The organism is Nocardia caishijiensis NBRC 108228 (genome assembly GCF_001612825.1).
GTDB classification, from domain to species: Bacteria; Actinomycetota; Actinomycetes; order Mycobacteriales; family Mycobacteriaceae; genus Nocardia; species Nocardia caishijiensis.
The window spans coordinates 1-115,343 of record NZ_BDBE01000027.1; the positions used below are offsets into that span (position 1 = coordinate 1).

Here is a 115,343-nt window from a genome sequence, read left to right on the forward strand (position 1 = left end):
AATCACACCCGAAGGCGTAATCAGAACAATCAAAAGACTAGAGTCCGAAAACCTAGCGATGCCGAACACCAGCAAAAAAATTCGCTGTTGTTCAAAATGTCCACTCCTCAACCGGGGGTATGAGAAGCGGAACCAACAAAAATATTGGCACTGACATTCATCGACACACTATTGAGTTCTCAAAGAACACACGCACACACATCCGACCCGACACTCAGTCGAGGTTTCCGTGCGGCAAGGGTTCGTACTATAGCTCAGGCATCCCATCCGGAACAAGTCCCGCAAGTGGTGACCCTGAGCACACGATCAGTCAGGCGCTCATCGTACTACCTCGTGTCTCAGCCGGGGCCGAGTCGGTGTCCGTGTCGCTCTGACTCGAACTAAGTTACGTGCTGCCGAACACGAAGTCAAATCGCCTGGTCAGCAGGCTATTTCGGCGTACCCACGCGTTCGACCTGTCCACCGAGGGCTTGCATCTGCTCCACGAACTTGGGGTAGCCGCGGTCGATGTGGAACACGTCGTGCACCTCGGTGACGCCGTCGGCGACCAGACCGGCCAGCACCAGCCCGGCTCCGGCACGGATGTCGGAGGACCACACCGGTGCGCTGGACAGTCGGGGGATGCCACGGACCACGGCGTGGTGGCCGTCGGTGCGGGCATCGGCGCCGAGCCGGATCATCTCTTCGACGAAACGGAAGCGCGCCTCGAAGACGTTCTCGGTGATCATCGAGGTGCCGTCGGCGATGGCGGCCAGGCCGATGGCCATCGGCTGCAGGTCGGTGGGGAACCCGGGGAACGGGAGCGTCGCGAAGTTAACCGCGCGCGGGCGCTCCGGCTGCACCACCCGGAAGCCGTTGGGCTCGTAGGAGATTCGCGCACCGGCTGAGCGCAGCTTGTCCAGCACCAGGGCCAGGTGCTTCGGGTTCACCCCGGTGACGCGCACGTCGCCGGTGGTCATCGCGGCGGCGATTCCCCAGGTGGCGGCCACGATGCGGTCGCCGATCACCCGGTGCGTGGTGGGGCGAAGGGTCTTGACGCCCTGCACGGTGAGTACCGAGGAACCGGCACCGTCGATCCGCGCACCCATCTGCGTGAGCATGGTGCACAGGTCGACGATGTCGGGCTCGCGCGCCGCGTTGTCGATGACCGTCTCCCCCTCGGCGAGCACCGCCGCCATGAGGATGTTCTCGGTGGCGCCCACCGACGGGAAGTCGAGCCGGATCCGCGCGCCCTGCAGTTCCTCGGCCTTGGCGACCACGCATCCGTGCTCGATCTCGCTGGTCGCACCGAGCAGGCGCAGACCCGCCTGGTGCATGTCGAGCGGACGCGAACCGATCGCGTCGCCGCCGGGCAACGCGACGACCGCGCGCTTACAGCGGGCCATCAGCGGACCGAGCACACATACCGAGGCACGGAACTGGGTGACCGCCGGGAAGTCGGCGTGATACTTCGGCTCCGGCGGGGTCACGATCGTCACCACCGAGCGGTCGCCGCTCTCGTCGTCGGAGATCGTCACATCACAGCCGAGGCCGCGCAGCACCTCCGCCATCAACGGGACATCGAGGATGTCCGGGCAGTTGGTGATGGTGGTTGTGCCCTCCGCCAGCAAAGCGGCGGCCATCAGCTTCAGCACGCTGTTCTTCGCGCCGCCGACCGCGACCTCGCCGACGAGCTGATTACCGCCGGAGACCAGAAACCGTTCGCTCACCCCGCCAGCTTATCGACCGATGCGCCATGACACGCCCCCCTGTCACCAAACCGGTCGGATCGAGCCGGAACTCGTGCCCGCCGAGCCGCTTTCGCGCTAGCGTCCGCCGCCCGGCTGCCACAGCACGTCACCCTCGGGGTTGGTGTAGCGGCTGAGGATGAACAGCAGGTCCGACAGTCGATTGAGGTATTTCGCGGGCAGCACGCTCGTGTCGTCCGGGTACGCGTCGACCGCGGCCCAGGCCGATCGTTCGGCGCGTCGGGCAACCGTCCGCGCGGTGTGCAACAGCGCGGCCAACGGTGTGCCGCCGGGCAGGATGAACGAATTCAGTGGCGCGAGCGACTCGTTGAACTCGTCGCACCACGCCTCGAGCCGGTCGATGTAGGACTGCGTGATACGCAGCGGCGGGTACTTCGGATTCGCGACCACCGGGGTCGACAGGTCCGCGCCCGCGTCGAACAGGTCGTTCTGGATCTGGCGTAGCACCGACAGGATCTCGGGCGCTGGCGTACCGAGGGCAACCGCCACACCGAGCGCGGCATTGGCCTCGTCGCAATCGGCGTAGGCGACCAGGCGCGCGTCGGTCTTGGCGACTCGGGAGAAATCGCTCAGGCCCGTTGTTCCGTCGTCACCGGTTCGGGTGTAGATCCGGGTGAGGTGGACCGAGGATCGAGGCTGGGAGTCGTCCGGCATCTCAGATCGGGCCCTTTCGCTTGGCACGGTCCGACGGCCGCGACTCCATCCACGACAGAAAAGCCGCCATCGATCCGCGGTCCAGTGCCAATTCGAAGCTGGCGTGCGGGTCGGTGACGGCTACCACGACGATGTCGTCGGTCATGATGTCGAACTCGTCGCCTTGCGGGCGCCTGCGTTCGACGATTTCGAGGCCCTGACGATGAATCGTGCTGTCCGGGCCGAATTTGAGGCTGGTGAGTTTGAAGAAGACGAGCCGGTCCTCGTCGTAGCGGATGAGCCCGTGCCGCCAGCCCTGGCCGCCGCGCGCGGGCAGCACCCGCAGCAGCGCGGCCGTCCCGCCTCGGCGCAGCATCACCAGCCGGTAGGTGGAAGCGCCTGCGATGAACACGAGCGTCAGCACCAGAATGATCAGGAGAACCATCCCGGTTTGCAATGCCGTACGCCCTTTCGCTCCACGCGGGTGCCGTGGACACCCCTGTCATATTCAATCACGGCGGCCGGAAAGGGTTCCGCTCGGATCCGTCGTTCGCCGGATAAAACACTGTCGGCGGTGAACTCCAGGGAGTTCACCGCCGACAGTGTTTGTCGCTGTTTCGCGATCAGGACGCCGTGGTCGCCTCGACGGCCCGGACCTGACCCTGCGCCGCGCGCAGCTGCGCCTCGTCGGCGTCCGCGTCGGCGAGCACCTTGCGTGCCGCGTCGACATCGACCTCGCCCGCGAGATCGGCCGACTCGGCCAGCACGCGAACGGTATCGGCGGTCACCGAGAAGAAGCCGCCGTGCACCGCGGCGACGATCCGCTCGCCCTCGGTCGGCACGATGGTCACCGTGCCGCCCTCGACGAGCTGACCGAGCAGCGGCTCATGGCCCGCCATGATGCCGATCTGGCCCTCGGTGGTCTGCGCGCTGACGAACGAAGCCTGGCCGGACCAGAGCTTGCGTTCGACAGCCACGAGATCGACCGTCATCGTCCTGGAGTTGGACTCTGCCATCGTGGACTACTTTCCGGCGATCTTCTTCGCGGCGGCCTCGACGTCGTCGAGTCCACCGCAGGAGTTGAACGCCTGCTCCGGGAAGTGGTCGAACTCGCCCTTGCAGACCCGATCGAAGTCGTCGATGGTCTGCTCCAGCGGCACGACCGAGCCCGGCTGACCGGTGAACTTCTCGGCCACGATGAAGTTCTGGCCGAGGAACTTCTCCAGACGACGGGCGCGACCGACGAGGACCTTGTCCTCTTCGGAGAGCTCGTCCATACCGAGGATGGCGATGATGTCCTGCAGCTCCTTGTACTTCTGCAGGATCCGCTTGACCTCGTTGGCGACCCGGAAGTGACGCTCGCCGACGATCGAAGCCTCGAGGATACGAGAGGTCGAGGTCAGCGGGTCGACGGCCGGGTAGATGCCCTTCTGCGAGATCGGGCGCGAAAGCTCGGTCGTCGCATCGAGGTGGGCGAAGGTGGTCGCAGGCGCCGGGTCGGTGTAGTCGTCGGCGGGGACGTAGATCGCCTGCAGCGAGGTGATCGAGCGACCACGGGTCGAGGTGATGCGCTCCTGGAGCTCACCCATCTCGTCCGCCAGCGTCGGCTGGTAACCCACGGCGGAGGGCATACGACCCAGCAGGGTCGAGACCTCGGAACCGGCCTGGGTGAAACGGAAGATGTTGTCGATGAAGAGCAGCACGTCCTGGTGCTGGACATCGCGGAAGTACTCCGCCATGGTCAGCGCGGACAGGGCCACGCGCATACGCGTGCCCGGCGGCTCGTCCATCTGGCCGAAGACGAGGGCGGTGTCCTGGAGGACGCCCATCTCTTCCATTTCCAGGTGGAGGTCGGTGCCCTCACGGGTACGCTCACCGACGCCCGCGAACACCGAGGTGCCGGAGAACTCGCGAGCGATACGGGTGATCATCTCCTGGATCAGCACGGTCTTGCCGACACCGGCACCACCGAACAGACCGATCTTGCCGCCCTTGACGTACGGGGTCAGCAGGTCGATGACCTTCACACCGGTCTCGAGCATTTCGGTCTTACCCTCGAGCTGGTCGAAGCTCGGGGGCTTGCGGTGGATGCCCCACTGCTCGCCGTCGCGGCCGAGGCCGGGCGAGTCGAGGCAGTCGCCGAGGGCGTTGAACACGTGGCCCTTGACGATGTCACCGACGGGCACCGAGATCGGCTTGCCCGAGTCGGTGACGCTCGCGCCACGGACCAGGCCGTCGGTCGGCTGCATCGAGATGGTGCGCACGATATTGTCGCCGAGGTGCTGGGCGACCTCGAGGGTCAGGGTCTTGGCCACCGACGCGAGCTTGATGTCGGTGTTGAGAGCGTTGAACAGCTCGGGGATGGCGCCACGCGGGAACTCGACGTCCACGACGGGGCCGATGACACGGACGACGCGGCCGGCGGTTTCGCCCGCCTTCTTCGCGTTGTCCTGAGTGACAGCTGCGGTCATTAGATTGGTTCTCTTCCTGCGCTTCTAGTCGCGGTCCGAGCTCGACGCCAGCGCGTTCACGCCGCCGACGATTTCGCTGATTTCCTGCGTGATCTGGGCCTGACGCACCGAGTTCGCCTCGCGCTGGAGCACACTGGCCAGCTCGTTGGCGTTGTCGGTCGCCGCCTTCATTGCGGTGCGCCGAGCCGCGGACTCGGATGCCGCTGCCTCGAGCAACGATGCGTAGATTCGCGTGTTGACGTACTTGGGCAGCAGCGCGCCAAGCAGCACATCGGCGTCCGGCTCGAACTCGTACTGCGCCGACACGACCACGTTCGGCGAATCCGACATGATGTCGTCGCCGAGCTCGTAGTTCTCGTCGACGAAGCTGACCTGGATCGGCGCCAGGCGGCGCACCTCCGGGGTCTGGGTCAGCATCGAGACGAACTTGGTGTACACGATGTGCAGCTCGTCGACACCCGCCATGGTCCCACCGTCGAGCGAGGGAACCTCGCCGTCGGCGCCTGCCATGAAGGCCTCGACCAGGTGCTGGCACGCGGCCGACGCATCGGTGTACTTCGGCTGCTGCGAGAAGCCGGTCCACGACGCCTGGAACGGGCGGTTGCGGAACTTGTAGTACGTGAGGCCCTTGTTGCCCATCACATACAGCACCGGTTCCTTACCCTCGCCACGCAGGGTGGTCATGAGCTCCTCGGCGCGCTTGAGCACGTTGGAGTTGTAGCCACCACACATACCGCTGTCGCTGGTGATCACCAGGACAGCGGCCCGCCGGGCGTTGGCACGCTCGGTCAGCAGCGGGTGCGACAGGTTCTTCGAGGCGCTGGCCAGCTCACCGAGGACCTTGGTGATCTCCTCGGCGTACGGCTTGGCGGCCGCGACCCGGGCCTGGGCCTTGGAAATTCGCGAGGTCGCGATCAGTTCCTGAGCCTTGGTGATCTTCTTGATCGAATTCACACCACGAATGCGGGAGCGCAATTCGCGCAAACTTGCCACTACGATTCACTCCCTTCATTCGCCGTATCGATAGTTGCCGACATCAGTGCTGACCCGGCTTACTTGTCGACGTGCTTGCGGGTGACCGACAGCGACTCGACCTCTTCGTGGTCCAGATCGCCCGCGGCGGCCTCGTTCACCACGCGGCTGCCGTCCGAAGCAAGGAAGCCCTGCTTGAACTTGTCGGTCTCGGCCTTGATGGCGTCGGCGGCCTCGCCGTCGAGCGGCTTGCGGCCACCCTCGAGCGCGTCGAACGACGACTGGGTCACGCTGTGCAGGTGCTCGAGCAGCTCGGCGGTGAAGCGACGCACGTCGCCGACCGGAACCGAGTCGTAGTAACCGGCGTCGACCAGGTAGATCGAGACGACCTGATCCTCGACGGCGACCGGCGAGTACTGGTTCTGCTTGAGCAGCTCCACCCAGCGGGCACCACGCTCGAGCTGAGCCAGCGAGGCGGCGTCCAGGTCGGAGGCGAAGGCGGAGAACGCCTCCAGCTCGCGGTACTGCGCCATTTCCAGACGCAGCGAACCGGCGACCTTCTTCATGGCCTTGGTCTGGGCGGCGCCACCGACACGGGAGACCGAGGTACCGACGTTGATCGCCGGGCGGACACCCTTGTTGAACAGGTCGGACTCGAGGAAGACCTGACCGTCGGTGATGGAGATGACGTTGGTCGGGATGAACGCCGAGACGTCGTTGGCCTTGGTCTCGATGATCGGCAGACCGGTCATCGAGCCGCCGCCCATCTCGTCGGACAGCTTCGCGCAACGCTCCAGCAGACGGGAGTGCAGGTAGAAGACGTCACCGGGGTACGCCTCGCGGCCCGGCGGACGACGCAGCAGCAGCGAGATGGCGCGGTAGGCCTCGGCCTGCTTGGTCAGGTCGTCGAACACGATGAGGACGTGCTTGCCCTGGTACATCCAGTGCTGGCCGATGGCCGAACCGGTGTAGGGGGCCAGCCACTTGAAGCCTGCGGAGTCCGACGCGGGGGCGGCGACGATGGTGGTGTACTCCATCGCGCCGTGCTCCTCGAGCGCGGTCTTGACGCCCGCGATGGTGGAGCCCTTCTGGCCGATCGCGACGTAGATGCAGCGGACCTGCTTGGTCGGGTCGCCCGACTCCCAGTTCGCCTTCTGGTTCAGGATCGCGTCGACGGCGACGGCGGTCTTACCGGTCTTGCGGTCACCGATGATCAGCTGACGCTGGCCGCGGCCGATGGCGGTCAGCGCGTCGATCGCGGTGATACCGGTGGCCAGCGGCTCCTCGACCGGCTGGCGCTCCAGCACGGTCGCGGCCTGCAGCTCGAGCACGCGGCGGTCGTCGGCTTCGATCTCGCCCAGGCCGTCGATGGCCTGACCGAGGGGGTTGACGACGCGGCCGAGGAACTTGTCACCGACGGGAACCGACAGCACGTCGCCGGTGCGGCGGACCTGCTGGCCCTCTTCCAGCGAGGCGTACTCGCCGAGGATGACGGCACCGATCTCGGTGTCCTCGAGGTTCAGCGCGACGCCGAGGACGCCGCCCGGGAACTCGAGCAGCTCGTTGGCCATCGCCGACGGCAGACCGCTGACGTGCGCGATGCCGTCACCGGTGTCGGTCACAACGCCGACTTCTTCGATGGAGGTTTCCGGGGTGTAGCTCTGGGTGTAGCTCTCGATCGCGCTACGGATCTCGTCGGAGGAGATCGTCAGCTCCGCCATGTTGTTCCTGCTCTCGCTGTGGTCTCGAATGTCGGGGGTTGGGAAGTGCTTCGTGCGCGTCCGTTCAGGACATCGCGCGGCGCAGCTTCTCCAGTCGGCCGGTGGCGCTGCCGTCGATGACGTCGTCTCCGACGCGCACGACGACGCCGCTCAGCAGCGTCGGGTCGACCTGCACGTGCACGGTGACCGCCTTGCCGTAGATCCGCTGCAGGGAAGCCGCCAGCTTCTCCTTCTGCTGATCGGTCAGCGTGACCGCGGCGTGCACATGGGCGACGATCTGGTCACGACGGGCCGCCGCCAGATCGGACAGGGCGTCGAAGGCGACGCCGATGTTGTTGGTCCGCAGCCGGACGACGGCCTGCTCGGCGAGCGCGGCGGTGACCGGCTCGGTCTTGCCGTTGAGCAGCCGCTCGATCAGCTCACGCCGCGCCGAGGCGGGCTTGCCGTGATCGGACAGTGCCTGCTCCAGCTGCGGGTTGTCGGCGATGATCCGGCCGAGCCGGAACAGCTCGTCTTCCACCGCGTCGAGCCGCCCGCCGTCGGCGGCGGACTCGAGCAGAGCCTCCTGCCCGAGCAGCTCCAGGGTGTCGACCAGGTCGCGGGTACGGGACCAGTCCTGCGCCACGGCGGTGGTCAGCACTGCCTGCGTGGCAGCGCTGACCTTGCCGCCGAAGATCCGCTCGCTGAGTTCAGCGCGCGCCGAACCCGGCACCGAGGCGTCCGCGAGCGCCACACGCAGCGAACGCTGGTCGTCCAGCACGGCGACAACGGCGAACAGTTCCGACCCCGTTGTGGCCGCGACAGTTTCGCTTCCGGTCAACGCGGCCCGGAGCGCCTCGCGAGACCGGGCACTGGCCTCGCGGCTCGCTGCGTACATGCTTCTCACTTTCGCGTCGCTACCTTCCGACCCCGATGGCGTCGGTGTCGTCGAGCTCCTTGAGGAACTTGTCGATCGACGCCGCCTGCTTGGCTTCGTCCGAAACCGACTGACCGATGATCTTCTCGGCCAGCTCGACGGCCGTGCGGCCGACCTCGGAACGCAGCTCCGTCAGGATCTGCTGGCGCTGGGCTTCCAGCTGGGAGTGACCGGCGGCGACGATGCGGTCGCTTTCGGCCTGGGCGTCCTGGCGCATCTGCGCGAGGATCTGCTGCCCCTGGGTGCGCGCATCCTCACGGATACGTGCGGCCTCGAGCCGGGCGTCGGCCAGCTGCTGCTGGTACTGCTGCAGCGTCTGCTGTGCCTCGGCCTGGGCTGCTTCGGCCCTGGCGATACCGCCTTCGATCTTGTCCGTGCGCTCTTCGAGGGTCTTGGTCACACGTGGGATCACGTATTTCCAGAACAGCAGACCGATGACGATCACACAGACGATCGACCAGACGATGTCGTACGTTGCGGGGACGAGAGGATTCACATCCTCTCCCCCTTCGGCGGCGAGCATCATGATTTCGCGCATCGGAATCAGAAGATGAAGCCGGCGACGAGGCCGATCAGCGCCAGGGCTTCGGTGAACGCGATACCGAGGAACATGGTGGTGCGGATCTGGCCGGACAGCTCGGGCTGACGCGCGATGCCCTCGATGGCCTTACCGACGACGATGCCGACGCCGATGCCGGGGCCGATCGCAGCGAGGCCGTAGCCGATGGCGCCGAAGCCCTTGAAGGTGCTCTCGGTGTTCGCGGCTTCCTGGGCCAGGTAAGCGAGGCTCATGAGTCTTCTTTCCCTTTCTGTTGCTCACCCGCCGGTCGGCGTGTGCAGCAGGTTTGGCGGTATGTAGGTGGTTCGGTCGGGTCTAGTGGTCGGCAGCGTGCTGCGACTGGCCGATGTACACGGCGGCCAGCAGCGCGAAGACGTAGGCCTGCAGGAAGATCACCAGCAGCTCGAACAGCGTGAAGCCGATGGCGGCCAGCAGCGAGAAGGGCGAGAAGACCTTCATCCACGCGGTCGCGTCGAACAGGAAGAACCAGGTGGCGCTGAAGAACAGCACCAGCATGATGTGGCCGGCCAGCATGTTAGCCATGAGACGGACGGTCAGCGTGAACGGCCGCAGGATGAAGGTCGAGATGAACTCGATCGGAATCAGCAGCACGTGCAGCGCGATCGGCACGTCGGGGACGACGATGCTGTGGCGGATGTAGGAGAAGAATCCGTACTTCCTGATGCCCACGTAGTTGTAGACGATGTAGACGATCGCGGCGAGGACCAGCGGCATGCCGATGCGCGCGTTCGACGAGATGTTCAACCCGGGAATCACACCGGAGAAGTTCAGAAAGAGAACCGTGAAGAAGATCGTCGCGAGCAGCGGGAGGAACTTCTTGCCGGATTCTTTGCCGAGCACCTCGTCGGCGATCTGCTCCTTGACGAAAACCACACCGGCTTCCATCACATTCTGCAGGCCGCGCGGCACGATCTTCGGTGAGCGGAAAGCCAGCACGAAGACGGCCACCAGAACGGCGGTCATCAACAGCCGGACCAGCATCAGGCGATCGAGTTCGAACGGCGTACCCTCGAACAGCACCGCTGGAGGGAAGAAGTCGGACAGCGATGGCGCGTGGAACTCGCCCGCCGCCAAAGTGATGACGCTCAGCGTTCTCTCCCGTGTTCGGGCCGCGGGTACGACTGTCATTCCCGCGGTTCGATCGGACATTGACGATCAATGGGGGTCGACTTTTGTCGGCTCGAAATTCGACAGCCGCTGATACGAGGGATACCTGTATTAGCTTCTGTACGGGCGTCGGCGACATCGTCGACATGCTTCAACCGGGCACATTCCACCCGGATCGGCAGTAAGCATAGCGGCCCGGGGTGGGATCTCGGTGATCCCCCCTTGGTAACCCGAGGCATAGCCCGAATCCCCGGACCGCGCCCCTAGCTTGGGTGCTTGCTTACCAACACTTTACCAAGCTATCTACGACAGTGCGTAGCTGGGTGGGATTATTCCTGCTCGGAAGCCGTTTCGCTGTCTCCCGCGCGTGTCGTGACGTACGGGACCTTGTGTCGCACAACGCCATAGGTCTCGGCGCCGAGCACGATCAGCAGGGCTCCGACCACGGTGAAGAACAGCGCGGGCCTGCTGTAGAAGTCGAACTGGTTGAGCACGCCGACGACGACGAGCACCACCAGCAGTTTCGCTACCCAGCCGACCAGCATGACCATGCCCGCCATCTGCGGCGGCAGCTTCGCGCCGAACAGCACCGAGACCACGGTGGTGAGGATGAATCCGCCGCCGATCGCGGCACCGAGCAGCGCGCCCCACAGGCCGGGCATCCCGGCGAGGAGGGTGGCGATCACCACCGACGCAACCACGAGCACGCCGAGGCCGATCAGGCCGTAGCGCAGCGCGGCACGCAGCGGGGCGTCGGGGCCTGGCACGGTTTCGGGTGTAAAACTCACGGCCCGCACTTTACCAAGCGGTCCGGAGTCAGTGCTGGGCCGACTCGGTCCGGCGCATCGAGGGGATCACCGTCACCACCAGCGCGAACACCAATCCGCCCGCCACCAGCAACACCACCAGGCGCCGGTCCATCAGCGACGTTCCCACCGCGCCGAAGGCGAGCACACCGACCCATAAATAGATGAGCAACACCACGCGCCGCTGTGAATGTCCGATCTGTAGCAATCGGTGATGCAGGTGCATTTTGTCCGGTGTGGAAAAACTCACGCCCGCGCGCACGCGGCGCACGATCGCCAGCAACAGATCCAGCACCGGAATGAACATCACCGCACCGACCAGCAGCAGCGGCGAGAGCAAACCCACAATGTCGCGCGGGCCGTAGCCCTGCAGCGGAATTCGGCCCGACGCACCGGTGGAAACCGCAGCCAGCATCAATCCGATCATCATCGACCCGGTATCGCCCATGAAGATTCGGGCCGGGGAGAAATTGTGCGGCAGAAATCCGAGACACGCCCCGGCCAGCGCGGCGGCCAGCAAAGCCGGTGGATAGGTGTCGACCGAGCCGCCCTGGTCGTAGAGCAAACCGACGGAGAACGCGAAAACGGCCACCGCGCAGATCAAACCGAGGCCCGCGGCCAAGCCGTCCAATCCGTCGACGAAGTTCATCGCGTTGACGAGGGTGACGGTGATGCCGACGGTCACCAGACCGCCCTGCAGCGCGTCGAGCACGACGGTCGAATCGTTGAACGGGTCGTAGATCACGTACCAGCTCAGGCCCATCACGGCCATTACGCCCGCGGCGGTGACCTGACCGGCGAATTTGGTGAGCGCGTCGAGCCCCCAGCGGTCGTCGACGATGCCGACGAGCACGATGATCGTCGCGGCGACGAGCACGGCCGGAATATCGGGCGCGTAGTCGAATCCGCGTCGTAGCGCGGGCAATTGGTGCGCGAACAAGATCGCGGCGACGACGCCGACGTACATGCCGACGCCACCCATCCGGGGAATCGGTTTGACGTGCACATCGCGTTCACGCGGAATCGCCACGGCGCCGAAACCGATGGCGAGCACCCGGACACCGCCGGTGGCCAGGAAGGTCACCGTCGCCGAGACGAGCAGCACGAGCAGGAGCTCACGCAGGGGAACGACTGAGCTCATCGCAGGCGGGCGATCACCGGTTGGTGGAGCTGGTCAGGGCATCGGGTGCCATCCCGAGGACCTCGGCGATGTCGGCCGATGGCACCGCGCCCTCCCGCAACACCCGAGGTTGGTCCGCGGTGAGGTCGACGATCGTCGAGGCGACGGCGTGCTCGGCCGGTCCACCGTCGAGGTACACACTCGCCAGCGAGCCGAGCTGTTCGCGCGCCTGTCCGACGGTGGTCGCGGGCGGCTGCCCCGACACGTTGGCGCTCGACACCGCGAGCGGGCCGACCGCGCGCAGCAGTTCCAGTGCCACCGGGTGCAACGGCATGCGCAGCATCACCGTTCCTCGAGTGTCGCCGAGGTCCCAGGCCAGCGAGGGCGCCGCCTGCACGACGAGACTCAGCGCACCCGGCCAGAACGCCCGGATCAGCTCGCGCGCCTGCGGGCGTACCGAGAACACGAGTCCGTCGATGGTGTGCCACGAGCCGACCAGCACCGGGACCGGCATATCGCGACCGCGCCGCTTGGCGGCAAGCAGGTCGGCGACAGCGGACGAGTCGAAAGCGTCGGCGGCGATGCCGTAGAGGGTGTCGGTCGGCATCACGACGAGGCGACCCGACTTCAGCGCACTCGTGGCCGCGGTGATCCCCGCGTCCCGAGACGCCTCATCGGCACAGTCGTAGACAGTACTCAAAGCTGTCCGCCTCCTCCGCGTACTCTTTCCGGTCTTTAGCTGCGGGCAAGAGTGTAGCCCCCGGTCCGAGGGCCGAGACCCGAGGGACTTTTCGGCCCTGAACGCGCGGTTAGCCAAATAATTGCCATGTGGCGCGATGCCCCGCTACCCGCACCGCGACACCCACATTCAGCTCGGCTGCCGTACACGGCCCCGCCGAGTAGCCGACATCGTCGGCGCGGGGCCACACCCTCGAGGATGGGGGTGAGCCCCGGGCCGCATCCAACTGGGGCGAGGGGCGACCCCGCACACCACCCAGCGATGAGGGAGCGATCGCCGCCCACTCAGAAGGGTATCGGTGCTATAGCCGGACAGCGCCCGACGGGCGGGCAAGAATCACCTGCCTGTCTGTGCACGCCCCCTGGTAGCGGCCTGTCAGGTGTTCGAGGGGCGACGCGCGGTGACGAAGCGTGGCTTGTCGGCGAGGTCGGTGTGTTCGGCGATGTCGGTGAGGTCGGCGGCCGAGAGCAGGGCCGCCACTCCCCCGCCGTTGGTGTCGTCGTGTTCGACGGCGGTGGCGCCACCGGGGCGCAGCAACCGGGCGATCGTGGGGACCATGCCGCGGATGACGTCGAGACCGTCCGGACCGCCGAAGAGGGCACGGTGGGGGTCGTGGTCGGCGACTTCGGGGTCGAGGACCGCGTCCTGCGGGATGTAGGGCGGGTTGGCGACGACCAGGTCGGCGCGGGCGGTGAGGTGTTCGACCACGAACGGGTCGGTGACGTCACCGGAGTGCAGGGTGATGGGGGTGTCGCCCGCGGCGATGCGCGCGTCGGCGTTGCGGCGGGCCCAGCGCAGCGCGTCGGGATCGAGTTCGACGGCATGCACATCGGCATCCGGGCGAGCCTGCGCGATGGCCAGGGCCAGCGCGCCCGAGCCGGTGCACAGGTCGACGACGATCGGTGCGTGTGCGAACCGCCGCGACTCGAGGTAGCCGAGTGCCCAGGCGAGCAGCAACTCGGTTTCGGGGCGCGGCACGAACACACCGGGACCGACAGCGAGGTCGACCGCACCCAGCGGCGCGGTTCCGATCAAGTGCTGCAACGGGATTCGCGTCGCGCGCTGATCGACCGAGTGGTCGATGCGGCCTGCGGTCTCGGCGTCGATCATCGGGATCAGCGCCAGTCGCATGCGATCCACGCCGAGCGCATGTGCTGCCAGCATCTCCGCATCGAACATCGGCGAACCGACACCAGCCTCGGCCAACCGTCCGGCCGCGGCAACGACCAAGGGGCGCAACGGCACTCGCTCGGTCGCCGCTTCGGGCACGCTCACGGCACCCTCCGTTCGGTCATCGCGGGCCGGGCGGCCGGGTGCGAGGTGCGACCGAGTCGCACCCCCACCCAGTGGAGTTGCCGCGGCGACCGCCCGCGGCCCCGATCGACCGCCGTCCGCCCGACTCGGACCGCAGTGCCGCACGCGGGCGCCGAGTCGTTCGCACGCAGACCGGCGCCGAGCGAAATCTCGCCGACCGGCGCGTGACGCTCCATTACTCGGCAGCCATCCGGGCCTCGCGGTCGGCTTTGCCGAGCGCGTCGAGCAGCGCGTCCATGTCACCGTCGAGGACGGCGTCGAGGTTGTGCGCCTTGAACCCGATGCGGTGATCGGCGATCCGGTTCTCGGGGAAGTTGTAGGTGCGGATGCGCTCGGAGCGGTCGACGGTGCGGATCTGGCTGGCGCGACCGGCCGCCGCCTCCTGCTCGGCCTGTTCCTCGGCCAGCGCCTGCAAGCGCGCGGCCAGCACCTGCATGGCACGCGCCTTGTTCTGCAACTGGGAGCGTTCGTTCTGGCAGGTCACCACGATGCCCGAGGGCAGGTGGGTGATGCGGACGGCGGAGTCGGTGGTGTTCACGCCCTGACCGCCCTTGCCGGAGGACCGGTACACGTCGATGCGCAGGTCGGTCTCGTCGATCTGCACCTGCTCGACCTCGTCGGGCTCGGGGTAGATCAGCACGCCCGCGGCCGAGGTGTGGATGCGGCCCTGCGATTCGGTCACCGGGACGCGCTGCACGCGGTGCACGCCACCCTCGAACTTGAACCGCGACCACACGCCGTCGCGCGCGGCGTCGCGGCTCTTGATCGACAGCGTCGCGTCCTTGTATCCGCCCAGGTCGGAGTAGGTGACGTCGAGCGTCTCCACCTTCCAGCCGTGCCGTTCGGCGTAGCGGATGTACATGCGCGCCAGGTCGGCGGCGAACAGCGCCGATTCCTCGCCGCCCTCGCCGGACTTCACCTCGAGCACCACGTCGTCGCCGTCGTGCGGGTCGCGCGGGGCCAGCAGGTCGGCAAGGGCCTGCTCGAGTTCGGCCAGCTGGGCTTCCAGGCCGGGCACCTCGGCGGCGAAGGTGGCGTCGTCGGCGGCCAGCTCACGAGCGGCCTCGAGGTCGTCGCGCACCGCTTCGAGTTTGCGGTAGGTGCTCATCACCGGCGCCAGCTCGGCGAACCGCTTCCCCACCCGGCGTGCCGCGCCCGCGTCGTTGTGCAGCGACGGATCGGCCAGCTGCGTCTCCAGGCCCTGGTACTCGGCCAGGATGTCGTCGATGGCGGACGGGGCCGTCGGATCGGCCATGCGGTGAACTCCTACTTGGAAGAAGACGGCTGGAAGTCTTTCCAGGCCGAAGGCCGTTCTCGGCCGCCTCGATCTGGACTGAGCGGAGGGTGCGACGAAGGAGTGCCCGGAGGGGAAGATCGAGGCCGACCGGGCCGAGAGCCCGCGGCGCCCGCGCCGCCAATGACAACGCCCGGCCTGCGAATGCAGAACCGGGCGTCGGGGGAGGCAACTAGCTTTCGGCGTCGGCCTTCTTGGAACCGGCGCGCTTGCCGTAGCGAGCCTCGAAGCGAGCCACGCGGCCGCCGGTGTCGAGGATCTTCTGCTTGCCCGTGTAGAACGGGTGGCACTGCGAGCAGACCTCGACCGTGATCTGGCCGGACTCCTTGGTGGAGCGAGTCTGGAAGGTGTTGCCGCAACCACACACGACGGTGGTGTCGACATACGTGGGGTGGATTCCTGCCTTCATGGGCGTCCTCTCGATAATGGTCGCCGGGTCGTATCCCCATGGAGTGGAGTACGTGAACCGGAACCGACTAGGCGGGATGTCTACGAGCTCGTAGACACACAGCGGTCCAGTATGCCACACAGTTACATAGCGGCTGGCGCCGCGGGTTCTCGGCCTGTTCCCTTGATCTTCCCTCCCTCCGGGCACTCCTTCGTCGCACCCTCCGGTCAGTCCAGATCAAGGCGGCCGAGAACCAGGAAAGACCCCGCCGTGGCGAGGCCTTTCCTATGTACTGAAGATCACTCGTCGAGTGCGCCCGGCGCGGTCTTGGAGACCGACATCAGGAACTCGAGGTTGTTCTTCGACTTCTTCAACCGGTCGATGAGCAGGTCGATCGCCTGATGCGAATCCAGGCCCGAGAGCACCCGGCGCAGCTTGTGCAGCACCGCGGCCTCGTCCGGGGACATCAGCAGTTCGTCCTTGCGGGTGCTCGACAGGTTCACGTCGACCGCCGGGAACACGCGGCGCTCGGCGATCTTGCGGTCGAGCTTGAGCTCGGCGTTACCCGTGCCCTTGAACTCCTCGAAGATCACCGTGTCGCCGGTGGAACCGGTCTCGACCAGCGCCGTGGCGATGATCGTGAGCGAGCCACCGTTCTCGATGTTGCGGGCCGCGCCGAGGAACCGCTTGGGCGGGTACAGCGCGGTCGAGTCGACACCACCGGAGAGGATGCGGCCCGAGGCGGGCGAGGAGTTGTTGTACGCGCGGCCCAATCGGGTGATCGAGTCGAGCAGCACCACAACGTCTTTGCCCATCTCCACCAGTCGCTTGGCCCGCTCGATGGCGAGCTCGGCGACGGAGGTGTGGTCGGCAGGCGGACGGTCGAAGGTGGAGGCGATGACCTCACCCTTCACCGAACGCTGCATGTCGGTGACCTCTTCGGGACGTTCGTCGACCAGCACGACCATGAGGTAGCACTCGGGGTTGTTGGTCGCGATCGCGTTGGCGATGTCTTGCACCACGGTCGTCTTACCGGCCTTGGGCGGGGAGACGATGAGCGCGCGCTGGCCCTTGCCGATCGGCATGATCAGGTCGATCACGCGGGTGCTCAGCTTGTTGGGCGTGGTCTCGAGGCGCAGTCGCTGGTTCGGGTACAGCGGGGTGAGCTTCTGGAAGTCGGGACGACGCCTGGCCGCCTCGACCTCGCCACCGTTGACGGTGTCCAGGCGCACCAGCGGGTCGAACTTCTGGCGCTGGTTGCTCTGCTCGCCGTCGCGCGGCGCGCGGACCGCGCCGGTGATGGCGTCACCGCGACGCAGGCCGTTCTTGCGGACCAGGTTCATCGACACGTACACGTCGTTGGGCCCGGCCAGGTAGCCGGAGGTCCGCACGAAGGCGTAGTTGTCGAGCACGTCGAGGATGCCCGCGACGGGCTGCAGGACGTCGTCCTCACGGATCTCGAAGTCGCGCGCCTCGCCGCCGCCACCACCGGTGCCGCCGTCGCGGTCACGCCCGCGACGACGCTCACGGAACCGACGGCCCCGGCGCCCGCGGCCGCCTTCCTCGTCGTCGCCACCGCGATCACGGTCGTCGCGCGGGCCACGATTGCCGCCCGCGTTGCCGTTCTGGTTCTGGTTGCGCTCGCCGCGCTCGTTCTGGTTGCGGTCGTTCTGATTACGCTCGCCACCGGCATTGCGGTCGCCACCGGCATTGCGGTCGTTGCGCTCGCGGCGACGCTCGCCCTGCTCGCCACCGTCGGCCTGCTTGGGCTCCTCGGTGCGATTCTCGGCGGGGGCGTTCTCGCCGCCACCGGAACGGGCCTGGTCACGACCGCGACGCTGCCTGCCACGGCCACGCTGACCGCTCTCGCGACCGGACTCCTCGCCCGCCTCGGCGGGGGCTTCGGTCTTGGCCTCGACCGGCTTGGTCGAAGCGGTCTCGGGCTCGGCCTGCTTGGTCTCGGTGGCCTTGGTCTCGACCGGCTTCACCTCGGCCGTCTTCGCCTCTGCCGCCTTGGATTCGGCGGCGGGCTTCTCGGCCTTGGCCGGGCGCTCCCGCTTGGCGGGGGCCTCGGCGGTGGCAGGCGCGTCGGCCGTCACGGCGGCGGCTTCGGCAGGCTTGGCACCCTTGGCAGGCGCTCCGGCCTGGTTTTCTTTGATTGCGGCGATGAGATCGCCCTTGCGCATACCGGAGGTGCCTCGGATACCGAGTTCCCCAGCGAGCGCACGCAACTGCGGCAACAGCATTCCAGTCAGCCCCGATCGTGCGACGTCGGTGTGTTCGCTCATCTTCGAAATCTGTCCGGATTCACTTTCGCGGCCGCCCGAATTCGTCGGGTCGGTATCCACCCCGGGTGTCGCGAGCAGGTCCGTTTCTGTCACGGAAATCCTTTCCTTCCCTCGAATGCCGTGTGCTGAGTCGAGGGTTCGTTCCGCAGACCCGGCAACATATGCCGAGCTCGGATTATGCGTCCCACAGGACGCTTGTGCCGTACTACCCGCCCCGCCGGACCGGAGGCTTCGCCACCAGAAGAAAGTGGTAAGGGGAGCGATTGCCCTGATGAAGCACCGGCGTCTGATGCGCACGATGTACGGACCAGCCCAGAATAGCCGCCTACCACGAACAACGGCAAGGCAGGCACGCCGTCAGTCGACCGACACCCCGTCGGCGATACCGGGCTCGACCACGCGCAAACCATCCTTCTCGGCCTGTTCGCGCAGGTCAGCGGGGAAATCCTCGGTCGCAAGCGCCAGGATCGTCGGACCGGCGCCCGAGACCGTCGCGGCGATTCCGGCCGCGCGCAGCCGCTCGATCCAGGCGGTGGTGAGCGGTAGCGCGGGGGCACGCTGGGTCTGGTGCAACCGGTCGGCGGTGGCGGGCATCAGCAGGTCGGGACGCTCGGTCAGCGCGACGACGGCCAGCGCCGCCCGGCTCACGTTGAACGCCGCGTCGCCGTGGGGCACCTGCTCGGGCAGCAGCCCGCGCGTGTGCGCCGTGGACGAACGCTCCTGCGGAATCAGCACCACCGGGCGCAGCGCCCGCGCGGGTTCCAGGCGCACGGCCCGGTAGGCGCGGGCCTGGTCGTCGCCGGTCTCGGTCCACGAGACCACGACACCGCCGAGCACGCTGGCGGCGGCGTTGTCGGGATGACCCTCGAACTCCGAGGCCAGCTGCACCAGCCGGTCGCCGTCGAGGCGAAGCGCCGGGTCGAACTTCGCGGCCAGCCCGGCACCGGCGGCCAGGCCACCGACCACAGCCGAGGCGCTGGAACCGAGACCACGCGAATGCGGAATCACGTTGCGGCACACGACATCGAGACCGTCGGCCCAGACGCCGAGCGATTCCAGGCCGCGCTCGATCGCGCGGACCACCAGATGGGTGGGGCCCCACGGGACGTCGTCGGCGCCCTCGCCCTCGACCCGGATCGCGAGACCGGAATCGGTGGTGCGCACGACGATTTCGTCGTAGAGGCCCAATGCCATTCCGAGACAATCGAATCCGGGGCCGAGATTGGCGGTGGAGGCGGGCACGCGCACGGTCACCTCTAGACCGGCGGGCAGGGTCGCTGTCATCAGCGTGGGCTCAGGTGCGGTCAACTCAGGCCAGCTCGAGTTCGCGGGCGATGGCGACCGGGTCCACGGCGATCGGCTTGACCTCGGGCATCCCGGCCAGCGCGTTGTCGGGGTCCTTGAGGCCGTTGCCGGTGACGGTGCACACGACGGTCAGGCCCGAATCCAGCCAGCCCTCCTCGCGCGCGGCGAGCAGACCGGCCACGCTCGCGGCCGACGCGGGCTCGACGAACACGCCCTCGGTCGCGGCGACCAGGCGGTAGGCGGCCAGGATCTCCTCGTCGGTCGCGGCACGGAAGGCGCCGCCGGACTGTTCCTTGGCCTCCATCGCACCGTTCCACGAGGCGGGTGCGCCGATGCGGATCGCGGTGGCGACGGTCTCGGGGTCCTTCACCGGCGCACCGTTGACCAGCGGCGCGGCACCGGCGGCCTGCACGCCGAGCATGCGCGGCAGCACCGAGGTGATGCCGTCGGCGTGGTATTCGCGGTAACCGCGCCAGTAGGCGGTGATGTTGCCCGCGTTGCCCACCGGAAGCACGTGCACATCGGGTGCCTTGCCGAGCACATCGCAGATTTCGAACGAGGCGGTCTTCTGTCCCTCGATGCGCGCCGGGTTCACCGAGTTCACCAGGCCGACCTGCGGGAATTCGGCGGTCACCTTGCGGGCCAGCTCGAGGCAGTCGTCGAAGTTGCCCTCGACCTGGATGATCTTGGCGCCGAGCATCACGGCCTGGGCCAGCTTGCCCATGGCGATCTTGCCCTGCGGGATCAGCACGGCGCATTCCATGCCCGCGCGGGTGGCGTAGGCGGCGGCCGAGGCGGAGGTGTTGCCGGTCGAGGCGCACAGCACGGCCTGCTGACCTCGGTACTTGGCGTCGGTCATGGCCATGGTCATGCCACGGTCCTTGAACGAGCCCGTCGGGTTGGCACCCTCGACCTTCAGGTACACCTCGCACCCGGTGAGTTCGGACAGGTGCGTGGCGGGGACCAGCGGAGTTCCGCCCTCGAACAGGGTCACCGGCTCCCAGTCGGCCGCACCGGCGAGCCGATCGCGGTAGGCCGCGATCAGACCGGGCCAACGCGAGTGCACGCCACTCTGCGGGGCGATGCCAGTGGAGTTCATGATTCTTCGGTGCCTTCCAGTCTGAGAACGCTGGTCACAGCGGTGACGGAATCCATCTCCGCCAGTACCGCGACAGTATCGGCCAGCGACGACTCCACCGCATGGTGGGTGACGACCACGAGCCGGGCGCCGTCGCCGTGACCCTGCTGACGCACGGTGGAGATGCTCACCCCGTGCTGGGCGAAGGTGTCGGCGACCGCGGCGAGCACGCCGGGACGGTCCTCCACCTGCAGGTTCACGTGGTAGCGGGTGGGGGTGTCGCCGATCGGCGCGATCGGCAGCTCAGCATAAACCGATTCGCCGGGCGCGCGACCACCGTAGAACTTGTTGCGGGCCGCCATCACCAGGTCGCCGAGCACGGCCGAGGCGGTCGGCGCGCCGCCCGCGCCCTGCCCGTAGAACATCAGGCGACCGGCGTTGTCGGCCTCCACCACCACGGCGTTGAACGCGCCGTTGACCGAGGCCAGCGGGTGCTTGCGCGGGATGAGCGCCGGGTACACGCGCACCGAGACGCGGTCCTTACCGCCTTCGGCCGCGCTCGGCTCACCGGGGACGCGCTCGCAGATGGCCAGCAGCTTCACCGTGCAGCCGACGGCCGAGGCGGTCTCGAGGTCTTCGGCGGTGATCTTGGAGATGCCCTCGCGGTACACGTCGGCGGCGGTGACGCGGGTGTGGAACGCCAGCGAGGCCAGGATCGCGGCCTTGGCGGCGGCGTCGTAGCCCTCCACGTCGGCGGTGGGGTCGGCCTCGGCGTAACCCAGGTCGGTGGCCTCGGCGAGCACGTCGTCGTAGGCGGCGCCGGTCTCGTCCATCGCGGAGAGGATGAAGTTGGTCGTGCCGTTCACGATGCCGACAACCTTGTTCACCCGGTCACCCGAGAGCGACTGGATCAGCGGACGCACCACCGGGATCGCACCGGCGACGGCGGCCTCGAAGTACAGGTCGGCGCGGCTGCCCTCGGCGGCGGCGGCCAGTTCGCCGGTGTAGTCGGCCAGCAGCGCCTTGTTGGCGGTGACCACGGACTTGCCAGCGTTGAGGGCGTCGCGGATAAGCTTGCGGGCCGGGTCGATGCCGCCCATCACCTCGACGACCAGGTCGACATCGTCGCGCGCGACGAGAGCCTCGGCGTCGGTGGTGAGCAGCTCGGCGGGCAGCCCGCGGTCCTTGGCCAGGTCGCGCACGGCGACACCGCGCAGCACCAGCGGCGCACCCACCCGCGAGGCCAGGTCGTCGGCGTGGTCGCGCAGCACGCGCACCACCTCGGTGCCGACGGTGCCCATGCCGAGCACGGCTACGCCGAGCGGACGCCCCGCGTCGTTGGTGCCGTTCATCCTTCTACCTCCAGGCTGAGCAGGTCCGCCACCGTTTCCCGGCGCAGAATCAGTCGCGATTCCCCGTCGCGCACCGCGACCACGGCGGGCCGGGTGAGCAGGTTGTAGCGACTCGACATCGAGTAGCAGTACGCCCCCGTCGCCGCGACCGCGACCAGGTCGCCCGGTCCGGCGTCGGCGGGCATCCACGTGTCACGGATGACGATATCGCCGCTCTCGCAATGCTTTCCGACCACGCGCGCCACGACCGGGTGCGCGTCGGAGGACCGCGAGACCAGACGGCAATCGTAATCGGCCTGGTAGAGCGCGGGGCGGATATTGTCGCTCATCCCGCCGTCGACGCTCACGTACCGGCGACGCGCGCCGCCGTCGAGCTCGACATCCTTGATGGTGCCGACCTCGTAGAGGGTGACAGTGCCCGGACCGGCGATGGCGCGACCGGGTTCGACGGCGATGATCGGCTCGGGCAGCCCGGCGCGGGTGGCCTCGGCGGCGACCAGGTCGCGCAGCTTGGCGGCGAACTCGTCGAGCTCGGGCGGGTTGTCGCTGGGCAGGTAGGCGATGCCGAGGCCGCCGCCCAGGTCGAGGGTGGAGATCTGGGCGGTGCGCTCGACACCGAACTTGTCGATGGCCTCGCGCAGCAGGCCGAGCATGCGGCGGGCGGCGATCTCGAAGCCGTCGAGCTCGAAGATCTGCGAACCGATGTGGCTGTGCAGGCCGACCAGGCGCAGATTGTCGGCCTCGAAGACACGGGCGAGGGCTTCCATCGCGTCGCCACCGGCGATCGAGAAGCCGAACTTCTGGTCCTCGTGGGCGGTGGAGATGTACTCGTGGGTGTGCGCTTCGACGCCGACGGTCACGCGGACCAGCACGTCCTGCACCACCCCCGCCGCACCGGCGACAGCCTCGAGCCGTTCGATCTCGTAGAGCGAATCGACGACCACATGTCCCACGCCCGCCGCGACGGCGGCTTCCAACTCGGGGACGGATTTGTTGTTGCCGTGCAGCGCGATCCGCTCGGCCGGGAAACCCGCGTTGAGGGCGATGGCCAGCTCACCACCGGAGCACACGTCGAGCGACAGGCCCTCGTCGCGGATCCAGCGGGCGATCTCACCGCACAGGAACGCCTTCGACGCGTAGTGCACGCGCGCGGCGGTGCCGAACGCGGCGACCATGTCGCGGCAGCGCGAGCGGAAGTCGTCCTCGTCGATCACGAACAGCGGGGTGCCGTACTGAGCGGCCAGTTCGGTGACGGGGATGCCCGCCAACCGGACCACGCCGTCGTCACCACGTGAGGCGTTGCGCGGCCACACGTGTTCGGGCAGGTCGATCATCTCGCGCGGATCGGTCGGCCGCTCACCGAGGGTCGGGGCGTGCGGGATCTCGGCGTGCCGAGGCCCGGCGGGGTGTGCACTCATCGAGCGTCCTTCCTGAAAAAGTCTGCGGAGCTCACATGCGCTCCGGTGCGCTCACGCCGAGCAGGGCCAGGCCGTTGGCCAGCACCTGACGGGTCGCCTTCACCAATTCGAGGCGGGCGGCATTGAGCGGGCTGACGGCATCGTCGCCCTTGGGCAGCACACGCATGTCGTCGTCGGACTGGAACGGGTGATACACCCCGGCCAGTTCTTCGAGGTAACGGGCGATCCGGTGCGGTTCGCGGGTCTCGGCGGCGGTGGCCACCACGCGCGGGAAATCACCGAGGGTACGGATCAGGTCACCTTCGCGACCGGACGTCATCAGCGCGAAATCCGGTGTCGCAGTGGCGAATTCGGGGTACTTGGCGGCATTGCCGATGATGCTGTTGGTGCGCGAGTGCGCGTACTGCACGTAGTACACCGGGTTCTCGTTGCCCGCCTTGGTCCACAGGTCGAGGTCGATGTCGATGCTCGAGTTCACCGAGGACCGCACCAGCGAGTAGCGGGCCGCGTCGACGCCGATCTGCTCGACCAGGTCGTTGAGCGTCACCACGGTGCCCGCGCGCTTGCTCATCTTCACCGCCTGGCCCTCCTTGACCAGGTTCACCATCTGCCCGATCAGCACCTCGACGGTGTCGGGGTCGTCGCCGAAGGCGGCCGCGGCGGCCTTCAACCGGCCGATGTAGCCGTGGTGGTCGGCGCCGAGCATGTAGATGGCCAGGTCGAAGCCGCGCGAGCGCTTGTTCTGGAAGTAGGCGATGTCACCGGCGATGTAGGCGGCGTTGCCGTCGCTCTTGAGGACCACCCGGTCCTTGTCGTCGCCGAACTCGGTGGAGGCGATCCACCACGCGCCGTCCTTCTCGTACAGGTTGCCCGAGTTCTTCAGCTGCTCGACCGCGCGCTCCACGGCGCCGGAGGCGAACAGCTCGCTCTCGTTGAAGTACACGTCGAAATCGGTGCCGAAATCGTGCAGATCCTGCTTGATCTGGGCGAACATCTGCTGCACGCCCTCGCGCCGGAACAGCTCGTGGCGCTCGTCGGCGGGCCGGGTGAGCGCGTCGGGGTGCGCGGCGACGATGCTCGCGGCGATCTCCTGGATGTACTCGCCCGCGTACCCGTCCTCGGGAGTCGGCTCGCCGAGCGCGGCCGCGACCAGCGACTTCGCGAACCGGTCGATCTGGGCGCCGTGGTCGTTGAAGTAGTACTCGCGGGTCACGTCGGCGCCCTCGGCGGCCAGGATGCGGCCGAGCGCGTCACCGACCGCCGCCCAGCGGGTGCCGCCGAGGTGCACGGGACCGGTCGGGTTGGCGGAGACGAATTCGAGGTTGATCTTGGTGCCGGTCAGCGCCGTGCCGGTGCCGTACTTCTCCCCCGCGGTCAGGATCTGGGTGACGATCGCGCCCTGCGCCGACGCGGCCAGCCGGATGTTCAGGAAGCCGGGACCCGCCACCTCGGCGACCTCGACGCCCTCGGCGGCCGACAACGCCTCGGCCAGCCAACCCGCCAGCTCACGCGGATTCGTACCCACCCGCTTGGCCACCTGCATCGCCACATTCGTGGCATAGTCGCCGTGTTCGGGGTTGCGCGGACGCTCCACTGTGACCTGCTCGGGCAGGACCGACGAGTCCAGTCCACGTTCGACAAGCACCTTCGCGGCGGTGGTGCGAAGGAGATCTGCAAGGTCAGCTGGAGTCACGAGTCTCTATCCTATTGGCTGGGCGGCTCGCAACCACGACCGCCCGCCATGAACGCCACCGATCCATACGTCGAAAGAGCTAACCGAGCGATGCCGAGCAGGACAAGCGCAACATCAGCCAAGGCCGTCCGGGCCGCGGGGAAGTCGTCTCCGTCCCGCAAACCGGGCAAGGGCAAACTCCCGGGCAAGAAGCGCGAGGTGCCCTGGGCCCTGCTCGGCGGCGGTGTGGCCATCGTCGCGTTGATCGGCCTGCTGGCCTACAGCCTGGTGCCCAAGTACCTGGATCAGGCCGCCATCCGGGAAGCGCAGACTGACCTGTCCGAATGGGCACCGAGCGAGCAGAACCAGGACCCGGCGGCCAAGATCGAGGGCGTCGTCAAGCAGGAGTACCCCGCGGCGCTGCACGTCGACGAGACCAAGCGGGTGGCCTACGACAAGTCGCCCGCCTATGGTGGCCCGCACGATGTGGCCTGGGCCAACTGCACCGGCACGGTGTACGCCAAGCCGATCCGCATGGAGAACGCGGTGCACTCGCTCGAGCACGGCGCGGTGTGGATCGCCTACAACCCCGACAAGGTCGACGCGGCCGGGGTGGAGAAGCTGTCGAACTTCGTCAAGAACCGGCCCTACACGCTGATGTCGCCGTACCCGACCCTCGACACCCCCATCGCGCTGCAGTCGTGGGGCCACCAGTTGAAGCTGGACTCGGCCGACGACGCGCGCATCAAGCAGTTCATCTCCGCGCTGCGCACCAACCCGTACGCGCACCCGGAGGTCGGCGCCAGCTGCTCCAACCCGATCTTCGACGCCAACAACCCGCCGCCGTTCGATTCCTCGCCGTACGGTCCGGAAGCCGTCCCGATGGACGGCACCGGCGCCAACCAGGACCAGACCGAACTCGGCGGCCTCGGGTCGGGCATCCCGGGCCTGCCGAGCATCCCCATGCCGGGCGGCGCGCCCGCCGGTCAGTAATGAGCGAGAACACCGAGACACGCACCGGCGGGCGGCCCGCCGGTGCGGTGCTCGTGCTCGGCGCGATCGGCCTGCTCCTGCTCGGCGCGGTCGCGGGTGTGCTGCTGCGGATGCCTTTGGAGAAGGCCGAGTCGGCCGCGCCCGGCCCGGTCGACATCGGTTTCAACCAGGACATGTCGGTGCACCACGCCCAGGCCGTCGACATGGCTGGCATCGCGCTGATCGGTTCGACCGACAACGATGTGCGCCGCCTGGCCTACGACATCATGACCACCCAGTCGAACCAGATCGGCCGGATGCAGGGCTGGTTGCAGCTGTGGGACGCGCCGAGCCAGAGCGTCGAGGGCTTCATGGGCTGGATGAGTGCCGACAGCGGTGGACACGGCCACGGCGCGGCGACCACCGCCGCCCACAGCGGCCCCGTGGCCGCGATGCCCGGGATGGCGACCGACGAGGAGATGACCGCCCTGCGCCAGGCCACCGGCCCCGCCCTGGACACGCTGTTCCTGCAACTGATGCTGCGCCACCACCAGGGCGGTGTCCCCATGCTCGACTACGCCGCCGAACAGGCCTCGACCACCGCCGTCCGCTCCCTCGCGGCCACCATGTCGAAAACCCAATCCGGCGAATCCACCCTGATGACCACCATGCTCACCGCCCGAGGCGCCACCCCCCTCCCCCTCGGTTGACCCCGGTGCCGGACCGGGATCAACCGCCCGGTCCGGCACCGTTTTTGGCGCACCGCACCCGATGCGATACGCTGTCGCTGCCCGATCGCCCCACCGCGACCGGCACTATTCCCGCCCTCGTAGCTCAGGGGATAGAGCGTCTGCCTCCGGAGCAGAAGGCCGCAGGTTCGAATCCTGCCGAGGGCACACACGAGAAGGCCCCCGACCACAGGTCGGGGGCCTTTCTCATCGGTCTCCACCCCCGGCTTCAATGTCACGACCATCGGGCGTGCACGACCCTGCGATCACCGCTGTCTCCTGAACCGACCCGGCTATCGAGCACCGGAATCGGCAGGATACGGTGAGTGGTAAGCATCACACTGAGTTCGAGGCCCCGTCCGTTCGGTCGGGGTCTTGTCGTCGATCGGGCACGGTTCCACAGGTTTCGGGGTCTTCGACCCTGGTGACAGCAGGAGCGGGCATGACTAATCCATCCGACGGGTTCGGGAATCAGCCCTACCCGGGGCAACCACAGCCGGGACAGCCTGAGGCTGGGCAACCGGGGGCGGGGCAACCGCAGCAGGGTTATCAACAGCCGGGATATCCAGGCGCTGGAGGGCCGCCACCCGGCGGGTTCGGGGCGCATGCGGGACCGCCGCCGAAGAAGAAGCGGACGGGGTTGTTCATCGGGTTGGGGGTGTTGGCACTGGTCGTGTTGGGGGTTCTGGCGGCGGGAGTGGTGTTGACCGTGCAGGGGCGCACACCGCTGTCCTCGGACGACAAGAAGATCGAAGTGGCGATCCGCGACTTCTACGACACCCTCGACTCCGACGGGTTCATCGCGGCTTCGGAACTGGCCTGCGCGGCCGACCGCGCCGAGATCGACAACCTCAGCCCGGAGCAGCGCAGACAGTTCGACACCGCCACCGTGTCGGTACGCATCGATGACGTCCGCGACATCGTCGTCACCGGCGACAACGCCGAAGCCACGGTCGTCGGCCAGCTGACCCTCTCGGTCGAAGGCGAGGAGCCCGATACCGAGGACAGCACCGAGGAGCACCTCACCAAGGAAGACGGCACCTGGAAGATCTGCTCGGCCCCGGCCAACAAGCACTGACATTGCGATCACCGTGATCGCAATCCTTGGCGCAGCCCGCCCGCCTCGGCATCATCAATGGCGAGGCGGGCGTGGCTGAGAGGTTTAGGCGACGGTCTGCAAAGCCGTTCACGTGGGTTCGATTCCCGCCGCTCGCTCTATGGGGAACACGGCCCGGCTCGTGACATGATCGAAAACATGTCACGAACCGGACCGCTACCCCGAGACCCGATCGCCGAGGCGCACCGGCAATGGATCGAGCACGGCTGGAGTTCGGTCGCCGACGGCATGGCCCTGGTCACCTCCCTCGTGCGGGCCCAGCAGATCGTGATGGCCCGCGTCGACGAGGCACTCAAACCGACGGGGCTCACCTTCTCCCGCTACGAACTGCTGCAACTGCTCAGTTTCAGCCGCACCGGCGCCCTGCCCATGGCCAAAGCCAGTGCGCGCCTTCAGGTGCATCCGACCAGCGTCACCAACACCGTCGACCGGCTGGAAGCGGCCGGACTGGTCGTGCGCGTGCCGCATCCGAGCGACCGCCGTGCCACGCTCATCGAAATCACTTCCGCCGGAAGGAAATCCGTCGCCGAGGCGACCGAGGCACTCAACGCGCAGGTATTCGCCGAGCCTGGCCTGACCACCGACGACAGCAAACAACTCCTGGAACTGCTCGCCCGGTTCCGCCATGCCGCCGGGGATTTCGACGACGCGGCAAACCTCGCATTCCACGCGACCTGAGAACGCACTCGCGAATCGCGGGTCGACTCGCTTGGCAGGTCGCGCGAAAAGGTCCACCATGTAGCGCATGGTGCTGGTCCTCGGGGTGTCGGCAGGAGCGGGTGGTGCCCGTGCCGTGCTCAACCACACCGACCAACCGCACCTGCCGCCGCTGGACCGGGTGCACATCCCCCGCCGCGCGGGCGCCTCGGTGGCAGAATCGGTGCTCGCGGCGATCCGCCGGATGCGGGTGGCGGCCATCGCCCGCGACGAATGCGTCACCGCCACCGTCGTCACCTGCCGCAACGAGGTGCACGGCGATGCCATCCGCGCGGCGGCCGGGCCGTCGGTGACCATCGTCGACGAACCCCTCGCCCAGCTGCGCTACCTGCGCTTCACCGGCCTGCTGCCCGCCACCGAATCGGTGATGCTCTACGACCTCGGCAGTTCCGGCCTCACCGTCACCCACGCCGACTGCCGCACCGACACCATCCTGGCCAGTCAGCGCAGCACGGTCCTCAGCGGCGACGGCTACGACGCACTGCTGCGCTGGCAACTGGCCAGAGGCGGCGTCGCGGCCGACCGCCGCACCACCCGCGACCATCGTGAAATGCTCAGCCGCGCAAGGGTTGTCACCGCCACCGACGCCGACACCGGCGAACGCGCCGTGGTCACCCGCAGCGACCTGGCCGCCTTGTGCGAAGCGGGACTCCATCATTCGGCGTCGTTCGTGCGGCGGATGATCGACGACACCGGCGTGCGCCCCGGCGCGCTCGTCCTGCTCGGTGGCTGCCTCCGCAATCCGGCGCTGCGTCATGCCGTGGGCCGACTCGTCGACCTGCCGGTGGTGTACGACCCTGAGCCGGAATACGTTTCGGCGCGCGGGGCGGTACTGCTCGCCGCCAGGAAGCCCGCGCGCATGCGCATGCCACGACTGCGAGCGGGCGCGACGCCGGATTCGCGCGAACCCTCCGGCCCGGGGCGGCGCAAGTTCCTCGCCGCCGTCGCGGTGACCGCCACCCTCGGCGGCGCGGTCGCCGGGCTGCTCGGCACCGACGACCGGGCGGACGAGAAGAACCCGCCGACGCCCGCCCAGTTCATCGACGGCTCGCTCCCCGCGAAATAACTAGCTGTTGGTGAAGTTCGGGGCCCGCTTCTCGGTGAAGGCGGCCATGCCTTCCTTCTGATCGTCGGTCGCGAACAGCGAGTGGAACGCCCGGCGCTCGAACAGCAGGCCCTCGGCCTGGCTGGTCTCGAAGGACCGGTTCACCGCCGCCTTGGCGAGCATGGTGGCGGGCAACGACATGCTCGCGATGGTCTGGGCGGCCTCGAGCGCGGTGTCGAGCAGTTGGTCGGCGGGCACGACGCGCGAGACCAGTCCGGCCCGTTCGGCCTCCTCGACGCCCATGTTGCGGCCGGTGAGGATGAGGTCCATCGCCTTGGCCTTGCCGATGGCGCGGGTGAGCCGCTGCGAACCGCCCATGCCGGGGATGACGCCGAGCTTGATCTCGGGCTGACCGAACTTGGCGTTGTCGGCGGCGATCAGGATGTCGCACATCATCGCCACCTCACAGCCGCCGCCGAGCGCGTAGCCCGCGACGGCGGCGATGGTCGGCTTGCGGAAGTTCGCCAGGCGGTCCCAACCGGCGAAGGTGTCGGGCAGGAACATGTCCATGTAGGACTTGCTCGCCATCTCCTTGATGTCGGCACCGGCCGCGAACGCCTTTTCCGAACCGGTGAGGACGACGGCGCCGATCGAATCGTCACGCTCGAGTTCGTCGAGTGCGGCGATGATGTCCGCGAGCACCTGCGCATTGAGGGCGTTGAGGGCCTTGGGCCGGTTCAGCGTGATCCAGCCGACCCCGCCTTTGCCGTCGCTGCCGCCCTTGCGTTCCAACAGAATCGTCTCGAACTCGCTCATGGTCTGCAGACGATACCGAGCGGCGGCGCGGCCGGACTACACGGGCAAACCGAGTTCACGCTCACCGAGCGGGGCGAAATAGGCGTCGACCTGCGCGTCGGTGACCTCGGCCAGCGTCGCGGGCGACCAGCGTGGCGTGCGGTCCTTGTCGATCACCTGGGCGCGGATGCCCTCGGCCAGGTCGTGAGTGCTCAACGCGGCAACGGTGATCCGGAATTCGACATTCAGAGCGGCGGCGAGGCTGAGCCGACGGGCGTCGCGCAGGGCGCGCAGCGTCGCCTTCACCGCGATCGGCGACTTGGCGAGGATGTCCTCGGCCGCCTTGGTCGCCTCGGGGAGGTCGGCGGCACGCAGGGCCGCGATGATCTCCTCGACCGTGTCGGCGCCGTAGCACTCGTCGATCCAGTCGCGATGGGTGGCGAGCTCGGATTCGGGTGCGGGCGTGGCGAATCGGGCGACGGCCACATCGGCGGGCGTGGTGCGCATGGCGTCGAGGAGGGCGGGCAGGTCGGCCGACGGCACGAAGGTGTCGGCGAACCCGGCGACGATCGCGTCACCCGCGCCCATGCGCGCGGTGGTGAGGGCGACGTGGGTGCCCAACTCGCCGGGCGTGTGCGAGAGCAGGTAGGTGCCGCCCACATCCGGGACGAAACCGATGCCCGCCTCCGGCATGCCGATCTGGGAGCGCTCGGTGACGATGCGGTGGCTGCCGTGCGCCGAGACGCCGACCCCACCGCCCATCACGATGCCGTCCATGATCGCCACATACGGTTTGGGGTAGCTGTCGATCAGTTCGTTGAGCAGGTATTCGTCGCGCCAGAACGCGGCGGCCGCGGTGTCGAGCGGGGCGGGCGCCTCGGGACCGCCGTCGTTGATCGCCTTGGCGTCGCGATGGATGGCGACGATGTCGCCGCCCGCGCACAGCCCTCGCTCACCCGCGCCGACGATGGCGACGGTCGCGACGGCCGGGTCGTCCGCCCAGGCACGCAGGGTGTCGGTGACGGCCAGGCTCATCGCGTGGTTGAGCGCGTTGATGGCCCTCGGCCGGTTCAGCGTGATCAGACCGAGTCGGCCGCGAACTTCGAACAACACTTCGGCTTCACCCATGGCGTCACCATAAAGTCGGATGTCCGAGCGGCTGCGGCCGCGAGGTGCGAGTTGTGACCCATTCCACGGCGCTGTGTGGGGCAGAATCGGCGCATGGGCACCGACAACTTCGCACGGATATCCCGGCTGCGCGCACTGATCGATCATGCGAACACCGGTGCGGGCGAACGCGCCACCGCCCAGCGCATGCTCGACCGATTGCTGCGGAAAACGGGCGCCGCCAACACTTCTCGCGCTGCCGACCGAGTCTACGGAGAACGCCACCATCGGCCGGGCAGGCACGCGACCACCGCCGCGATCGTTGAGTCGGTGCGCGAGGACATCTCCTTCGCCCGTACCTTCGCCCCCGGTGCGCCCGGCGAGGTGATCGTGCACAGCCCGCTGGCCGCGGCACCGGCCGAACTGACGGTCGCGGTGAGCACCCCCTTCGCCGATCAGATCGTCGTCACGATCGACGACATCCCGCCGCAGTGGGGCTGGGAATCCGACGAGTTCGACCGCGTCGTCGCCACCCGTGACCTGCGCGCGCTGGCCGACGAACTGGCCGAGATCATCGACGCCTACAACCACTACGGCCCCGATGTTGGCCCCCGCTTCTTTCGCACGATCCGCGCCCAGCAGACGACCCTCATCCGCTGATCCGGTTCAGCGTGGCGGTCCCGAACCGGAGAGCAGGACGACCAGCCCGACAGTGAGGATGACGGCCCCGACGGCCAGGACGATGCTGGCGACGGCGGGTCCGCCTGTCGTGTTGTCGGCGACCACCTGGCCGACGCCGAGCGCGACGCACGTCGCACCCCCGACGACGAGGACCGGTTCGCGCCGCAGCAGGTAGGCGCCGAGACAGAGCACGCCGAGCAGAACGGTGAGCGCCGGGCGCCACAGCGATTCGCCGAGTGTCACCGATTGGGCGCCGACCAGCGCGATCAGTCCGCCCAGCAGGAATCCGGCCCAGTCCACGACGAGGCGCCGCGCCCATGCGAGCCCGAACCAGACGGCACCGAAGGCCATGAGCGCGACGCCCTGCCACAACGCGCGATGTGTCTCGGCGGTGAGCTCGGCGATCGTGGCGACCCCGAAACCGGCGACGGCGATCATGCCGAGCAAGCTCGGCACCATGAGATAGCCGAGGATCGCCACCAGTAGGCCCGCGAGCACGGCGGCGATCTCGGCATCGTCGCCACGTTCGCCGAAGGCGGTGGCCACCACGGCACTGGTGGCCCCGGCCGCGAGCAGGAGCAGTGCCGCCGCGAGCCTGGTCCGCACCGCCGACGCGAGGGGAACCCGACGGAACACCCCGGCCCGTCCACCGGCCAGCACGACGGCACCGCCGAGGGAACACCCCGCCACGGCGGCGAGCAACACCACCCGCCCGGAATCGGCGATATCGCTCCACGCGCGGTCGAGGAACAACCCGAGTCCCGCGGCGACCAGCCCCGCACCGAGATAGGCGACGATCTCGGCGACCACCCGGATCGCCGGGGCACGCCGCGCCCGGTCCTGTTCCTCGACGGCCCGCAGCACAGCATCGCGTTGGTCACCACTGATCACCCCACCCGCGACCAGCCGCTCCAACGCCACCCGCACCCGGTGTTCGCGAACCATCCGTCGAGTATGTCGACCCGCACGGCGATCCACCCTCGAACACGAACTCCCGCACCCGAAACCGCTCATGTCGTGATCGACGGTCGGCGCGGCCCCTTCCCCAGTGACGCCGTTCACAGTACGATTAGTTTGATGTCCTAGTATCGGGCGTACTATCAATGGCGGAGGAAGTCATGAGCACCTCATTGCACGTTCCTGTCCATCCGGTGCGGTTCGTGACCTCGGCCGCCCTGTTCGACGGGCACGACGCGGCGATCAACATCATGCGGCGCATCCTGCAGGCCCAGGGCGCGGAAGTGATCCATCTGGGTCACAACCGGTCGGTGCGCGAGATCGTCGACGCGGTGGTCGAGGAGGACGTGCAGGGCGTGGCGGTGAGCTCGTATCAGGGCGGGCACATCGAGTTCTTCGAATATCTCGCCGAGGCGCTGCGCGAGGCCGGGGCGGGCGACGTCCGTATCTTCGGTGGTGGCGGCGGCGTGATCGTCCCCGAGGAGATCGAGCGCCTCGCCCGCTGTGGCGTGCGCATCTTCTCCCCCGAAGACGGTCAGCGCCTCGGCCTGCCCGGCATGATCAACGAACTCATCCGGCTGTGCGACGTGGACCGAGCCGCCACCGCCCCCGATCTGGACGCCCTCTACACCGGCGATCGAATCGCCCTGGCCCGCACCATCACCTGCCTGCAGCAGGGCACCCTGCCCGACGCCGACCGCGTCGCCGTGCTGGCCGCGGCGGCCACCCGCGAGGTGCCGGTCCTCGGCATCACCGGCACCGGTGGCTCCGGCAAGTCCTCGCTCACCGACGAACTCGTGCGCCGGTTGCGCACCGACCAGCAGGACAAGCTGCGCGTCGCGGTGCTCGCCGTCGACCCGACCCGGCGCCGCGCCGGTGGCGCCCTGCTCGGTGACCGCATCCGCATGAACGCCCTCGACGGCGAACACGTGTACTTCCGCTCGCTGGCCACTCGGGGCAATCACGAACTGCCCGACGACATCGACACCATGATCGCCGCGTGCCGGGCGGCGGGCTTCGACCTGGTGATCCTCGAGACGCCGGGCATCGGCCAGGGTGACGCGGGCATCGTCGACCACGTGGACGTGGCGCTGTATGTGATGACGCCGGAGTTCGGCGCCGCCTCCCAGCTCGAGAAGATCGACATGCTCGACTACGCCGACGTGGTCGCGGTGAACAAGTACGAGCGGCGCGGCGCGGCCGACGCGGTGCGCGACGTGGCCCGCCAGCTGATCCGCAACCGGGCGGAATTCGGCTCCGAACCGGCCGACATGCCGGTGTTCGGCACCAGCGCGGCGACCTTCGACGACGACGGTGTCACCGCGCTCTACCAGCATCTGCTCACCCGGCTGACCGAGCACGGCCTCACGGTGGAGCCGGGCGCGCTGCCCCGGGTGGAGACGAAGGTGTCGACCAGGTTCGCCCAGCTCATCCCGCCGTCACGGGTGCGCTACCTGGCCGAGATCGCCGAGACGGTGCGCGCCTACCACCAGGACACGGCACGGGAAGTGGTTGCGGCGCAACGTGTTCAGCGTTTGCGTGCGGTGCACGAGGAACTGCCGGACGACACCGCCGTTGGCGACCTGCTGGCGGCGGCCACCGGTGATCTGTCGCCCGCCTCCGCTGCCCTGCTGGCCGAATGGCCCACGCTGGCCGAGAGCTATCGGGGCGAGGAGCAGGTGGTGCGGGTACGCGACCGCGAGATCCGTACCCCGTTGCGACGCGAATCACTCTCCGGCACAAGCGTTCCCCGGGTAGCGCTGCCCCGCTGTACCGACGCGGGTGAACTGTTGCGCTTCCTGCGCGAGGAGAACCTGCCGGGCCGATTCCCCTTCACCGCAGGCGTTTTCCCGTTCAAGCGCGACAACGAGGACCCCACCCGCATGTTCGCGGGTGAGGGCGATCCGGCGCGCACGAACCGGCGTTTCAAGGCGCTCAGCGCCCACACCGAGGCCACTCGCCTGTCGACGGCCTTCGATTCGGTGACCCTCTACGGTCACGAACCCGCGCAGCGCCCCGACATCTACGGCAAGGTCGGCACCTCGGGTGTCTCGGTGGCGACGATCGACGACATGCGCACCCTCTTCGACGGTTTCGACCTGTGCGAACCGACCACCTCGGTGTCGATGACCATCAACGGCCCGGCCCCGACCATCCTGGCGTTCTTCCTCAACGCGGCCGTCGACCAGGCGCTCGGCCGCTTCACCGAGTCCGAGGGCCGGGAACCGACCGATCAGGAAGCCGCCCAGATCAGGGCACGCACGCTGTCCACCGTGCGTGGCACCGTGCAGGCCGACATCCTCAAGGAGGACCAGGGCCAGAACACCTGCCTGTTCTCCACAGAGTTCAGCCTGCGCATGATGGCCGACGTACAGGAGTGGTTCGTCCGCAACGAGGTGCGCAATTTCTACTCGGTGTCCATCTCCGGCTATCACATCGCCGAGGCCGGGGCCAACCCGATCAGTCAGCTCGCGTTCACCCTGGCCAACGGATTCACCTATGTGGAAACGTATCTGGCGCGCGGATTGGCGATCGACGAATTCGCGCCGAACCTGTCGTTCTTCTTCTCCAACGGGATGGACCCGGAATATTCGGTGATCGGGCGGGTGGCCCGGCGCATCTGGGCCGTCGCGATGCGTGACCGGTACGGCGCGGGGGAACGCGCGCAGAAACTGAAGTACCACATCCAGACCTCCGGCCGTTCGCTGCACGCCCAGGAAATGCAGTTCAACGACATCCGCACCACCCTGCAGGCGTTGATCGCGGTCTACGACAATTGCAACAGCCTGCACACCAACGCTTTCGACGAAGCCGTCACCACACCCACCGAGGAATCGGTGCGCCGGGCGCTGGCGATTCAGCTCATCATCGCCAAGGAATGGGGACTGGCGGTGAACGAGAATCCGCTGCAGGGCAGTTTCATCATCGACGAGCTCACCGACCTGGTCGAAGAGGCGGTGCTGCTGGAATTCGAGCGGATCAGTGAACGCGGCGGCGTGCTCGGCGCCATGGAGACCGGGTACCAGCGTGGCCGCATCCAGGACGAGTCGATGCGCTATGAACAGCGCAAACACGACGGAACGCTGCCGATCATCGGGGTGAACACCTTCCGAGGCCCCGAAGGCGAGGCCGCGGCGCCGACGGTGGAATTGGCCCGCGCCACCGAGGACGAGAAACGGTCCCAGCTCGAGCGGGTGCAACAGTTCCGCGCCGAGCACGCCGAGGAATCCCATCGCGCGCTCGCCCGCCTGGCCGAGGTCGCCCACACCGACGGAAATATTTTCGAGGTACTGATGGACGCGGCACGGGTATGCACTTTGCAGCAGGTCACCGATACCTTTTTCGCCGTCGGCGGACAGTACCGGCGGACCGTCTGAAGCGACCGAATGCGACCATCGCCGCTGCCGACGTGTGACAATTCCCGGAGCAATGCCGCCGCGGCGATGGGACGTACATGGATCTGACCGGGCTCGACGTCATCGATGCGCATATCCACCAGTGGGATCCGCATACGACACCTCGGTTGTTCAGCAAGCACGCCAAGCTGATGCGGTATCTGCCGCTGCCGATCGACCTGTTCGCGAAATTCACGCCGCGCCGCGACCTCCAGTTCGTCGGCGATCCCTCCGCCTACGTCGGTCCGTATCTGCCCGCCGACTATCGGACCGACCAGCGCGGGGTCACGGTGCGTGGGCTCGTGCACGTGGAGGCCGAGTGGAGCGGATCAGCGCCCGACGAGACGCGCTGGGTGGCCAGTCTGCCGTTCGGGGTCGATACGCCCGCGCTCGCGGCGATCGTCGGCGCGGCCGATCCCGCCGCCGAGAGTCTCGGACCGACGCTCGACGCGCATCAGTCGGCCTCGCCGCTGTTCCGCGGCATCCGCGCCACGGTCGCCCACCATCCCGATCCGGGCGTGAAGTCGTTCGCCGCGCACGACGGACTGCTCACCGCGCCCGCCTTCCTCGACGGCTTCGGCCAGCTGGCCACGCGGGGGCTGAGTTTCGACGCCTGGCTGTACTCGGGTCAGCTGCCCGAGCTGACAGCGCTGGCCGAACGGTTCCCCGAGGTGCCGATCGTCGTGGATCACCTCGCCACGCCCGCGGGCATCTTCGGGCCGGTCGGCAAACACACCGGCAAGACCGCGAGCGAGCGACGCGAGGTGTTCGAGCGGTGGCGTGACGACATCACCGACCTCGCCGCCCAGCCGCAGGTGGTCGCCAAGGTGAGTGGTCTGATGATGCCGGTCCTCGGCCACCCGGTTCCCCCGCGCGGGCTGTCGACCCAGGTGTCGGTGCTCGTCGACCGGCTCGGCCCGATGCTCGCCCACGCCCTGTCGGTCTTCGGCCCCGACCGACTGATCTGGGGCTCGAACTTCCCCGTCGACAAGCCGGTCACCAGCCTGCCCGTGGCCGTCGACGCCGTGGCGACCGCCCTCACCAAGGCCGGTGCGTCGGCCGAGGATCTGCGGAAGATCTTCGGCGGCAATGCCCTTCGCTTCTACGGCATCGACCTGGGCTGACGTACTTGTCGGTCGCCCGCTCTAGCATCACGGAATGAAGACAACCGGCACGTTCGACGTCACCGCTTTCGACCCGACCGACCTGCGGCCGCACCCACCCATCGACACCGGTCTGCCGGTCGGCATCGCCCGCATCACCAAGGTGTATTCGGGTGACATCACGGGCACCTCGGCGACACTATTCACCTCCGCGTTCGACATGTCGACGGGCGCGGGCACCTACATCGCCATGGAGTCCTTCGACGGCACGCTGGCGGGCAGGTCCGGCGCGTTCAACTTCGTCCATTCCGCGACCACCGGCGGGACCGATCGCACCGACGAGTTCTTCCACATCGTCCCCGGCAGCGGCACCGGCGAGCTCACCGGCATCACCGGCACCGGGGGGCTCTCCGTCGATTCCAGCGGCGGTCACCACATCTGGTTCGACTACGACCTGCCCTGACGCCGTGCTCGTGCGCCGCCGAACCGACCGATGCGCTCGATCGGCTGCGGGAGAGCGCCCTTTCCGATTACGTTGACGCGTTGTCAACAGGAAACGTTCGGGAGGTCTGTGGTGGCGGCAAGGTATCGGCGGTGGATCGGTGGTGTGCTCGCGGTGGCGGCCGTCTCGGTCGCGTCGCCCGCTGTGGCGGGTCCCCCGCTCGGACCGACCGGCGACACCGCGTTCTACACCCCACCCGCCGAGATCCCGGCGACGCCGGGACAGGCGATCAAGACCGAACCCATGTCGCTGCCGATCACCCTGCCCGGCAGCAACGGCCCGCTCCCGGCCGACACCACTCGGGTGATGTTCTCCGCCACCGGCCGCACCGGGTCGGCGGTCGCCGCCACCGGCGCGTACCTGCGCCCGACGCTGCCGTGGATCGGGCCGGGCCCGCGCCCACTGCTGGTCATTGCTCCCGGCACCCAGGGCCAGGGTGACCAGTGCGCGCCGTCGAACACCCTGGCGTTTCTGCTGCAGTACAACGGCGGACTCGACGTGGGCGTGCAGTACGAGCAGTACGCCGCGATCTACCCGTTCCTGGCGATGGGTGGCGCGGTGATGCTCACCGACCACGACAGCTTCGGCACACCGGGACCGCACAGCTACATGTCGCGCGCCTCGACCGGGCAGGTCATGCTCGACGCCGCGCGGGTCGCGCGCGAACTACCCGGCAACGGACTCGGCTCGAACGCGCCGGTCGTGCTGTGGGGCTATTCGCAGGGTGGTGGAGCCGCGGCCGCGGCGGTGGAACTCGCCCCGACCTACGCACCGGACCTGCCGATCGTCGGTGCCTATGCCGGAGCACCGGTGGTCGACGCGCGAGCCCAGCTCCAGCACTTCGATCGCGGCTCGCTGGCGGGCGCCCTCGGCTACTACGTCAACGGCGCCCTGGACGAGAACCCCGCCCTCGCCCCCGCGACCGACCGGTTGCTCAACGACGCGGGCAAACGCATGCTCACCGAGACCGCACGGCAGTGTGTGGCCGAAACCGTCCTCACCCACGGTTTCCGGGACAGCCGTAGCTGGACGACCACCGGTCAGAGCGTGGTCGAGGCCCTGGACTCCGATCGCGGCTGGGCGGTCCACCTCGACGAGGATCGGGTCGGTCACCTGCGACCGAGCGCTCCGGTGCTCGTGCACAGCACCGCGGGCGACGAGCTGGTCCCCACCTACACCGCCCGCCGACTCGCCGCCGACTGGTGCGCCGCCGGTGCCACCGTGGCCTACTACGAGCAGCCACTCCCCGGCGATCCGGTGAAACTCGGTGTGTCGCATGTGCTCAACAGTCCGCTGGGCTTGCCGGGCGCCCTGCTGTGGCTGCACGGTCTGTTGCGCGGCGAAGCGGCACCGCGCACCTGCTGAACTCAGCTGTCGAATTCGGCGTACAGGGAACGTAATTCGCGAAGGCCGGTGGCGGCGGTCTGCTCGTCTTCCGAGGACATGCGCAGCGCGCGCCGCAATGCCATGGCGTCCAGGTCCTCGATGACCGGATGGAATTCGACCCGAGGCAGGTCGGGGAGCGTGAGGCGGTCGCCGTAGGGGTCACCGGAATCGGCGGTCCGGGTCGACCTTTCGACGCCGCCGATGAGGGTGTCGAGATCGAGCCCGCGCAGAGTGAGGATCTCGCCCGGCTGCTCGTCGAGCCGTTCGGCGAGCAGGTAGCAGACGGCGGCCACGTGTTTACACGGCCAGCCCATGTCGGGGCAGGTGCAGGAGAAGTCGAGTTCGCTGGCGGTGGTCGGCAGCAGGTGCGGGCCGAGCGCGGGCGGTAGCGCACCCGAGGCGATCTCGGCGAGCATGCCCGGGGCTTCGCGGATCTCGGCCAGCAGCAGGTCGATCTCCTCGTCGCGCAGCGGCCGCACCGACAACACGGAGGTGAAGGGGCTCGGCTGACTGCCCTGCACCTCGGCGGTGACCGCACCGCGTTCCACGCGATAGTTCACCACCTGTCCGACCCGCGCATAGGTGCGCCCGCGCGAGAGCCTGCCCGCGTCGGCCACCTTCTCCACCGCCTCGAGCAGCGCCTTCCCCCACCAGGTACGGCCGAACCCACCGCGCGCCCGCGCGCCGCCGCGCACCGGCTTACGTGGCCCGAACTGGCTGAAATCGGCCATCAGTCACCCACCGCCTCGGCACCGAGAGTGAACAGTTCACGCAACTCGTCGGTACCGAGTTCGGTGATCCAGTTCTCCCCCGCGCCGACGGCCAGGTCGGCCAATTGCTTCTTGCCGCTGATCATTTCGTCGATGCGCTCCTCGATGGTGTCGACGCACACCAGTTTGCGGACCTGCACCGCGCGCTGCTGGCCGATGCGGAACGCACGGTCGGTGGCCTGGTTCTCCACCGCCGGGTTCCACCAGCGGTCCAGGTGGATCACGTGATTGGCGGCGGTCAGGTTCAGACCAGTTCCGCCCGCCTTCAGCGAGAGCAGCATCAACGGCGGACCACCCTCGGCTTGGAAGCCGGTGACCATGTCGTCGCGACGCTGCTTGCTCACCCCGCCGTGCAGGAACGGGATGGGCGTGCCGAACCGTTCGGTGAGGAACGGCAGGATCAGGTCGCCGAACTCCCGGAACTGCGTGAACAGCAAAGCCTTCTCCCCGTCCGCCAGGACCGCGTCGAGAATGTCCTCCACCAGGGCGAGCTTGCCCGAACGGTGGCCGCCCCGGCGCAGGATGGGCGATGCGTCGCCGAGGAAATGCGCGGGATGGTTGCAGACCTGCTTGAGCCTGGTGAGGGCGCCGAGCACCGCACCCTTGCGCGCCATGCCCTTGGCGTCCTTCAGTTTCTCCAGCATGTCGTCGACCACGGCCTGATACAGCGCCGCCTGCTCGACGGTGAGGTTGGCGCGCACCGTCATCTCCAACTTCTCGGGCAGATCGCTGATGACCGCCGGATCGGTTTTGAGCCTGCGCAGCACGAACGGGTCGGTGATGAGCCGCAACCGGTCGATGGCCTGCTGGTCGCGTTCGCGTTCGATGGGGACGGCGAACCGAGCACGGAAGGACTGCGGGCTGCCGAGCAGTTTGGGCATGGCGAAATCGAACAGGGCGCGCAGTTCTTCCAGGCGGTTCTCCACGGGAGTTCCGGTGAGCGCCAACCGATGCCGGGCCCGCAACGCGCGGGCGGCCCGGGACTGCCGCGTCGTCGCGTTCTTGATGTGCTGGGCCTCGTCGAGAACGACCCGCTCCCACTGCTGGTCGCTCAGCACCGTCGCGTCGCGCGCGAGCAAGGCGTAGGTGGTGACCACCAAGTCCGAATCCGCCACCGCCGCGGCGAAATCGGCACCCTTGCGCCGGTCGGCGCCATGATGCACCAGAACCCGCAGGTCGGGGGCGAATCGTTCGGTCTCACGCTGCCAGTTGCCGACCACCGACATCGGGCACACCAGCAGCGTCGGCCCCACCTTCTCGCCGGGACCGACCGCCTCCCGTTCGTGGACGAGCAGCGCGAGCACCTGCACGGTCTTGCCGAGACCCATGTCGTCGGCCAGGATCGCACCGCAGTCGAGCCTGCTCATCGTGGCCAGCCAGCTCAGGCCACGCTCCTGATACGGGCGCAGTTGGGCTTTGAGTCCGATCGGCACCGGGACGGGGTCGGGATCGCCCTGCCGGGTGAACAATTCGGCCGCCCACCCGTCGGCGGTGACCTCGGTGAGCGGCACATTGTCGACCCGTTCGGCGGCGAGTTCACCGATCATGTCGGCCAGGGTGACGGGCGAATCGTCGGCGTGCAGCGCCACGTAGCGGGCGGCGGCCGCCAGCGCGCGATGGTCGGCCTGGACCCATTCACCGCGCAACTGCACGAGATCGGATTTGGCGCGCACCAGCCGTTCCATCTCGGCGGGGGTGAGCACCATATCGCCGAGCGCCAATTCCCAACGGTAGGAGAGCAATCCGCTCAGCCCCACGGTGGATTCGGCGGCGGCCGGGCTGCTCACCCGCAGCCGCATGCTCGGTTCGGCGATGTTCCAGGCGCGGGGCAACAGCAGGCGGATCCCGGCCTCACGCAGTGCGTGGGCGCCGTGGGCGACCAGGTCGGCGACGACCTGGGTCGGCAACAGCAGATCGAGGCCGCGCGGGTCGGTCGGCAGGTCGCGCAGGCGCGGGTAGGCCTTGCGGGCCTGGCCCAGCTTCTCGGCGGCCGTGCGCACCAGAACCGGGTCGTCGTCGAGGACGACAGGTTTCGGTGCGTCGTCGACCGGACGCAGGCACACCTGCAGTCGCCACAGCGCCACCGAGTCGTCGTCGGTGGTGAACTCGCCGTCGGGTTCACACAGGCGAAGGACCAGTTCGGGTTCGTCGGCGGCGTAGCCCTCGCGCCACTGCGACAGGGTTTCGGCCAGGCGGTAGGAGCCCGCGTCGAGTGGTGTGTCGTTCACCAGTGCCGCGAGCAGCGGATGGGTCATCGCACGGTGGGTCAGGTACTCGCGGGCGATCGGATCGGTGAGTTCGGTGACCAGGTCGTCGAGCACCGCGGCGGGTGCACCGGCGGCCCGCAGGGCGGCGGGCATCGCGGTGGCCAGTTCGGCCAGCCACGCCCGCTGACGTTGTCCGCCGACCAGCCGCCACCGCACCCACCACTGCCCGTCGGCGCGATCCACCTGCGGCACCACCCGCCCGGCCCGCACCCACCGCTCGATACCACGGGCCACGTGCGCGAGGAAGCGCAGATCGCCGGAGATGTGCTCGCGGGGCAACCTGCTGCGCAGCACGACAGCGGCCGTCGGCGGCGCGAGCGCGTGCGCGCGGACCTCGGCGGGGCCCGGGGTGCCGCCCTCGTCGACGACGAGCACCTGCGCGCGGTGCCGGAACCGCGCGCGCTCGAGGATGTCGCCGAGCACCGAACCCACCGCGACCGGTTGCCCGTCGTGCCACAGCAGCAGGCCCGAACCGGGGGACCACAGACCGTGCAGCATGGTTGCCATCCAAGCAGGAGCCACCGACACCGCACGCGCCCCATCGCTCTGGATTTCTGGGCCACCACGGAACATACTGGGATATCCCCTGGTCACGGCCGGAAGATCACCGGCGACAACTGCATACTCACCCAGGCGAACCGGCCACGAACCGGCTCGGCCGATGAACCCCTTGACTGCGTGCGGAGGGCAGCGATGACGATTCTGCTCCAGGTTCTCGAGCAGAGCTACACCCCGACCACCCCGTGGGAGCGGCGCAAATTCACGTTCATCGATGCCGGGAAGATCGTCGGCATGCGGCTGGACGGTCAGTCCGGCGTATGGATCGATCTGTCCCGGCCCGGTGAATCCCAACGATTGGCCCACACGGCCGATCCGCGCGATTCCATCACCTTCCTGCTCACCGTGTTCGCCAAGATCGCCGAATGCGAGGACCGGGGTGGTTCGTGGCTGATCGGCCACGACGGCACCCACGTCTCCTCGATCGCGGCCACCCGTTTCCCACCGCACGCCGCGGAGCTGGCGGCCGACGACATCCTGGCCCGCGCCTGGTTGTAGGCACCCGCCCCGCGACGACCCGGCGAAGTTGTCGGTGGCATCGGCTACAACCTGTGCATGGGGAGACTCGCGTGGCTCGTCGTGCTGGTGCTCGCGTGCGCCGGGTGTGGGGTGCTGACACCGGAGTCGGTCACGCCCGCACCGGGTAGTCCCACGCGAGCCGAGGTGAGTGCGCTGCTCGATCAGGTGCGCGTCGTCGCCACGCGACCGCGCCCCGGCGGGTACGAACGTGGCTGCAAGGCCGGGCAGGGTTGTGTGTTCGGTCCGGCCTGGTCCGACGACACCGACGCGCCCGGCGGTCACGACGGCTGCGACACCCGCAACAACGTGCTCGCCGCCCAGCTGCGCGACGTGGTTCGACGGGGTCGCTGTGTGGTGGTGGAAGGCGTCTTGACCGACCCCTACACCGGCACCGACATCGCCTTCCGCAAATCCGACGGCGGCGATGTCCAGATCGACCACGTCTACCCGCTCGCCGCCGCCTGGGACATGGGCGCGCACACCTGGCCACCGGACCGGCGTCTGCGTTTCGCCAACGACCTCTCGGTCAATCTGCTTGCCACCGGCAAGGCGACCAATCAGTCCAAGGGTGACGACTCTCCCGGCGAATGGCTGCCACCCGCGAAGCCCAATCACTGTTTCTACGCGGCGAAGTACCTGACCGTCGCCGTCGCCTACGACTTACCGATCACCGCCGCCGACAACACCACCCTCCACGACGTCGCCCGAACGTGCCCTTGACCAGTGCCGTAATCGACGGCACGTGTCGGGGCGTCGGGTAAGTGCTGCTTGGTTGTCAGGCGCCGGTCGCCACCGGACGCTTCGGGTCGTTGGACCACTGGGACCAGGATCCCGGGTAGAGGGCGGCGTCGATCCCGGCGATGGCCAGGGCGGCGATTTCGTGCGCGGCGGTCACGCCGGAGCCGCAGTAGACGGCGACCGGTCCGTCGCCGAACTCGGCGAAGCGCTCACGCAACTCCTCGGCGGTGCGGAAATGACCTGTGGGATAGAGATTTTCAGCGGTCGGCGCACTGACAGCACCCGGGATGTGACCGGCCTGCGGGTCGACCGGTTCCACCTCGCCACGAAAACGTTCGCCCGCGCGGGCGTCGAGCAGGACGCCGCGCCACTTCGCGGCGGCATCGGCGTCGATCACCGGCAGCGCACCGGGGCGAACAACCAGGTCACCGGTGGTCGGGTCGGGTTCGGCGCCGGTCGCGAGTTCGCCGCCGGAGGCGGTCCAGGCGGGCAGGCCACCGTCGAGGATGCGCACATCGCCGACACCCGCCCAGCGCAACAGCCACCACGCGCGAGCCGCCGCCATGCCACCGGTCGCGTCGTAGACGACCACCGGCTCGTCGGTGCCGAGTCCCCAACTGCGGGCGCACTTCTCGAAGGTGCCCGGGTCGGGCAGGGGGTGTCTGCCCCGCGACGGCGACGGTGCGGCGGCGAGCTCGGTCTCCAGGTCGACGAACACCGCGCCCGGAATGTGCCCGTCGAGATAGTGCTGCGGACCGTCCGGGTCGCCGAGCGCCCAGCGCACATCCAGCAGGTGAATCTTGTTCGCCGCCAGCTCCTCCCGAAGCTCGGCCGCCGAAATCAGCACCGCACCCACGCCAACTCCTCACTCCCGGTCCGTCCCCCGCCGCAACCCTACGCACGCGCCCTCGCCCCGACCAGGGGTCACCGCCACCAGAGCGTGGTCATCGAGCGTCCGGCTGGTGCGCGGGCCGGATCAGGCCAGTTTCGACGCACTGGCAGGTGACGCTCGGGTGCGCGTGGGGCAGGATTTGCCGAATGTCACAGGTCTCCACCAGTTCGTCGCCCCAGGCCACCGGGAAACCGGCCGGGCTGGGTCAGCCGCTCGGCGCGGGGGCGGTGACCGCGCTGGTCGGGTTCACCAGTTCCTTCGCCGTGGTGCTGAGCGGGCTGCGTGCGGTGGGCGCGAGTCCGGCGCAGGCCGCGTCGGGGCTGCTCGTGCTGTGTTTCACCCAGGGCATCGGGATTCTGCTGCTGAGTTTCCGGTACCGCATTCCGATCACGCTCGCCTGGTCGACGCCGGGTGCGGCGCTGCTGGTGAGCACCGGGCTGGTGGCCGGTGGATGGCCGGGCGCGGTCGCGGCGTTCGGTGTGACAGGTGTGTTGATCGTCGTCACCGGACTGTGGCAGCGCCTCGGTTCGCTGGTCGCGGCGATTCCCGTGCCGATCGCTCAGGCCATGCTCGCCGGTGTGCTCGTTCCGCTGTGCCTGGCTCCGGTGCAGGCGTTGCGCACCTCGCCCGCGGTGGTCGTCCCGGTGATCGTGGTGTGGCTGGTGCTGCAGCGATACGCACCGAAGTGGGCGGTGCTCGTCGCCTTCGCGACGGCGGCCGTCGGTACCGGCATCGACATCGTGGTCGCCGATCGGCACCTCGAGCTGTCCGCCATGGTCCCGACCCTGGAATGGACTGCCCCGCAGTGGCATTGGCAGGCGATCATCGGGATCGCCGTTCCGCTGTACATCGTCACGATGGCCTCCCAGAACATCCCCGGCGTCGCGGTGATGCGCTCCTTCGACTATCAGGTGCCGTGGCGGCCCGCCATGCTCGTCACCGGGATCGGCACCGTTCTCGGCGCGCCTGCGGGCGGTCACGCCATCAACCTGGCGGCCATCAGCGCCGCCCTCGCCGCGGCCCCGAGCGCGAGCCCGGACCCGAAGCGCCGCTGGATCGCCGCGGCCGCCGCGGGTGCGAGCTACCTCGTCCTCGGCCTGGCCTCCGCCGCCCTGGTCACCCTCATCGCCGCCGCCCCCGCGGGCACCCTGGAAACCGTCGCGGGTCTGGCCCTGCTGGCCACCCTCGCCGCGTCCCTCTCCGCCGCCCTCACCGACCCGGACGACCGCCTCGCCGCCCTGGTCACCTTCCTGGTGGCCGCCTCCGGCACCACCCTGCTCGGCATCGGCGGCGCCTTCTGGGCCTTGCTCGCCGGTCTAGTCGTCCGCCGCATACTCCCAGCTCAGAAGTAGGGCGCTGGGGTGATCTCAGGCCCGACAGCCGGAGCCACGTCCCGTCGATCTCAGTCCGGGTCCGCGAGACGGTCGAGCAGCGGCGCGGTGCGGGGGCCGACGAGTTCGCGCATCACGAGAGCCATGTTGGTGCGCTCGACGCCGGGGATCTTCAGGATCGCGCCCGCGATGCGATAGAGGTCGTCGGCGTCGCGGGCGACGATGCGGACGGTCAGGTCGGTCTCGCCGGTCATCCCGCAGACCTCGGTGACCTCGGGAACGTCGGCGAGTTCGTCCACCACCGCGTCGAGCCGGTGCTGATCGACGACCACCGCGACGAAAGCAGCCAGCGGATAGCCGAGAGCGCGCGGCTCCACCCGGCGCTCGAAACTACCCAGCACCCCACCGCTGTCCCAGCGTGCCAACCGGGCCTGCACGGTGTTGCGTGACAGGCCGAGGCGCGCGGCCAGTTCCACCCCGGTCGCCCGGGGGCTGGCGATCAGTTCGCGCAGCAGACGGGCGTCGGTCGCGTCGAGGGTCACGGCGGGTTCGCGACTGGTCATACAACGCAGTATGACAGCGCGAACCCCCTGAACAGCGTGCATTCTGCTCAGTCTCGTGTCGTTCACTTGCGCAGGCGGCGGTATCGTGGATGCTGTGTGATACACATCGCACTCAGCGATCAGTCGTACTCGCACCGGCCCACAAGGCACGGTGGAGAGGAGGCGATCTCGATGCCGGACAAGCAGACCTACCCGGTCCAGTTGATCCAGCCGGACGGACGTCGCGTATTCGATCGTGAGCACGGCGCGCTGGTCGCCGATATCGATGCCGAACGGTTGCGGGGCCTCTACCGAGACCTCGTGGTGACCCGCCGGATCGACCGCGAGGCCACCGCCCTGCAACGCCAGGGCCAACTCGGCCTGTGGCCACCGATGCTCGGTCAGGAGGCCGCGCAGGTGGGCTCGGCGCACGCGCTGCACCCCGACGACTACATCTTCTGCTCGTACCGCGAGACCGCGGTGGCCTACTGCCGTGGCGTACCGCCGGAGCAGCTGACGCGACTGTGGCGCGGAGCGGCGCACCACTGCTGGGACCCGGACGCGGTGAACATGACCAACGCCAACATCGTCGTCGGCTCCCAGGGCCTGCACGCCACCGGTTACGCCTACGCCGCCCACCTCGACGGCGCCGACATCGCCACCATCACCTACTTCGGCGACGGTGCCACCAGCCAGGGCGATATCGCCGAGGCGCTCGGTTTCGCCGCGACCTGGAGCGCGCCGGTGGTGTTCTTCTGCCAGAACAACCAGTGGGCGATCAGCGAACCGGTCACCGTGCAGAGTCACGTGCCACTGGTGCGCCGCGCCGACGGGTACGGGATTCCGGGTGTGCAGGTGGACGGCAACGACGTGCTGGCCGTGCTCGCCGTGACCCGCCAGGCGGTCGAACGCGCCCGAGGTGGTGGCGGCCCGACCTTCATCGAGGCGATGACCTACCGGATGGGCCCGCACACCACGGCCGACGACCCCAGCCGGTACCGCACCGCCGCCGACATCGAGTACTGGGAGCGACGCGATCCGATCGAGCGGGTACGGCTGCTGCTGGAGCGCGAAGGCCTGCTCGACGAGGAGTTCGCCCGTGCGGTCGCCCACGCGGCCGACGAGGTCGCCGACCGGGTGCGCACCGCGACGCTGCAGATGCCCGACCCCGACCCCCACCGCATGTTCGACCACGTCTACGCGACCCCGCACCCGCTGATCGATGAAGAGGCACAACAGTTCTCGGACTACCTCGCCGAAGGAGCGCAGTCATGATCACCACCTTCGCCGCCGCTCTCAACACCGGACTGCGCCGTGCCATGGAGGACGAGCCGAAGGTGGTGCTGCTCGGTGAGGACATCGGCAAGCTGGGTGGGGTGTTCCGGGTGACCGACACGCTCCAGAAAGACTTCGGCGACAACCGTGTAATCGATACGCCGCTGGCCGAATCGGGCATCGTGGGAACGGCTTTCGGGATGGCGTTACGCGGGTACCGGCCGGTGGTGGAGATCCAGTTCGACGGCTTCGTCTACCCCGCGTTCGACCAGATCGTTTCCCAGGTCGCCAAGATCCACTACCGAACCGGCGGAAAGGTGAAGGCGCCGTTGACGATCCGTATCCCGTTCGGCGGCGGTATCGGTGCCGTCGAGCACCACTCGGAGTCGCCGGAAGTGTATTTCGCGCACACCGCCGGTTTGCGTGTGGTTTCTCCGAGCACGCCCGCCGACGCGTATCACATGATCCGGCAAGCTGTTTCGCTCGACGACCCGGTGGTCTTCTTCGAACCGAAGCGCCGCTACTGGGACAAGGCCGAGGTGGACTTCCACAGCGAGCCCGACCTGCCCCTGCACAAGGCGCGCGTGCTCACCGAAGGTACCGACGCCACCGTCCTCGCCTACGGCGGCACCGTCGCCACCGCGTTGACCGCCGCGAAAATCGCCGGGGAGGAAGGTAACTCGATCGAAGTGATCGATCTGCGCAGCCTGTCCCCGCTCGATGTCGACACCGTCGCCGCATCCGTCGACAAGACGGGACGGCTGGTGATCGTGCACGAGGCGCCGGTGTTCGCCGGGCTCGGTGCCGAGATCGCCGCCCGGATCACCGAGCGGTGCTTCTACCACCTGGAGGCGCCCGTGCTGCGCGTAGGCGGCTACGACATCCCCTATCCCCCGGCTAAGCTCGAAAAGCACCATCTGCCTGATCCCGACCGCATCCTCGCCGCGGTCGACCGCTGCCTAGCCGCATGACGAAAGGTGCGACCGTGCCGCAACCAGCTGGCGACGACGGACACGTGCTCGAATTCCGTCTTCCCGACCTGGGTGAGGGCCTCGCCGACGGCGATCTGGTGTCGTGGGCGGTCGGGGTGGGCGACACCGTGGAACTGAACCAGACCATCGCCGAGGTGGAGACCGCCAAAGCGGTGGTCGCGCTGCCGTCGCCGTTCTCCGGGACGGTCGTCGAACTGCTTGCCTCGCCCGGCGATACGGTCCCGGTGGGGGCGCCACTGATCCGGGTCCGCAACGATCTCGAGGTGACCGAACCGCCCACCGCCGAGGACCGCCGCGACGTGCTGGTCGGGTACGGGCCCGAGGCCGAAGCCACCTCGCGCCGACGCAGGCCCGCACCGTCGACGGCGTCCACGACACCGAGCACACACCGGGCCGCCGCCACCCCCGCTGCCCGGAAGCTGGCCAAGGAACTCGGGCTCGACCTCTGGTACGTCGCGGGTTCGGGGCCCGACGGGGCGGTGACCGTCGAGGACGTGCGGTCGGCCGTGCCGGTCACCGGGCCGCGTACCGCGCCCGACGCCGAGGTCGCCGAACGGAACGGGCACGCCGCGGATGCCCCCGAGCCGGGGGCGCGCGAGGAACGCGCGCCCATCACCGGGATCCGCAAGCGCACGGCCGCCGCGATGCTGGCGAGCGCCCGCACCATTCCGCAGGCGAGCACGTTCGTCACCGTCGACTGCACGGCGTCGATGGAACTACTCGACCACCTGCGGACCACGACGTCGTTCGACGGACTCACGCTCACTCCGCTGGCCCTGGTCGCGCGGGCCGCGCTGGCCGCCATCGCCGAACATCCCGGCATCAACACCGCGTGGGACGAGCAGAACCAGCAGATCGTCACCAAGCACTACGTGAACCTGGGTATCGCGGTCGCCGCCGACCGAGGGCTGCTCGTCCCGAACCTCAAAGACGCGCAGACACTGAGCCTGCGCGAGTTGTGCCGCGAGATCAGCTGGGCCGCCGAGACCGCCCGCTCGGGCAACGCCACCCCCGCCGACCTGCTCGGCGGCACCTTCACCATCACCAACGTCGGCGTCTTCGGTGTCGACACCGGTGTCCCCCTGGTGAACCCCGGCGAAGCGGCCATCCTCTGCCTCGGCTCGATCCGCAAGCGCCCCTGGGTGTTCCGCGACGAACTCGCAATCCGTTGGGTCACGACCCTCGGCCTGAGCTTCGACCACCGTATGGTCGACGGCGAACTCGGCGCCCGTTTCCTCGCCACCACCGCCGGTTTCCTCGAGGACCCACTGACGCTGCTCAGCCGCGTCTGAGCCACCCGATCCGCGAGCGACGAACCCGGACGGCCGCTGGTCCGCAGTCGGCCCCGGCCGGATCGACCGTATAGGTTCGTCGGTGGTGCGACCGCACCGGAACCGCACACAAGGGGGCAGCATGGGATATCCGTATGGGCCACAACAGGGTTACCCACCCGCAGGAAACCCAGCGCAACCCGCACCCGGCTACCCGGCGCCCGGACAGCCATCAACTGGGACACCCGGTTACGGCGCATCGGGTCACCCCCCGCCCGGACACCCGGCACAGGGCTTCCCGGCGCCCGGGCACGGGTCGCCCGGCCGTGGACTCGGATACGCCGCACCGGGCCAGGGCGGCCACGGCTATGGCGTTCCCGGTGTCTCGGGTTACGGCGCTCCGCGAACCGCCAGCGGCGTGACCGCGATCATCGCCGCCGTCCTCGCCGTGCTGGTTTCGCTCGCGACAGCCGCAGCCGCGGTGACCACCTACAACCACCCTGGCGCGTTCGAGTGCGCGGACATCCTCGTCGCACAGCCCGACGGCACCTTCGGATGCACGGAATCGCTCGCCCCGGAAGCACTGTTCTACCTCGCGGTCTGCGCCGCGCTCAGCGTGCTGCTGCTCGTCGGTGCACTGTTGCTGTTCCTGCGCACCACGGCCGGTCGCGTGCTCGTGATGGTCGCGACGGCCCTCAGCGCGCTCGCGGCGGTCGGCTTCACCGTCGCCGACTCGATGTCGATCGGCTTGATCCACGGTCGCCTCTTCGACCTGATTCCGGGCGTCGTGTCGATCGTGGCCCTCGGTCTCGCCGCCGCCCCACCCACCGGCCACTGGATCCGGGCCGCACGACCCCGCCCCGGCTACCACCCCCACTGACCGGAACCGCCCGCGAACCGATGCGCGAGCGGCGGCAGCGCCGCTAGGGTGCGAGCATGGAGACAGCAGGCAAGGTCGCGATCGTCACCGGCGCGGGCGCGGGAATCGGTGCCGCGCTCGCCACCCGACTCGTCGCCGGTGGCGCACGGGTCGTCGTCGCGGATCTCGACGGGGACAGTGCGGCGAAAGTGGCCGCCGAACTCGGCGACAGCGCGACGGCGGTCGGTGGTGACGTGGCCGACGAACAGGTGGTGGCCGAGTTGATCGCGACCGCCGAACGCGAATTCGGTCCGGTCGACCTGTATTTCGCGAACGCCGGGATCGGCGGCGGGCCCGGCCTCGACAGCACCGAGGCCCAGTGGGCCGCCGCGATCGACGTGAATGTGATGGCGCACGTGCGGGCCGCGAAGCTGCTCGTGCCCGGCTGGGTCGAACGCGGCGCGGGGTATTTCGTCTCGACGGCGTCGGCGGCGGGTCTGCTCACCCAGCTGGGTTCGGCGCCGTATTCGGTGACCAAGCACGCCGCCGTCGGGTTCGCGGAGTGGCTGTCGGTCACCTACGGCGACAAGGGTGTTCGGGTGAGCTGCCTGTGCCCGATGGGCGTGGACACCCGGCTGCTCAGCGGCGACCTCATCCCGGAGAACCCGGAGGCGGCGGCGTTCGCGATCAAGGCGGTGAAGACCGCGGGCGCGGTGCTCTCGGCCGAGGAGGTCGCCGACACGGTCGTCGAGGCGATGGCCGCCGAACACTTCCTCATCCTGCCGCACCCCGAGGTGCTGCAGATGTACCGCAACAAGGGCGCCGACTACGACCGATGGATCGCGGGCATGCGCCGCTTCCAGGAAGCACTGCGCGGGTAGAGTTTTCGCGCCTACTCGGTGACCAGTTCCGCCGCGGCCGCGCGAACCACGTCGGGGATCGGGACCGGTTCGCGCGTCTCGGTGTCCACATACACGTGCACGAAATCGCCGGTGGCCGCCAGCTCGAGACCGCCGTCGGTCTCCCGGAAGATCGCCAGGTCGTAGGTGATGCTCGAGGTGCCGAGCCGGGAGATGCGCAGCCCCACCCGCAGCTGATCGGGAAAGCTGACCGAACCGTGGAACCGGCACGAGGTCTGGGCGACCACACCGAGCGCGGGCAACGCGGTGATGTCGGTACCGGTGGCCCGCATGAGCCAGGCATTGACCGCGGTGTCGAAGTAGGAGTAGTAGGTCACGTTGTTGACGTGACCGTACTGGTCGTTGTCGGCCCAGCGGGTCGGCATCGGCCACAGCACGGGGTAATCCATGCCGTCATGATGCCACCGGCTCAGGCCGACGACGACAAGGCCGCTCCCCTACCCTGCCGGTGATCGCGTGGACTCAGCCCGAAGTGCCGTTTGAACGCGGTACTCAGGGCGAACGCGCTGCCGTAGCCGACCTGACGGGCGATGGCTTCCACGGTGGAATCGGTCTCGGCGAGCAGGTCGGCGGCCAGCGACAACCGCCATTCGGTCAGGAACGTCATCGGCGGCTCACCGACCAGCTCGGTGAACCGACGTGCCAGCGCGGCCCGTGACATGCCGACCGCGTCGGCCAGCGCGACCACGGTCCAGGGATGCGCCGGATTGTGCTGCAACAACCGCAGCGCCTTACCGACCAGCGGGTCGCTGTAGGCGTGGTACCAGGCGGGGGCGTCGTCGCGGTCGAACCAGGCGCGCAGGGCGGCGATGAGCAGCAGGTCGAGCAGGCGGTCGAGAACGGCGCTCTGGGCGGGACGGTCTCTGGTGGCCTCGTCGACGAGCAGGTCGAGCAGCCGCGAATCGAGATCGCCGCGCGGCAACACCGCGACCTGCGGGAGGGCACGCAGCAGCCGGGTGCTCACCGCGCCCGCGGATTCGTAGGTGCCGGTGACCATCAAGGCCTCCCCGCTGGGGTCGGTGCCCCACTGGCGAACGCCGAGCGTCAATGTCTCACAGAGGATCTCGCCGTCCGGCTTCGTGGTCACCTGCCCCGGCTGGACGATGATCTGCGGCTCGGTCGCCGGATCATCGGACACCGTATACGGTTGCGGCCCACGGAAAATCACCACATCACCGGCGCCGACCTGCCGCGGCGGACCGGATTCGGTACTCACCCAGCCGTGTCCGCGAATCATGGCGAGCACCGTCAACGGCGCCTGATCCTGCACCCGCAGCGACCACGGCGGGTCGAGCAACGAGCACATCAGAAACGCACCGCGTGCACGTGGGCCCTCGAGCAGACCGGCTAACGCATCCACATCGTTCACAGTAGACGACAGCGCATGTCGGCGAGCGTTCCGACGATGGTGGCTCCGGGCTGCGGACGGTGTACTTATGTCATGACAAAAACCGCTGCTAACCAGCCCCTTTACCTCGTCACCGGCGCCACCGGCAAGACCGGTAGCCGCGTCGCCGCCCTGCTGGACGCGGCGGGCCACGCGGTGCGACGCGGGTCGCGCACCGCCGAGATCCCGTTCGACTGGACCGACCGCGACACCTGGGGCCCCGCCCTGGCCGGGGTCGACGCGATCTACCTCGCCTTCCAGCCCGACCTCGCCGTCCCCGGCGCACCGGACACCATTCGCGCCTTCGCCGCCGCCGCCCGCGCGGGCGGGGTCGGTTCGGTGGTGTTGCTGTCCGGTCGAGGCGAGCCGGAAGCACTGGAATGCGAAGCGGCGGTGCGTGAGTCCGGCCTGGCCTGGACCGTGGTGCGCTGCAGCTTCTTCGCCCAGAACTTCAGCGAGAGCGCGTTCGTCGGCGACGTGCTCGCCGGAGTGGTGGCTTTGCCCAACGGCGATGTGCCCGAACCGTTCGTGCACGCCGACGACATCGCCGAGGTCGCCGTCGCCGCGCTCACCGACGCCAGCCACGCGGGCGAGGTCTACGAACTCACCGGTCCCCGCGCGCTCACCTTCGCCGAAGGGGTCGCCGAGGTGGCCGAGGCCACCGGCCGTGAGATCGCCTTCGTCCCGCTCACCAGGCCCGAATTCGTCACCGCCCTGGGCGAACTCGGCCTCCCCGGACCCGAGATCGCCCTGCTCGACTACCTGTTCGGCACCGTCCTCGACGGCCGTAACTCCGCCCCCGCCGACGGTGTCCAGCGCGCCCTCGGCCGCGCACCCCGCGACTTCACCCAGTACGCCAAGGAGGCCGCCGCCACCGGAGTATGGACCCCGCAGTAGGCCCTCGACGATGGATCACCACGCTCTGCTGGCGCGACATGCCGCCACCAGAGCGTGGTGATCTTGAATGCGGGAGGTGCCCGAGCAATGGCCGGTAGCGTCGATGAGGTGACGCCAGCGATTGATCGTCGGCTGCGGTCGGCCAGGGGGGCGGTGTTCGGCGCGTTCACGCTGAACGGGGTGCTGCTCGCGATGTGGGTGGTGCATATTCCGGCGATCACCGATCGGACGGGGGTGTCGGCCTCGACGCTCGGGATCCTCGTGTTGCTGCTGGCCGCGACGGCGCTGGTGGGGATGCGGCTGGCCGGTCCCGCCGCCGACCGGTTGGGTAGCCGGACGCTGGTGGCGCTGGCCGCGTCGGCGATCTCGGTGACGATCCTCGGGCCCGGACTGGCGACCGGACCGGTGAGCCTGGGAATAGCGCTGGCCTGCTTCGGTTTCGGCAACGGCGCACTCGACGTCTCGATGAATGCCCAGGCGGTGCTCGTCGAACGCGCCTACGGGCGCCCGATCATGTCGGCCTTCCACGCCATGTTCTCGGCGGGCGGTTTCGGCGGCTCGCTGATCGGCGCCGCGACCCAGCGTGCGGGCATCGCACCCGAGGTGACACTCGCGGCCGCGAGCCTTCTCGGGCTGGCGGTCACCGCGACCCTGGTCCCCCGCCTCGTCGCACAACACCGCGAACCCCCTTCCCACCCGGAGCACTACGGCCCGCCGAGTACCGATACCGACACTCCCACAACCGAACTGGACCCCGGCCGGAAGGGGCCGCGCCGCGATGACGAGGCGAGCAGCCGACCTGTCCACCGAAACCGGAAAGTACTGTGGCTCGGTCTGATCGCCTTCGTACTCCTGCTGGCCGAAGGTGTTGCCGCGGATTGGAGCGCGTTGCAGGTTCGCGAGCACCTCGAGGTGTCCGAGGGCGAGGCGGCGCTGGCGTTCGGCGCGTTCTCCGCGACCATGACCATCGGCCGGTTCCTCGCCGACCGGGTGAGCGCGGCGATCGGCCCGGCGGCGCTGCTGCGCTACGGAAGTCTGTTGTGCGCGGCCGGTTTCGGGATCGTCATCGTCTCGCCCTGGCTGCCGCTCTCCCTCGTCGGTTGGGCACTGTGCGGGATCGGGCTCGCGGGCGGAGTGCCCCAGATATTCACGGCGGCAGGCAATCTGGGTGGCCCGAAGGCGGCCACCGAGATGTCGCGCGTCTTCACCATCGGCTATCTCGGCTTGCTCGCGGGCCCGGCGATGATCGGCTGGCTCACCGCGATCGTGCCGCTCACCGCCGCGCTGATCGTCCCCCTCGTCCTCACGCTCGCCTGCGCGGCGGCCGCCTCTGTCGTGCACCGGTGACCACCGCTCGGTCGTAGCGGCCAGTCCTACAGATACATGCCGACCTCGGTCGAGTGCTCGACGGTCGAGCGGATCTGGATACCGCCGTCACGGTGGGCGACCAGTTCGGCCAGGGTGGCGCCGTCGGGGAACGGCGTCGAGGCGTGGTCCTGGCGGGCCAGCCACCGCGCCGCCTCCTGCGGTGAGAGCCTGCCCACCTCGAGCTGCGCCAGACAGCGCCCGGGCCGCACGACGGCGGGGTGCAATCGTGAGAGGTCCTCGTTGGTCGTGATCGCGAAGAGCACCTTGCGGCCGGAGCCGAGCATGCCGTCGGTGAGGTTGAGCAGACGGGAAAGCTTCTGTCCCGCCGCCTCTTTGGCCTCACCGCGAATCAGTTCGTCGCAGTCCTCCAGCACCAGCAACCGCCACCGACCGTCCTCGTCGTCACCGTCGGCCCCCGCGGCCACCTCCATCAGATAGCCGGGATTGCTGAACAATTCCTCGGGGTCGACCACACAGTCGACCTGGCACCACGGCGCCCACGCCCGCGCGAGCGCCCGCAACGCGGTGGTCTTGCCGGTGCCCGGCTCACCGTGCAGCAGCACCAGCCTGCCTCGGACATCGTCGGCGCCGAGGCTCATCAGTCGGTCGAACGCCGCCGACACCGGCGCGGCGTAGTTGCCGCGAATATCCGGCCAGGTGGGCGCGACGATCTGCCTGCGCCTGCGCGCGGGGCGACGCACATCCATGTGCCAAAACCCCATCTCCACCGTCGACGCGGTCTCGCGCGCCTGCGCGGCGCCCTCGGTGGCGCGGGCGAGCACGTCGACGGCAAGTTCGTCGCTGGCGGCGGTCACTTCGACCGTCGCCGAGCCACCCGCCCAGCGCACCGCCCGCAGCGACCACCCGGCCCCGGCGGCCAGCATCGCACTGCTGTCGTCGTCGAAGACCGAGCGCAGCATCGTCGACCCCTCGGGGCGCAACGGCGCGTCGGGACGCACCCGGTCGAGATGCGCCTGCCGGGCGAAGGGCTGGCTACCGTTCAGGAACGGGGCGAGCGCGAGCGCGTCGATGGCGTCGCGGGTGGAATAGGTCGAGTCGATGGCCGCCGACCACGGAAACGGCTCGCCCGTCTCCCGCGACGGGTCCCGGAGCTGGTCGATAGGTGTGGACACCGCGCCAATGATCGCGGTCGTCGGCCGGGAATGTCCAACGACTTACCGGTTGTGCGCCGGGTCACCTGCGCCGGAAAATCGCTGGCACGTGGGTTCGAGCCGTCGGTAACGTCGACGGCGTGACTTCCACCCAGAGCCCCCGCCCGGTCGACGAACCCACTCCGACCGCAGGGGCCAAGGAGTGGATCGGACTGGCGGTCCTGGCCCTGCCCACCCTGCTGATCTCCATGGACATGAGCGTGCTCTACCTGGCGATCCCCCACATCAGCGAGGCGTTGCGGCCGAGCAGTTCACAGCTGCTGTGGATCCTCGACATCTACGGCTTCCTGGTCGCGGGGTTCCTCATCACGATGGGCACCCTCGGCGACCGGATCGGCAGGCGCAGGCTGTTGATGATCGGCGCGCTGGCCTTCGGCGCCGCCTCGGTGATCGCGGCCTACTCGACCAGCGCGAACATGCTGATCGGCACGCGCGCGCTGCTCGGCATCGCGGGTGCCACGCTGATGCCGTCCACCCTGGCCCTGATCCGCAACATGTTCCACGACGACCGGCAGCGCACCGCCGCGATCAGCGTGTGGATGACCAGTTTCATGGTCGGCATGGTGGTCGGCCCGCTGGTCGGCGGGGCCATGCTGGAGAACTTCTGGTGGGGTTCGGTGTTCCTGGTCGCTGTCCCCGCGATGGTGCTGCTGCTCGCCGCCGGACCGTTCCTGCTGCCCGAGTACAAGGATCCGAACCCGGGCAGGCTCGACATTCTCAGTGCCGTGCTGTCGCTGGTGTCGGTGATGGGTGTCATCTACGGCATCAAGGAGCTGGCCAAGGACGGTGTGGCCGTGGAGCCCGTCGCCGTGCTGGTCGGCGCGCTGGTGCTCGGCACCGTCTTCGTGCTGCGACAGCAACGCCTCACGGACCCGCTGATCGACCTGCGGCTCTTCGGCAATGTCCGGTTCAGCGGCTCACTGGCGGCGCTGATGGTCGCCATGCTCGCGATGGGTGGATTGTTCCTGCTGCTGGCCCAGTATCTGCAACTGGTGCTCGGGCTTTCGGCGTTCGAGGCCGGACTGTGGACGGTGCCGCAGGCGCTGGCCATGGTGCTCGCCGCCGGTGCGGTGAGCGCGCTGGCCCCTCGGGTGCGTCCCGCGTACCTGATGACGGGCGGGCTGGTGGTCGCCATGGCGGGCTACGCGATCTTCACCCAGCTCGCGGGCGGTGACGACCTCGGTTTGATCGTCACCGGCATGGTGGTGTTCGCGCTCGGCCTGAGCCCGATGTTCGTGCTCGGCCTCGACCTGATCGTCGGCGCGGTCGACCCGGCACGCGCCGGTGCGGCGTCCGCGATCTCGGAGACGGGACAGGAACTGTCGACCGCGCTCGGGGTCGCGGTGATCGGCAGCATCGGTACCGCGGTCTATCGCGGGCAGATGGCCGGGGAGCTGCCGAGCGGACTGCCCACCGAGCTCGCGCACACCGCCGAGGACACCCTCGCGGGCGCGCTGCACGTCGCCTCGATGCTGCCCCAGGCCGTCGGCGCCGAACTCACCACGACGGCGCGACAGGCCTACACCCAGGCGCTGCAAGTCAATTCGATCGTCGGGATCGGACTCACCGCGATCGCGGCCGGACTCGTCGTCGCCTTGCTGCGCCATATCCCGGCACCGAACGAGCACGATGAGAAGGAATGAGCCGGGGTCCCGCCGGGAGCACGCGGCTCCCCGCGGGACCGAGGCATCAGCCGAGGCTGAAGGGCTGGCCCCACAGACGCAGCTCGGAACGACCGAACTGGGTGGTCACCTCGACGGAGACGAAGGCACGCGCCTGGGCGTAGCCCGCACAGCCCGACAGGCCGAGGGTCGAGTCGGCCCAGGTGACCGACCCTTCCTGACCGAAGAACTTGATGGCGGGCACGTAGCTCTCCTCGCCGTAGGCATCGGGGCCTTCGACCTGGAGCAACCAGAAGGTGGACGCCTGGCCGGGGCCGAGGGTGAGGTTGCCACCGGAGGTCACACCGCCGCTGGCGTTGCCGGAGTTGTTCACCGAACCGTTCGCGCCACCGGTGGCGTTGCCGCCGGAGATGTCGACCTGGCAGCCGACGACGTATCCGGGGGAGATCTTGACACCCTTGTGCTCGGCGTGGACCTTCACCTCGGCGCGGCCGGAGGCCCAGACGTTGCGGTGCAAGGGAGTAGAGCCCATCGAGGGGCTGATGTTGACCGACTCGCCGACCAGGCGGATGGTCACCGCGGTGCCGTCGGGCAAGGTCTGGTTGATCTCACCGCCCGGCAGCGGGATGAAGGTGTCGGCGTTGGCGGCGCCGGTGGAGAACAGGCCGAGCGCGAGGGTCGCGGCCGCGGCGGCACCGGCCAGACGGGCGGTCGCCTTCGTGAAGATGGTCATGGAGTTGTTCCTATTCGTGGAGAAGGGCGACAGGTCAGCCGATGCTGAACGGAGCACCGTAGAGGGAGGTCTTGGAGTAGTTGTCGCCGATGATCTCCACGACGGTGTAGGCGCGGGCCTGGGCGTACCCGGCGCAGCCCTGGATCTGCAGCTCCACGTCCTTGTAGCTGATGTGGTAGTTGCCCTTCTCGACGATGTCGAAGCCCTCGATGCCGATGAACTTCACCTCGCCGGGGCCGAGCTTCACGCCGATGGAGGCACCCGCGTTGACGCCGCTGGTGTTGATGCCACCCGAGACGCCCGCCGAGATCGCGTCGTCGGCGATGCTCACCTGGCAGCCGACGATGTAGCCGGTGCTCACGCGCGAGGAGCCGTGGGTCGAGGAGTTGTTGGTGCCGGGCGCGCCGTTGCCGCCGACGAACGGGCGAGGCTCGCCCTTCGGGGTCTCGGCCACATCGGCCAGCACGGTTCCGCTCACCCACGCCACGCGGCCCGCGCCGTTCGCGGCCATGGACGGCGAGATCAGGGCGCTCTCGGCCACCCGCTTGATCACCACACCGGGACCGGCCTTCTCACCGTCGGGCAGCGGAACGAAGGTGTCCGCGGTCGCCGTTCCGCCGGCAACGGCCAGCGCGGCCGTGGCCAGCGCGGTGGCCGTAAGCATTTTTCGCATCGTGGATGTCCTCATCAACTGTTGTGACCGACTCGCATCGATCTTGAACAGCTCGGACTGTAGACAGGTTAGGCTCACCTATCAAGCCCTTGCCCTAGCTAACTTTGAATAAGCCTAGGCTCACCTAAATATAGGTTACCCTCCTCGTAACCCGGTTCCATATGAGAAAGATTCCTGATGAGAAGTCCGCGCTGGTTCGGCTGGTCGCTGACGGTCGCGTTGCTGCTCGCGGCCTGCCTGCTGAGCCTGCTGGTCGGCACGAAATCGATTCCGGTCGGCGAGGTCTGGCAGGCACTGACCAGCACCGCGACCACCCCCGACCACGTCACCGTCACCGAATACCGGCTGCCGCGAACGGTTCTCGGGCTGCTCGCCGGACTGGCCCTCGGCGTCGCGGGCTGCCTGATGCAGGGCCTCACCCGCAACCCGCTCGCCGATCCGGGACTGCTCGGCGTGAATGCCGGTGCGGCCTTCGCGATCACGGTCGCGGTCGGGTTGCTCGGTGTGGAAGAGATCACCTCCTACGTCTGGTTCGGCTTCGCCGGAGCGGCACTCGTGTCGGTGGTGGTGTACCGGCTCGGCACCGCGGGCCACACCGGCACCGACCCGATCCGGCTGACGCTGGCCGGAGTCGCCGCCACCGCCGTCCTCGGCGGACTCACCAAGGGCCTGATCCTGCTCGACCCCAAGGCTTTCGACGAGATGCGACGCTGGGACGCGGGTTCGCTCACCGGTCGCGGATTCGACATCATCGCGGGCGCCACGCCGTTCATCGCGGCCGGGCTGCTCATCGCCGCCGTCTGCGCGCGCTCGCTCAATGCCGTCGCGCTCGGTGACGATCTGGCCCGTTCCCTCGGCGTGCAGGTCAACCGGACACGACTGCTCACCGCCCTGGCACTGGTGCTGCTGTGCGGAACCGCGACAGCGGCCGTCGGACCGATCGCCTTCGTCGGCCTCGCGGTTCCGCACATCGCCCGGTGGCTGGTCGGGCCCGATCAGCGCTGGATCTTCGCCTATTCGCTGGTGCTCGCGCCATTGTTGGTTCTCACCGCGGATGTCCTCGGCCGCGTCATCATTCGCCCCGACGAAGTTCCGGCCGGGCTGGTCACCGCGTTCCTCGGTGCGCCGATGCTGATCTGGTTGGCGCGCCGCTCGCGAGTGGGGGCAGCCGCATGACCGAATCGAATCCTGCCCGCTCGCGACGGCTCGTGCGGTCACCAGCCGGGCGTGGCAACTTGCGTCAGCGCGCCGGGCGAACACGCGGGGAGGACGCAGCATGAGACAGCATTCGGTGGCGCCCACCGGCAGCAAGGCCGCGCGCACAACCGGCACGGGGATCGACTTCGGACGGGCCACGCTCGTGGTGCGGCTCGGTCCCCTCGGGCTCACCGCAAGGATCGGCGTGCGCACCGTCGTCGTGTGCGCGATCCTGCTGCTGATCGCGGGCGCCACCGCCGTATTCGCACTGGGCAGCGGCGATTTCGAGATACCTGCCCCGCGCGTGCTTCGCGCGCTGTTCATCGGTGACGAGCGCTTCGACCGGCTGGTCGTCTTCGATTGGCGGCTGCCGCGCATCCTGCTGGCGCTCGCCCTCGGCGCGGCACTCGGGGTGAGTGGCGCGATCCTGCAGTCGGTCACCCGCAACCCGCTCGGCAGCCCCGACATCATCGGGTTCAGCACCGGCGCCTACACCGGCGCGCTGCTGGTGATCCTGACTCTCGGCGGCGGTAGCTTCCAGACGGCGGCGGGCGCGATGGCGGGTGGCCTCGGCGCCGCGCTGGTGATCCACCTGCTCGCCTTCCGGCACAACGTCACCGGGTTCCGGCTGATCATCGTCGGTATCGGGGTGAGTGCCATGCTCGCCTCGGTCAACACCTGGCTGATCATGCGGGCCGATCTCGACGCGGCGATGTCGGCGGCGGCGTGGGGCGCGGGATCGCTCAACGGGCTGTCGTGGGCCCAGGTCACACCGACCATGATCGTCCTCGCGGTCCTGGCGCTGGCGCTGATCCCGGCCGCGCCGCGCCTGCGGATCCTCGAACTCGGTGACGACACCGCCCGCGCGCTCGGTCTCGACGCGAGCAGGGCCACCGGCTGGCTGATCGCGCTCAGCGTCGGATTCACCTCGCTGGCAACGGCTGTCGCCGGGCCCATCGCCTTCGTCGCCCTGGCGGCACCGCATCTGGCGCGCAAGCTCACCCGCACACCGTCGATCGCCCTGGCCCCGGCCGCGGTGATGGGCGCGACCCTGCTGGTGACCTGTGACTGGATCGCCCAGCACGCCTTCGCCCCGACCACCATCCCGGTCGGCATCGTCACCGGCTCGATCGGCGGCCTGTACCTGGCGTATCTGCTCGTCGCCGAAGCGCGACGGAAATAGGGAAAGCGACATGAACGACACTCACGCCGCGCGGTTGCGCGCCGACCAGGTCCGGCTCGGCTACAAGGGCAACACGATCAGCGAGCAGCTCTCCGTCGACATCCCGGACGGCAAGTTCACGGTGATCATCGGCCCGAACGCCTGCGGCAAGTCCACCCTGCTGCGCGCCCTGGCCCGGCTGCTCGCCCCCGAATCCGGGCAGGTCCTGCTCGACGACAAGCCGGTGGGCGACTATCCGGCCAAGGAACTGGCCCGCCGGATCGGCCTGCTCCCCCAGACCTCGACCGCACCCGACGGTATCCGCGTGGCGGATCTGGTCGCGCGCGGCCGCTATCCCCATCAGACGCTGCTACGGCAGTGGTCGAAGGCCGATGAGGAGGCGGTCGCGGCGGCGATGGCGGCCACCGGAGTCGCCGAGCTGTCGGCCCGTCCGGTCGACGAACTCTCGGGCGGCCAGCGACAACGGGTCTGGATCTCGATGGTGCTCGCCCAGCAGACGCCCATCATCCTGCTCGACGAGCCGACCACCTACCTCGACATCGCCTACCAGATCCAACTGCTCGACCTGTGCCGCTCGCTCAATCGCGAGTCCGAACGCACGGTCGTCGCCGTCCTGCACGACCTCAACCAAGCCTTCCGCTACGCCGACCATCTGATCGCCATGCGCGACGGGCGGATCGTCGCCACCGGCACTCCCGCCGACATCGTCACCTCGGACCTGGTCCACGAGGTGTTCTCGCTGCGCTGCCGCATCGTCGACGACCCGGAAACCGGGACGCCACTGGTGATTCCGCTGGCCGAGAACGCCGCACCGGTGCACTGAAGAAATGAGGAAAACCCCGCCCATGTTCACCAACCGCTCCTCGGGACGTCTCCGCGCCGCCCTCGTCGTTCCGGTGGTCGCGCTCGTCGCCGCGCTCGCCGGGTGCGGTGACTCGTCCTCCGAGACCGTCGACGCCGGACCGCGCGAGGTGCCCTCGGCGAAGGGTCCCGTCAAGGTGCCCGCCGACCCGCAACGCATCGTCGTGCTCAACGGCAACCTGGCCGGATACCTCTACGATCTCGAGGCGCCCGTCGTCGCGGCGGACCCGCGCCTGCTCGGTGTGCCGACCAAGCCGGGCGAGTTCCCGACCGGCTGGGCCGAGGACGCGAAAGCCCAGGGCACACAGGCTGTTCCGTCGGGCGACAACATCAACCTCGAGTTCATCGCCGCCCAGCGTCCCGACCTCATCATCGGCGGCGGTCAGGGTTACCCCGGCCAGCAGTCGGTGAACGCCTACGACCAGCTCAGCGCGATCGCCCCGACGGTGCTGCTGCCGACCGAGACCACCAACTGGCAGGACCAGCTGCGCTTCATCGCCGCGACGGTCGACAAGCCAGCCAATGTCGACACCCTGATCGCCAACTACCAGGCAAAACTCACCGAGGCCAAGAGCAAGATCAAGCCCCCCGCCGGCGCGACCGCGGTCTTCCAGTCGATCAAGAGCCAGAAGCCGACCGTCTTCGTGCCGACCGCCGCGCTGCCAGCGCTGCTCGGTGAGGTCGGCTTCACCCTCGACACCCAGGTGGAGGCCAAGGCCGGAAATCCCACCAAGGAGCAGAGCGCCGACTTCATCAGCTTCAGCCCGGAGTTGCTCAACACCGTGGTCGACGCGCCGGTGCTGTTCACCATCCCGCTCAGCGGTGGTCGTTCGCTCGCGGAGTTGCGCGCCGATCCGCTGTACGCCTCGCTGCCTTCGTTCCGGGAGGGCAAGGTCTTCGAGCTGCCCGCGACCAGTTCGCGCCCGGACTACCGCACCGTCATGGCGACCCTCGACCTGCTCGTGGAGCGCTTCAAGTGACCTCGGGACTGCTCATCGACCTCAGCCCGCTGCGGGCCTCACGCCCCTTCCGGTGCGCGTTCGCGGCGCGGCTGGTCTCGGTGCTCGGCATCGGACTGCTCATGGTCGCGTTGCCGTTGCAGATCTATCAGCTGACCGGGTCGAGTGTGCAGGTGGCCGGGGTCGCAACCACCACCGCCGTCGCCCTGTTCGCGGGCGGTCTCGCGGGCGGTGTGGTCGCCGACCGGTACGACCGCCGCACGGTGATCCAGTGGTCGCGCAGTGCGGCGGGCATCGGGTTCCTGCTGCTCGGGGTGAACGCCGTGCTGCCGGACCCGTTCCTGTCGGTGATCTACCTCGCCGCCGTCATCGACGGCCTCGCGGGCGGGGTGAGCGGTTCGGCGCTGATGGCCATGGTCCCGGTGCTCGTCGGTCGTGAGAAGGTGGCCGCCGCCGGTGCGCTGGTCTCGTTGACCACCGACCTCGGCACGATGATCACCCCTGCCGTCGCCGGTCTGCTCGTCGCGAAAACCGGTGTGGCCACGGCGTATTTCCTCTGCGCCCTCGCCACCACCGCGACTGTCGGCCTCATCACCGCGATCGGCCCGTCGCCGCCACCGCAACGCGACCTGGAGAACCCGGTGCGTGAACTGGTGGCCGGAATCTCGTTCGCGGTGCGCCACGAGTCCATCCGACTCATCCTGCTCACCGGGCTGATCGGGATGCTCGTGAGCGGCCCGCTGGTGCTGTTGCCCGCCTTCGCCGATGTCGAACTCGACGCGGGCGCGGGCACGCTCGGCCTGCTCTACGCGGCGCCCGGCGCCGGTGCGGTGCTCGGCACCCTGACCAGCGGCTGGATGAGTCGCGCGCACACCGGCCGGGCGCTGCTGCTCTCGCTGGCGCTCATGCCGATCGGGGTGATCGCGGCCGGACTGTGGTCGCACGCGGCGCTGGTGTTCCTCGGTCTCGCCGGGTTCGGCCTGGCCAGAGCCGTGAACATGGTGCTGCGCTACACGCTGTTGCAGCAGGCCGCGCCCGATCACATGCGTGGCCGGATGTCGGGACTGTTGATGGTGCAGTCGGTCGCCGGTACCGCCGTGGGCTCCATGGTCGCGGGCGTGGTCGGCCAGATGTTCGCTCCCGGACGCGCGCTCGTGCTCTACGGCGTCGCGGTCCTCGTCCTCACCGGCCTGATGGCGCTGATCGCCGGGCCGCTGCACAGAAAGGAACCATCGTGAAAGATCGCAGTGCCTACGCCGACAACATCGCCGAGGTGCTCGCCGGTGACCACTACGCCAAGGTGCCGTACCCGATCGGGCTGCGGGAAGTGGAGGTGCTGCGGGTCGTGCCCGTCGGTGCGGCGCTGCTGCGCATCACCTTCGGCGGCCCGGACATCGCCGAGTTCCACAGCTACGTACCGGACGAGCATGTGCGCCTGATCTTTCCGGGCGAGGACGGCGTACTCCGGCTGCCGAAGCTCGACGGCACGATGCTCGAATGGGGCAACCCGCGACCGATCTCCCGTGAGTACACCGTGCGGCGGCACAGCGCCGAGGACGGCGAACTCGACATCGATTTCGTGGTCCACCCCGGCGGTCTCGCCTCGGACTGGGCCACCACGGTCACGCCGGGCACCAAGGTTTACATCGCCGGTCCGCCCGGTGGCGTCGTCATCCCCGATACCTACGACGACTACCTGCTCGCCGGGGACATCACCGCGCTGCCCGCCATCGCCCGCTGGCTCGAGCGTATGCCCCGCGACACCACCGGCTGGGCCTTCATCGAGGTCGCCGGACCCGGCGAGGAGATCCCCCTCGACCCGCCGACGGGCGTGACCGTGCGCTGGCTGCACCGCGGCGACCTCGCGCCGGGCACGAGCGACGTCCTCGAACAGGCCGTGCGCGAGGTGAAAGTCCCGGCCGGACACCGGGTCTTCGCCTGGGTCGCCGGTGAAGCCGGGTGCCTGCGCGGCGTCCGCAAGATCATCCGTGGCGACCTGGGGATCGGTCCCGAGGACTCGCTCATCGCCGGTTACTGGAAGCGCGGCGTCGCCGACTTCGATCGAGAGGAATGACCATGACCGACGAACAGGTGATCGCCGATGTGGCCACCGTACTGGGAGTCGAGGCGAGCGAGCTGAGCGCCGAGACCGATCTGCTCGACGCCGGACTCGATTCGGTGCGCATCATGTCGCTGGTGGAGAAATGGCGGTCGGCTGGACATGCGGATATCGACTTCCCCACGCTCGCGGGTGAAACCGTCCTCGGGTCCTGGATCGAACTGCTGGCCTGAGCCTCGGGGGTGGCGCGCACCGTGCGCCACCCCCGGCGGATCAGTTGCCGTGCGCGCCCTCGGCGAGCAGGTGCCGCAGCTCCTTGCGGCTGGTCTTGCCGACGCCGGTCTCGGGGAACTGTTCGATCACCACCACGGCGTCGGGCATCTTCCACGCCGCGACACCGCGCTCGCGCACGAACTTGCGCACCGAGGTCAACGTCGGCCGCTGCTCGGGGTCGACGGGCTGGACGAAGGCGCAGATCCGTTGTCCGAGAACGGGGTCGGGCGTGCCGACGATCACCGCGTCCCGGATGGCTGGATGCTCGAGCAGGTGCGCCTCGAGCTCCTCGGCGGAGACCTTCTCGCCGCCACGGTTCACCCAGTCGCCCGCGCGACCGGCGACCACCAGGTTCCCGTCGGGGCGGATCGACACGATGTCGCCCGTGCGGTACCAGCCGTCAGCGGTGAAGCTGCGGGCGTCGGCCTCGGGGTTGTCGTAGTAGCCGCGAATCGTGTACGGGCCCTGGGTGATCAGGTTGCCCTGCGCGCCCGGCGCCACCTCGACGCCGTTGTCGTCGACGACCGCGAGCTGGTCGAACTCCGACATCGGTCGCCCCTGGGTGCTCACCACCACGTCGATCGGGTCGTCGAGGCGGGTGTAGCAGACCAGCCCCTCGGCCATCCCGAACACCTGCTGCAGGGTGACGCCGAGCGCGGGCCCGATTCGGCGGGCCAGCTCGTCCTGACAGCGCGCCCCGCCGACCTGCACCACCCGCAGACTCGAAAGATCCGGTGTGTCACCGGCTTCGGCCCGCTCGGTCCACAGCCGGGCCAGGGGCGGCACGAGACCGGTGATGGTGACACCGAATCGCTCGATCAGCGGGAATGCCGTCGCGGGCGTGGGATCGGGGGTCATGGCGACCGCGCCGCCCGCCCACAGCGCGCCGAGGATGCCCGGCGAACTCATCGGGAAGTTGTGGGCGACGGGCAGGGTCGCGAGATAGACCGTGTCGCTGTCGAGTTCGCAGATCTCGGCGCTGCGGCGCACGCTGTAGAGGTAGTCGTCGTGGGTGCGGGCGATGAGCTTCGGGATACCGGTGCTGCCACCGGAGAGCTGCAGAAACGCCACGTCACCGGCCGATGGCCCCGGCAATTCCACCGGCTCGTCCCGGAATTCGGCGATGTCGTCGGCGCCCTCGGGCGCATCCTGCCCCTCGTCGAGGACGAGCAGCACGTGCCGCAGGCTCGGCACCCGCGCCCGCACCGTATCCGCGAGCGCCGCGTAGTCGAAGCGCTGATGGGTGCCGCAGGTGATGACGGCCGTCGCCGCGGCGGCCTCGGCGATCGGCACCAGCTCGCCGGTGCGGTGCGCGGGCAGGCAGAACACCGGCAGCGCACCCAGTTCGAACAACGCGAAGATCACCTCGACGAATTCGGCGCGGTTGGGCAGTTGCACCAGCACTCGATCACCCGGCGCGATGCCGAGTCGGGCCAAGCCGGTGGCGAGCGATCGAGCGCGTCGGTGGAGTTCGGCGTAGGTCCAGCTGCCGCCGGAGTCGAGGACGGCGATCCGGTCCGGTGCGGCGGCGGCACGCGCGGCCAGGACGTCGCCGAAAGTCTCACCGGCCCAGAGGTTCTGAGCGCGATACTCGGCGGCGAGTTCGGCGGGCCACGGGGTGAAGCCGGGGAGGGCGGGTTCGGTCAAGTCGAGCACCTCTTTCGAGCAGGCAGTTCGGTGTTTCGGCCGGAAGTTGTGAGGGAAGCTAACCAAATTACTGAATATCAGGTTAGGCTAACCTCATGTTGAATGGGGATTCTCGCGGCCGAATCGTCGTCGTCACCGGCGCGGCCGGGGGCATCGGCGCCGCGATCGCGCAGCGGTTCGCCGCCGAGGAGCGGGTCGTCTCGCTGTGGGATCTCGATCCGGCGGTGCACGAGACCGCGGCGGCGATCCGATCATCCGCCGCTGGCGCGGAGTCTGCCGATGCCGCCACCGCGGGCGGCACACCGCAAGCCGGAAGTACTGCGACAGCGACATTCTCCGGCGCGGACGTGCACGGCGTCACCGTCGACCTCACCGATGCCGCTGCCGTACGGACGGCATTCGACCGGCTCACTGCCGAATACGGCGCCGTCGAGGTACTCGTGCACGCGGCGGGCGTGATGGTCGGTGGCACCGCCCTCGAGCTCGCCCCGGCGGACTGGACACGCTGCCTCACCGTGAACGCCACCGCGACCGTGCTCGTCACCCAGCGTGCCGCCACCGAGATGGTCGGCGCCGGTGGCGGGTCGATCGTTGTCGTCTCCTCCAACGCGGCGGCCGCGCCCCGGGTGGGCATGGCCGCCTACGGCGCCGCCAAGGCCGCCGCGACCGCCTTCACCAGATCGCTCGCCCTGCAGGTCGCGCCGCTCGGCGTGCGGGTCAACCTGGTCTCCCCCGGCTCGACCGACACCGCCATGCTGCGCGACATGTTCGGCGGCGCACCGCTCGACGATGCCGCCGAAACCGCGCTGCTCGACGGCGATCCCACGGCCTACCGGCTCGGGATCCCGTTGCGCCGCATCGCCGCTCCCGACGACATCGCGTCGGCCGTCCACTTCCTGGCGTCCGACGGCGCCCGCCACATCACCATGCACGACCTGCGGGTCGACGGTGGCGCAACGCTAGATATGTGACCGAGAGGATGATCCCCATCAGTACCACCAGTTCAGAACCCGCTTTTGTCCTGTCCCGCCCGCGGCGGACCGTGTCCGCAGGCGCGGGTGGGACGGTCTTCCGCTCGGCACACGACGCGATCACCGCGCTGCGCAGCGGCCGCATCAGCCACATCGTCGGCGCGCTGCCCTTCACCCCCGGGGCACCGACGGCACTGTGGGCGCCGGATTCGGTGACGATCACCGACGCGCCACACCAACCCGCCGCCCGACCGCTCCCGCGCTTCGGCATCGACGCCGCCCTGCCCGCGCCGGAGGAGCACCGCGACCGCGTCGCCACGGCCATCGAACTGCTCGCCGATCCCGCGCACCCGGTGCGAAAGGTGGTGCTGGCCCGGGCTATTCGTGCGCGGTCGCAATCGCGTGTCCGGGCACTCGACATCTTCGACCTGATGGTCGCCTCGGATCCGATGTCCAACGGCTTCCTGGTCGACCTGTCGGCGGCCGGTGGCCGCTACGCCGGTCGGCACCTGGTCGGCTCGAGCCCCGAGATCCTGGTGCGCCGCGACGCGACCGAGGTGCTGAGTTATCCGCTGGCCGGGTCGGCCCGCCGCGTACTCGACGACGACAGCGCCGACCGCAGTGCCGCCGACACCCTGCTCGCCTCCACCAAGGATCTGGCCGAACACCGCTTCGTCACCGATCAGGTCTCGGCCGTGCTGCGCGATCGCTGCGCCGACGTGCGCACGCCCGCACCGGAACTCATGTCCACCCCGGCCATGTGGCACATCGGCACGCCGATCACCGCCACGGTGCCGCTCGCGGGTCCGTCGGCGCTCGAGCTCGCCGTCGCACTGCACCCCACCCCGGCGGTCTGCGGCACACCCACCGCCGCCGCGGCACGGGTGATCGCCGAACTCGAGGGCGAGCGCGGGTTCTACGCGGGCGCGGTCGGCTGGTGCGACGCCGACGGCAACGGTGAGTGGATGGTGAGCATCCGGTGCGCGGAGCTCTGCGCCGAGGGCACCGATCTGCTCGCCTACGCGGGCGGCGGGATCGTCGCCGCGTCCGACCCGAGCGCCGAATTGGCCGAGACCACCGGCAAATTCCAGCGCATCCTCGCTCCGCTCGGTATCGCGGATCTGCCTGTCACCGTTGGCTGAGCCGACTTCCGTCCGAACGAAAGACCGTCATGCCTATCCCCCCGATCGCGCCCTATCCGATGCCGAGCGCCGACGAGTTCACCGCCGACCAGGTCGACTGGACCGCCGAACCAGGGCGCTGCGCCCTGCTGATCCACGATATGCAGCAGTACTTCCTCGACGCCTACGACCTCCACCGTGATCCGGCCCGCACCCTGATCGCGAACATCGCGCTGCTGCGCGACCGCTGTCACCAGCTCGACATCCCGGTGATCTACACGATGCAGCCGGGCAACCAGCACCCGTCGCGGCGCGGCATCCTCGCCGACTTCTGGGGCAGCGGAATGGCCGAGGGTGCCGACACCCAGGTGATCAACGCTCTCGCGCCCGAACCGCAGGACATCCAGGTGACCAAATGGCGCTATTCGGCGTTCCAGCGCACCGACCTGCGGGAACTGCTCGGTTACTACCAGCGCGACCAGCTGCTGGTGACCGGTGTCTACACCCACATGGGCTGCATGCTCAGTGCGGCCGAGGCCTTCATGGGTGACGTGCGGCCGTTCCTGGTGCACGACGCGACCGCGGATTTCAGCCGCGACGAGCACGTGATGGCGCTGAACTACGTGGCCCGGCGGTGCGGGGCCGTCGTCGGCACCGCCGAGCTGCTGGGTCAGCTGGATCCCGCGCACGTCGAAGCCGACGCCTGACACCCGCGTCGCGAACAAGACCAATCCGACTACGCCCGCGTCGCTGCCGGACTCGTCCCGAGTCCGGCAGCCGCATGGGTGCACGACATTGATGAAGGAGTTGCTGTGGGCTCGGTGGAACGGGACGACGTGAGCGCCGAACATCCCGGATTACCGCTCACCGGGGCGCAATCGGGTATCTGGAACGCCCAGCGCCTCGACCCCGAGTCGCTCAGTTATCTGGTGGGCGAGGTGCTCGAGATCTCGGGCACCGAGCCGATCGATCTGCCGGTGCTCGACACCGCGATCCGCCGCACGATCGCCGAAACCGACACGATGCGCCTGCGTTTCAGCGAGACAGCCACCGGGCCACGTCAGCGGATCACCGACTCCGCGCCGGAACTGCGCCCGCTCGTCGACCTGCGTGGTGAGGCCGACCCGGTCGCCGCGGCGCACCGGCTCGTCGCCGCCGAACGGGAACGTGCCGCGACCGTGTGCCGGGAGATGGTCGACCGGCAGCTCTACACCTACACACTGCTGCGGCTCACCGACAACGACGTGTGGTGCGTCCAGCTCTACCACCACCTGATCATCGACGGCTACAGCGCCGCCATGGTGTCACGGCGGGTCGCGGCCCACTACACCGCGCTGCGCCGAGGCACCGAACCGCCGCGGTTGCGGTGGGGCTCGATCGAGACACTCGTGGCCGAGGACCTCGAATACCGGGAGAGCCAGGCACATCGGCACGACCGCGAGTACTGGCGCGACCGGCTCACCCCGCTACCTCCGCTGGACGGTCGCGGACGGGCGCCCGAGGGCGTGGTCGAGCAGACCCACGAGGTGCGCGCCGTCCTGGACGCCGACCTGATGGCTCGTGTCAAAACGGCGGCCACCGCGGCCGGTATCACCTGGGCCGACGTGCTCGTCGCCGGGTACGCGGGTTTCGTACACCGATTGCTCGGTGAGACCGATGTGGTCATCGCGCTGCCGGTGATGGCGCGGGTCGGCAAGACCGCGCTCACCACCCCGTCGATGGCGGTCAACGTTCTGCCGCTGCGGGTTTCGGTGTTCGGCCAGGACCGCCTGGGCGAACTGGGCAAGCGGGTGGCCGACGCACTGCGAGAGATGCGCGCCCATCAGCGTTTTCGCGGTGAGGACCTGGCCCGCGAATTCGGTGGCGCCAAGACCGGAGCACTGCTGCACGGCATCGGGGTCAACCTCAAGGCCTTCGACTTCGCCCTCGATTTCGACGGTGCCACGGGCACTCTGCGCAATGTGGCCGGTGGACCACCCGAGGACCTCGGCCTGACCGTCACGCCGCTGTCGCAGGACCGCATCCAGCTCGGCTTCGAGGTCGACGCGCGGTCCCTGGACGCCGCGACGGCGCGGCGCCGGATGGACGCGCTGGTCACGCTCATCACCGAGCTGGTCGACGCCGACAAGCCCATCGGTGCGATCACCCTGTACCCGGCCGAGGTCGCGGCGCGCGGCGCCGGGGCGCACGCCGGTGCCGACCTGCCCGGTCGTCCCGACGACGTCGTCGAAGTCTTCGACCGCATGGTCGCGGCCCGGCCCGACGACCTCGTGCTCGTCCACGGCGACCGACGACTCACTGCTGAGGATCTCGGTGCGCGGGTGCACCAGTTGGCGCGATACCTGCGTGGACGGGGCGTCGGCCCCGAGGACATCGTCGGCATCGCCCTCCCCCGCTCGGTGGACCTGGTGATCGCGCTGCTCGCCGTGCGGCACGCGGGCGCGGCCTTCCTCATGCTCGACACCAGCCACCCCGCCCAGCGCCTGGCCGACATCATCGACGACGCCACACCGGCGCTGATCCTGACCGACGAGGTGGTCGCGGATCACCTCGCGTCGGCCGTGAGCGGCGATACTGCCCCCGCTGACCTGCTGCAACTGTCGGACAGTGCGATTCGGGCAGCGATCACCGAGTTGCCGAGCGACCCACTGGCAGCAGCCGAACTCGCCGCGCCGCGCTCGGCCGGACACCTGGCCTACGTGGTGTACACCTCGGGCTCCACCGGCAAGCCGAAGGGTGTGCAGATCTCCTGCGGCGCCATGGCCCAGCTGCTGCATCATCACCGCGCCACCGTCTATGCCGATACCGCCGCCCGGGTGGGTGGGCGGCAACTGCATGTCGCGCACACCTACTCCTTCGCGTTCGACGCGGCACTGGACCAGCTGCTGTGGCTGTGGTGTGGGCATCGAATCCACCTGTACGGCAGCGATGTCCAGAAGGACGCGGCCGCGCAGATCGCCGCGTTGCAAGCCGATCGCATCGATGTCGTCGACACCACCCCGTCGATGGCGACCGCCCTGATCGACAACGGGCTGCTCGGCAGCGCGCACCGCCCCGAGCTGCTGCTGCTCGGTGGGGAGGCGACACCGCCCGCACTGTGGTCCACGATCGTCGCGTCGAAGGTGGTGGCGCGCAACATGTACGGCCCCACCGAGGCCACCGTCGACGCCTTGAGCGCGCCGGTGACCGGCGCGGTGCCGCATGTCGGCGACCCGCTCGCGGGCACCCGCGCCTACCTGCTCGACGGCGCGCTGCAACCGGTCCCGGACGGTGAGATCGGCGAGTTGTACCTGGCGGGACCGCAATTGGCGCGCGGCTACCTCGGCCGCATGGTGGTGACGGCGGAACGATTCGTCGCCGATCCGTTCGCCGCCGGTGAGCGCATGTACCGCACCGGCGACCGGGCTCGTCGGCTTCCCGGCCATGGGTACGACTATCTCGGGCGCGCCGATTCCCAGATCAAGGTGCGTGGCTACCGCGTGGAACTGGGCGAGGTCGAAGCCTGTCTCGGTGCGCTCCCTGGCGTGGCCGCGGCGGCCGCGACCATCCGCAAGTCCGGCGACAGCACCCGCCTGGTCGGCTACCTCGTCCCCGAAACCGGTCGCACCCTCGACGCCGACCAGCTCCGTCACCGGCTGACGGCCCTGGTCCCCGACCACCTCGTCCCCTCGGCGCTGGTGATCCTCGACGCGCTGCCGACCACCGTCAACGGCAAACTCGACCGCGCGGCCCTGCCAGCACCCCAGCTCACCTCGACGGGACGCCCTGCGCGTACCGAGCGGGAACGGGCACTGTGCGGAGTCGTCGCCGAGGTCCTCGGACTGACGCGGGTCGACGCCACCGACGACTTCTTCGGCCTCGGCGGTGACAGCATCACCGCCATCGGCGTGAGCAGCCGCCTACGCGCCATCGGCTGGGATGTCCAGCCGAAAACCCTTCTCGCCCAACGTGATCTGGCCACCATCGCCGCCACCGCCCAGACCGCGGCGGCGCGGACCGACACCCCCACCCAGGACGAACCGACCGGGCCCGTACCGGCCACACCCATGGTGGCAGCCCTGCTCGCCGCGAACACCGGTTCGAGCACGATCGCCGGTTACACCCAGTGGACAGCCCTCACTCTCCACGAGGGTCTCACCCTCGACGACCTCACGTCCGGCCTGCAGACCCTCCTCGACCGTCACGACGCCCTCCGCCTCGTCCTCGACCGATCCGGCGCCGGACTCGAGGTCGCCGCGGTGGGCACCGTGCGCGCGGCCGCCCTCGTCAGCGAGATCGTCGCCGACGCGAACCAGCGGCCCGAACCAGCTCTCGACTCGGTCGCGACGGCGCTGGCCGGGGAACTGGCGCCCACCGAGGGTGTGCAGATCCGCGCGGCACTGGTGCGCACCGGGCCCGGCGGCGCCGATCGGTTGGTGCTCGTCGCCAATCACCTGGTGGTCGACGGTGTGTCGTGGCGGATCCTGGTACCCGAGCTGCACGAGGCGTGCTCGGCCGCACGGGATTCACGTCCGGCGCGACTGCCCGCGAAGGGGAGTTCGTGGCGGCGGTACGCCACGTTGCTCGCCGAGTCCGGTGGTGCGGGTGAATTCCGCTCGGAGCTGGCGCACTGGGAGCGCGCGCTCGGCGACGCGAGTGTCGCGACGCTCGGGGAACGGGGACTCGATCCCGCTGTCGATCTCGTCGAGAGCGCGGAACAGACACGGACTTTCGTCACACCAGCGGTCACCGACGCCTTCCTCACAACACTGCCGACCGCCTACCGAGCGAAGACCGACGAGGTCTTGCTCGCCGCCCTCATGCTGGCGCTCAACGCCTGGCGGCACGAGCGCGGCGAGGTGCTCGAATCGGGCCGACCGGTCGCCGTCGAGGGACACGGACGCGAAGCACTGCGTCCCGACACCGATTTCGCGGGCACCGTCGGCTGGTTCACCAGCGAGTTCCCGGTGTGGACGCCCGCGACCGGCATCGACGACCCGGCCGGGCTCACCGAGGCGCTGTCCGGCGGCGCGGCGGCGGGCCGGTTGTTGCGCGCGGTCAAAGAGGCCAAGCGCGCTGTGCCCGGGAACGGGGTCGGTTACGGCGTGCTGTGCAGGCTCGACCCCGAGACCTCGCCACGATTCGCCGACCGCCGCGCCCCGGAGGTCCTGCTCAACTACCTCGGCCGGTTCGGTGGCGGCGGGGCACCTGGTTGGAGCCTGCCCGCACACGACGCGTTCGCGGTGACGGAACCACCGGAGAAGACACTCACCGAGGTGCTGTCGCTCAATGTCTTCGTCCACGAATCCGCACAGGCCGGTGGGCCGCGCCTGGCCGTGGAATGGACCGCCGCGAGCCGGATTCTCGACGCCGATCAGGTAGTAGAGATCCAGCGGCACTTCGAACTCGCGCTCGCGGCGTTCGCCGCGCACGCGAGGCTGTATCCCGGCGGGCTCACTCCGTCGGACAGCCCCGGGGTGACCGTCGGGCAGGAGACCATCGACGCGCTCGAGCGCACCCACGGTCCACTGGCGCACCTGCTACCGCTGTCACCGTTGCAGGAAGGGTTGCTGTTCCACGCGATTCGCGACGGCGCCGACGACGTCTACACGCTCAGTGCCCGCGTCGACCTGCACGGACCGCTGGACGGGCACCGGTTGTCGGCGGCCTTCGACACCGTCGTCGGCCGACACCCCACCATGGCCGCGGCCTTCCACTACGAGGGCTTGGATCAGCCGGTGCAGGCGGTGCCGAGGGCGGTCGGAATGCCTTGGCGTGAAGTCGATCTCGCCGATCTGCCGTCGCACACCGCGTACGCCGCCGCCGACCGGATCGAAGCCGAGGCGATCCGGCACCGGTTCGCTGTCGACCGGTCGCCGATGTTGCGCGCCACCCTGGTCCGTCTGCCCGACGACGCGCATCGCCTGGTCCTCAACACCCATCACCTGGTGATCGACGGATGGTCGACCCCGATCGTGCTGCGCGAGGTCCTGGCCACCTACCACGGTGACGACCTCCCCCCGGCCCCCGCGTACAGCGACTACCTGACCTGGCTCGACACCCGCGACCATCAGGCTGTCCGCGCCGCCTGGTCGCAGCGGCTGACGGGGCTCGAAAAGCCAACCCTGATCCGCGACGAAATGCCCTCCCGTGCCGCTGACCGCGCGGGCGAGGGGGCCGAACAACCGGCCGACGCGACCCTTGCGCGGGACGTCCGGCAGTGGCACGTTCCGTTGCCCACAGCGCTCGCCACCGAGCTGGCCGAGCTGGGCCGCCGCCGCGCGCTCACGATGAACACCCTGGTGCAGGGCACGTGGGCGCTGGTGCTCGCCGCACTCACCGGCCGCACCGATGTCGTGTTCGGCGCGACGGTCTCCGGTCGCCCCGCCGAACTTCCGGGCGTGGCGGGCATGGTCGGCCTGTTCGCCAACACGGTGCCGGTCCGCTGTCGCATCGCACCGGCTCGCCCGCTGCTCGATCAGTGGGCCGACCTGCAGGAAAACCAGTTCGCCATGCAGGAGTTCGACTACGCGAGCCTCGCCGAGATCGAACGCGTCGCGGGGCTCGGCACTCTCTTCGACACCCTGGTCGCCTTCGAGAACTTCCCGAATTCCGGTTCGGGACAACCAGACTCGCACGACCTGCGGCTCGGCGACTTCCACAACCACGGCAACACCCACTACCCGCTGACCCTGATCGCGCCGCCGGGCGACCAGCTGACGCTGGTCATCTGGTACGACCGCGCAGCCGTCCCCGAAACCGTCCTGCGCAACATCGCCGACCGGATCACGGCGATCCTGACCGCCGTGGCCGCCACACCGCAGACCGCGCCGAGCCAGTTCCTCGAGCCCTTCCCCGGTCGGCCGATCGACGCCGCCGCAGCCACCCCGGACGCCATCAGCGCACCGCAACCAGCGGGCGCGACGGCCGCCGCCCCGGCGAAGGAGACCAGTGCCGGGCCGATCGTCGAATCGGCAGCACGGCCCCGCCCCACTGGTACGACGCTGGCCGAATGGGGCGTCCCGGTCGATCCAGCCGCCCCGGCGATCACGGCTGAGGGTGCCACCATCGACTTCGGCGAATTCGACGCCAGGGCCAATCGCCTTGCGCGGTGGCTCATCTCGCGCGGCGTAGGTCCCGAGACCGTGGTGGCCGTGGCCATGCCACGCACTGTCGATTCGGTCGTCGCGGCACACGCGATCTGCCGGGCCGGTGGCGTCTACCTGCCGGTGGACCCGGAGCAGCCCGCACAGCGGATCCAGCAGATCCTCGACACCGCCTCTCCCGCGATGATTCTGCGCTCGCTCGATGAGGCGGGCCTCCCCTCGGCCGACGACCGCGAGCAGCACGGGTTCGCCGATACTCCGCTCACCGATGCCGACCGGCTCGCCCCGCTGCGCTCCACCAACACCGCCTGCCTGCTGTTCACCTCGGGCTCGACCGGCACGCCCAAGGGTGTCAGCCTGTCGCACGCGGCGATCATCTCCACCTTCGACTGGCTGCAACGCGAAGTCGGGTTCGGTCCGGGCGACACCATGCTCTACCGGACCCCGCCGATCTTCGACGCCTCGCTCATGGAGATGTTCCTGCCGCTGCACGTCGGCGCCCGAATCGTGCTGACGCGTCCCGGTGGCCACCGCGACCCCTACTACCAGGCACAACTCATGAGCGCGGAGCGGGTGACCGCGATGTGGATGACCACCTCCATGCTCACGGTGCTCGCCGAGGAGGCCGACCTCTCCGGGTGCGCGGACCTGCGCTGCGTCCTGACCGGCGGTGAGGTGCTGCCACCGGCGACGGCGCAGCGGATGCGCGCGCTCACCGGCACCGCGGTGTACAACTTCTACGGCCCCACCGAGGCCGCGATCGGGTTCACCTTCCACAAGACCGTCGACGCCGACACTACGTCGGTGCCGGTCGGTGCCCCGGCCGACGCCATCCGGATCCTCGACGACCACCTGCGGCCGGTCCCCGAGGGCACCGTCGGCGAGCTCTACATGACCGGCAGTCGATTGGCGCGCGGCTACCTGGCCCGCCCCGACCTCACCGTCGCCGCCTTCGTCGCCGACCCGTTCGGCAGCGGCGAAAGGGTGTACCGCACAGGCGATCTGGTGAAACTGAACGCCGACGGCGAACTCGAGTACATCGGCCGCACCGACAGCCAGGTGAAGTTGCGCGGCCAGCGCATCGAACTGGGCGATATCGAAGCAGCCTTGCTCGCGTGCCCCGGCGTCGCCCATGCGGTGGTACAGCTTCGGGAGGACGCACCGGGCGATCAGCGCCTGGTCGCCTACCTCGTGGCGAAGTCCGCGATCACACCGGACACCGATACGGTCCGCGAGCAGCTGCGAAACACGCTGCCCGCGTATATGATCCCCGCCGCGATTGTCGTTCTGGAGCACATCCCCCGTACAGCGACCGAGAAGATCGATCGACGCGCGCTGCCCGCACCGGAGTCACACACCCCGGACGGCCGCATCCACACGCCGACCGCCACCACGGCCACTCCCGACGTCGCCACCGGCCACCTCGGCGTCGCCGACGACCACGCGACCGTGGCACAGGATGTCGACGGACCACTCGACACCATCCGCGCGGCGATGGCCGCTGTCCTCTCGGTCGCCGAGATCGGCGCCGACGACGACTTCTTCGACAAGGGCGGCCACTCTCTGCTCGCCGTGCGACTGGTCGGCCGACTCACCCGCGCGAACCTGCCCGTAGTCCTCGATGATGTCTTCAGCGCCCCGACGCCCCGCGCACTCGCGGCCCGCATCGGCACGGCCGACCCGGCCACCCCGACGAAGGACGGCCTCGCCGGTCTGGGCCGCCGCCTCGATCCGGTACTGGAACTGCGCGCCGAGGGCTCGGTGGCACCGCTGTTCTGTATCCACCAGATCGGCGGCACCGCCTGGAAATACGCGCCGCTGGCCAGACTGCTGCGCGCCGAACGACCCGTCATCGGCCTGCAGATGCCCCACCTCACCGAGCCGACCACCCGGACCCGCACACTCGACGACCTGGCGCGGTACTACCTGGCCGCCGTCCGCCGCATCCAGCCGCACGGCCCGTACCACTTCCTCGGTTACTCACTGGGCGGCAACCTGGCCCACGCGATGGCCGCCATCCTCGAAGCCGAGGGCGAGCAGGTCGCCTATGTGGGCCTGCTCGACTCACACCCGCTGTCGAACCTGACCGAACGGGCCGCCGCGACCCTGGCGGATCCTTCCGGAATGGCCACCCTGGTACCCGAAATCACTGAGTACCCCATCGAATTGGCATCGGTGGTGACTCAGGCCGCGACCGAGCTGCTGCGCATGGTCACCGAGTCCGAATCCCCTTCCTACAGCGGCCCGATGGCCCTGTACTGCGCGGACAACGGCCTCGAACCCGAGCGCGTGCACGCCCAGCTCACCGGCTGGCAGGCGGCGGGCGCACGGCTGGTGGTCCGACGACTGCCCTACACCCACAACGAGATCGCGATGCCGACCGGCTGGATCGAAGTCGCCGCGCTCATCGACGCGGATCCCGCGATCCGCACCTGAACTTTCCACCTGGATAGAAAGAAGGAACAACTCCTATGTCAGCGCACCGAATGACGGCCCGCATGCGTGCCGCCGTCGCACTCCTGATCGTCGCGGTCACCGCGACGGCCGTCGGCTGCGGCACCTCCACCTCCGAAGAACCGGCCGACGCCGGAACGCGCCAGGTGGAAACCGCCAAGGGTCAGATCACCGTGCCCGCCGACCCGCAGCGCATCGTGGTGCTCAACGGCGCCCTCGCCGGATTCCTCTACGACCTCGATGCCAACGTCAAGGCCGCGGACCCGCGCATTCTCGGCGTCACCCTCGCTCCCGGCGAGTTCCCCCCGGCCTGGGCCGCCGACGCGAACGAGCAGGGCACCGAGGCGGTCCCCTCCGGTGACGATCTCAACCTGGAGTTCATCGCCGCCCAGCGACCCGACCTCATCATCGGCGGCGGCCCCGGCTTCCCCGGCCTGCAGACCATCAAGAACTACGACAAGCTCAGCGCCGTCGCGCCGACCGCCCTCGTCCCCTCGGATCTCGCCAACTGGCAGGACCAGCTGAAGACGGTCGCGGACTTCGTGAACCGCCCCGACAAGGTCGAGCCCATGATCACCGCCTACAAGGACCGGGTCGCGGAGGTGAAGGCCAAGCTGAAGATCCCCCAGGGCGCGACCTCGGTGATGCAGTCCCAGGCCGACGGCAAGCCCATCCTGCTCGCTCCAGGCACCCCGCTGTCCAACCTCCTCGCCGATGTCGGCTTCACCATCGACGACAAGATCGAGGCCAAGGCAGGCAACCCGCCCCGCACCCAGGCGGGCGACTGGGTCACCTTCAGCCCCGAACTGCTGAGCACCGTCGCCGACGCCCCGGTCCTGTTCGTGATCCTGCTCGACGGCGGCCGCAACATCCCCGCCCTGAAACAGGACCCGGCCCTGGCCATGCTCCCCGCGTTCCAGAAGAACCAGGTCTACGAACTCCCCGCAGCCAGCAAGCGCCCGGACTACCGCCAGTCCATGGCCACCCTCGACCTGCTGGCCGACACCTTCAAGTGAGCTGATTGCCGACCACCCCGCTCGCAATCCAGCAGGCGGGGTGGTTCGCATTTCACCGCAGCTCCCGCCCATCGCACACCCGTCGCGAGACGATGCCACCGCCGGGCGACAACACTGTCTCGCTGACCAGCTTTCCGTCCTGGGCGTATTCCACCCAGAGCCCGACCGCGCGACCGGCGGAGTACTCCCCAGAACTTCGCATCCCACCACTGAAATACCAACTGCGGGTCGGTCCGTCGCGCCGTCCATCCACATAGGTCTCCAGCGCGACGATCGGACCGCTCGCCCCGATCCGCTCGATCACCGAACCGCTGAACAGAACACCGTCGTATTCGGCGCGACCGTACCCACTGTCGATCGACAACAGCGGATCGCTCATGTCGACCGCATCACGCGGAATTCCCTTGCGCGTCAACTCGTCCCAGATCTCGATGATCTGTCCGTCCTCGTCATAGACCACCGACGACTCCAGCCCGTCATCGAAGTCGTACCGGTCGACACGACGCAGACGGCCCGACGGATACCGCTCATTCCACACCCCGTGCGGACGGTTCGCTGTGAACATTCCGTCATACCGTTCGACACCGTCGGGATACCACCCGGTCCAGGTGCCGTCCCTGTCACCGTCGATATAGCTCCAGAATTCACGCGGCCCACCCACCGACCCGACCTCGACAAACCCGGTGAACGGCACACCCCGGTACGACAATCGCCCGGTCTCCCCATCGATCACCACCCCCGGATCATCGCGGTCGATCAGATAGTCATCGAAATCCGCCACAGCCATACCCTGGCAGAAGTGCGTCGCGAACACTGCGACGAACCCGCTCGCCGACAACAGCGAGAGGCCCCGCCGGTGCAATACCGGCGGGGCCTCTCGTGTGTGAATCGCTTGTCTTACAGCGCCTTCAGTTCCTCGGTGACCGCACCGACGGACTTCTTGGCGTCGCCGAACAGCATGGAGGTGTGGTCGGCGTAGAACAGCGGGTTGTCGATGCCTGCGAAGCCGGAGTTCATCGAGCGCTTGAGCACGATGACGCTCTTGGCCTGGTCGACGTTGAGGACCGGCATGCCGTAGATCGGGCTGGACGGGTCCTCGCGGGCGGCGGGGTTGGTGACGTCGTTGGCGCCGATCACCAGGACCACATCGGTGCGGTTGAACTCACCGTTGATGTCGTCCATTTCCTTCATCGCGTCGTAGGAGACCTCGGCCTCGGCCAGCAGCACGTTCATGTGCCCGGGCATCCGACCGGCGACGGGGTGGATCGCGTACTTGACCTCGACACCCTTGCCTTCCAGCAGCGACGCCATTTCCTTCACCGCGTGCTGCGCCTGGGCCACGGCCATGCCGTAACCGGGCACCACGATGACCTGGTTGGCGTAGGCCATCTGGATCGCGGCATCGGCGGCGGAGGTCGCCTTGGCCGACTTGGCCTCACCACCGCCCGCGGCGGCCGCGCCACCGCCACCACCGAACCCACCGGCGACGATCGCGGGGATCGACCGGTTCATGGCCTTGGCCATCAGGTTGGTGAGGATGGTGCCGGACGCGCCGACGATCATGCCCGCCACGATCATCGCGGTGTTGTTCAGCGCCAAGCCCGCGGCCGCGGCCGACAGACCGGTGAGGGCGTTGAGCAGCGAGATGACGACCGGCATATCGGCGCCACCGATCGGCAGCACCACCATCAGGCCGAGCACACCGGCCAGCACCAGCAGCGCGATCATCCAGAGTTGCGACACGCCACCGTCGTTGGCGCCCAGACCGATCACCACGGCACACACGATGGAGCCGAGCAGCAGCAGCAGGTTCAGCGGCTGCTGCAGCTTGCCGATGCCGATCGGCTTGCCGGACAGGATTTCCTGCAGTTTCGCGAAGGCGATGATCGAGCCCCAGAAGGAGATCGAGCCGATCACCGCGGCGAACAGCGAGCCGATGATGATGTGGATGTTCGGTTCGTCGTGCAGCGCGGAGAAGCCCGAGCTGTCGATGAATTCGGTCCACGCGATGAGCGCGACGGTGCCACCACCGACACCGTTGAACGCCGCGACCAGCTGCGGCATCTCGGTCATCTTGGTGCGCACGGCGGGCGGAACACCCAGCGCCACACCGACGACCAGACCACCGGCGATCAGGATCCAGTTCAGCATCTCGGTGTGCCGGATCGAGATCAACGTGGCGACGACGGCCAATGCCATACCGACGGCGGCGATCTGGTTGCCGCGCACGGCGGTCTTGGGGCCGGTGAGCCCCATCAGGCCGTAGATGAACATGGAGAAGGCCACGATGTAGAGGCCGTTGACCAGGTAGGTCATATTGTCGACTGCGTGCATCACTCGGCCGCCTTCTTCTTACCCTTGAACATGCCGAGCATGCGGTCGGTGACCACGAAGCCACCGATGACGTTCAGCGTTCCGAACACCACGGCGACGAACAGGATCACCTGCACCAGCAGGGAGGGGTCCTTCACATTGCCGAGCGTCACCAGCGCGCCGAGCACGACGATGCCGTGGATGGCGTTGGTGCCCGACATCAGCGGGGTGTGCAGGGTGTTGGGGACCTTCGAGATGACGGCGAATCCGACGAAGCCGGACAGCACGAGAATCGCGATGTTCGCGAGAAGTTCGGTGTACATCAGGCTTCCACCTCACGGGTGACACAAGAATCGGCCAGCACCTGATCATCGAAATCAGGCGCGAGCTTGCCGTCGACCAGCATCAGTTCCAGCAGCGCGGCGATGTTCTTGGAGTACAGCTCCGACGCGTGCTCGGGCATGGTGGCGGGCAGGTTCAGCGGCGAGGCGATGGTCACCTCGTGCTTGACGACGATCTCGCCCGGCTCGGTGAGCTCGCAGTTGCCGCCGGTCTCTCCGGCCAGGTCGACGATCACGCTGCCGGGCTTCATGCCCTCGACCGCGGCGGCCGTCACCAGACGCGGCGCCAGGCGACCCGGCACGAGCGCGGTCGTGATGACCACGTCGAAACCCTTGATGGCGTCTTCCAGCGCCTGCTGCTGCTTGGCCTTCTCCTCCTCGGTGAGCTCGCGGGCGTACCCACCCTCACCGGCGGCGTCGATGCCGAGATCGAGCCACTGCGCACCGACGGAACGCACCTGGTCGGCGACCTCGGGACGCACGTCGTAACCGGTGGTGCGACCACCGAGACGCTTGGCGGTCGCCAGGGCCTGCAGGCCTGCCACGCCGACACCGAGCACGAGAACCGTCGCGGGCTTCACGGTGCCCGCCGCGGTGGTGAGCATCGGGAAGAACCGGGTCGACTCCGACGCGGCGAGCAGCACGGCCTTGTACCCGGCCACATTGGCCTGCGAGGACAGCGCGTCCATCACCTGCGCGCGCGAGATACGCGGGATGGCCTCGACCGCGAAAGCCTGCACACCGGCCGCCTTCAGCGCGCCGATCTGGTTCTCCGCGTTGCGGGGAGCGAGGAAACCGATCAGCGTCTGCCCCGACGACAGCTTGGCCACCTCGGCATCGCTGGGCGGAGCCACCTTCACCACGACATCGGCCGACCACGGATCACCGATCGTCGCACCGGCCTCTACATAGGCAGCGTCGGGAATGAGCGCGCCGAGGCCCGCACCGGCTTCCACGATCACCTCGACACCCTGCTTGGACAGGGTGGGGATGATCTTGGGTACCAGGGCGACTCGCCGCTCACCCACGCCGGACTCGCGAACGACTCCGACACGCGCGCCGCGTGGCGAAACCTCGCCAACGTTTTGCGTTGTCTCCACTAGTCAGACTTCCTTTTCGTGCTGGCTTCGAGCCTGGGAACAACGGTTCAGCCGACGTTACCGGTCAGTAAGTTCAACTGAAATCCTCGCAACTGTACTCGGCTCGCGGTGAGCCTAGCGGAGATGCCCGTCACAGCGGAGAACTGGACTCTTGACCATAAAACGGACAGAGCGGACCTGTTTCCGCAGCGACAGCCACTTTCTCGGCTCGCCGGGCGCCGGGTGGCGCCTGACTACACATTCGTAGCCGCAGGTAGGCAAGGACAAGAACGCACACGCAGGTCCGCTACTTACCTGGACGTGAGAGTGCGGGTAGGACGCTCGGCAACCCGACCCGACGTGATGTGTGTCATGCAAGGACTGTTGCGCGCCGACGGCCACACCGTAGGGTGCACCGTGTGAACGACTGCGTCTTCTGTCGGATCGTGGCCGGTGCCGCGCCTGCGACCAAGGTCTACGAGGACGACGCGGTCTGCGCGTTCCTCGACATCCGGCCGATCACCCGGGGCCACACCCTCGTGATTCCCAAGACCCACGCCACCGAACTCGACGATCTCGATCCCGATCTCGGCGCACGGGTCTTCCGCGTCGGCCATCATCTGGCCCGTGCCCTGCGCCGCGGCGGGCTGGCCAGCGACGGCGCCAACCTCGCCATCAACGACGGCACCGCGGCCTTCCAGACCGTCGGCCATGTGCACCTGCACGTGGTGCCGCGCAAGCACGGTGACAAACTCGGTTTCGCCAAGGGGTTCCTGCTGCGACGTCCGCACGAACCCACCTCGACGGCGGCGGCGATCCGGGCGGGCCTCGACGCGCTCGACGCCGAGGCGAATACGCCGGGGCGGCAACCGGATCGGCCGGGCCCGTCGAGCGAAGCAGAAGGAGTACAGGGATGACCGAACCGACACCGCCGCGTGAGCAGCTCACCGACCTCCTCGCCCAGCAGTGGGAGGCCATCGCCGCGCTGGTCGCCGACCTCGACGAAAAAGCTTGGCGCCGACCGTCGCCGCTGCCGGGCTGGACCCTGTTCGACGTGGTCGCCCACGTGATCGGCACCGAATCGTGGCTGCTCGGCCGCACCCCACCCGCCCATGATCCGTTGCGCCCCAAGACCGACGTGCGGACCCTGCCGCACGTGCGCAACGAAGTCGCCGTGCTCAACGAGATCTGGGTCGACCGGCTACGTCCGCTGTCGGGCAAACGACTGCTCGCACTGTTCGACGAGGTCACCGAGCAGCGCCGGGCCGCTCTCGCCGCCATGACGGAGGAGGCGTGGGAGGCGCCGACGGTGTCACCGGTCGGGCAGGTGGCCTACGGCCGGTTCATGCGGGTCCGGCTGTTCGACTGCTGGATGCACGAACTCGACCTCGCCGACGGGATCGGCCGCAGCATCGATGAGGGCGGCGCGCGAGCGGAGGCGGCGTTCACCGAACTCACGCTCGGGCTCGGACGCGCGGTGGTGAAAGGCGCCAAGGCGCCGGATGGTTCGCGGATCACGATCGATCTCACCGGTCCGGTCACCCGCCAGGTCCACCTGGCGGTGGAGGGCGGACGCGGTTCGGTACTCACCGCGGCCGACGGGGAACCGACAGCCGTGATCCGTCTGGATTCCGGTCTCTTCGCGCGTCTGCGCGGCGGGCGGCAGTCGGCGGCGACGCACCCGGGCAAGGTGGTCGTCGAAGGCGATGCCGCACTCGGCGACCGGCTCGTCCAGAATCTGGCCTTCACCATCTGATGCGGTTGTTCCTGGCCTCCTATCGGTTCGGCGGCTTCGCCGAGCGGCTGGCCACGCTGGCGGGCGGCAAGGGCAGGGTCGCGGTGATCCCGAACGCGTGCGACGCCTGGCCCGCGGCGTGGTCGTCGGCCGTCGCCAGCGACATGGAACCCCTTCGCAGGCAAGGCTATTCGCCCGAGGTGCTGGATCTGCGCGACTACGTCGGGCAGCCCGCGCAGCTCGAGCGGCGGCTGCGCGAGTTCTCGATGGTGTGGGTGCGTGGCGGGAACACCTTCGTGCTGCGCGCCCAATTCGCCCGCAGCGGAGCCGATTCCGTGCTGCCAGCACTACTGTCCGAGGACGCTGTGGCCTACGCGGGGTACAGCGCCGGTGCCTGCCTGCTCACACCCGATCTGCACGGACTCGAGACGGTGGACGACCCGGGCGAGGTCCTGCCCGCCACAGGGACGGCGCCGCGCTGGGACGGGCTCGGGCTGGTGGATCGGCAGCTGGTCGTGCACCTGGACTCGGCGACCGATCCGGACGGCGAGTCGGCGAAAATGCTTGCGCGGTACGAGGAAGAAGGGGTGCCACACTGGGCGCTCACCGATGACGATGTCGTCGTGGTCGACGGTGAACGAACCGAGGTCTTGCGCGGGTCGTCCGGAAATGCGGCGTCCGGCCCGAGGTGACCAGTCCGCCCGGTCCGCGTCGTGCGGAATCGCGCGGGGTCAGCGTACCGAGTCCACGTCGGTCAAGGCGGTGTCCGTCGGGGCGCTCCGGCGGAACACGATCCAGCGCATCGCGCAGTACATGTACACGGCCTCGCATCCACCGGCCAGCAACCGCGCCACGTGGTACTGGAGACCGAGCGCGGCGAGACCCGAGCCCACCCCCAGGATGAACGCCAGGTAGTTCACCACGACCACGACCACATACACCGCCGCCTGCTTGCCCATCGGGGCGTGCGAGTGGAAGTTGAAGGTGCGGTTGAGCAGAAAACTCAGACCGAACGCGACAATGTAGGCGCACGTGATCGACAACCACACGGGCAGCCCGAAACCGTCGTGCAGCAGGGTGAGCAGCAGCAGGTCGACGCCGAAGGTGAAGCTGTTGATCAGGGCGAAGCCGAGGAAGGTCGCGGGCACATAGCGATCGAGCCCCCACGGCAGCCGGGCGACGACACCCTCGCACCAGCGGGTGAACCGGTCGGCCGCCGAATCGGTGACACTCGCGTGCTGCTCCACTCGCCTCAGCGTGCCAGCGGCACATGACATCGAGGTGAGCAGCGGGCAAACGTCCCGGACGTCAGCCGCCGACCGCCGCGACCCGCCCGCGCTCGAGCGCGGTCCACTCGGCGAGGCAGCGGCGGCGGGTGAATTCGTCGGCCTCGGCCAGCAGGGCGTCGCGCAGCACGACCGGGTCGGCGGCCCACGAGCTCGCGATCTCGGCGAGCGCGCGCAGATCGAACAGACCCGTCGACTCGAGCGCGGTCATCCATTCGTCGTGGTCGCCGGTGTACACGCGACGCATCGCGTCGGCCTCGAGCTCGGCACCGAGAAGGGCGCCGACCAGCTCGGCCCGGTCCCGAGGTTCCCTCATCATCCGATCCTCCCTGCGAAAAACGGTGCGGCACAACGACATCGCGTACGCGATGCGCAGGCAACGGAACAAGAAACACACCGGGCGGCCCCGACAGATCACACCCTCCCCTGCATTGTGACCAGTCGGACGCCGTATACACCAACCGGCCGCGCCGAATCACAGTCATGCCCGCGCACCCTTGTTCGGACACACATCACATCTGGACGGTTGATCACCACGCTCGGGTGGTGTTCGGCACTCCGACGATGCCGCCACCAGAGCGTGGTGATCGCATGATCGGGAGGGCGTCGGCGGGTTAGCGTTAGGAATGGATGATCGCCGGGTGGATGTGGATTCGCTGGTTTCGGAGGTTTCCGAGGGGGCCGTGGTCGTCGACGCCGAGGTGATGGAGGGGTATCGGCACGATTGGGCTCGTGATCCCGAAGCGGGGACACCGGTCGCGGTGGTGCGGGCGCGCGGTACCGCCGATGTGTCGGCCACGCTGCGGTGGGCGCACGCGCGGGGTGTGCCGGTGGTGCCGCGCGGGGCGGGGTCGGGGTTGTCGGGTGGCGCGACGGCGGTGGACGGCGGGATCGTGCTGTCCACGGAGCTGATGCGCGGGATCAGCGTCGATCCGGTGACCCGGACGGCGGTGGTGCAGCCGGGCCTGCTCAACGCGGAGGTGAAGCGGGCCGTCGCGACGGAGGGGCTGTGGTACCCGCCGGACCCGTCGTCGTTCGAGATGTGCTCGATCGGCGGCAACGCGGCCACCAACGCGGGCGGACTGTGCTGCGTGAAATACGGTGTCACCACCGATTACGTGCTCGGCATGGAGGTGGTGCTCGCCGACGGGACCGTGGTTCGCCTCGGCGGGCCACGACTCAAGGACTCGGCGGGGCTGTCGCTGACCAAACTGTTCGTCGGCAGCGAGGGCACGCTCGGTGTCATCACCGAGCTGACGCTGCGCCTGCTGCCAGCCCAGCCGCCGCAGGCGACCGTGGTCGCCGGTTTCGCCACACTCACCGCCGCCACCGACGCGATCCTCGCGATCACCTCGGCGCTGCGGCCCGCGATGCTCGAGTTCATGGACACCGTCGCGATCAACGCCGTCGAGGACGAGATGCGGATGGGGCTGGACCGCACCGCCGCCGCGCTGCTCGTCGCCCGATCGGACGCACCGGGTGAGTTCGCGGCGCTGGAAGCGCGGACGATCGTCGGTCTGTGCGAAAAGGCCGGGGCGACAGAGGTTTTCCACACCTCCGATGCGGCGGAAGGAGAAGCCTTCACCGCCGCGCGGCGGTTCGCGATTCCGGCGGTGGAACGCATCGGTCCGCTGCTGCTCGAGGATGTGGGCGTGCCGTTGCCCCGACTCGGTGAGCTCATCACCGGCGTCGCCGCCATCGGCGAACGCAACGATGTGCTCGTGTCCGTGATCGCGCACGCGGGTGACGGCAACACCCATCCGCTGATCGTGCACGACCCAACCGATCCGGACAACACCGCCCGCGCCCACCGCGCCTTCGGCGAGATCATGGACCTGGCCATCACCCTCGGTGGCACCATCACCGGCGAACACGGGGTCGGCAGGCTCAAGAAGGCCTGGCTTCCCGACCAGGTCGGTCCGGAGGTGATGGCACTGACCCGCCGCATCAAGGACGCGCTCGACCCGACGGGCATCCTCAACCCCGGCGCGGTCCTGTAGGAACATCCGCCGACCGCGACGGGTTAGCATCCGGTATGACCACCAGGCTCGAGCACAACGTCGCCGATACCCGCTACGAGATCTACCTCGACGACGTCCTCGCGGGATACGCCGACTACGCCGAACGCGAGGACACCAAGGTCCGCGACTTCCACCACACCATGACCTTCCCCGAGTTCCGGGGCCGTGGAGTCGCCGCCGACGTCGTCAAATACGGTCTCGACGACGCGCGCGCCAACGGTTACCAGGTCGTGCCCACCTGCTGGTACGTGGAGAAGTACATCAGCGAGCACCCCGAATACGCCGAACTGGTCCCCTGATCACGCGGTCTCGCGGGCCAGCTGGTCCACCGCGATCTCGTAGACCCGCCGCAGCACCTCGAGCTCGGCGGTCTGACTCTGTTCCGACATCGAAGACAGCATCACCAGCGCCGAGACCACGTACTTCCCCACCCTGGCGACCACGCGTTGCTGAGCGACCGGCGTCCGCACCGGCGGTGCGCCCTCGATGCGCGTCTCCTGATTCCCGTTCGTGCGGATGACAACGGCTTCTGTCGCGACAGTCTTGGGTGCCTCCACCGTCGAGACCGCCATCTTCAACGTGCGGTCCCCCGTGCTCGCCTCGACGTTCGCGCAACGCCGCACCAGATCGGTCAAACCCGCGACCGCCGAGTCGGATTCGACGATCTGAACGAGGAACACCGCCGGGCTCGCCCCCGAGGCCACCGACTCCCGCGCACCCGCACCGACCGGATTCTCGATCAGCGGGCGACACACGTCGTCGGTGAACGTGAGCGGCAGGGCTGTCCCCGCGTCCTCGGCGGTGATACTGGCAGGCTTGCCCACCAGCGAATACCCGGCCGGATACTCGGCCAGCCGAGGCAACGACTTCAGCGCGACGATCCCCGGCGCCTCCTCGGCCGCGCACCCGACCACCACCGCCCCGACCCCCACCACCGCGGCCCACCGAGCCATTCGGTTGCGACGCACGCCATCACCTCGAGAATCACCCGGCCGCATTCCCGGCCACTCGCGGGCTCACGCTAGTGAACCGCGCTCGCGGCGGAGGGCTCCCCGTCACGAGCTGTGCCGACTACCAAAAGACGCGCACATCCTTCGGGTCCCCGGAACACGAAACCCCCGGCAGTAATCCTGCCGGGGGCGTTCGAGGTCGGGATCAGCGCAGGATCTGGCGGCTCATGACGAGGCGCTGGATCTGGTTGGTGCCCTCGTAGATCTGGGTGATCTTGGCGTCGCGCATCATGCGCTCGACCGGGAAGTCGGTGGTGTAACCGGCGCCGCCGAAAAGCTGGACGGCGTTGGTGGTGACCTCCATGGCCACATCCGAGGCGAAGCACTTGGCGGCGGCGGAGATGAAGCCGAGGTTCTTCTCGCCGCGCTCGGCGCGGGCCGCGGAGGTGTAGACCATGAGGCGAGCGGCCTCGACCTTCATCGCCATGTCGGCGAGCATGAACTGGGTGTTCTGGAAGTCGGCGATGGCCTTGCCGAACTGCTTGCGATCCTTGGTGTAGGCGATCGCGGCGTCCAGGGCGCCCTGGGCCAGGCCGACGGCCTGCGCGCCGATGGTCGGGCGGGTGTGGTCGAGAGTCTGCAGCGCGGTCTTGAAGCCGGTGCCGGGCTCGCCGATGATGCGGTCACCCGGGATGCGGCAGTTCTCGAAGTACAGCTCGGCGGTGGGCGAACCCTTGATGCCCAGCTTGTGCTCGAGCGGGCCGACGACGAAGCCCTCGTCGTCCTTGTGCACCATGAACGCGGAGATGCCGTTGGCACCCTTGTCGGCGTCGGTCACCGCCATCACGGTGTACCACTCGGACTTGCCGCCGTTGGTGATCCAGCACTTGGAGCCGTTGAGGACCCAGTCGTCACCGTCGGCCTTGGCGCGGGTGCGCATGGAGGCGGCGTCGGAACCGGCCTCACGCTCGGACAGACAGTACGAGGCCATCTTGCCCTCGACCAGGTCGCCGAGGACCTTCTGCTTCAGCTCCTCGGAGCCGTTGAGGATCAGGCCCATGGTGCCAAGCTTGTTCACGGCCGGGATCAGCGAGGACGAACCGCAGACGCGGGCGACTTCCTCGATCACGATGCAGGTGGCGACCGAGTCGGCACCCTGGCCGCCGTAGGCCTCCGGCACGTGCACGGCGTTGAAGCCCGCGGCGTTGAGCGCGGTGAGCGCCTCCTCGGGGAACCGGGCGTTGCCGTCGACATCCTTGGCGTAGGGCGCGATCTCCTTCTCGGCCAGGCCGCGGATGGCCTGCCGCAGCTCGTCGTGGAAGTCCTCGAGCTTGAACAGGTCGAAATCGGGGTTTCCAGCCATCGAAGGCACACTCCTGGTTCTGGTGGTGTTCGCTGCGCCTCGCACAGCGGGCTTACGTCGGCACGCAGTGCCAATCCACAGAGGATTATACGCGCGGCACTCCATCGCTACATGGGGATATGGGTGTGGCACCGAGTGTCACGAATGTGTGATGTTGCGAGCCCGTCGGCTCACAGGTTACCGAGGCGGGCGGTGAGCCGGTCGGCCAGCTCGCGCGGCGGCATGTCGCGCGGGAACACCGCGACCACCAGCTCCTCCCCCTCGGCCGCCGCGCGCCTGCCCCGGGGAATCAACGCGAGCTCGGTGCGCAGGTCGGTCACCGCGGCCCCCGGCTCGCCACGCACCATCCGGCGCAACAGGTAGTTGTGGGTGGCGGTCACGGCGGCGGTGAACTGCACCCGCGCCAGATCCGGCGTCTCCGGTAGCCGTTCGCGCAGGAACTCGGTGAACAACCGCTCGTACCGGAACACCGTGACGATCTCGCGCTCCCGCAACGCGGGCACCCGCCGCACCACCTGATACCGCCGCCCCGCGATGTCGCGCCACTGCGTGAACCGCTCGAACACCCCGATCACGGCCTCGCACACGGCATCCCACGGATCACCCGTCGCCTGAGCCAGGAACTCCTGCGCCGACACCAACTGGAATTCGTGATCGGCGAAGATCACGTCCTCCTTCGACCGGAACTGCCGAAAGAACGTCCGCCGGGAAATCCCCGCAGCCACCGCGATCTCGTCGACCGTCGTCGCCTCGTACCCCCGCTCGGCGAACAACCGCAACGCCTGATCAACCACCGTCAGCCGAAACTGCGCCGCATCATCCTGTGCCACGGACGTCAACCGTAGTCACCGCCCCGCAGTCACCTCACACGACACCGACAGACGTCCGCCGGAACTCACTCCCCGAACAAGTCGGCGACCGAGGACACGTCCAGCGCCCGGCGCAACCAGGTTGCCAACTGTGCCTCGTCCTGACAGCTACGTATGCGATCCGCGGCCGCATCGGTGACAACCACGCCCCTGTGCCGCAGCACCATGAGCACATCTTCGGCGCGCCCCATGGCGAGGCCCTCAGCCCGCCCTTGCGCCCTGAGCTTCTGCGCGGATTCGGAGCGGAAGAACGAGAGATCGGTGGCCATGTAGTTCCTCCAGGTCTCGGCGGCTGCGGTGTGTGAGATGCCCTGCTCGATCAACTCGACGTAGAACTCGGTCGTCTCGTTGCCACCCATTCGGCGGATTCCTGCGACGATCGCTTCCAGTATCGCACCGATATCCGCTTCGCGGGCATGGGTAACAGCCGACAGTGCCGCCAAAGGGAGGTCTTGGACCACGAGGGCGGGGTCGATAACGGCAGGAACGTTGTGCGGGCCGAGTACCAGCGGGTACAGGGTGATCGTGGTCCAGAATGTGTGACCGATTTTCATCGGGGTGCTCGCCCACCGCGCCGTGACGTGGTCATGGCAGATGACCACGAGAACGACGGGAAGATTGTACTTGTTGCGGAGAAAGGTCACGTAATACGACCACGAATCGGGCCGCGAATCATCCGGCGCCGACTGCGCTTCTATCACCATCAGGAATCTGTCGTTGACAGTGGTGATGTCGAGAACCGTGTCGGCCCGCCGCTCGACCGGTGCCGTTTCGGTGAGGTCGACGGAAAGCTGTTCCACTGCTATCGGTTTGGCGAACGGCAAGTTCAGCACGGTGAACGCGTGGGCGATCGCCGCGGCGTCGTGCTGGAAGATTCGATGCATCGCTTCGTGCGATGAGGTCACCATGAGCGAGAAGGTACGCGCGGTCGAACATCAGTACGAAAAGTGCGGTGATTCGCGGGAATTCGGCGATTCGGGCAGCGGCCTCGGTGTCGGTCGATTGGTGAGGGCGCGAACCAGTTTCGTCATGCCGTCGACAACTACGTCGGCATCGCCGCCGGTGGCGAGACGACGGAGTTGGAGGCCGATGAGGGTGGCTACCGCCAGGGCCGCCATCGACTCGGCGTCGTCGACGGCGAGGGCGTGGAGGACCGTGGTGGCCAGGCGGTCGTATGTGGCGAAGAATTCGGCGGTTGCCTCGTGCTGCTCGGTGTATCGCGCGGCTTGGACGAAGAGTTCGAACCAGGCGAGGTGGTCGCCACCGAAACCGGTGCCCGAGACCACGTCGCCGAGCAGCTCGGCGACCTGCCCGAGGTCGGAGGTGCTGGCGGCGGCGTGGTCGGCGAGCTGGGTGAACTTCACCGTTTCGTCGGCGACGAAGGCCGCCATTCCCGCTTGGACGAGGTCGCGCTGGGTGGCGAAGTGGTAGGTGAGGGTGCCGAGCGACACCCCGGCCTCGGCGGCGATCCGCCGGTTGGTGACCGCGGCCGCGCCGTCGGCGCCCATGATTCGCACGACCGCGGCGATGATCTGTTCGCGCGTCGATCCCGGCATGACTTCTCGCTTCCCGCGCGGCTCTCCTCGCGCTATGGTGAATTCGTTCGTTCGTTCGAACGAACGATAGCAAGGATCGGAGCCCGCGATGGCCACACACGACCGCCCCTTCCACCAAGGCCCCTTCGACGACCTGCCCGCCCATCCCAACCGACCGCACGCCTTTCTCGACCTGCCCGCGAAGGAACTGTCGATGCGTTCGACCAGGTACGGCCGACAGCGGATTCGTTACCGCGACACCGGTACCGGGCCGCCGCTACTACTCGTGCACGGTTTGATGACCACCTCGTACTCGTGGCGGTACGTCATGGCGAGGCTCGGTGAGCATTTCCGTGTGGTCGCGGTCGACCTGCCTGGATGCGGAAACAGCGAAGCACCACCCGACGCCACCTTTCGGGGCGCGGAGATCGGGGAATGGCTGGCGGAATTCCAGCGTGCACTCGGTATCGAAGGCTGTGCGGCGGTGGGCAATTCGATGGGCGGACTTCCGCTGCTCCATCGCGTACTCGAGGACCCGACGGCTTTCGAGAAGGTGGCGATCCTGCATTCGCCGCTACTGCCGGAATTCAAACACCGCGCCCTTGCTGTCGTGTTGGCCTTGCCCGGCGTCCGATCAGGGCTCGCCGCCTATGTGCGACGCCAGCCTTACCGCTGGGCCCACCACCGCACGCATTATTTCGACGAGACGGTGAAATCCCTCGAAGAGGCAGGCGAATACGGCTCCCCGTTGGCGACTTCGGCCGGCTCACGGGCCTTCGTCAGCCACCTGCGCGACGGCCTCCACCCCCGCGACCTCACCGCTCTCGCCCGCAGGCTCGCGGCCCTCGACGAGTTCCCGGTACCCCTGCTCGCCGTCTACGGCACCGAACCGGACCCGATCGTGCCCCCACAGGTCGCCGTCACCTTCGCCCGACACCTACCGACCGCCCGAATGGTCCGGATCGACCGGGCATCCCACTTCGTCCACGTCGACCGCCCCGACACCGTCGCCGACACGATCATCGAATTCCTTTGTGCCGAGCAAGGGTCCGCCGACAACCCATGCCATCGCCCGTTACAGCGCGATGGGAGCCCGGACAACAGGACGTGAACTCGGCTGAACCGGACGGCTCACCTGTATTGCACGTGTCGCCGGCCGAGGCAGGCTCGTTTCGGAACCGGTCGGCGGAAGGAGCCGATTTCGCCTTTCAGCCCAGGAGTTTGGTGCGCAAGGCTTCGTCCTTGGCGAGGACCATTTTTTCGAGGCCCGCTTGGAATTGCTCCATGCGGGTGCGCAGGGGTTCGTCGGTGGTGGCGAGGATGCGGACGGCGAGGAGGCCCGCGTTGCGGGCGCCGCCGATGGAGACGGTGGCTACGGGGACGCCTGCGGGCATCTGGACGATGGACAGGAGGGAGTCCATGCCGTCGAGGTATTTCAGGGGGACGGGAACGCCGATGACGGGCAGCGGGGTGGCGGAGGCGACCATGCCGGGGAGGTGGGCGGCGCCGCCGGCGCCCGCGATGATCACCTTCAGGCCGCGGCCCGCGGCGTCGCGGGCGTAGTCGAGCATGCGCTGGGGGGTGCGGTGGGCGGAGACGACGCCGACCTCGAAGCGGATACCGAACTCGGCGAGGGCCTCGGCGGCGGCTTCCATGGTCGGCCAGTCGGAGTCGCTGCCCATGATCAGGCCGACCTGGGGTCCGGTGGTGCTCATCTGAGATTCCTTTCGGCGGAGGTGCGGTGCGCGGGGTTGTCGTTCAGGTGAGGTTCACACACCGACACCGAAAGCCGGTGCCCGCGTGTCGATCTCGGACCGAGCGCACGCCGGGATACAGCCTGCGCAAGTCGGCGGTTCACTCGCCGTGCGGGTCCCAGCCGTCGGTCCAGACCGCGTGCGACATCCAGTGCGCGGCGCGTTCGGCCTGCTCACGAACCTCGGCCACGTCGTCGCCGAGGATATTGATGTGCCCGATCTTGCGGTCGGGCCGCTCGCCCTTGCCGTACAGGTGCACCTTGGCCTCGGGCAGGCGGGCGAACAGGTGGTGCAGGCGCTCGTCCATCGGCATCCGAGGCGCTTCGGGTGCGCCGAGAATGTTCGCCATAACCGTTACGGGCGCCAACGGGGTCGTTTCACCGAGCGGATAGTCGAGTACCGCGCGCAGATGCTGCTCGAACTGCCCGGTGCGCGCACCGTCCATCCCCCAGTGCCCGGAATTGTGCGGGCGCATCGCGAGCTCGTTCACCAGCAGTTCGCCGTCGTGCGTTTCGAACAGTTCCACGGCCATCACACCCACCACACCGAGCCCGGCCGCCAGCTCCAACGCCATCGTCTCCGCGCGGGCGCCGGTGTCCTCCGGCAGATCGGGGGCGGGCGCGATGACTACCGCGCACTGACCGTTGCGCTGCACGGTCTCCACGACCGGCCAGGTGGCCGCCTGCCCGAACGGCGAACGGGCGACCATCGCCGACAGCTCACGCTTCAGATCGACCTTGGCCTCGGCGAGCAGCTGCACACCGTGCGCGAGCTGATCGGTGACCAGGGCCGTCGCCTCCTCGGCGGAACCGGGCATCCACACCCCGCGCCCGTCGTACCCACCGCGCACGGCCTTGAGCACGAACGGCCAGCCGTGCTCGTCACCGAAGGCGACCGCGTCGGCGGGCGCGGTGACCTCGACGAACGCGGGCACCGGCAGACCGAGCGCGGACAGCTTGGTCCGCATCGCCAGCTTGTCCTGGGCGAAGATCAGTGCCTGCGGCGGCGGCGCCACATTCACGCCCTCGGCGACGAGCACGTCGAGGTGCTCGGTCGGCACGTGCTCGTGGTCGAAGGTGAGCGCGTGCGAGCCCTTGGCCGCCGTACGCAGCGCCGACAGGTCGTCGTGGCTGCCGAGCACGACATCGGGACTCACCTGGGCGGCCGGGTCGCCGGGGTTCTCGGCGAGCACCCGCAGACGCTGGCCGAGGGCGATCGCGGCCTGGTGCGTCATGCGCGCGAGCTGGCCCCCACCGACCATCGTGACGGTGGGCATGGCAGACGGATCGAACGAACGTGCAGTCACGTCGTGCAATGTTGTCATGTCGAATGCGAATCTTTGCTACCGGTACACTCGGAACTCGTGTCAATCGTCGACGACGTGGTCAGCGTCCTTCCCCCGCGCCTGCGCGAGCTCGCGCTCCGGCATAAAGAGCTGATCAAGTTCGCCATCGTCGGCGCGACGACGTTCGTGATCGACAGCGGCCTGTTCTACCTGCTCAAATGGACAGTTCTGGCGGAAAAGCCGGTCACCGCCAAGATCATTTCCGGCGTGGTCGCGGTGATCGCGTCCTATGTGCTCAACCGCGAATGGTCGTTCAAGAATCGCGGCGGGCGCGAGAAACATCACGAAGCACTGCTGTTCTTCGGCGTCAGCGGTATCGGGGTGGTGCTGAGCAATATCCCGTTGTGGATCTCGAGCTATGTGTTCGATCTGCGACAGCCGAATGTGAGTTTCCTGACCGAGAACATCGCCGACTTCGTGAGCGCGTTCATCATCGGCAACCTGCTGCAGATGGCGTTCCGGTTCTGGGCCATGCGGCGATGGGTGTTCCCCGACGAGATGGACGAGATCGTCGCCGAATTCGAAGAGCTCGTCGAAGAGGAACCGCTCGGTAAGAGCTGAGCTCAGCGCGGTTCGGTGAGGGTCGGACTCTGCGCCTTGTCGACCTTCGAACCGAGGAACACCGCGAACAACGCCGGACGCCGCCGCTGCAACTCCAGGCGCCCACCGTCGGCCTCGACCAGGGCACGAGCCAGCGCCAGTCCGACACCGGTCGAGCCGCCCGCCGAGAAACCACGGTCGAAGATGTGCGGTGCGAGTTCGTCGCGCACGCCCTCGCCCTCGTCGGCCACCTCCACGCAGATCAGGGGGTCGCGCGCGCTCATCGTCGGGACCGTGCGCACCGACACCGTGCAGGTGCCGCCGCCGTGCATGAGCGCGTTGTCGACCAGCACCGTGACCGCCTCACGCAACCGCGACCCGGTGATCGGGGCACGCAGCGACTCGTCGCCGATCAGGCTCAGTTCCCGGCCCGCCTCGTGGAACGGGTGCGTCCATTCGGCGACGACACCGCGCAGCTCGGCCATCACCGGCACCGGGTCGCGGTCGGCGGCGTCCTCGGAGCGGGAGGCGCGGACCAGGTCGTCGATGGCGTCGGTGAGCCGGTCGACCTGGGCCATCGCCTCCTCCGCCTCGTGCACGACCTCGGGATCGTTGTGGGTCGACAGCTCGTCCAGCCGCAACCGCACGGCCGTCAGACGACTGCGCAGCTGGTGGGAGACGTCGGCGACCAGCGCGTGTTCGCGTTGCAGCCGACCGGCGATCTCGACGGTGGCGGAGTCGAGCACGTCGGAGACCCGGTCGAGTTCGGCGATACCGTGCCTGCGCGGATCGGGCCGGAAATCGCCCATCGCCAGCCTGGCCGCGCGGGCGGCCACATCGCGCAGCGGGTCGGCGACCCGGCGCGCGGTCACCACGGCCACCGAGAACGCCGCACCGAGCGAGGCGAGCACCGCCAGCGCCACCGCCGCGACGGCCTGCTCCTGGCGCGCGTGCATGGGTCCGGCGGGCACTTCGAGCCGCAACGACGCCGAGGTCCCCATCGACAGCGACTCCACCAGCGGGTCGTCGATCCGCTCGGCGCCGATATCGGCCCGCGCGGCATTGTCGGTCGGGGTGGGGAAGACGACGGTGAGCCTGCCGCCCTCGGGCACCAACGCCCGGATGGCCCGCACGTCGAGCCCGTCGTGGACGTAACCGTCGACCTGCTCCTGGGCGATCACTTCGGCCGCGATGCGTTCGAGCCTGCTCTGCAGATCGTTGCGGGTGATGTCCTCCACCCACAGCCACGCGGTGTAGATCAGGGGGACACCGAGCACCACCGTCGTGATGGTCAGGACGGTGAGGATCGAACGCAGGATGCGACGGCGCACGACCAGTCAGCCCCGGTGCGTGTCGGTGTTGAGGCGGAAACCAACACCGCGCACGGTGACGATGCGCCGCTCGGCCATCGGGCCCTCGTCGCCGATCTTGCGACGCAACCAGGACATGTGCATGTCGAGGGTCTTGGAACCGCGCAGGTCGGCATCACCCCACACCTCACGCAGGATCGTCTCGCGGCCGACGACCTGACCCGCCCGGTCGATGAGGACCTTGAGCAGCTCGTACTCCTTGTTGGCCAGGTTCACCTCGGCCCCGTTCACCAGCACCCGCCGCGCCGCCGGTTCCAGGCGGATGCCGCCGACCTCCACCGCGTCGTCCCCGATTCCACTGCGCCGCAACAGTGCTCGTACCCGGGCGAGCAGTTCGGCGAGGCGGAACGGTTTGCCGACGTAGTCGTCGGCACCGGCGTCGAGGCCGACGACGAAGTCGACCTCGTCGGTGCGGGCGGTGAGCATCAGCACCGCGATGTCGGCGCCGCTGGCGCGCACCTGCCTGCACACCTCCAACCCGTCCATTCCTGGCAGGCCGAGGTCGAGGATCAGCAGGTCGTGGTCGCCTTCGAGCGCGCGCCGCAGCACCGCCGGGCCGAAGCGTTCGACGGTGACGGTGTAGCCCTCACGCCCCAGCGCGCGCGACAGGGGTGCGGCGATCGCCTCGTCGTCCTCGGCCAGAAGTACTGCGGTCATGTGCCCAGGTTAAGTGGTCTGGACCCGCGGCTCACCGATAGCCGCCACCCCAGTGCTGATCGGTCGGCGACCGGCCCGCCTCGAAAACCTGGTGGTAGAGCAGCGAGTGCACCTGCTGCACCTGGGGGATGTCGTCGTATTCGAGCGGTTCCTCCGACGACGACCCGATGATCAGGGTGCCGGTGCCGAGCAGCCGGTCGAAGATGCCGTGGCTGAACTGCACGCTGGAGATGCGGCTGAGCGGGATGTCGATACCGGTGTGGGTGAGCACACCCTCCCGAACCAGCACCCGCCGCTGGGTGACGATGAAATGCGTTGTCTTCCAGGCGATCACCCGCACGATCACGCGCCAGGCGATGACCCCGAACCAGATCAGGCCGATGAGCACCAGCAGCACGGTTCGCACGTGCCCGGTGGTGTTACGCCAGGCCAGCCCGCCGAGGAAACCGGCGAGAGCGGTGGCGACGATCAGCGTGACGATGGGCCACACCAGCATCTTCCAATGCGGATGGCGGTGCAGGATCAGCTGCTCGTCGGGCGCGAGGACATCCTCCGGGTAACCCATACGCGCACAGTACCGCGCGATGACGGTGCATTTCTCGATGCCACGGCCGAGGCGATACCCTGTCTTGCGCGCTAGAAGCCAGGTTTTGCCCATTTCTCCTTGCTCGACAACGACAGTGGAGGCTCGCGTGACCAAAGCTCTGACTCAGCTCGAAATCCTCACCGCTCTCGAACCCGTCGCCGAACAGAATCTGAACCGGCACCTGTCCATCGCCAAGGACTGGCATCCGCACGACTATGTGCCGTGGGACGAGGGCCGCAATTTCGCCGCGATGGGCGGAATCGATTGGGAGCCGGAACAATCCAAGCTCACCGATATCGCCAAGGCTGCGATGATCACCAATCTGCTCACCGAGGACAACCTGCCCTCCTATCACCGGGAGATCGCCGAGAACTTCTCCCAGGACGGCGCCTGGGGTACCTGGGTGGGCCGGTGGACCGCCGAGGAGAACCGGCACGGCATCGTCATCCGCGACTATCTGGTCGTCACCCGCGGCGTCGATCCGGTGGCGCTGGAGAACGCCAGGATGATCCACATGACCCAGGGTGCGCACGCACCGGCGAACTGGGGCGGCTTCCTGGTCAACGTCGCGTACGTGACGTTCCAGGAGCTGGCCACCCGGGTGAGCCACCGCAACACCGGCCGCGTCTGCGACGACGCCGTCGCCGACCGGATGCTCGCCCGCGTTGCCACCGACGAGAACCTGCACATGATCTTCTACCGCAACCTGTGCGCGGCCGCGCTCGACCTGGTCCCCGATCAGGCGATGCCCGCGATCACCAAGGTGCTCACCAACTTCCAGATGCCCGGCGCGGGCATGCCGAACTGGCGGCGCAACGGTGTGCTGATGGCCAAGCACGGGATCTACGACCTGCGCCAGCATCTCGACGAGGTGGTGCTCCCGGTGCTCAAGCAGTGGAACGTCTTCGGGCGCGACGACTTCGGGCCGCGCGGCGAGGCGGCGCGCGACGAGCTGGCGCAGTTCCTGGCCAAGCTGGAGAAGGACGTGCTGAAGTTCGAGGAGCAGCGTGACCGGTTGCTCGCCCGCGAGCGCGAGGTGGCCGAACGCCAGGGAGTCGGCGCGGCCGCACGCTGATCAGCGGCGGTCCGGCTCGTCGGTCGGGCGCCCGTGGTGCAGACGCCAGGGTGCCCGAGCGGCGGGCCGGTCAGTACTGTCCGCGCAGGTGGGTCACGTCGCCCGCCGACACCGCCTGGTCACCGATCAGCAGTCGACCCGTTTCGTCGACACCGGTCGCGACGCCGGTGAGCACCTTCCCGCCCGGTAGTTCGGCCCGCACGTTCACCCCGATGGTCGCGCACCGCTCCCGATAGGCCGCCGCGAGTTCGTCGGTGGCCCACCCGGCCCGTTCCCAGTCGGTGAACCGGCGGGCGAACTCGCTCAGGATCGCGGCGGCGAGCACGGTGCGGTCAGTGGTCTCGGCACCGGCCAGCGCGAGCGAAGTGGCATGCGGGACCGGCAGTTCCGACTGGTCGAGGTCGACATTGAGGCCGACACCGACCACCACGGCGGGTGCGATGCCGGTGGCGGCCACCTCCGCGAGGATGCCCGCGAGCTTGCGGTTGTCGAGCAGGACGTCGTTGGGCCACTTCAGTTCCGGCGAGAGACCCGCGGTGCCGCGCAACGCGTCGACCACCGCGATACCGGTGAGCAACGGCAACCAGCCCAGCGCCACCGGGTCGATCCCCGGCAACCGGACCAGGATCGACAGCGAGATCTGCGCCCGCGGCGGACTCACCCACTCGCGCGCGTGCCGTCCGCGCCCGGCGACCTGCTCCTCGGCGAGCAGTGCCTGCCGGTCGACAGCGGGATCGGCCGCGCGGGCAACCAGATCGGCATTGGTCGAACCGGTCGATTCGACGACATCGATCCGGTCGAAGAACACCGGTGCCGGGGAGACGAGAGAGCCGCGCAGACGCTGCGCATCGATCGGTGCCCTGTTCATTCCCGGAACGCTACCCGCCCTCGCGTGCTATAGGGCATCACCACACCTAGCTGCGGTTTCTGTACTGACCGGTAGGCGTACTGCCGTAGTGCGGGGCGGTGTCACTCGTTACACTCGCAACCCATGACGAGTGTCCAGCAGCAGCCCGCGTCGGAATCGGCGGGCGCCCCCGACATCCACACCACCGCCGGGAAGCTGGCTGATCTGCGGAATCGGCTGGAAGAAGCGCAACACCCGATGGGTGAGGCCGCGGTCGACAAGGTCCACGCCAAGGGCAAGATGACCGCGCGCGAGCGCATCCTCGCCCTGGTCGACGAGGGCTCCTTCGTCGAGCTCGACGCCCTGGCCAAGCACCGCAGCGTGAACTTCGGGCTGGAGAACAACCGTCCGACCGGTGACGGTGTTGTCACCGGCTACGGCACCATCGACGGTCGCGACGTGTGCCTGTTCTCCCAGGACGTCACCGTCTTCGGTGGCTCGCTCGGCGAGGTGTACGGCGAGAAGATCGTCAAGGTGATGGACCTGGCGATCAAGACCGGCCGCCCGCTGGTCGGCATCAACGAGGGCGCGGGCGCGCGCATCCAGGAGGGCGTCGTCTCCCTCGGCCTCTACGGGGAGATCTTCCACCGCAACGTGCAGGCCTCCGGCGTGATCCCGCAGATCTCGCTGATCATGGGCGCCGCCGCCGGTGGACACGTGTACTCCCCCGCGCTCACCGACTTCGTGGTGATGGTCGATCAGACCTCGCAGATGTTCGTCACCGGCCCCGACGTGATCAAGACCGTCACCGGTGAAGAGGTCAGCATGGAGGACCTCGGCGGCGCGCACACCCACATGGTGAAGTCCGGCGTCGCCCACTACGTGGCCTCCGGCGAGCAGGACGCGCTGGACTACGTCAAGGACCTGCTGAGCTACCTGCCGAGCAACAACCGCGCCGAGGCGCCCCGCACCGCGCCGACCGACCCGATCGACGGTGCCATCGAGGAATCCCTCACCGACGAGGACCTCGAGCTCGACACGATCATCCCGGACTCGCCGAACCAGCCGTACGACATGCACGAGGTGATCACCCGGCTGCTCGACGACGACGAGTTCCTCGAGGTGCAGGCCGAGCGCGCGATGAACATCATCTGCGGTTTCGGTCGCGTCGACGGCCGCAGCGTCGGCATCGTCGCCAACCAGCCGACCCAGTTCGCCGGTTGCCTCGACATCGACGCCTCGGAGAAGGCCGCGCGCTTCGTGCGCACTTGCGACGCCTTCAACATCCCGATCATCACCCTGGTGGACGTGCCCGGCTTCCTGCCCGGCACCGGCCAGGAGTACAACGGCATCATCCGCCGCGGCGCGAAGCTGCTCTATGCCTACGGTGAGGCCACTGTGGGCAAGATCACGATCATCACCCGCAAGGCTTATGGCGGCGCCTACGACGTGATGGGTTCCAAGCACATGGGTGCCGATGTGAACCTCGCGTGGCCCACCGCGCAGATCGCCGTGATGGGTGCCTCGGGCGCCGTCGGGTTCGTCTACCGCAAACAGCTGGCAGAGGCCGCCCAGAACGGCGCCGATGTCGACGCTTTGCGCCTCGAGCTGCAGAACGAGTACGAGGACACCCTCGTCAACCCGTACGTGGCGGCGGAGCGTGGCTACGTCGACGCGGTCATCCCGCCGTCGCACACCCGTGGCCAGATCGTGTCGGCGCTGCGGCTGCTCGAGCGCAAAATGGTGACCCTTCCGCCGAAGAAACACGGCAACATTCCGCTCTGAAAACGCGATATTCCTCGTGTGCCGCGCACACTTGTTGGGGAAATCAACTATTGCCCGGGGCTGTTGTACCGGGAATGATCGCGGACACCGCGCCGTGAACCGAAGTACGCGCAGGAAGGATCTGGCACTGTGACCACTGTGGCAGAAGAAGACGTGCTGACCGCCGCCGAGCTCGAGCTCGCCGTCGAACCACTCGTCGACGAGGTCGAGCTGTCAACCGACACGCCGACCGAGGCACCGGCGCGATCCGCCGGTGAGCCGCTGTTCCGCATTCTGAAGGGCGCCCCGACCGACGAGGACGTCGCGGCACTGGTCGCGGTGCTCGGCGCCGCCGCCGCGAACGCACCCGCGGCCTCGGAGCGTCAGCCGGTCGACGGCTGGGGCCGGGCGACGCTGATGCACCGGGGTTCGTCCCCGTTCTCGCCGTACGTGTACCCGCTGCTGTCGCACCTGCGCTGAGGGTGACCCGGCTGGTCTTGGCCTCCGCGTCCCCCGCCCGGCTCGGGGTGCTCCGGACGGCGGGTATCGATCCCGTCGTCCGCGTCTCCGGGGTCGACGAGGACGCGGTGTCGGCCGCGCTTCCCCCTGATACCTCCGCCGACGGCGTCGTCGTCGCCCTGGCCCGGGCCAAGGCGCTCGACGTGGCCGGTTCCATTCCCGAGCTCGCCGCCGACTGTGTCGTCGTCGGTTGCGACTCGATGCTGCTCGTCGACGGGCGGCTGCAAGGTAAACCGCACACCCCCGAGGTGGCGCGCGAGCGCTGGGCGAGCATGGCCGGGCGCAGCGCCGACCTGCTCACCGGTCACTGTGTGCTCCGCCTGCGCGACGGTGAGATCGTCGCGGAATCGGCCGAGTGCAGTTCGACCACCGTGCATTTCGCGAAACCAGGACCCGACGAGCTGGCGGCCTATATCGCCACCGGCGAACCACTGCAGGTCGCGGGCGCGTTCACGCTCGACGGTCTCGGCGGTTGGTTCGTCGACCGGATCGAGGGCGACCCGTCGAGCGTCATCGGGATCGGGCTACCACTGCTGCGCAGGCTGCTCGAAGACGTCGGTGTCGGTGTCACGCAACTGTGGCGGGACGCGCGGTCCTGACGGCGTGATCATCCGCTGACCGCCCGGCTCCTCGCTGACGGTCGCGCGGACCGGGCGCTCGACCGTGCCGTGCTCCTCGAACTCACCCTCGGGGCTCTCGGCACCGAGGGTGAGTTCGAGCTTGGCGTTGCACAGTTCCGGCTCGGTGAACGGGTGCAGTCGCACCTCGACCCGACCGCGCGCGCCGTTGCGTTCGAGCACCTCGCGCATCAATCCCACGTGCACGCCGCACACCACCTCCGCGTGTGAGCGGGCCAGTTCGCGCAGCGGGCAGGCGGTGAGATTGATCTGTACGTGCTCGTCGGTCTCGCCGACCGGGTCCTTCTCCGGCGCGAAGCCGAGTTCCGACATCAGCGACATGGTGATGTCGCGCGCGTCGGCGAGCGTTTCCACCTGGTGGGAGCCGATATCCATGCGCCGCCCCCAGGCGCGGCCCGCCTCGATCGCGGCCGCGGAGCGGGTGAGCGGATCGGGTCCGAGGTGGTCGGCGAGCACCTGGGCCAGTTCCTGGTACCCGACCGAGCGCTGTACCGCGCGGTAGCCGATGCGAGGTCGGCCACGTCCGCGCGGGGGTTGCTGGAACTGGCGGACGAGCGATTCGCGGGTGAGAACGTCGAGGTGGAAACGGACGGTGGTGACGTGCTGTCCGGTGATGCGGGCCAGTTCCTGGGCATCGAGGGGCTCGGTGGCGCCACGTAGGATCGCGAGCAGTCGCCGTCGCGGCCATGAATCGGACATAGCTCACCCCTCCTCTCCAGAGACTTTATCGGACAGCTCTGCGCTTTATTCGCCCATTGCGTCGATTCGTGATGTGCCACCACAGACATACCATCGGCTACGGCCTCGACACTGCCGCACCCGCCCAACTCTCGCGTGAAGGACCACACCGTGCCCGTCGCCCCGGATCCGCACCCCGCCTTCGGTTCCTACGCAGTCCCGCATCGATTGGTAACCACCGAATGGCTGTCCGCAAACATCGGGGTGCCCGGTGTGAAGGTCGTCGAATCCAACGACGACATTCTTCTCTACGACATCGGGCATGTGCCCGGCGCGGTCAAGATCGACTGGCGTGGTGACCTGAGCGACCCGGTGACCCGCGACTACATCGACGGTCACCGGTTCACCGAACTGATGCGCGCCAAGGGTATCCGGCGTGAAGACACCGTGGTGATCTACGGCGACCGCGGCAATGCCCAAGCCGCGCACACCGCCTGGATCTTCACCTTGTTCGGCCACGACGACGTGCGCCTGCTCGACGGTGGCCGCGACGCCTGGATCTCCGAGGAACGCGACACCACCTTCGACCTGCCCTTCCCCGAGCGCAGCGACTACCCGGCGGTCGAGCGTGACGACGCGACCGCCCGCGCGTTCCGCGAGGAGGTCCTCGCCCGGCTCGGCCGCCCGCTCGTCGACGTGCGCTCGCCCCAGGAGTACGCGGGCACCGACAGCAAGGAGCCCGAGGCACAACGTGCGGGCCATGTGCCAACCGCCGTTAACATCCCGTGGACATCGGCCTGCTCACCGGATGGAAGATTCCGTTCGCGCGCCGAACTCGACGAGATCTATGGCGCCCTGCCCGCCGAGGATCTCGTGGTCTACAGCCGGGTCGGCGAGCGCTCTAGCCACACCTGGTTCGTCCTGACCTTCCTGCTCGGCCGCAGGTCGGTGCGCAATTACGACGGTTCGTGGATCGAATGGGGCAACTCGGTTCGCCTGCCGATCGCCGCGGGCGACGAACCGGGCACCGTCGATCAGCCGAATTGAAACGGGTTCACAGGTCGACGTGCCGCGTAGTGTGACCTACGACCTACTGAACGGTAGGGCTAGCCGAGTTCGGGGCGAATTGGCACACTGCCTACACTCGCCCGAGACGAAAGTTGTCGATACCGGGCGCGGGGCCCACACGGTGACCCGTCCGAAGCGACCAAAGATTGCACACAGGAGGCTCAGTGCCCAGCCATGCCAGCGCACGGATCACGAAGGTACTCGTAGCTAACCGCGGCGAGATCGCGGTCCGCGTGATCCGGGCTGCCAAGGACGCGGGGATCACCAGCGTCGCGGTGTACGCCGAGCCCGATGCCGACGCTCCCTTCGTGAAGCTCGCCGACGAGGCGTTCGCCCTCGGCGGCCAGACCTCGGCCGAGTCGTACCTCGTGTTCGACAAGATCCTCGACGCCGCCGCCAAGTCGGGCGCCGACGCGATCCACCCCGGCTACGGCTTCCTCTCCGAGAACGCCGACTTCGCCCAGGCCGTCCTCGACGCCGGGCTGATCTGGATCGGCCCCTCGCCGCAGTCGATTCGCGACCTGGGTGACAAGGTCACCGCCCGCCACATCGCCGAGCGCGCGCAGGCCCCGATGGCCGCGGGCACCAAGGACCCGGTCAAGAACGCCGACGAGGTCGTCGCGTTCGCCGAGGAGTACGGCGTCCCGGTCGCGATCAAGGCGGCCTTCGGTGGTGGTGGCCGCGGCATGAAGGTCGCCCACACCATCGAGGAGATCCCCGAGCTGTTCGAGTCGGCCACCCGTGAGGCCGTCGCCGCGTTCGGTCGCGGTGAGTGCTTCGTCGAGCAGTACCTGGACAAGGCCCGCCACGTCGAGGCCCAGGTCATCGCGGACCAGCACGGCAACGTCGTCGTGGCCGGTACCCGCGACTGCTCGCTGCAGCGTCGCTTCCAGAAGCTCGTCGAGGAGGCGCCCGCGCCGTTCCTGTCCGACGAGGTCCGGGCCAAGATCCACGAGTCGGCCAAGCGCATCTGCCGCGAGGCGGGCTACTACGGCGCGGGCACCGTGGAGTACCTGGTGCAGGGCGAGACCGTGTCGTTCCTCGAGGTGAACACCCGCCTGCAGGTGGAGCATCCGGTCACCGAGGAGACCGCCGGTATCGACCTGGTGCGTCAGCAGTTCCGCATCGCCGAGGGCCACGAACTGAGCATCACCGAGGACCCGACTCCGCGTGGTCACTCGTTCGAGTTCCGCATCAACGGCGAGGACGCCGGTCGCGGCTTCCTGCCCGCCCCCGGCCCGGTCAGCGTGTACCGCGAGCCGTCGGGCCCCGGTGTGCGCGTGGATTCCGGTGTGGTGCAGGGCAGCGTCATCGGCGGCCAGTTCGACTCGATGCTCGCCAAGCTGATCGTCACCGGCGAGAACCGTGAGCAGGCGCTGCAGCGTGCCCGTCGCGCGCTGGCCGAGTACGAGGTCGACGGCCTGGCGACGGTCATCCCGTTCCACCGCGCGATCGTCGAGGATCCGGCGTTCATCGGTGACGGCGAGAAGTTCGACGTCTACACCAAGTGGATCGAAACCGAGTGGAAGAACACCGTCGAGCCGTACACCGGCGGCGGTGCACCGGCCGACGAGGACGAGGACCTGCCCCGGCAGAAGGTGGTCGTCGAGGTCGGTGGCCGTCGCGTCGAGGTGTCGCTGCCCGGCCAGTTCTCCCTCGGTGGCGGCGCGGCCGGTGCGGCCGGTAACGGTGTGGTCCGCAAGAAGCCGAAGGCACGCAAGCGGGGTGGCGCCGGTGGCGGTGCCGCTTCCGGTGACGCGGTCACCGCGCCCATGCAGGGCACCGTGGTGAAGGTCGCCGTCGAAGAGGGCCAGACCGTCGAGGCGGGCGACCTGATCGTGGTGCTCGAGGCCATGAAGATGGAGAACCCGGTCAACGCGCACAAGGCCGGTGTGGTCACCGGGCTGGCCGTCGAGGCGGGTGCGGCGATCACCCAGGGCACCGTCTTGGCCGAGATCAAGTAGCTGTTCCGCCGCTCCGCGAATTCAGGCCGGACCCAGGTGCGGCGAGAGCTTCGTCGGCGGCCGGACCAAGGGTTGATGGTCTCGGTAGCTCGTCCCCGGCGAGTTACCCGTGTGCCGACCAGATCACGAGTTGCGTGAACGAAAAGCGACGATCCGCTGCCCAGGCAGCGGATCGTCGTTGTGTCTGGATATGGTGAACCGGTGACCAGTTCTGCGCACGTCGGCTCGGATTCCTCGGCCGTGCCGGGTCCGGTGTCGGTCGCCGAGGTCATTCGCGGCAGGCAGGCTGCCGGGCATCGCGACGACGGCCATCGGCTGGCGTTGGTGATCGAGGGTGGCGGCAGTCGCGGGGTGTACTCCAGCGGCATGGTGCAGGCACTAGAGGAGCTCGGGCTGTCGGCGGTGTTCGACGCCGTGTACGGCACGTCGGCCGGGGCGATCAACGGGGCATGGCTGCTGTGTGGTCGGGCCGCGTCGGGGATGCGGTCGTGGACGGATCGCACCATCATGCGGCGCGTGGTCGACCCGGTGCGGATCGTGCGCGGGCGACCGGTCTTCGATCTGCACTACCTGGTGCACCGGGTGTACGACGGGATCGAGCCGATGGACTTCCCGGCGATTCTGGCCAATCCGACCAGCTTCCACCCGATCGCCACCGACACCCGTACCGGGCTGCCGGTCGATCTCGCACCGTTCATCGTCGACAAACCGACCCTGCTCACGGCGTTGCGCGCGTCGGCGGGGTTGCCGTTGCTCGCGGGTCCGCCGGTGGAACTGGCCGGTCGCAGCTATTTCGACGGCGGCCTCTCGGAGACCGTGCCGATCCGGAGCGCTGTCGGCGCGGGAGCCACCCACGCGCTGGTGCTGCGTACGCGCCGCGCCGGCGAACTGCGCCCGCCCGCTCCCCTGGTGCACCGCGTGGTCGGTGGCGGGTATCTGCGTGCGGTCGCCCCCGGCGCGTTCCGCGCGTGGTCGGCGCGCCCCGGCCAGCAGGCCGTGGAGGACACCTATCTGGCGGGCCTCGGTGACCGGGTGCTGCAGGTCCATCCGCCCGAGGACGCACCGTCGGTCGACAGCGCCGCACGCGACACCACCCTGCTCACGCAGGCCCTCGAGCTCGGCCGCGCCGCCGTCCACGCCCTGCTCGGTGACCGGCCGAGCCCGGCCTGAGCCGAGCCCCGGAACTCCGGGGCACCGGTTTTGCCGGATTTCCCGGTTCTGCCCGCTCCCTTAGCGTCTCAGCGGCGAGGGCATGAGCAGAGGGAGACCGGGATGGGTACGCAGGTGCTGGCTCGACCGTCGGTGGAGTCCGCCGGGGAGCATCGGGACGAGTCGGGGTGGCATCCGGCCGTTCGCGTCCTGTTCCGCTTCACGTTCGTCACCGTCGGCATCGGTATGGCGGGTGCGTGGCTGCTACATGCCTTGCTGCGCACCCTCGGTCTGCCGCAGCAGGCGGTGGCCGAGATCGGCAAGTGGCTCGCGCTGCATCCCCTGACCGACTGGGTCGGTATCCGGCTCTTCGATGTCCGGGTCGACTACACGGTCACCGGTAGCGGTGACACGGCCGCGAAGTGGATCAGCGTCGTCACCCTGATCCTGGTCGCGATCCCGGTGACCGCCGTGTGGTCGGTGCTGGACCGCCGCCGCACCGCCTATGACCGCCTGTACGCCTGGTTCCGACTGCTGGTGCGGTTCACCCTGGTGAGCGCGCTGATGCTGTACGGGATGATCAAGCTGATGCCGACGCAGATGTCGTTCAATCTGGAGCGGCTGGTCGAACCGTTCGGGCACATGAGCCCGATGGCGGTGCTGTGGGCGCAGTCGTCGTTGTCCGAGCCCTACGAGATGGCGCTCGGGGCCGCCGAGGTGACGGCCGCGGTGCTGCTGATCCTGCCGCTCACCGCCGGGCTCGGCTCGGTTCTCGCGGTGATCGTCGCACTGCAGGTGGTGCTGATGAATCTCACCTTCGATGTGCCGGTGAAGCTGTTCGCCCTCCAATTGCTCTTGTACGCAACGCTTCTCGCGGCTCCCGAGCTGGCGAGGCTGGTCCGGGCACTGCTCGGTCGTGCGGTCGAGCCGAGCCGGCGCGCCGCCCTGCTCGGTTCGCCACGTGGCCACCGGCTGATGCTCGGCGCCCAGGTGCTGCTCGGGTCGTGGTTGCTCGTCGCCACGGCGGTCGAGGCCTACGACGGCTGGCACACCTACGGCAACGCCCGGCCGAAGTCGCCGCTCTACGGCATCTGGAATGTCACCGAGTACACGGTCGACGGCCAGCCGGTGCCCGCGCTCGTGGACTTCGACGCACCGGGCACCGGGCTGCCGAACCCGACCGAACGGTTCCGCCGCATCATCTTCGACATCCCGCAGGGCATGACCGCCCAGCGCCTCGACGATTCGCTGGTGTCCTTTCCCGCCCGCGTCGACACCGGCAAGCAGACCGTCACGTTGTCCAAGGACACCAGCCACCAGTTGACCCTCGCGTCCTTCACTTACGCTCGGCCACAGGACGACCAGCTCGTCCTCGACGGCAAGCTCGGCGGTCGCTCGGTGCGGATGCGGCTCGACCAGGTGGATCTCGCGCAGTTCCCGGTCGTCTCGCGCGGCTTCCACTGGGTGCAGGCCACGCCCTACTACCAGTGACGCCGACGACTAGGCTCCCCGTCGTGGAACCGATCGAGATCAACGCGGGCTCCTGGTACCTGCGGGCCCTGCGCGCCGACGACCGCATCGACGACCGTCCCGCGCTGGCCGAAGCAGGCATCGTCGACCCTGGTTACATCGCCCGCCGCGACAGCGGCTGGGCGGACGAATCGCACCTGTCGTGGGCGGTGTGCGTGCCGACCACGGCGGAGATGATCGCCGAGATCGGCGTCACCCCCGACGCGGACGGCACCGCGCTGATCACCGGTTGGGCGCGCGACGGCTTCGCCGACGCCCTGGCCACCGGCGTCGAATCGGTGACCCGTTTCGTCGCGGGCGCCCTGGCCCTCACCCCGCGACTCAGCCCCGAATTGGGCTGAGCCACCGGGCATCCGGTCTCGTCAGTAGATGCAGGGCTTGGGACGACCTGCCCAGCCGCCGTTGAGGAATTCGCAGACCGCCGAGAAGATGTCGCCCGTCGAGGACCCGACCTGGGTCGCGGCGGGGGCGATATCGGGTGCGGTGGCCGCGTTCGCGGTCGCGACGGGGAGGGCGAGGCCGGCGATCACGGCGCTGACAGCAACGAGCTTCTTCATCGAGAGTCCTGTTCGGTAGTTGTCGATCGAGTTGTTCGCTCGGAAGACGAGTCTTGCATATCTGACCGTTCGGTCAAATACCGAATCAGGTTTCTCCCAACAGTTCTGCCGTCATTCCGCGATGGTCGCCAGTACCCGGTCGAGGGCGTCGACGGCCTTGCCGAGTTCTGCTTCGGTGACGGTGAGTGCCGGACGGAACCGGATTCCGCGTTCGCCGGTGCCCAGCAGCAGCACGTGTTCGCGCTCGCGCAGCGCCGTCACCACGCGATCCCGCAGCAGTGGCGTGGCCAGCGTGATCGCGCACATCAGCCCGCGTCCGCGCACCTCGCTCACCTTCTCGGGGTGCGCGGCGGCGAGCTGGCCGAGCTGATCGAGCAGGTACCGGCCGAGCGGGCCGACCTCGTCGATCAGCCGATCCCGTTCCAGCACTTCGAGAACGCGGCGCGCACGCACCATGTCGGTGAGGTTGCCGCCCCAGGTGGAGTTCAGTCGCGAACTCACCCGGAAGACATTGTCGGGCACCTCGTCGACCCTGCCCCCTGCCATGATGCCGCAGACCTGGGTCTTCTTCCCGAACGCCACCACGTCGGGCGTGACGTCCAATTGCTGGAAGGCCCAGGTGGTTCCGGTGAGCCCTACCCCGGTCTGCACTTCATCGAGGATGAACAGGGCGTCGTTGTCGTGACACAACCGCCGCATCGCGACCAGGAACTGCGGTCGTAGGTGACGGTCACCGCCCTCGCCCTGGATGGGTTCGGCGATGAAGCAGGCGATGTCGTGCGGGCGGTCGGCGAACGCGCGCGCGGCCTGGGCGAGAGTTTCGGCCTCGAGCGTGTCGAGGTCGTCACCCGCGAAGGTGTGCGGAGTGTCCAGACGGGGCCAGTCGAACTTGGGGAAGCGCGCGGTCTTGACCGGGTCGGTGTTCGTCAGCGACATGGTGTAGCCGCTTCGCCCGTGGAAAGCACCGGTCAGGTGCAGCACCTGCGTGCCGAGTTCCGGTGAGCGGCCGTGGAATTCGTTGTGTCTGCTCTTCCAGTCGAAGGCCACCTTGAGCGCGTTCTCGACCGCCAACGCCCCGCCGTCGACGAAGAACAGGTGTGGCAGTCGCGGATCGCCGAGCACGCGGGCGAAGGTGTCGACGAAGCGAGCCATCTCGACGGTGTAGATGTCGGAGTTGCTCGGCTTGTTCACGGCCGCGGTGGCCAGTTCGGCCCGGAAGCGTTCGTCGCGCGCCAGGGCCGGGTGGTTCATCCCGAGGGCATTGGAGGCGAAGAAGCCGAACATGTCGAGATAGGCGGTGCCGTCGCGTTCGTCGATGAGCGTGCGGCCATGGGACTTGTGCAGGTCGAGCACAAGGTCGAAGCCGTCCGCGAGGATGTGCGAGGACAGGATTTCGTGGACCCGGTTGGCGGGGGTGACCGCCGCGCCGGGGCGCTCCAGTTCGATGGTCACGACCCGAGGGTACGCAACTATTTACGGAACATCCACGGAATGACGGATTAATTACGAAGAATCGTTACCTGTCGTAGAATGTCTGCAGGATGATGGTGCTGCGCGTCCGCACGTTGGCGGTGGCCCGGATCTCTTGCAGCAGCTGTTCGAGATGCCGGGGTGAGGCCACCCGCACCAGCAGGACGTAGCTCTCCTCGCCCGCCACCGAGTGGCACGCCTCGATGCCGGGAACGTGCTGCAACAATGCGGGCGCGTCATCGGGCTGGGACGGGTCGAGAGGAGTGATCGCGACGAATGCCGACAGCAGGTGCCCGAGCGCTTCGGGATCGACGTTGGCCGTGTACCCGCGGATCACACCGCGCGCCTCGAGCCTGCGCACCCGCGACTGCACCGCGGAGACCGAAAGACTGGCCTTCTCCGCCAGATTCGACAGGGTGGCGCGCCCGTCGTTCATCAGCTCTCTGATCAGAAGCCGGTCGATATCGTCGAGCTGGGGTCTAGCCGGTGTATCCGCCATCAGCGAAGGCTAACGCAGGCCGGGGGTTGCGCGGGGAAGACTTCTTTCTGTTCTCCTCCGAAATCCGAGCGAACTTTTCCGTGAGTCGTACCAACAGCAGAAGGTGAACAGCGATGACCCACACCGTGACCGAGCATTTCTCCGAACAGCTCTCGCTGCGCGCGCGAGCCCTGCTGCACGGCCTCGGGGCCGAGGTGCCCGCGCCGGGCACCCTGCTCGCACGCACGCCGATCTCCGGTGGTGTCCTGCTCCCGCTCACTCCAGACACCCCGGCGGACGTGGACGCGGCGATCGGCCGCGCGGCCACCGCGTTCGAGTCGTGGCGCACGGTGCCCGCCCCCGTGCGCGCGGCACTGGTTCGCAGGCTGGCGGCCCTGCTGGTCGCCCATCAGGACGAGCTGGCCGAACTGGTGACGCTGGAGGCGGGCAAGATCGGCGCCGAAGCACTCGGTGAGGTGCAGGAGATGATCGACGTCTGCGAGTTCGCGATCGGTTTGTCGCGTCAGCTCTACGGCGCGACCATGCCGTCGGAGCGGCCAGGGCATCGGCTCATGGAGACCTGGCATCCGCTGGGTGTGGTCGGGGTGATCTCGGCGTTCAACTTCCCCGTCGCGGTGTGGGCGTGGAACACCGCGATCGCGCTGGTCTGCGGTGACACGGTGGTGTGGAAGCCGTCGGAGACCACGCCGCTCACGGCGCTGGCCTGTCACACGCTGCTGCGCCGAGCGGCGCGCGAGGTCGGCGCCGATCCGCAGGTGCACCAACTCGTTCAAGGCGATGCGACCGTGGGTGAGGCGCTGGT

The 115,343-nt window shown here is 68.6% G+C and carries 107 protein-coding genes and 2 tRNA genes (1 of these 109 running past the window's edge); 52 read left to right on the plus strand and 57 right to left on the minus strand.

Annotated features, from left to right (window positions below):
- Window positions 1-428: 428 nt before the first annotated feature.
- From murA to argS, 23 genes are all read right to left on the minus strand, one after another.
- Window positions 429-1,709, minus strand: coding sequence for a UDP-N-acetylglucosamine 1-carboxyvinyltransferase (murA, locus tag NC7_RS10585; RefSeq protein ID WP_067981430.1), 1,281 nt, complete (start codon window positions 1,707-1,709; stop codon window positions 429-431).
- A gap of 96 nt (window positions 1,710-1,805) precedes the next feature.
- Window positions 1,806-2,402: a cob(I)yrinic acid a,c-diamide adenosyltransferase gene (locus NC7_RS10590; protein ID WP_067981433.1), complete on the minus strand. Its 597-nt coding sequence runs from the start codon at window positions 2,400-2,402 to the stop codon at window positions 1,806-1,808.
- A 1-nt stretch (window position 2,403) separates the two neighbouring features.
- On the minus strand, window positions 2,404-2,826 hold the full coding sequence (locus NC7_RS10595; protein ID WP_067981434.1) for a DUF2550 domain-containing protein: 423 nt from the start codon (window positions 2,824-2,826) through the stop codon (window positions 2,404-2,406).
- A 178-nt stretch (window positions 2,827-3,004) separates the two neighbouring features.
- On the minus strand, window positions 3,005-3,373 hold the full coding sequence (locus tag NC7_RS10600) for a F0F1 ATP synthase subunit epsilon (RefSeq protein WP_370465737.1): 369 nt from the start codon (window positions 3,371-3,373) through the stop codon (window positions 3,005-3,007).
- Between the two features lie 30 nt (window positions 3,374-3,403).
- Entirely contained in the window at window positions 3,404-4,852 is a 1,449-nt protein-coding gene (gene atpD, locus NC7_RS10605; protein ID WP_067490436.1) for a F0F1 ATP synthase subunit beta, read from the minus strand.
- Window positions 4,853-4,876: 24 nt separating this feature from the next.
- On the minus strand, window positions 4,877-5,845 hold the full coding sequence (locus tag NC7_RS10610; RefSeq protein ID WP_067981438.1) for a F0F1 ATP synthase subunit gamma: 969 nt from the start codon (window positions 5,843-5,845) through the stop codon (window positions 4,877-4,879).
- 59 nt (window positions 5,846-5,904) lie between these two features.
- Window positions 5,905-7,545, minus strand: coding sequence for a F0F1 ATP synthase subunit alpha (gene atpA / locus NC7_RS10615; RefSeq protein ID WP_067981440.1), 1,641 nt, complete (start codon window positions 7,543-7,545; stop codon window positions 5,905-5,907).
- Window positions 7,546-7,609: 64 nt separating this feature from the next.
- Complete coding sequence (locus NC7_RS10620) at window positions 7,610-8,422, minus strand: F0F1 ATP synthase subunit delta (RefSeq protein WP_067981442.1); 813 nt, start codon at window positions 8,420-8,422, stop codon at window positions 7,610-7,612.
- A 19-nt stretch (window positions 8,423-8,441) separates the two neighbouring features.
- Complete coding sequence (locus NC7_RS10625; protein ID WP_067490448.1) at window positions 8,442-8,999, minus strand: F0F1 ATP synthase subunit B; 558 nt, start codon at window positions 8,997-8,999, stop codon at window positions 8,442-8,444.
- A 5-nt stretch (window positions 9,000-9,004) separates the two neighbouring features.
- Window positions 9,005-9,253: an ATP synthase F0 subunit C gene (locus tag NC7_RS10630; protein WP_067447672.1), complete on the minus strand. Its 249-nt coding sequence runs from the start codon at window positions 9,251-9,253 to the stop codon at window positions 9,005-9,007.
- Between the two features lie 82 nt (window positions 9,254-9,335).
- Complete coding sequence (gene atpB / locus NC7_RS10635; protein WP_225282119.1) at window positions 9,336-10,169, minus strand: F0F1 ATP synthase subunit A; 834 nt, start codon at window positions 10,167-10,169, stop codon at window positions 9,336-9,338.
- A gap of 308 nt (window positions 10,170-10,477) precedes the next feature.
- Complete coding sequence (locus NC7_RS10640; protein ID WP_067981650.1) at window positions 10,478-10,936, minus strand: Cg1360 family ATP-synthase-associated protein; 459 nt, start codon at window positions 10,934-10,936, stop codon at window positions 10,478-10,480.
- 28 nt (window positions 10,937-10,964) lie between these two features.
- Window positions 10,965-12,095: an MraY family glycosyltransferase gene (locus tag NC7_RS10645; RefSeq protein WP_067981444.1), complete on the minus strand. Its 1,131-nt coding sequence runs from the start codon at window positions 12,093-12,095 to the stop codon at window positions 10,965-10,967.
- 13 nt (window positions 12,096-12,108) lie between these two features.
- A complete protein-coding gene (locus tag NC7_RS10650) occupies window positions 12,109-12,774 on the minus strand; it encodes an L-threonylcarbamoyladenylate synthase (protein ID WP_067981446.1) in 666 nt (221 codons plus the stop codon).
- Between the two features lie 414 nt (window positions 12,775-13,188).
- Window positions 13,189-14,088 (minus strand): peptide chain release factor N(5)-glutamine methyltransferase, encoded by a 900-nt coding sequence (prmC, locus tag NC7_RS10655; RefSeq protein ID WP_236573297.1) that lies wholly within the window; start codon window positions 14,086-14,088, stop codon window positions 13,189-13,191.
- A 214-nt stretch (window positions 14,089-14,302) separates the two neighbouring features.
- Window positions 14,303-15,382: a peptide chain release factor 1 gene (gene prfA, locus NC7_RS10665; RefSeq protein ID WP_067981453.1), complete on the minus strand. Its 1,080-nt coding sequence runs from the start codon at window positions 15,380-15,382 to the stop codon at window positions 14,303-14,305.
- A gap of 211 nt (window positions 15,383-15,593) precedes the next feature.
- Complete coding sequence (rpmE, locus tag NC7_RS10670; protein ID WP_067981454.1) at window positions 15,594-15,830, minus strand: 50S ribosomal protein L31; 237 nt, start codon at window positions 15,828-15,830, stop codon at window positions 15,594-15,596.
- Window positions 15,831-16,108: 278 nt separating this feature from the next.
- Complete coding sequence (gene rho, locus NC7_RS10675; protein WP_157101933.1) at window positions 16,109-18,097, minus strand: transcription termination factor Rho; 1,989 nt, start codon at window positions 18,095-18,097, stop codon at window positions 16,109-16,111.
- 357 nt (window positions 18,098-18,454) lie between these two features.
- Window positions 18,455-19,381, minus strand: a complete 927-nt coding sequence (gene thrB / locus NC7_RS10680; RefSeq protein WP_067981458.1) for a homoserine kinase — start codon at window positions 19,379-19,381, stop codon at window positions 18,455-18,457.
- Window positions 19,382-19,406: 25 nt separating this feature from the next.
- A complete protein-coding gene (thrC, locus tag NC7_RS10685) occupies window positions 19,407-20,501 on the minus strand; it encodes a threonine synthase (RefSeq protein WP_067981460.1) in 1,095 nt (364 codons plus the stop codon).
- Window positions 20,498-21,832, minus strand: coding sequence for a homoserine dehydrogenase (locus NC7_RS10690; RefSeq protein ID WP_067981462.1), 1,335 nt, complete (start codon window positions 21,830-21,832; stop codon window positions 20,498-20,500). Before NC7_RS10690 ends, thrC begins: the two co-directional genes overlap by 4 nt.
- On the minus strand, window positions 21,829-23,250 hold the full coding sequence (lysA, locus tag NC7_RS10695) for a diaminopimelate decarboxylase (protein WP_067981464.1): 1,422 nt from the start codon (window positions 23,248-23,250) through the stop codon (window positions 21,829-21,831). Before lysA ends, NC7_RS10690 begins: the two co-directional genes overlap by 4 nt.
- A gap of 31 nt (window positions 23,251-23,281) precedes the next feature.
- Window positions 23,282-24,943 carry an arginine--tRNA ligase gene (gene argS / locus NC7_RS10700; protein ID WP_067981466.1) on the minus strand — a complete coding sequence of 554 codons (1,662 nt, stop codon included), beginning with the start codon at window positions 24,941-24,943 and terminating at the stop codon, window positions 23,282-23,284.
- A 90-nt stretch (window positions 24,944-25,033) separates the two neighbouring features.
- Here argS and NC7_RS10705 point away from each other — a divergent pair, with 90 nt between their 5' ends.
- The 7 genes from NC7_RS10705 to NC7_RS10735 all read left to right on the plus strand — a co-directional run bounded on the left by NC7_RS10705 (window position 25,034) and on the right by NC7_RS10735 (window position 29,522).
- Window positions 25,034-25,915 carry a thioredoxin-like domain-containing protein gene (locus NC7_RS10705; RefSeq protein WP_067981468.1) on the plus strand — a complete coding sequence of 294 codons (882 nt, stop codon included), beginning with the start codon at window positions 25,034-25,036 and terminating at the stop codon, window positions 25,913-25,915.
- Window positions 25,915-26,604 (plus strand): DUF305 domain-containing protein, encoded by a 690-nt coding sequence (locus NC7_RS10710; RefSeq protein ID WP_067981470.1) that lies wholly within the window; start codon window positions 25,915-25,917, stop codon window positions 26,602-26,604. Before NC7_RS10705 ends, NC7_RS10710 begins: the two co-directional genes overlap by 1 nt.
- A 113-nt stretch (window positions 26,605-26,717) precedes the next feature.
- A tRNA-Arg gene (locus NC7_RS10715) sits at window positions 26,718-26,790 on the plus strand.
- Between the two features lie 472 nt (window positions 26,791-27,262).
- The gene (locus tag NC7_RS10720) at window positions 27,263-27,700 is read left to right on the plus strand and encodes an Rv0361 family membrane protein (protein WP_236573296.1); all 438 of its coding nucleotides are present in this window, start codon (window positions 27,263-27,265) and stop codon (window positions 27,698-27,700) included.
- A gap of 65 nt (window positions 27,701-27,765) precedes the next feature.
- A tRNA-Cys gene (locus tag NC7_RS10725) sits at window positions 27,766-27,837 on the plus strand.
- Window positions 27,838-27,877: 40 nt separating this feature from the next.
- Window positions 27,878-28,417, plus strand: a complete 540-nt coding sequence (locus NC7_RS10730) for a MarR family winged helix-turn-helix transcriptional regulator (protein WP_067981653.1) — start codon at window positions 27,878-27,880, stop codon at window positions 28,415-28,417.
- A gap of 67 nt (window positions 28,418-28,484) precedes the next feature.
- Window positions 28,485-29,522: an Hsp70 family protein gene (locus NC7_RS10735; protein ID WP_067981474.1), complete on the plus strand. Its 1,038-nt coding sequence runs from the start codon at window positions 28,485-28,487 to the stop codon at window positions 29,520-29,522.
- On the opposite strand, the gene NC7_RS10740 is transcribed toward NC7_RS10735, so the two are convergent.
- Together NC7_RS10740 and NC7_RS10745 are read right to left on the minus strand one after the other, a co-directional pair.
- Window positions 29,523-30,317, minus strand: coding sequence for an enoyl-CoA hydratase (locus tag NC7_RS10740; protein ID WP_067981476.1), 795 nt, complete (start codon window positions 30,315-30,317; stop codon window positions 29,523-29,525).
- A gap of 36 nt (window positions 30,318-30,353) precedes the next feature.
- Window positions 30,354-31,424 carry an enoyl-CoA hydratase/isomerase family protein gene (locus tag NC7_RS10745; protein ID WP_067981477.1) on the minus strand — a complete coding sequence of 357 codons (1,071 nt, stop codon included), beginning with the start codon at window positions 31,422-31,424 and terminating at the stop codon, window positions 30,354-30,356.
- A 93-nt stretch (window positions 31,425-31,517) separates the two neighbouring features.
- On the opposite strand from NC7_RS10745, the gene NC7_RS10750 reads away from it, so the two are divergent.
- On the plus strand, window positions 31,518-32,063 hold the full coding sequence (locus tag NC7_RS10750; RefSeq protein ID WP_067981479.1) for a hypothetical protein: 546 nt from the start codon (window positions 31,518-31,520) through the stop codon (window positions 32,061-32,063).
- 6 nt (window positions 32,064-32,069) lie between these two features.
- Here NC7_RS10750 and NC7_RS10755 read toward each other — a convergent pair whose 3' ends face one another.
- Window positions 32,070-33,029, minus strand: a complete 960-nt coding sequence (locus NC7_RS10755; RefSeq protein WP_067981481.1) for a DUF2157 domain-containing protein — start codon at window positions 33,027-33,029, stop codon at window positions 32,070-32,072.
- A gap of 173 nt (window positions 33,030-33,202) precedes the next feature.
- Between NC7_RS10755 and icmF the strand changes: the two genes are divergently transcribed.
- From icmF to NC7_RS10775, 4 genes are all read left to right on the plus strand, one after another.
- The gene (gene icmF / locus NC7_RS10760; protein WP_236573295.1) at window positions 33,203-36,418 is read left to right on the plus strand and encodes a fused isobutyryl-CoA mutase/GTPase IcmF; all 3,216 of its coding nucleotides are present in this window, start codon (window positions 33,203-33,205) and stop codon (window positions 36,416-36,418) included.
- 77 nt (window positions 36,419-36,495) lie between these two features.
- Window positions 36,496-37,560 carry an amidohydrolase family protein gene (locus tag NC7_RS10765; RefSeq protein WP_067981485.1) on the plus strand — a complete coding sequence of 355 codons (1,065 nt, stop codon included), beginning with the start codon at window positions 36,496-36,498 and terminating at the stop codon, window positions 37,558-37,560.
- Window positions 37,561-37,594: 34 nt separating this feature from the next.
- A complete protein-coding gene (locus NC7_RS10770; protein ID WP_067981488.1) occupies window positions 37,595-38,002 on the plus strand; it encodes a DUF3224 domain-containing protein in 408 nt (135 codons plus the stop codon).
- A gap of 111 nt (window positions 38,003-38,113) precedes the next feature.
- Window positions 38,114-39,406 carry a lipase family protein gene (locus NC7_RS10775; RefSeq protein WP_159372852.1) on the plus strand — a complete coding sequence of 431 codons (1,293 nt, stop codon included), beginning with the start codon at window positions 38,114-38,116 and terminating at the stop codon, window positions 39,404-39,406.
- A 2-nt stretch (window positions 39,407-39,408) separates the two neighbouring features.
- Here NC7_RS10775 and NC7_RS10780 read toward each other — a convergent pair whose 3' ends face one another.
- On the minus strand, window positions 39,409-40,158 hold the full coding sequence (locus NC7_RS10780) for an SWIM zinc finger family protein (RefSeq protein ID WP_067981490.1): 750 nt from the start codon (window positions 40,156-40,158) through the stop codon (window positions 39,409-39,411).
- Window positions 40,158-42,962 (minus strand): DEAD/DEAH box helicase, encoded by a 2,805-nt coding sequence (locus NC7_RS10785; protein ID WP_444979995.1) that lies wholly within the window; start codon window positions 42,960-42,962, stop codon window positions 40,158-40,160. Before NC7_RS10785 ends, NC7_RS10780 begins: the two co-directional genes overlap by 1 nt.
- A gap of 195 nt (window positions 42,963-43,157) precedes the next feature.
- Between NC7_RS10785 and NC7_RS10790 the strand changes: the two genes are divergently transcribed.
- Complete coding sequence (locus NC7_RS10790) at window positions 43,158-43,520, plus strand: hypothetical protein (RefSeq protein ID WP_067981494.1); 363 nt, start codon at window positions 43,158-43,160, stop codon at window positions 43,518-43,520.
- Window positions 43,521-43,577: 57 nt separating this feature from the next.
- A complete protein-coding gene (locus tag NC7_RS10795) occupies window positions 43,578-44,261 on the plus strand; it encodes an HNH endonuclease family protein (RefSeq protein WP_067981496.1) in 684 nt (227 codons plus the stop codon).
- Between the two features lie 55 nt (window positions 44,262-44,316).
- Here NC7_RS10795 and NC7_RS10800 read toward each other — a convergent pair whose 3' ends face one another.
- Entirely contained in the window at window positions 44,317-45,135 is an 819-nt protein-coding gene (locus tag NC7_RS10800; RefSeq protein WP_067981498.1) for a sulfurtransferase, read from the minus strand.
- A gap of 182 nt (window positions 45,136-45,317) precedes the next feature.
- On the opposite strand from NC7_RS10800, the gene NC7_RS10805 reads away from it, so the two are divergent.
- Window positions 45,318-46,523 (plus strand): benzoate/H(+) symporter BenE family transporter, encoded by a 1,206-nt coding sequence (locus tag NC7_RS10805; protein ID WP_067981500.1) that lies wholly within the window; start codon window positions 45,318-45,320, stop codon window positions 46,521-46,523.
- A 50-nt stretch (window positions 46,524-46,573) separates the two neighbouring features.
- Here the strand turns inward: NC7_RS10805 and NC7_RS10810 are convergent, their stop codons facing one another.
- A complete protein-coding gene (locus NC7_RS10810) occupies window positions 46,574-47,065 on the minus strand; it encodes an Lrp/AsnC family transcriptional regulator (protein WP_067981501.1) in 492 nt (163 codons plus the stop codon).
- Between the two features lie 171 nt (window positions 47,066-47,236).
- On the opposite strand from NC7_RS10810, the gene pdhA reads away from it, so the two are divergent.
- The 5 genes from pdhA (at window position 47,237) to NC7_RS10835 (ending at window position 52,322) form a co-directional block, all read left to right on the plus strand.
- A complete protein-coding gene (gene pdhA / locus NC7_RS10815) occupies window positions 47,237-48,319 on the plus strand; it encodes a pyruvate dehydrogenase (acetyl-transferring) E1 component subunit alpha (protein WP_067981503.1) in 1,083 nt (360 codons plus the stop codon).
- The gene (locus NC7_RS10820) at window positions 48,316-49,290 is read left to right on the plus strand and encodes an alpha-ketoacid dehydrogenase subunit beta (protein ID WP_067981505.1); all 975 of its coding nucleotides are present in this window, start codon (window positions 48,316-48,318) and stop codon (window positions 49,288-49,290) included. Before pdhA ends, NC7_RS10820 begins: the two co-directional genes overlap by 4 nt.
- Window positions 49,287-50,603, plus strand: a complete 1,317-nt coding sequence (locus tag NC7_RS10825; protein ID WP_067981507.1) for a dihydrolipoamide acetyltransferase family protein — start codon at window positions 49,287-49,289, stop codon at window positions 50,601-50,603. Before NC7_RS10820 ends, NC7_RS10825 begins: the two co-directional genes overlap by 4 nt.
- A 397-nt stretch (window positions 50,604-51,000) precedes the next feature.
- Window positions 51,001-51,462, plus strand: coding sequence for a hypothetical protein (locus NC7_RS10830; RefSeq protein ID WP_067981508.1), 462 nt, complete (start codon window positions 51,001-51,003; stop codon window positions 51,460-51,462).
- A gap of 56 nt (window positions 51,463-51,518) precedes the next feature.
- Window positions 51,519-52,322 (plus strand): SDR family oxidoreductase, encoded by an 804-nt coding sequence (locus NC7_RS10835; RefSeq protein WP_067981510.1) that lies wholly within the window; start codon window positions 51,519-51,521, stop codon window positions 52,320-52,322.
- 11 nt (window positions 52,323-52,333) lie between these two features.
- Here the strand turns inward: NC7_RS10835 and NC7_RS10840 are convergent, their stop codons facing one another.
- Window positions 52,334-52,750 carry an acyl-CoA thioesterase gene (locus NC7_RS10840; RefSeq protein WP_067981515.1) on the minus strand — a complete coding sequence of 139 codons (417 nt, stop codon included), beginning with the start codon at window positions 52,748-52,750 and terminating at the stop codon, window positions 52,334-52,336.
- A gap of 20 nt (window positions 52,751-52,770) precedes the next feature.
- Window positions 52,771-53,721, minus strand: coding sequence for an AraC family transcriptional regulator (locus NC7_RS10845; RefSeq protein WP_067981657.1), 951 nt, complete (start codon window positions 53,719-53,721; stop codon window positions 52,771-52,773).
- An 81-nt stretch (window positions 53,722-53,802) separates the two neighbouring features.
- Between NC7_RS10845 and NC7_RS10850 the strand changes: the two genes are divergently transcribed.
- Together NC7_RS10850 and NC7_RS10855 are read left to right on the plus strand one after the other, a co-directional pair.
- Window positions 53,803-54,645, plus strand: coding sequence for an NAD(P)H-binding protein (locus tag NC7_RS10850; protein ID WP_067981516.1), 843 nt, complete (start codon window positions 53,803-53,805; stop codon window positions 54,643-54,645).
- Between the two features lie 87 nt (window positions 54,646-54,732).
- On the plus strand, window positions 54,733-55,992 hold the full coding sequence (locus NC7_RS10855) for an MFS transporter (RefSeq protein ID WP_067981517.1): 1,260 nt from the start codon (window positions 54,733-54,735) through the stop codon (window positions 55,990-55,992).
- A 26-nt stretch (window positions 55,993-56,018) separates the two neighbouring features.
- On the opposite strand, the gene NC7_RS10860 is transcribed toward NC7_RS10855, so the two are convergent.
- Complete coding sequence (locus NC7_RS10860; protein ID WP_067981518.1) at window positions 56,019-57,146, minus strand: DUF5925 domain-containing protein; 1,128 nt, start codon at window positions 57,144-57,146, stop codon at window positions 56,019-56,021.
- A 119-nt stretch (window positions 57,147-57,265) separates the two neighbouring features.
- On the opposite strand from NC7_RS10860, the gene NC7_RS10865 reads away from it, so the two are divergent.
- A complete protein-coding gene (locus NC7_RS10865) occupies window positions 57,266-58,828 on the plus strand; it encodes an MFS transporter (RefSeq protein WP_067981520.1) in 1,563 nt (520 codons plus the stop codon).
- A 46-nt stretch (window positions 58,829-58,874) separates the two neighbouring features.
- On the opposite strand, the gene NC7_RS10870 is transcribed toward NC7_RS10865, so the two are convergent.
- On the minus strand, window positions 58,875-59,540 hold the full coding sequence (locus NC7_RS10870) for an MspA family porin (protein WP_067981525.1): 666 nt from the start codon (window positions 59,538-59,540) through the stop codon (window positions 58,875-58,877).
- Window positions 59,541-59,574: 34 nt separating this feature from the next.
- On the minus strand, window positions 59,575-60,213 hold the full coding sequence (locus NC7_RS10875; protein ID WP_067981527.1) for an MspA family porin: 639 nt from the start codon (window positions 60,211-60,213) through the stop codon (window positions 59,575-59,577).
- A gap of 177 nt (window positions 60,214-60,390) precedes the next feature.
- Here NC7_RS10875 and NC7_RS10880 point away from each other — a divergent pair, with 177 nt between their 5' ends.
- The 7 genes from NC7_RS10880 (at window position 60,391) to NC7_RS10910 (ending at window position 66,705) form a co-directional block, all read left to right on the plus strand.
- Window positions 60,391-61,389: a FecCD family ABC transporter permease gene (locus NC7_RS10880; RefSeq protein ID WP_067981530.1), complete on the plus strand. Its 999-nt coding sequence runs from the start codon at window positions 60,391-60,393 to the stop codon at window positions 61,387-61,389.
- 100 nt (window positions 61,390-61,489) lie between these two features.
- Window positions 61,490-62,593, plus strand: a complete 1,104-nt coding sequence (locus tag NC7_RS10885; RefSeq protein WP_067981532.1) for a FecCD family ABC transporter permease — start codon at window positions 61,490-61,492, stop codon at window positions 62,591-62,593.
- Between the two features lie 10 nt (window positions 62,594-62,603).
- Window positions 62,604-63,416: an ABC transporter ATP-binding protein gene (locus NC7_RS10890; protein ID WP_067981534.1), complete on the plus strand. Its 813-nt coding sequence runs from the start codon at window positions 62,604-62,606 to the stop codon at window positions 63,414-63,416.
- A 22-nt stretch (window positions 63,417-63,438) separates the two neighbouring features.
- Complete coding sequence (locus NC7_RS10895) at window positions 63,439-64,434, plus strand: ABC transporter substrate-binding protein (protein ID WP_084458338.1); 996 nt, start codon at window positions 63,439-63,441, stop codon at window positions 64,432-64,434.
- Window positions 64,431-65,651: an enterobactin transporter EntS gene (gene entS / locus NC7_RS10900; RefSeq protein WP_067981538.1), complete on the plus strand. Its 1,221-nt coding sequence runs from the start codon at window positions 64,431-64,433 to the stop codon at window positions 65,649-65,651. The genes NC7_RS10895 and entS overlap by 4 nt, the downstream gene beginning before the upstream one ends.
- Entirely contained in the window at window positions 65,648-66,487 is an 840-nt protein-coding gene (locus NC7_RS10905) for a siderophore-interacting protein (protein WP_067981539.1), read from the plus strand. The genes entS and NC7_RS10905 overlap by 4 nt, the downstream gene beginning before the upstream one ends.
- Before the next feature lie 2 nt (window positions 66,488-66,489).
- Window positions 66,490-66,705, plus strand: a complete 216-nt coding sequence (locus NC7_RS10910; protein ID WP_067981540.1) for a phosphopantetheine-binding protein — start codon at window positions 66,490-66,492, stop codon at window positions 66,703-66,705.
- 40 nt (window positions 66,706-66,745) lie between these two features.
- On the opposite strand, the gene NC7_RS10915 is transcribed toward NC7_RS10910, so the two are convergent.
- Window positions 66,746-68,401 carry a (2,3-dihydroxybenzoyl)adenylate synthase gene (locus NC7_RS10915; protein ID WP_084458340.1) on the minus strand — a complete coding sequence of 552 codons (1,656 nt, stop codon included), beginning with the start codon at window positions 68,399-68,401 and terminating at the stop codon, window positions 66,746-66,748.
- An 86-nt stretch (window positions 68,402-68,487) separates the two neighbouring features.
- Here NC7_RS10915 and NC7_RS10920 point away from each other — a divergent pair, with 86 nt between their 5' ends.
- From NC7_RS10920 to NC7_RS10940, 5 genes are all read left to right on the plus strand, one after another.
- Entirely contained in the window at window positions 68,488-69,363 is an 876-nt protein-coding gene (locus NC7_RS10920; RefSeq protein WP_067981541.1) for an SDR family oxidoreductase, read from the plus strand.
- The gene (locus NC7_RS10925; protein ID WP_236573293.1) at window positions 69,360-70,505 is read left to right on the plus strand and encodes an isochorismate synthase; all 1,146 of its coding nucleotides are present in this window, start codon (window positions 69,360-69,362) and stop codon (window positions 70,503-70,505) included. The genes NC7_RS10920 and NC7_RS10925 overlap by 4 nt, the downstream gene beginning before the upstream one ends.
- Window positions 70,506-70,534: 29 nt before the next feature.
- The gene (locus NC7_RS10930) at window positions 70,535-71,191 is read left to right on the plus strand and encodes an isochorismatase family protein (RefSeq protein ID WP_067981543.1); all 657 of its coding nucleotides are present in this window, start codon (window positions 70,535-70,537) and stop codon (window positions 71,189-71,191) included.
- Window positions 71,192-71,296: 105 nt separating this feature from the next.
- The gene (locus NC7_RS10935) at window positions 71,297-80,005 is read left to right on the plus strand and encodes a non-ribosomal peptide synthetase (RefSeq protein ID WP_067981544.1); all 8,709 of its coding nucleotides are present in this window, start codon (window positions 71,297-71,299) and stop codon (window positions 80,003-80,005) included.
- 35 nt (window positions 80,006-80,040) lie between these two features.
- Entirely contained in the window at window positions 80,041-81,039 is a 999-nt protein-coding gene (locus tag NC7_RS10940; RefSeq protein WP_067981545.1) for an ABC transporter substrate-binding protein, read from the plus strand.
- A 52-nt stretch (window positions 81,040-81,091) separates the two neighbouring features.
- Here the strand turns inward: NC7_RS10940 and NC7_RS10945 are convergent, their stop codons facing one another.
- From NC7_RS10945 to NC7_RS10960, 4 genes are all read right to left on the minus strand, one after another.
- On the minus strand, window positions 81,092-81,820 hold the full coding sequence (locus tag NC7_RS10945) for a toxin-antitoxin system YwqK family antitoxin (protein ID WP_157101936.1): 729 nt from the start codon (window positions 81,818-81,820) through the stop codon (window positions 81,092-81,094).
- Window positions 81,821-81,936: 116 nt separating this feature from the next.
- Window positions 81,937-83,355: an NAD(P)(+) transhydrogenase (Re/Si-specific) subunit beta gene (locus NC7_RS10950; protein ID WP_067981549.1), complete on the minus strand. Its 1,419-nt coding sequence runs from the start codon at window positions 83,353-83,355 to the stop codon at window positions 81,937-81,939.
- 17 nt (window positions 83,356-83,372) lie between these two features.
- Window positions 83,373-83,675, minus strand: coding sequence for an NAD(P) transhydrogenase subunit alpha part 2 (locus tag NC7_RS10955; protein ID WP_056818017.1), 303 nt, complete (start codon window positions 83,673-83,675; stop codon window positions 83,373-83,375).
- Window positions 83,675-84,793, minus strand: coding sequence for a Re/Si-specific NAD(P)(+) transhydrogenase subunit alpha (locus tag NC7_RS10960; protein ID WP_067981551.1), 1,119 nt, complete (start codon window positions 84,791-84,793; stop codon window positions 83,675-83,677). Before NC7_RS10960 ends, NC7_RS10955 begins: the two co-directional genes overlap by 1 nt.
- A gap of 398 nt (window positions 84,794-85,191) precedes the next feature.
- On the opposite strand from NC7_RS10960, the gene NC7_RS10965 reads away from it, so the two are divergent.
- The 3 genes from NC7_RS10965 to NC7_RS10975 are packed head-to-tail and all read left to right on the plus strand — an operon-like array spanning window position 85,192 to window position 87,199.
- Window positions 85,192-85,689, plus strand: coding sequence for an HIT family protein (locus NC7_RS10965; RefSeq protein WP_236573292.1), 498 nt, complete (start codon window positions 85,192-85,194; stop codon window positions 85,687-85,689).
- Window positions 85,686-86,528 carry a maleylpyruvate isomerase family mycothiol-dependent enzyme gene (locus NC7_RS10970; RefSeq protein WP_067981553.1) on the plus strand — a complete coding sequence of 281 codons (843 nt, stop codon included), beginning with the start codon at window positions 85,686-85,688 and terminating at the stop codon, window positions 86,526-86,528. Before NC7_RS10965 ends, NC7_RS10970 begins: the two co-directional genes overlap by 4 nt.
- Window positions 86,528-87,199: a Type 1 glutamine amidotransferase-like domain-containing protein gene (locus NC7_RS10975; protein ID WP_067981554.1), complete on the plus strand. Its 672-nt coding sequence runs from the start codon at window positions 86,528-86,530 to the stop codon at window positions 87,197-87,199. Before NC7_RS10970 ends, NC7_RS10975 begins: the two co-directional genes overlap by 1 nt.
- A gap of 39 nt (window positions 87,200-87,238) precedes the next feature.
- On the opposite strand, the gene NC7_RS10980 is transcribed toward NC7_RS10975, so the two are convergent.
- Together NC7_RS10980 and NC7_RS10985 are read right to left on the minus strand one after the other, a co-directional pair.
- Window positions 87,239-87,754: a GtrA family protein gene (locus NC7_RS10980; protein ID WP_236573291.1), complete on the minus strand. Its 516-nt coding sequence runs from the start codon at window positions 87,752-87,754 to the stop codon at window positions 87,239-87,241.
- A gap of 61 nt (window positions 87,755-87,815) precedes the next feature.
- The gene (locus NC7_RS10985; protein WP_236573289.1) at window positions 87,816-88,112 is read right to left on the minus strand and encodes a hypothetical protein; all 297 of its coding nucleotides are present in this window, start codon (window positions 88,110-88,112) and stop codon (window positions 87,816-87,818) included.
- A gap of 385 nt (window positions 88,113-88,497) precedes the next feature.
- Here NC7_RS10985 and NC7_RS10990 point away from each other — a divergent pair, with 385 nt between their 5' ends.
- Both NC7_RS10990 and NC7_RS10995 read left to right on the plus strand, forming a co-directional pair.
- Window positions 88,498-89,793: an FAD-binding oxidoreductase gene (locus NC7_RS10990; RefSeq protein WP_373861242.1), complete on the plus strand. Its 1,296-nt coding sequence runs from the start codon at window positions 88,498-88,500 to the stop codon at window positions 89,791-89,793.
- A gap of 35 nt (window positions 89,794-89,828) precedes the next feature.
- Window positions 89,829-90,113 (plus strand): GNAT family N-acetyltransferase, encoded by a 285-nt coding sequence (locus NC7_RS10995; RefSeq protein ID WP_067981558.1) that lies wholly within the window; start codon window positions 89,829-89,831, stop codon window positions 90,111-90,113.
- Here NC7_RS10995 and NC7_RS11000 read toward each other — a convergent pair whose 3' ends face one another.
- The 5 genes from NC7_RS11000 to NC7_RS11020 form a co-directional block, all read right to left on the minus strand.
- Complete coding sequence (locus NC7_RS11000) at window positions 90,114-90,782, minus strand: hypothetical protein (protein WP_157101937.1); 669 nt, start codon at window positions 90,780-90,782, stop codon at window positions 90,114-90,116.
- Window positions 90,783-90,969: 187 nt separating this feature from the next.
- Complete coding sequence (locus NC7_RS11005; protein WP_067981562.1) at window positions 90,970-92,127, minus strand: acyl-CoA dehydrogenase; 1,158 nt, start codon at window positions 92,125-92,127, stop codon at window positions 90,970-90,972.
- Window positions 92,128-92,297: 170 nt separating this feature from the next.
- Complete coding sequence (locus NC7_RS11010) at window positions 92,298-92,957, minus strand: TetR family transcriptional regulator (RefSeq protein ID WP_067981563.1); 660 nt, start codon at window positions 92,955-92,957, stop codon at window positions 92,298-92,300.
- A 65-nt stretch (window positions 92,958-93,022) separates the two neighbouring features.
- Entirely contained in the window at window positions 93,023-93,904 is an 882-nt protein-coding gene (locus tag NC7_RS11015) for a hypothetical protein (RefSeq protein ID WP_067981564.1), read from the minus strand.
- Window positions 93,905-93,931: 27 nt separating this feature from the next.
- On the minus strand, window positions 93,932-94,552 hold the full coding sequence (locus NC7_RS11020; RefSeq protein ID WP_067981566.1) for a TetR/AcrR family transcriptional regulator: 621 nt from the start codon (window positions 94,550-94,552) through the stop codon (window positions 93,932-93,934).
- A gap of 88 nt (window positions 94,553-94,640) precedes the next feature.
- Between NC7_RS11020 and NC7_RS11025 the strand changes: the two genes are divergently transcribed.
- Entirely contained in the window at window positions 94,641-95,642 is a 1,002-nt protein-coding gene (locus tag NC7_RS11025; protein ID WP_067981568.1) for an alpha/beta fold hydrolase, read from the plus strand.
- A gap of 97 nt (window positions 95,643-95,739) precedes the next feature.
- On the opposite strand, the gene purE is transcribed toward NC7_RS11025, so the two are convergent.
- Entirely contained in the window at window positions 95,740-96,246 is a 507-nt protein-coding gene (gene purE, locus NC7_RS11030; RefSeq protein WP_067981570.1) for a 5-(carboxyamino)imidazole ribonucleotide mutase, read from the minus strand.
- A gap of 139 nt (window positions 96,247-96,385) precedes the next feature.
- Entirely contained in the window at window positions 96,386-97,609 is a 1,224-nt protein-coding gene (locus tag NC7_RS11035) for a 5-(carboxyamino)imidazole ribonucleotide synthase (protein ID WP_067981572.1), read from the minus strand.
- Window positions 97,610-97,648: 39 nt separating this feature from the next.
- On the opposite strand from NC7_RS11035, the gene NC7_RS11040 reads away from it, so the two are divergent.
- On the plus strand, window positions 97,649-98,191 hold the full coding sequence (locus NC7_RS11040; RefSeq protein ID WP_067981574.1) for a GtrA family protein: 543 nt from the start codon (window positions 97,649-97,651) through the stop codon (window positions 98,189-98,191).
- 2 nt (window positions 98,192-98,193) lie between these two features.
- Here NC7_RS11040 and NC7_RS11045 read toward each other — a convergent pair whose 3' ends face one another.
- Genes NC7_RS11045 through NC7_RS11055 form a run of 3 tightly spaced genes read right to left on the minus strand, consistent with a single transcriptional unit; the run spans window position 98,194 to window position 100,762 of the window.
- Complete coding sequence (locus NC7_RS11045) at window positions 98,194-99,501, minus strand: ATP-binding protein (RefSeq protein WP_067981578.1); 1,308 nt, start codon at window positions 99,499-99,501, stop codon at window positions 98,194-98,196.
- A 6-nt stretch (window positions 99,502-99,507) separates the two neighbouring features.
- Complete coding sequence (locus NC7_RS11050) at window positions 99,508-100,197, minus strand: response regulator transcription factor (RefSeq protein WP_067981584.1); 690 nt, start codon at window positions 100,195-100,197, stop codon at window positions 99,508-99,510.
- A gap of 31 nt (window positions 100,198-100,228) precedes the next feature.
- Entirely contained in the window at window positions 100,229-100,762 is a 534-nt protein-coding gene (locus NC7_RS11055) for a PH domain-containing protein (RefSeq protein ID WP_067981587.1), read from the minus strand.
- Window positions 100,763-100,889: 127 nt separating this feature from the next.
- Between NC7_RS11055 and NC7_RS11060 the strand changes: the two genes are divergently transcribed.
- Window positions 100,890-101,858 carry an acyl-ACP desaturase gene (locus tag NC7_RS11060; protein WP_067981588.1) on the plus strand — a complete coding sequence of 323 codons (969 nt, stop codon included), beginning with the start codon at window positions 100,890-100,892 and terminating at the stop codon, window positions 101,856-101,858.
- Between the two features lie 70 nt (window positions 101,859-101,928).
- Here NC7_RS11060 and NC7_RS11065 read toward each other — a convergent pair whose 3' ends face one another.
- Entirely contained in the window at window positions 101,929-102,726 is a 798-nt protein-coding gene (locus NC7_RS11065) for a biotin--[acetyl-CoA-carboxylase] ligase (RefSeq protein ID WP_067981589.1), read from the minus strand.
- A 123-nt stretch (window positions 102,727-102,849) separates the two neighbouring features.
- On the opposite strand from NC7_RS11065, the gene NC7_RS11070 reads away from it, so the two are divergent.
- The 3 genes from NC7_RS11070 to NC7_RS11080 all read left to right on the plus strand — a co-directional run bounded on the left by NC7_RS11070 (window position 102,850) and on the right by NC7_RS11080 (window position 105,587).
- Entirely contained in the window at window positions 102,850-104,490 is a 1,641-nt protein-coding gene (locus NC7_RS11070; protein ID WP_067981591.1) for an acyl-CoA carboxylase subunit beta, read from the plus strand.
- A gap of 129 nt (window positions 104,491-104,619) precedes the next feature.
- Window positions 104,620-104,949 (plus strand): acyl-CoA carboxylase epsilon subunit, encoded by a 330-nt coding sequence (locus tag NC7_RS11075; RefSeq protein ID WP_067981593.1) that lies wholly within the window; start codon window positions 104,620-104,622, stop codon window positions 104,947-104,949.
- Window positions 104,950-104,951: 2 nt separating this feature from the next.
- On the plus strand, window positions 104,952-105,587 hold the full coding sequence (locus tag NC7_RS11080; RefSeq protein ID WP_067981595.1) for a Maf family protein: 636 nt from the start codon (window positions 104,952-104,954) through the stop codon (window positions 105,585-105,587).
- Here NC7_RS11080 and NC7_RS11085 read toward each other — a convergent pair.
- Entirely contained in the window at window positions 105,513-106,325 is an 813-nt protein-coding gene (locus tag NC7_RS11085) for a helix-turn-helix transcriptional regulator (protein WP_067981597.1), read from the minus strand. The genes NC7_RS11080 and NC7_RS11085 overlap by 75 nt on opposite strands.
- Before the next feature lie 150 nt (window positions 106,326-106,475).
- Between NC7_RS11085 and NC7_RS11090 the strand changes: the two genes are divergently transcribed.
- From NC7_RS11090 to NC7_RS11110, 5 genes are all read left to right on the plus strand, one after another.
- Window positions 106,476-107,351: a sulfurtransferase gene (locus NC7_RS11090; RefSeq protein ID WP_067981665.1), complete on the plus strand. Its 876-nt coding sequence runs from the start codon at window positions 106,476-106,478 to the stop codon at window positions 107,349-107,351.
- Between the two features lie 185 nt (window positions 107,352-107,536).
- Entirely contained in the window at window positions 107,537-109,336 is a 1,800-nt protein-coding gene (locus NC7_RS11095) for an acetyl/propionyl/methylcrotonyl-CoA carboxylase subunit alpha (protein WP_067981601.1), read from the plus strand.
- A 201-nt stretch (window positions 109,337-109,537) separates the two neighbouring features.
- The gene (locus NC7_RS11100) at window positions 109,538-110,506 is read left to right on the plus strand and encodes a patatin-like phospholipase family protein (protein ID WP_084458347.1); all 969 of its coding nucleotides are present in this window, start codon (window positions 109,538-109,540) and stop codon (window positions 110,504-110,506) included.
- Window positions 110,507-110,608: 102 nt separating this feature from the next.
- Window positions 110,609-111,976 carry a hypothetical protein gene (locus tag NC7_RS11105; protein ID WP_067981602.1) on the plus strand — a complete coding sequence of 456 codons (1,368 nt, stop codon included), beginning with the start codon at window positions 110,609-110,611 and terminating at the stop codon, window positions 111,974-111,976.
- A gap of 23 nt (window positions 111,977-111,999) precedes the next feature.
- The gene (locus NC7_RS11110) at window positions 112,000-112,356 is read left to right on the plus strand and encodes a hypothetical protein (protein WP_067981604.1); all 357 of its coding nucleotides are present in this window, start codon (window positions 112,000-112,002) and stop codon (window positions 112,354-112,356) included.
- A 21-nt stretch (window positions 112,357-112,377) separates the two neighbouring features.
- Here the strand turns inward: NC7_RS11110 and NC7_RS11115 are convergent, their stop codons facing one another.
- From NC7_RS11115 to NC7_RS11125, 3 genes are all read right to left on the minus strand, one after another.
- Complete coding sequence (locus NC7_RS11115; protein WP_067981606.1) at window positions 112,378-112,572, minus strand: hypothetical protein; 195 nt, start codon at window positions 112,570-112,572, stop codon at window positions 112,378-112,380.
- Window positions 112,573-112,683: 111 nt separating this feature from the next.
- Window positions 112,684-114,024 carry an L-lysine 6-transaminase gene (gene lat, locus NC7_RS11120; RefSeq protein WP_067981607.1) on the minus strand — a complete coding sequence of 447 codons (1,341 nt, stop codon included), beginning with the start codon at window positions 114,022-114,024 and terminating at the stop codon, window positions 112,684-112,686.
- 64 nt (window positions 114,025-114,088) lie between these two features.
- Window positions 114,089-114,541, minus strand: a complete 453-nt coding sequence (locus NC7_RS11125; RefSeq protein WP_067490712.1) for an Lrp/AsnC family transcriptional regulator — start codon at window positions 114,539-114,541, stop codon at window positions 114,089-114,091.
- Between the two features lie 113 nt (window positions 114,542-114,654).
- On the opposite strand from NC7_RS11125, the gene amaB reads away from it, so the two are divergent.
- Window positions 114,655-115,343: the 5' end (the start) of an L-piperidine-6-carboxylate dehydrogenase gene (gene amaB, locus NC7_RS11130; RefSeq protein ID WP_084458349.1), read on the plus strand. It continues 835 nt past the right edge of the window; 689 of the gene's 1,524 nt are visible here — the first part of the coding sequence; the start codon lies at window positions 114,655-114,657; the stop codon falls past the right edge of the window.

Excerpts from the sequence above, each read along its gene's own strand:
- NC7_RS10590 (WP_067981433.1), bottom strand. The coding sequence starts at position 2,402 with ATGCCGGACGACTCCCAGCCTCGATCCTCGGTCCACCTCACCCGGATC.
- NC7_RS10595 (WP_067981434.1), bottom strand. The coding sequence starts at position 2,826 with ATGGTTCTCCTGATCATTCTGGTGCTGACGCTCGTGTTCATCGCAGGC.
- NC7_RS10600 (WP_370465737.1), bottom strand. The coding sequence starts at position 3,373 with ATGACGGTCGATCTCGTGGCTGTCGAACGCAAGCTCTGGTCCGGCCAG.
- atpD (WP_067490436.1), bottom strand. The coding sequence starts at position 4,852 with ATGACCGCAGCTGTCACTCAGGACAACGCGAAGAAGGCGGGCGAAACC.
- atpA (WP_067981440.1), bottom strand. The coding sequence starts at position 7,545 with ATGGCGGAGCTGACGATCTCCTCCGACGAGATCCGTAGCGCGATCGAG.
- NC7_RS10620 (WP_067981442.1), bottom strand. The coding sequence starts at position 8,422 with ATGTACGCAGCGAGCCGCGAGGCCAGTGCCCGGTCTCGCGAGGCGCTC.
- NC7_RS10625 (WP_067490448.1), bottom strand. The coding sequence starts at position 8,999 with ATGCGCGAAATCATGATGCTCGCCGCCGAAGGGGGAGAGGATGTGAAT.
- NC7_RS10630 (WP_067447672.1), bottom strand. The coding sequence starts at position 9,253 with ATGAGCCTCGCTTACCTGGCCCAGGAAGCCGCGAACACCGAGAGCACC.
- atpB (WP_225282119.1), bottom strand. The coding sequence starts at position 10,169 with ATGACAGTCGTACCCGCGGCCCGAACACGGGAGAGAACGCTGAGCGTC.
- NC7_RS10645 (WP_067981444.1), bottom strand. The coding sequence starts at position 12,095 with ATGAGCTCAGTCGTTCCCCTGCGTGAGCTCCTGCTCGTGCTGCTCGTC.
- prfA (WP_067981453.1), bottom strand. The coding sequence starts at position 15,382 with ATGGCCGATCCGACGGCCCCGTCCGCCATCGACGACATCCTGGCCGAG.
- rpmE (WP_067981454.1), bottom strand. The coding sequence starts at position 15,830 with ATGAAGGCAGGAATCCACCCCACGTATGTCGACACCACCGTCGTGTGT.
- rho (WP_157101933.1), bottom strand. The coding sequence starts at position 18,097 with ATGAGCGAACACACCGACGTCGCACGATCGGGGCTGACTGGAATGCTG.
- thrB (WP_067981458.1), bottom strand. The coding sequence starts at position 19,381 with ATGACAGCGACCCTGCCCGCCGGTCTAGAGGTGACCGTGCGCGTGCCC.
- thrC (WP_067981460.1), bottom strand. The coding sequence starts at position 20,501 with ATGAACTCCACTGGCATCGCCCCGCAGAGTGGCGTGCACTCGCGTTGG.
- NC7_RS10690 (WP_067981462.1), bottom strand. The coding sequence starts at position 21,832 with ATGAACGGCACCAACGACGCGGGGCGTCCGCTCGGCGTAGCCGTGCTC.
- lysA (WP_067981464.1), bottom strand. The coding sequence starts at position 23,250 with ATGAGTGCACACCCCGCCGGGCCTCGGCACGCCGAGATCCCGCACGCC.
- NC7_RS10705 (WP_067981468.1), top strand. The coding sequence starts at position 25,034 with ATGCCGAGCAGGACAAGCGCAACATCAGCCAAGGCCGTCCGGGCCGCG.
- NC7_RS10710 (WP_067981470.1), top strand. The coding sequence starts at position 25,915 with ATGAGCGAGAACACCGAGACACGCACCGGCGGGCGGCCCGCCGGTGCG.
- NC7_RS10730 (WP_067981653.1), top strand. The coding sequence starts at position 27,878 with ATGTCACGAACCGGACCGCTACCCCGAGACCCGATCGCCGAGGCGCAC.
- NC7_RS10735 (WP_067981474.1), top strand. The coding sequence starts at position 28,485 with ATGGTGCTGGTCCTCGGGGTGTCGGCAGGAGCGGGTGGTGCCCGTGCC.
- NC7_RS10740 (WP_067981476.1), bottom strand. The coding sequence starts at position 30,317 with ATGAGCGAGTTCGAGACGATTCTGTTGGAACGCAAGGGCGGCAGCGAC.
- NC7_RS10745 (WP_067981477.1), bottom strand. The coding sequence starts at position 31,424 with ATGGGTGAAGCCGAAGTGTTGTTCGAAGTTCGCGGCCGACTCGGTCTG.
- NC7_RS10750 (WP_067981479.1), top strand. The coding sequence starts at position 31,518 with ATGGGCACCGACAACTTCGCACGGATATCCCGGCTGCGCGCACTGATC.
- NC7_RS10755 (WP_067981481.1), bottom strand. The coding sequence starts at position 33,029 with ATGGTTCGCGAACACCGGGTGCGGGTGGCGTTGGAGCGGCTGGTCGCG.
- icmF (WP_236573295.1), top strand. The coding sequence starts at position 33,203 with ATGAGCACCTCATTGCACGTTCCTGTCCATCCGGTGCGGTTCGTGACC.
- NC7_RS10765 (WP_067981485.1), top strand. The coding sequence starts at position 36,496 with ATGGATCTGACCGGGCTCGACGTCATCGATGCGCATATCCACCAGTGG.
- NC7_RS10770 (WP_067981488.1), top strand. The coding sequence starts at position 37,595 with ATGAAGACAACCGGCACGTTCGACGTCACCGCTTTCGACCCGACCGAC.
- NC7_RS10780 (WP_067981490.1), bottom strand. The coding sequence starts at position 40,158 with ATGGCCGATTTCAGCCAGTTCGGGCCACGTAAGCCGGTGCGCGGCGGC.
- NC7_RS10785 (WP_444979995.1), bottom strand. The coding sequence starts at position 42,962 with ATGCTGCACGGTCTGTGGTCCCCCGGTTCGGGCCTGCTGCTGTGGCAC.
- NC7_RS10790 (WP_067981494.1), top strand. The coding sequence starts at position 43,158 with ATGACGATTCTGCTCCAGGTTCTCGAGCAGAGCTACACCCCGACCACC.
- NC7_RS10795 (WP_067981496.1), top strand. The coding sequence starts at position 43,578 with ATGGGGAGACTCGCGTGGCTCGTCGTGCTGGTGCTCGCGTGCGCCGGG.
- NC7_RS10805 (WP_067981500.1), top strand. The coding sequence starts at position 45,318 with ATGTCACAGGTCTCCACCAGTTCGTCGCCCCAGGCCACCGGGAAACCG.
- NC7_RS10810 (WP_067981501.1), bottom strand. The coding sequence starts at position 47,065 with ATGACCAGTCGCGAACCCGCCGTGACCCTCGACGCGACCGACGCCCGT.
- pdhA (WP_067981503.1), top strand. The coding sequence starts at position 47,237 with ATGCCGGACAAGCAGACCTACCCGGTCCAGTTGATCCAGCCGGACGGA.
- NC7_RS10820 (WP_067981505.1), top strand. The coding sequence starts at position 48,316 with ATGATCACCACCTTCGCCGCCGCTCTCAACACCGGACTGCGCCGTGCC.
- NC7_RS10825 (WP_067981507.1), top strand. The coding sequence starts at position 49,287 with ATGACGAAAGGTGCGACCGTGCCGCAACCAGCTGGCGACGACGGACAC.
- NC7_RS10835 (WP_067981510.1), top strand. The coding sequence starts at position 51,519 with ATGGAGACAGCAGGCAAGGTCGCGATCGTCACCGGCGCGGGCGCGGGA.
- NC7_RS10840 (WP_067981515.1), bottom strand. The coding sequence starts at position 52,750 with ATGGATTACCCCGTGCTGTGGCCGATGCCGACCCGCTGGGCCGACAAC.
- NC7_RS10850 (WP_067981516.1), top strand. The coding sequence starts at position 53,803 with ATGACAAAAACCGCTGCTAACCAGCCCCTTTACCTCGTCACCGGCGCC.
- NC7_RS10855 (WP_067981517.1), top strand. The coding sequence starts at position 54,733 with ATGGCCGGTAGCGTCGATGAGGTGACGCCAGCGATTGATCGTCGGCTG.
- NC7_RS10870 (WP_067981525.1), bottom strand. The coding sequence starts at position 59,540 with ATGACCATCTTCACGAAGGCGACCGCCCGTCTGGCCGGTGCCGCCGCG.
- NC7_RS10875 (WP_067981527.1), bottom strand. The coding sequence starts at position 60,213 with ATGCGAAAAATGCTTACGGCCACCGCGCTGGCCACGGCCGCGCTGGCC.
- NC7_RS10880 (WP_067981530.1), top strand. The coding sequence starts at position 60,391 with ATGAGAAGTCCGCGCTGGTTCGGCTGGTCGCTGACGGTCGCGTTGCTG.
- NC7_RS10885 (WP_067981532.1), top strand. The coding sequence starts at position 61,490 with ATGAGACAGCATTCGGTGGCGCCCACCGGCAGCAAGGCCGCGCGCACA.
- NC7_RS10890 (WP_067981534.1), top strand. The coding sequence starts at position 62,604 with ATGAACGACACTCACGCCGCGCGGTTGCGCGCCGACCAGGTCCGGCTC.
- NC7_RS10895 (WP_084458338.1), top strand. The coding sequence starts at position 63,439 with ATGTTCACCAACCGCTCCTCGGGACGTCTCCGCGCCGCCCTCGTCGTT.
- NC7_RS10910 (WP_067981540.1), top strand. The coding sequence starts at position 66,490 with ATGACCGACGAACAGGTGATCGCCGATGTGGCCACCGTACTGGGAGTC.
- NC7_RS10920 (WP_067981541.1), top strand. The coding sequence starts at position 68,488 with ATGTTGAATGGGGATTCTCGCGGCCGAATCGTCGTCGTCACCGGCGCG.
- NC7_RS10930 (WP_067981543.1), top strand. The coding sequence starts at position 70,535 with ATGCCTATCCCCCCGATCGCGCCCTATCCGATGCCGAGCGCCGACGAG.
- NC7_RS10940 (WP_067981545.1), top strand. The coding sequence starts at position 80,041 with ATGTCAGCGCACCGAATGACGGCCCGCATGCGTGCCGCCGTCGCACTC.
- NC7_RS10950 (WP_067981549.1), bottom strand. The coding sequence starts at position 83,355 with ATGACCTACCTGGTCAACGGCCTCTACATCGTGGCCTTCTCCATGTTC.
- NC7_RS10955 (WP_056818017.1), bottom strand. The coding sequence starts at position 83,675 with ATGTACACCGAACTTCTCGCGAACATCGCGATTCTCGTGCTGTCCGGC.
- NC7_RS10970 (WP_067981553.1), top strand. The coding sequence starts at position 85,686 with ATGACCGAACCGACACCGCCGCGTGAGCAGCTCACCGACCTCCTCGCC.
- NC7_RS10975 (WP_067981554.1), top strand. The coding sequence starts at position 86,528 with ATGCGGTTGTTCCTGGCCTCCTATCGGTTCGGCGGCTTCGCCGAGCGG.
- NC7_RS10985 (WP_236573289.1), bottom strand. The coding sequence starts at position 88,112 with ATGATGAGGGAACCTCGGGACCGGGCCGAGCTGGTCGGCGCCCTTCTC.
- NC7_RS10990 (WP_373861242.1), top strand. The coding sequence starts at position 88,498 with ATGGAGGGGTATCGGCACGATTGGGCTCGTGATCCCGAAGCGGGGACA.
- NC7_RS10995 (WP_067981558.1), top strand. The coding sequence starts at position 89,829 with ATGACCACCAGGCTCGAGCACAACGTCGCCGATACCCGCTACGAGATC.
- NC7_RS11005 (WP_067981562.1), bottom strand. The coding sequence starts at position 92,127 with ATGGCTGGAAACCCCGATTTCGACCTGTTCAAGCTCGAGGACTTCCAC.
- NC7_RS11015 (WP_067981564.1), bottom strand. The coding sequence starts at position 93,904 with ATGGTGACCTCATCGCACGAAGCGATGCATCGAATCTTCCAGCACGAC.
- NC7_RS11020 (WP_067981566.1), bottom strand. The coding sequence starts at position 94,552 with ATGCCGGGATCGACGCGCGAACAGATCATCGCCGCGGTCGTGCGAATC.
- NC7_RS11025 (WP_067981568.1), top strand. The coding sequence starts at position 94,641 with ATGGCCACACACGACCGCCCCTTCCACCAAGGCCCCTTCGACGACCTG.
- purE (WP_067981570.1), bottom strand. The coding sequence starts at position 96,246 with ATGAGCACCACCGGACCCCAGGTCGGCCTGATCATGGGCAGCGACTCC.
- NC7_RS11035 (WP_067981572.1), bottom strand. The coding sequence starts at position 97,609 with ATGACAACATTGCACGACGTGACTGCACGTTCGTTCGATCCGTCTGCC.
- NC7_RS11050 (WP_067981584.1), bottom strand. The coding sequence starts at position 100,197 with ATGACCGCAGTACTTCTGGCCGAGGACGACGAGGCGATCGCCGCACCC.
- NC7_RS11055 (WP_067981587.1), bottom strand. The coding sequence starts at position 100,762 with ATGGGTTACCCGGAGGATGTCCTCGCGCCCGACGAGCAGCTGATCCTG.
- NC7_RS11065 (WP_067981589.1), bottom strand. The coding sequence starts at position 102,726 with ATGAACAGGGCACCGATCGATGCGCAGCGTCTGCGCGGCTCTCTCGTC.
- NC7_RS11070 (WP_067981591.1), top strand. The coding sequence starts at position 102,850 with ATGACGAGTGTCCAGCAGCAGCCCGCGTCGGAATCGGCGGGCGCCCCC.
- NC7_RS11085 (WP_067981597.1), bottom strand. The coding sequence starts at position 106,325 with ATGTCCGATTCATGGCCGCGACGGCGACTGCTCGCGATCCTACGTGGC.
- NC7_RS11105 (WP_067981602.1), top strand. The coding sequence starts at position 110,609 with ATGGGTACGCAGGTGCTGGCTCGACCGTCGGTGGAGTCCGCCGGGGAG.
- NC7_RS11115 (WP_067981606.1), bottom strand. The coding sequence starts at position 112,572 with ATGAAGAAGCTCGTTGCTGTCAGCGCCGTGATCGCCGGCCTCGCCCTC.
- NC7_RS11125 (WP_067490712.1), bottom strand. The coding sequence starts at position 114,541 with ATGGCGGATACACCGGCTAGACCCCAGCTCGACGATATCGACCGGCTT.